Source organism: Actinomadura miaoliensis (assembly GCF_039536785.1).
GTDB lineage: Bacteria > Actinomycetota > Actinomycetes > Streptosporangiales > Streptosporangiaceae > Spirillospora > Spirillospora miaoliensis.
Genome location: NZ_BAAAZG010000002.1, coordinates 169,711 through 283,885 on the forward strand (window position 1 = coordinate 169,711; position 114,175 = coordinate 283,885).

The window sequence follows — 114,175 nt, forward strand, 5'->3', positions numbered from 1 at the left end:
CGGCTGGGGCGACGGCCCGGCCGGGACGGCCGGCGCCGCGGGGACCTGCGCGAGCGGCGGGCGGGCGCCGGAGTGGCCGCCCGCGTCCGGCCGCCCGCTGGTCTGCCGGTCGGGCGTCACGGCGGGCTGCGGATGCGTCCGGAACGGCGGCCAGGTGATCGTGGACGGCGGCAGTCCCGGCCCGATCAGCAGCGCCGCCACCAGGGCGGTGACCAGGGCACCGGCCATGCCGCCGCCCGCGAACAGCCAGCGGCGGGTGTACGGCGACGGGACGTCGGGCTGGCTGGGCATGCCGTCGGGGGTCAGGGAACCGCCCCGCGCGGCGATGTCGGTGCGGTAGCCGGCCAGTTCGGGGTCGGTGGCGGTGTGCATGACGCGGTGCCGCAGCGCGGCGGGCAGCACCGGGGACGGCGCGTGGACGAGCAGCGCCCCGACCTCCACCCGGCGACGGCGGCGGCACACCGGACAGTCCTCGTGATGGGCCCGGCCCCCGCCGTCGCCCCCGCGCGCACGGGACGCCACGGCCGTGGACGGGCGGGACGAGCGGCGCACGGTGAGGACTCCGGCGGCCCGCCGTGACCGTCCACCGTGCCGTCTGGCCGCGGCCGCGGGCCGCTCGGCGGCGACAGTGGCGGCGGCGGGGGTACCGCCGATCGTCGCGGCGTCCCCGGCGCGGCCCGCGGCACAGCGACGGGCGCACGCGACCTGCTCGGCCTCGTAGGCGGTGCGCAGGCGCGACCTGGCCTTGCCCGTCCGCGCGGCCGCGCGCCGGGCCGACAGCCCCAGCGCGGCGCCGATCTCGGCGGGGCGCAGGCCGTGGCGTACCGAGAGCAGCAGGAGTTCCTGGTCGGAGGCGTCCAGGCGGGCCAGCGAACGTTCCAGAAGCGCCGACAGTTCGGCGGCGGGCGGCGGCTCCTGCCGGGTCGCGGCGTCCGCGGCGCCGTCGGGCGGGAGGACGTCGGCGAAGTCGGCGTCGGTCTCCCAGTGCAGCTGCCGGTCCCCGCCGCGCTGCAGGCAACGGCGCCGCGCCGCCGCGTACAGCCAGGACCCCAGCCGCATCTGATCGCGCATGCGCGGCGCGCGGCGCCAGGCGTCGATGAAGGTGTCATGCACGATGTCGACGGCCGTTTTGTATTCGCCCGTCATTGACACGCAGTAATCGTAAAGGCGCTCGGCGTACGCGTCGTAGAGCGCGGCCAGGGAGGTCCTGTCACCACCGTTCAGACCGTGCACCAACCTGCGGTCGGCGGCGCCGTCGAACGAGGACCATCTGGGCATGAGCGCTCCCCGCATCCGCATGGGAGTCCGGCCCCAACGGAGCCTTCCGGACAATCGGCCCACTCTGAATACACCCCACCACACCATCCGCACCACATGATCTCGCGAAAACGGCAGAAGGATGACCCGAAGGTGAGGGCGATGGAACCGGTGGTATTGAAAAACCTTCGGTTTGTCCACGCCACCGAGGCCCCAAATCGGTCAGAGACCGTCAAGAGTCCAGTCGGGCGCCGGGGCTGGCCATACTGATCACGGATCCGGGCCGCCCCGCACCGTGGGCGGCCGCACCCGACGCTGCTCGCCGCCACCACGGCCGCCCGGCCGTGTCAGTCGCCCAGGCGCACCATCGCCTGACCGAGCTGCTCGGCTTCCACCGTCCACGGCGCCTGCCGGCCGACCACCACCCGGTAGACGTCCCGCTCGGGCACGGCCCGCCCGTCGATCAGGAACACGCACCGCTCCGCCGTGGTGCCCAGCGTGTTCTTGCGGAATCCCTCGGGCGCGCCGCCTCGGAGCTGCGAGACGCCGAGCACCTTCCCGTCCTCGTCGCGTACCTCCACCACCGCGCCCTGGGCGACGTCGCCGTACCTGCCTGCGCCCGTACAGCTGTCCTTGTCCCAGATGAAATACGCGGTCGTCGGGTCGGTGTCGGTGATGACGACCTGCCCGGTGAAGATCACCTGCCGCTCGGAGGTGCCACGGGTGGCGAGGAAGATGATGGCACCCGCGACGGCGACGGCGGTGACGGCCGCCGTGACGGCCACGACGACGACCACGTTCGGGCCACCCCGGCGGCCGCGGTGTCCGTCGCGGGTGGGCTGGTGGGGTAGCTGGGCCACAGGCACCCCCTGGGGGAACGAGTGGGACGCCCCGTTGGACGCGGCCGTCCGGCGAAAGGTTGGCCGGCCGTGCGTCAGCGCAGGTGAAGGACGTCGAGCTCGCCATCGGCGAACCGCCTGCGCAGCACCTTCTTATCGAACTTGCCGACCGAGGTCTTGGGGATCTCGGGGATGAACGTCCATCGCTCGGGCAGCTGCCAGCGGGGGACGCGGCCCGCCAGGAACTCCCGGAGCTGCTCGGCGCCGACCGTCGCGCCGTCGCGGACCACGACCGAGGCCAGCGGACGCTCCTGCCAGCGGTCGTCCGGCACGCCCACCACGGCGGCCTCCACGACGTCGGGATGGGCCATGAGCTGGTTCTCCAGCTCCACCGAGGAGATCCACTCCCCGCCCGACTTGATCACGTCCTTGGCCCGGTCGGTCAGCACCAGGTAGCCGTCGGGGGACAGCGTGCCGACGTCGCCGGTGCGCAGCCAGCCGTCGTGGAACCGGGCCGGGTCCTCGTCGCGGTGGTAGGCGCCGGTCACCCACGGCCCGCGGATCTCCACCTCGCCGACCGAGGTGCCGTCGTTGGGCAGCACCACGTCGCCGTCACCGACGATGCGGACGTCCAGCCCGGCCAGCACGCGGCCCTGCGTGACGCGGTACCGCCACGACTCCTCGCCGTCGGCCGTGACGGGCGGATGCGCGACCGTCGCCAGCGGGGACGTCTCGGTCATCCCCCACGCCTGGACGATCCGCACGCCGATCTCGTCGTAGCCGCGCATCAGCGACTCGGGCACCGCCGAACCGCCGCACGGCACCAGGCGCAGCGAGCCGAGGTCGCTGCCGTTGTCCCGCGCGTACCGCAGCACGTCGTTCCAGATCGTCGGGACCGCCCCGGCGACGGTGGGACGTTCCGTCTCGATGATCCGGACGAGCGGCTCGGCCTGCAGGAAGCGGTCCGGCATGATCAGCGACGCGCCCGCCATGAGCGCCGCGTACGGCAGTCCCCAGGCGTTGGCGTGGAACATCGGCACGACGGGCAGCACCCGGTCCTGGGCACCGAGGCCCATCGCGTTGGCCGTGCAGGCCGTCATCGAGTGCAGGTACGCCGAACGGTGCGAGTAGACGACGCCCTTGGGGTTGCCGGTGGTGCCGCTGGTGTAGCACATGGCCGCCGCCGAGCGTTCGTCGATCTCCGGCCAGTCGAACGCGGGCTGGGACGCGGCCAGCAGCTCCTCGTACGAGTGCAGCTCCTTGCCCGCGTCCGCCAGGGGCGCGGTGTCGGCCGCCCCCACCACGACCACGTCCCGCACGGTCTTCATCCGCGGCAGCACCGGCGCCAGCAACGGCACGAGCGACCCGTCGACGATGACGACCCGGTCCTCGGCGTGGTCGGCGATGTAGGCGAGCTGGTCGGGGAAGAGCCGGATGTTGAGCGTGTGCAGCACCGCCCCCATGGACGGCACGGCGAGGTAGGCCTCCAGGTGCTCGGCGTTGTTCCACATGAACGTCGCCACGCGCTGGTCACCGTCGACGCCGAGCGCCCGCAGCGCCCCCGCCAGCCGCGCGACCCGTTCGCCGAGCTCGCCGTAGGTGATGCGCCGCGTCCCGTCCCCCGTCCAGGTCGCCACCTGGGTGTCCCCGAAGACGCCCGTGCCGTGACGCATGATCGAGGCGATGGTCAGGGGAAAGTCCTGCATGGTGCTCCACACGGCACACCTCCAGCTCGACGGCCCTCAGAACCGGATTCTCGACCGCGCCGATGTGATTGTCATCACCAGACAGGCCCCTATTTCCCCACAAGCACCCCGCAACGCCCCTCTCGGCCGTTCGCGCGGACGACCCCGCCGGAAGCCGGGCGCCCCTACGATGACCCCGATGCGCCAGGCCGCCCCGACGCCCTACTGGAACACCAACGTCGCCCGCCACGCGGGCATCCTCCGCGCCGTCCCCGAGGAGTGCGGCGACGCGCTGGACGTCGGCTGCGGGGACGGGCTGCTCGCGCTGAAGCTGACCGGACGGGCCGACCGCGTCACCGGCGTCGACAGGTCTCCGGAGATGATCGCCCGCGCCCGCGAACTCGGCGCCGGCCACCCGGCGCTCACGTTCGTCCACGGCGACTTCCTGACCGCTCGCCTGCCCGCCGACGGCTACGACTTCATCTGCTCGGTGTCCACGGTGCACCACATGGACTTCGAGGCGGCCCTGGTCCGCATGCGCGAGCTGCTGCGTCCCGGCGGCACGCTGGTGGTGGTGGGCCTGGCCCGCGACGCGACACCGGCGGACTGGGCGGCGACGATCGCGGCCGCCCCGGTCGTCCGCATCACCAAGGTGCTGCGCCGCGCGGGCGGCCCGGGAGGCATGCCGGTCGCCGACCCGCAGATGAGCTACGGACAGGTGCGGGCCACGGCACGCCGCCTGCTCCCCGGCGTGCACTACCGCCGCCACGTCCTGCGCCGCTACTCCCTAACCTGGAGCAAACCAGCCTCCTAGCAGCGGAATGCCGCTGCGGGACGGGGCCGCACCGTCCACCCCGCCGACCGACGCACCGCCACGAGCGGCCAAGCAGCCAGCAGCACACCGAGCCGACACAGACGCGCGGGCGCGGCCGCAACCCGCACAGCCTCCTAGAGCCCATGCCTGCCCTCGGGGCAGAAGCATTTGTGTGCTTGGTGTGACTTGTGTGAATTGGCGTTCTGCGACGGCGAGTTGTGGGCGCCAGCGGGTTTTCTGGGGTGGAGATGGTGGAGTAAAGATCGATTAATACGGGTCGGGAGGGAGGTCGGGGAACTGGGAGCCGAGAGCGGCGTCGTCGCGGAGTTTGGCCATGGCGCGGGAGACGGTGCTCTTGACGGTGCCGACGCTGACGCCGAGGACTTCGGCGATCTCGGTTTCGGGCATGTCCTCGTAGTAGCGGAGCATGACCGCGAGGCGCTGGCGTTGGGGAAGGCGGTCGAGGGCGCGGCCGAGGGCGTCGTGCAGCTCGCTGCGGCGGGTGTGGTCGTCGACGGGCTGGTCGGGCAGCTCGTCGGTGGGGTAGATCTCCAGCTTGCGGCGCCGCCACCAGGAGATCTGCGTGTTGACCATGGCGCGGCGGACGTAGCCGTCGATGGCGGCCGGGTCGTTGATGCGGTCCCAGGCCAGGTACGTCTTGGCCAGTGCGGCCTGCAGCAGGTCCTCGGCCTCGGCGCGGTCTCCGGTCAGCTGCATGGCCATGCGCAGCAGGACGGAGCCGCGGGACGCGACGTACTCGCGGAACTCCTCGTGCCGCGTTGCGTTCACATCACCACCGAACCAGGGGTTGGAGGGCGTCAGCCGAGCCGTACCATTGAGGGATCTTGAACGGGCAAGCTCCCGGCGCTCTCGACGATCGCACGAAGATCGTAATTCCGGTCCAACAAAAAACACATATTCGGGTCAACCTGGAGTGCGATTCTCCTCTCCAGGGTGATAAATCTCAACCCCTCGGCTGACTTGTCGCGACAAATCCGTCGACAGTCGGATCACGGTGCGTGAACCTTGAGTCGCTGTTCCGTACAGCCAGGCCCCGCAACCGAGATCGATGTCGGAGAGTCGCATGCCGCCCCACCCCCGTGCAGCCAGGCGTCGTCGTCACCGGAAGGCCGTGCTCGGGGCGTCCCATGTCGGGGCGGTTCCCGGCGGCCTCCCGGTGCGCGCCGTGGCCGGGACGATCCTCGACGCCAGCCCGCACCTGCTCGTCCTGGGCGGTGACGGGGGCGAGGTGCGGGTGCCGATGACGCAGGCGACCGCGGTGTGGCACGGCGGACGCGAGGGCCCGGACGCGCTGCGGCCGGGGCGCCGCGCGATCGTCCGCACCGCCGACGGTCTCGGCGCCGACCGGGTCTGGGTCGACATCGTCCGGGTGATGGGCACGGTCGTGAGGTGCGGGCGGGACGCCGTGGAGGTGGACATGGGCCCCCATCGCGGACGGGCCCATGTGGTGGTCCCGCCGAACGTTCTCGGCCGGGTGCTGGTGCGTCACCCCCGGCTGGAACCCGGTTACCTGATCGACGTCATCTGCGTCGCGTCCCCGGACGGCCCCCGGGCGGCGCGGCCGGGCACCGCGCAGCCCGGCTACCGGGCCGACCAGTCCCCGGCAGCCGACCCTTCGGCGCCCGTGCCGAACGAGGTGCGCGGAACGGCGACCTGGTTCGGCTCCGGGGACGTCGCCCTCGCCTACCCCGCCGTGGATCCGGAGGGCAACGCGGGCGGTTGCCACGGTGCGCCGAGCGCCTGCCTGCCGCTGCCGTACGTGTCCCTGGGCAGCGAGCTGTCCGTCCGCAACGACTGCACCGACCGTGTCGCGTGCGTCCCGGTGACCGAGTGCGGGTGCGTCGCGGCCCGCTTCTGCGACCGGTGCGTGGAGTGCGGCACGTCGCCGCGGGGACGCGTCGTCGAGCTGGCGCCCGTCGCGTTCGCCGGCCTGGGCGGGGATCTGGCCGCCGGCTGCTTCAACGTGACCGTCGGCGGCGTCGTGCCCGGTCTGGAGGGTTGAGCCGTGCTGCCCGTCGTCCAGAGCACGCAGGTGCTGGTGCTCGCGTTCGTCCTGCTGGCGGCGAGCCTGGCGAAGCTGACCGTGCCGCAGGTCGTGCCCGCGGCGCCCCATGGCGTGCGCGGCGTTCCCGCAGCCGATGACGTGCGCGGCGTTCCGGCGGCCGACGAGGTGTACGGGGTTGCGGCGCCCGGGCGGCGGACGCCGTGGCTCAGCCGCCAGGTCACCCTCGGACTCGGGGTCTTCGAGGGCGTCCTGGGGCTGGCCATGATGATGTCGGCGCACGCGTCGGTCCGGCTGGCGACGACGGTGATGTTCGCCGCCGCCACCTGGGTGGTCGGTGAGCTGCGCAGGCAGGGCTCTGGCACGGGCTGCGGCTGTTTCGGCGAGCTGAGCCGTGAGCCCGTGGGGCGGCGCGGCGTCGTGCGGACGGGCCTGTGCACGCTGGCGGCGGTCGTCGCCCTGGGCGCCCCGCACTCGGGAACGGACGTGCTGCGGCAGGGGCCCGCGCTGGTCGGCCTGGTGTTCGTGGCCGAGCTGACGCTGTTCGCCGCCCTGTCGCCGGAGCTGCCGGCGCTGCTGGAGCGGCTGGGGCTGCGCCCGCGTGCGGCCGCGCCGTGCGATCGCCGCCGCAGCCCGCTCGCCGAGACCTACCAGGCGCTGCATGCGAGCGACGCCTGGCTGAGCCGGGAGAACGCGATCGCCAGCGCGGCGCCGCTGGACGTCTGGCGGGAGGGCTGCTGGCGGTTCCTGGTGTTCCCGGCGCGGGTGGACGGCCGGGACATGGAGATCGTGTTCGCCGTCTCCACGGCAGCGCGGCACCGGACCGTCCGGTCCGCCCTCGTGGAGGCCGAGCCGTCCGGGACGCCGGACGTCGCCGCCGCGCGTTCCGCCTGACGGTCTCGCGTTCTCTAGCCGCCTCTAGATCTACCGCTAGAGACGGCTAGAGAAGAGCAGAGGTCAGGACGGGATGCGGACCGCGGCCAGCTGGGTCGCCTGGGCGACGAGACGGTCCTTGCTGTCCCAGACGTGGACGGTCTCGTCTATGCGGTCGCCGCCGACGTCGGTCGCCCGCATCCGCACCCGGACGGGGCCCGGGGCGGGCAGGCGCCGGATGTAGGCGGTGAGCTGGATGGTCGGCGCCCACCCCGGCAGCGCCAGGTCGTAGGAGGCGGGCGGCACCATGTCCAGCGCCACCAGCAGGCTGAACGGATCCCAGTCGGTGCCGTCGGCCAGCCGCTGCCACCCCTGGATCAGCCCGCGCCGGGACGGCTCCCCCAGCGCGAACCCCAGCACGCCGGGGTCGACGTGCTCCTCGACGACCTCCATCAGCGGCACCGGGAAGCCGGCCCCCGGCGGCTCCTTCGGCGCGAGGAAGCAGTCCTGCCGGTCGGGCAGTTCGACGGGCGGCGCGGCCGACCACCACGGGTCGGCGTCCTCCAGCCGTTCCTGGCAGATCAGCGCCTCGACCATCGGACGGTCGTCCTGCGACATCCGCACGCGCAGTTGCGAGACGGTGCGTCCCTCGCGCAGCGTGTCGACGGCGATCACCACCGGCCCCGGGTCGGGCGCCCGCAGGAACGTCGCGCTCACGGCGGCCGGATGCGGGTGCTCGGGGGAGGCCGCGCGGGCGGCGGCCCGGGCCATGACCGCCAGGACGTATCCGCCGTGCAGCTTGTCGCCGACGCTCCACTGCGCGTCCAGGTCGGCGTCGAACTCCACGCGCCGTTCCCCTGCGTCGGCGGCGTTCCCCTCGTCCTCGTTCCGCGGCCTGACCGCCGTGGCCCGGCTGAACTCCTTCACTCGGCGCTCCGTTCGCTCGCTCGGTACGGCGTGCGGCCGTCGGCCGGGCGCCCCCGCGGTCCCCCGATGACCTGCCACGATCCCGTTTAGAAGAAGATTCTAGCGAGATCTCTCTAAAAGGTTCAACGCGGGGGCCTTCCGAGCGTTCTCTAGAGGCTTCTAAGCGAGGACGTAGAGACGCCTACACATTTATATGGCCTGGCACGTCGGCCTCGCCCGCACCTGCGGAGTTCGATCGGATTCTCTAGGGCTTTCTGAGGCTGACGCTAGAAAGGCCTAGAGAAGCGTAGGCGAAGGCAGGAGTTCCGTCGGGGCAGGGCGAGCGGAGGCGGTCAGGCGGGCTGCGCCCGCAGGAACTGGCCGAAGTGCGGCACGGTGAAGGCGACCAGGCCGCGTTCGGCGCTGTAGATGAGCCCCTTCTTGATCAGGCCGTCGCGGGCCGGGGACAGGCTGGAGGGCTTGCGGCCCAGTTCCTCGGCGACCGCCGAGGTCGCGACCGGGCTGTCGCCCTCGTCGCCGAGCATGGCCATGGCGCGCATGTAGTCGCGTTCGGCCGGGGTCGCCCGCTCGTACCGGCTGCCGAAGAAGCCGACCGCCAGTTCGCTCTCGGCCTCCGGCGCGGCGACCCGCACATCCTCGGCGGTGATGGGGCTGTCGGGCGCCACGTCCCAGGCCACCTTGGCGTACGCCTGGACGAAGTAGGGGTAGCCGTCGGCCGCCAGGTAGAGGGCGTCCAGGGCGTCGGGGGTGAAGGTGACGTCCTCGCGTTCGGCGGGGGCGAGCAGCGCGATGTCGGCGGACTCGCGGTCGAGCCGGTCGATGCGCGAGTAGCGGAACAGCCGTTCGGAGTAGGACTTGCTGGCCGACAGCACCGCGGGCAGATGGGGCAGGCCCGCGCCGACGACGATCAGCGGCCCGCCGATCTGGGACAGCTCGTGGCAGGCGGCGCACAGCGCGGACACGTCGTCGCCGGGGACGTCCTGCATCTCGTCCACGAACAGCGCGATGCCGACGCCGACGTCGGTGGCGACCGAGGCCGCGTCCACGAACAGCTCGGTCAGGTCGATCTCCAGGTCGCCGGAGTCGGCGCGGCCGCGCACGGCGGGCACGTCGATGCCCGGCTGCCAGCGGTGCGCCCGCGCCCGGGCCCGGCCGGACGGCTCCTCGCCCGCCTGCGCGAACGCCTTGAGCACGCCGAGGAAGCGCTCGATGCGGTCGGGCGCGCGGTGGCGGGGGGCCAGCTCGCGCACGGCCATGTGCAGGGCCGAGGCGACGGGACGGCGGATCGACTGGTCCGGCCGGGCCTCGATCTTGCCGGTGCCCCACAGCCGCTGGATCGCCATCGAGCGGAACGCGTTGAGCAGCACGGTCTTGCCGACCCCGCGCAGCCCAGTGATGATCATGCTGCGCTCGGGACGGCCGCGGGCGACCCGCTCCAGCACGACCTCGAACTGCTGCAGCTCGCGGTCGCGTCCGGCCAGCTCGGGCGGACGCTGCCCGGCGCCCGGGGCATAAGGATTGCGCACGGGATCCACGCTCTCGGACTCTATGAGCCGATATAGCTGCGGCCGTAGATTTGCATAGAAACCGCTGCGGCGTGTCGCGTGCGTCCCGCGACGCGCCGTCCGGCGGCGCGTCGCGGAATCCGCGGTCACCGTCGCCACCATGCCGCCTCCCAGGCGAGGGCGTTCGAACGAGGTCATCGAACTTCTGTTCGACTGTTCGAACACACTAGCGCACGCCCTCGCCGCCCGTCAGCCGCTCCCGGCAAACGGCGGGCGCCGCGCCGTGCGGCGCGGCGCCCGGTCGTCAGGTCAGGGACGTGTCGTCCGCGGCCGAACGGTGCGGGACCTTCTCGGCGGGGACCGTCCCCATCCGGCCCGCCTGGAAGTCCTCGAACGCCTGGACGAGCTCCTCGCGGGTGTTCATCACGAACGGCCCGTACCGGGCGACGGGCTCGCGGATCGGCAGCCCGCCCAGCACGAGGATCTCCCAGCCGTTCCCCGAAGCCGTCGGCTGCCGGTCGGCCGCCCGCACGACCAGGCCGTCCCGCTCGCCCTTGTGGTGCGAGCCGCCGAAGACGGCCAGCTGCCCCTCGTCCAGCGCGATCTCCTCGACGCCGGCGGTGCCGCGCCCGGACAGCACGTACACCATGGCGTTGAACTCGCGCGGCCACGGCAGCGTCAGCCGCGCGCCCGGCGCGACCGTCGCGTGCAGGTAGTTGATCGGCGTGTAGGTGACGCCCGGCCCCTGGTGCTCCCCGAGCGACCCGGCGATCACCCGGACGAGCGAGGAGCCGTCGTCGGCGGCCAGCAGCGTGACGTCGCGCGCCTCGATGTCCTGGTAGCGCGGCGTGACCCACTTCTGCGCGCGGGGCAGGTTCACCCACAGCTGCACGCCGTGGAACAGCCCGCCCTTGGCCACCAGTTCCGGCGGCGGCTGCTCGATGTGCTGGATCCCGGCCCCGGCGGTCATCCACTGGGTGGCGCCGTCGGAGATCAGGCCGCCGCCTCCGGTGGTGTCCTGGTGCTGGAACGCTCCGTCCATGATGTAGGTGACGGTCTCGAAGCCGCGGTGCGGGTGCCAGGGCGTGCCCTTGGCCTCGCCCGGGGCGTACTCGACGGCGCCCATGTGGTCCAGCAGCAGGAACGGGTCGGCCAGGGACAGGTCCATGCCGGGGAACGGGCGCCGGACCTGGAAGCCCTCGCCCTCCAGGTGGCGCTGGGCGGTGACGACCTTGGCGACGCGGCGCCAGCCGGTGCCGGCCTCGGGCAGGCGCGGCAGCCGGGGCAGGGTCAGCGGGTCCGCGGTGACGGCTGGCATCGGTACTCCTCAGACGTGGTGGGCCCGCTCCGGACGAGCGGGCGCCGTCGCACGGATGCAACGTGATTGAAAGATAAACTATTTCCGCGGCGTGCGACACGTCGGCCGAACGATGCTCGGAAGACGTTAGTTGAAAGTTAAACAGTGCCGTATACTGTCCCCCATGAGCGAACCACGCTGGCTCGATGCCGCACAACAACGCGACTGGCGGGCCTACGTGGACGGCAGCGTCCGGCTGACCGAGATCATGGACCGCGACCTGAAGACCAAGCACGGTCTGTCGATCTCAGAGTACGAGATCCTCGTCCGCCTCTCGGAGGCGCCCGACCGGCGGCTGCGGATGGCGGAACTGGCCGCGCACGCCAGCCAGTCCCGCAGCCGACTGTCGCACACCTGCTCCCGGCTCGAGTCCAAGGGACTGGTGGTGCGCGGCAGCTGCCCCAACGACAAGCGGGGCGTCTACGCCCACCTCACCGAGGAGGGCTTCGCCGTGCTGGACCGGGCCGCCCGCGACCACGTCGAGACGGTCCGCACCTTCTTCATCGACGTGATCGACCCCGACGACCTGGCGGCGATCGGCCGGGCGTTCACCTCGGTCGTCAAGCGCATCGCCGAGGAGAACTGACGCCTCCCCCGGCGTCGCCGGGCCTCCCGCCCGCGACCGCCGGGGCGACGGGCCCCAGGGCGTCCTCACAGCGTCAGGCCGGTGAGGAACCCCACCGACACCAGGGTCAGGAACACCCAGGCCAGCATCATCCCGATGCCGAACTGCCGCCACACCCCGCCGACCTTCCACGCCAGCAGGCCGCCCAGCCCGAACGCCAGCATCAGCAGTGTGATCATCTGCGGCAGCAGGCTCGGCCTGCGGCTCATCATCAGCGGCGCGTACATCATCACCAGGTCGACGAACACGAACGTCAGGAACCCCGCGAGCGTCGTGCCGACGTCGCGCCGTGTCAGGCCCTGCGCCCACTCCCAGGGCGGACGCGAGCGCACGCGGATGCGCGGCCCGTCGTCCGGCCGGTCGGTCTCCACCGTGGACGCCACGGCGAAGATCTCGTCTTCCAGGCTCGGGCGGCTCGGGCGGCCGCTCTCGTGAGAATCCGCCATGCCGGCTCCCTCGGCCGGGGACGCCGGGACTGTACCCGGCGGGGGGTGTGGTCGAAACGGATGCGCGTGCCCGCCCCCGTCCCCTCAACGACAGCCACGCGCCAAGACGCACGGTAGCGAACCGGCCGTCCCCCACGAAGGCAGCGCGGCGCGTCGCCGGGTAATGCCGCGGCCGGAGCGCCCCGTCATGCCGGGTACCCGGGCGCGGGCATGCGATGCTGCTGTCATGCCAGGTAGATGGACTATTCGCGGGCTGGCGCTCGTCGCGGCGTTCGCCGCCGCCACCGCGGGCGCGACCGGCTGTGGCCAGGGTTCGGACCACTCCGGGGGCGGCCGGGCCACGCCTGCCACACCGCCCGCCCCGGCGCCCTCGGCCTCGCCGCCCGGCGGCGGGACGCCCTCCGCACAGCCGTTCCGCGCGCAGATCAAGAAGGTCACGGCGGGCCAGCTCAAGCACTCGTGGCGCCGCGGCTGCCCGGTGCCGGTGTCGGGCCTGCGGATGATCGAGATGACGTACTGGGGCATGGACGGGCGGCCGCACGACGACGGGCGCCTGGTCGTCAACGCCAAGGCGGCCGACGACCTGGTCACCGTCTTCCGCAAGCTGTACCGGATGAAGTACCCGATCAAGCGCATGGAGCCGGTGGACGTCTACAAGGGCAGCGACTTCGACTCCATCGAGGCCGACAACACCTCGGCGTTCAACTGCCGCGCCGCCACCGGGTCGAGCACCTGGTCACAGCACGCCTACGGGCTGGCGATCGACATCAACCCGTGCGAGAACCCCTACGTCTCCTCCGACGGGACCGTGGCGCACAAGCACTGCGTGAAGTACAGGAACCGCAGCCGCCGCGACCCCGGACTGATCCACAAGGGCGACCCGGTGGTGAAGGCGTTCGCCTCGATCGGCTGGGGCTGGGGCGGCGTCTGGCGCGGCGCCAAGGACTACCAGCACTTCTCCAGCAACGGCCGGTAGCCCTAGACGGGGTTGTCGAGCGAGTCGAGGTAGACGTACTGGCGGTCGGGGAAGACAGCGAGCCCGAACCGGCCGGTCAGCGGCCGCTCGTTCTGCTCCCACCACCGGTAGGCCGCCTCGATCTCGTCCCACAGTTTGCGTGGGCCGTGCTGGAGCACCCGGTGCGCGGAGGCGCCGTCGGTGACGTCCACGCACGCCCAGGACGACCCGGAGAACGCCCAGAAGGTGAAGTCGTCGTCGCTGCCGCCGTCGGCGTCGACGAACTTCGTGGTCACGTCGGGCAGCCGCACCCCGACCGCGAATGAGGCGCTGATGTTCTCCCAGGCGACCCTGTCCGGATGCAGGGTCGTGGTCGACTCGGCCGCGCCCGCCAGGTCGGCCGGCGGTTCGGGTCGGGGGGCGCGCTGGGCGCGCAGCCACATGAACGTCACGGTGTTGTCGACGAACGTGCCGTGCGCCGCGCCGTGCTCGTCGACGACCAGGCGGACGAGCGCGCCGTTGTCGTAGGCGGTTCCCCACGGGGTGAGGATGATCCCGCCCGGCCGGGTCTGCGCCACCCATGAGTAGGGGACGTGCTGCACGGCCGCGGTGGCGATGACCCGGTCGTAAGGGGCGTTGTCCTGGAAGCCGTCCGTGCCGTCGCCGGTGACCACGGTGGGCGACACGCCCGCCTCCGCGAGCGCCTTGCGGGCCCGCTCGGCGATCACGGAGTCGACTTCGATCGTGGTGACGTTCTGCTCGCCGACCATGTACGCGAGCAGGGCCGCGTTCCACCCGGTACCGGTGCCGATCTCCAGGACCCGCATCCCCGGCTCCGCCTGGAGGCGGCCGAGCATCGAAGCGACGATGGAGGGCGTCGAGGTCGAGCTCGAGATCCGCCGCCCGGGCTCGGTGTCCGGGGTGGCGCCGTCGTCGACCTGCGTGATGATCGCGTCGTCAGTGTAGACGGCCTCCAACCAGGCCGCCGGGTCGTCGTCGCGGCGTCGTGCGGTGTACCCGCCGCCGTCGGCGTTGACCCAGATGACGCCCGGGACGAACAGGTGCCGGGGCATCGCGAGGAACGCCGGGCGCCACCGGTCGGGCAGCTTGTCGGCGGCCGCGATCTCGTCGAGGAGCCGCCGGTTCAGGGCCTCGGCGTCGCTCACTTGCCCTTGCCGCCCTTGTCCTTGTCGTCCTTGCCCCTGCTGCCCTTGCTTTCGCGCTTGGCCGGGTCCTCGAACGTGCCCTGCTTGTCCTTGGGCCTGTAGCCGTCGCCGCTGTCGCCGCTCGTGCCGCGCTTACCCATCTGCTTCCTCCTGTGATTTCGCTGCTCATTGAAGTGACGGTTGTTGAGTCGCAGCTATCTCTTCCGGGATCGCGTCCTGTGGCGGGCGGGTCACGGGACCCGCCCCGCTGTCTGGGGGCGGCGGCGCGGCCTCGATGACATATCGGCCGGCCGCGCCGCCGCCGTGGTTGCCGCACCCCGGGCTTCCTGCAGTTGCACTGTCCCGGAAATGCGGCGTGGAAGGGGGCGGTGGCGCCGGGATCCAGGGGGCGTGTCCGCCGCGCGGCCGCCCCCTGGTCACCAGTCCTCGGTCCAGGTCAGGCGGTCGAGAAGACGCCGCAACCACCCACGGCGCCGTTCGACCTCATGCCGCCCCCGCACCGCACGCGCCGACCGCACCAGCGACGGCGACGAACGCGCCCCCTGACGCGACGGCGGCGGCGAGGAGTGCCACCCCTGACGCGAGGACGACGACGGCCGCGATGCCTGAGGTCGTGGCGACGGGCGCGATGCTTGCCTCGCCGCCAGCGGTGGCTGAGGTGACGTCGCACGCGGTTGTGGAGCCTGCTGGAGTGGCACATCACACGATGGCCGGGGCAGCACATGTGGCGGCGGAGGTGACACCGAGGATCGTTGCGTGGACGTGGGGGACGACCACAGGTCCGCCACCATCCCGCCCGCTCCCGGCACCCCGGTCGGCTCCAGGGGCGAACGCGCTCCGGCGTCGTACAGGCGTTGTCCCAGTTCCACAGGCGTGTCCGCCTCGATCAGATGCGCGTCGCCCGACCGGTCGTACACCAGGCCCCACAGGCTGCCGGTGAACGCCCCATGCCAGATCTCCACCCCGGGGAATCGGCGCCGCAACTCGGCGAGCACCTGGTCGACGTCCACCTCTACGGCCCACGGCCGCGCTCCGGCCACCGGCCCGGCGGTCACGACACCCCTTCGGGATGCGCCCGCTCCGGCCCCCGCGCCAGGTAGCCGAGGACGTACATAGCCGCGTCGTCCGGAGCGTCGGCCGGAGCGATCGGCTCATGCCACGAGGTGAAGTACCACGGCGTACCGCCGTCGTCGGCGCGGCGTCGGCATCTGATCGTGTCGCAGGGGTGCGCCACCTCGGCGCAGCACCCTGGGACGCGCGGGTTCTTCACCCTCAGCCCGCGTGCCGTGTAGTCGACCGGCAGCCGCCGCGCCGAGAGCCGCGCCCCCAACGCAGCCAACGGGTGAAATGAGTTGTATTCGGACCTAAGATCGTCCATGGGCCGGAGGCTCCGTTCCGGTCAAGGCCCCGGCCGGTGTTGCAGTCACCGCGTCCGGGGCCGCCCTTTGTGCCAGGCGACACCCTGTGGGCGAGACCGTAGAAGGAATTGTCCTCCGGTCGTTTCCGTACAGAAACGATTGTCAGCTCAGGTTCATGCGCCAAGCCAAACCGCGCAGGTCACGCCCGGCCGCACGGTCGTAAAGATCGGCGACAAGATCCCGGACCATGGGGTTCTTGTGCACAGCGACGGCCGACAACTTTTCGGCATGACGGATTTGTCGGACAGCGCTCTCATTACGGCCGAGCATGGCGAGCGCCCGAGCCTGTTCGATCGCCAGGGCGGCCTTTCGACTTCTCCGAGGCAGCGCGTTCACCTCGACATCCGCAGCGGCCTTCAATGCTGTCTCAGGGTGTTCGGCCTCTACCGCCAGCATGGTTCGCCATACGCCGACGTTCGCCGGTCCGAAGCTCTGCCATCCTTCTCCTGGGGATGCGTCGGGTTGCTCCCCGAGGCGATCGGCAACCCGCTTGGCTTCGGCCAGCCTTTCGGACGCCCCATCGGTGTCGTCCTGGATCTGGCGCGCGAGGGCCGCGAACAACAGCAGCATTCCGTACACCTCGTGGCCGGTCCTGCTGTCGCCGATCACCTGCTCAATGGTGCCGGCGATCCGTTCGGCGTCACGCAGAGGACGAGACATTCCAGCGGACGGCCGCGCCGACGCCTGTGCGACCGCCGCCGCCCCGAGCATCACCGGATCACCAAGGAGCCGGGCTGCCTTCTCCGCACGGTCGGCCGCGATCCACGCCAAGTCAACCTGTCCAAGGTGACGCAGCACGTTGACCGCCGACGTGCACAGGTCGACCAGCAGGCGAAGGGCCGTGCAGCGTTCGCGCTCGTCTCCCTGGACGGCGTGAACATGCAGTTCCTCCAGGACGCCGGGCAGCACGGTGGACAGGTGTGCGTCGTCGGCCGCCCTGCGCTTCTCACGGATGTCCCCGTTCGCCAGCTCAACGAGTGCCGACAGGGGGCGTACGGGTACGTCCGGCGGGTTATCGAGGGACGAGTCGAACAGCGCTTCCCGCAGGCGGACGACGTCGCCGTACGCACGGTCGCGGGGCCGGATCATTGGGGCCGGTTCGCCCAGCAGGTCGGACGCGGAGACCTCGAGGGCCTCGGCGAGCGCCCGGATGTCGGAGCGGCGTTCCAAACGCGCCTTGCCGTTCTCCACCTTGGAGAGCCAGCCCTTGGACCGGCCGACCAGACCGGCCAACGCCTCAAGCGACATGCCGCGGTACTCCCGCGCGTTCCGCACGTTCTCACCAATGCGGCGTGCGCCGTCGTCAACGAGTCCAGCCATAGCCACCCTCGCGGTCGTCTCGACACCCACCGCCCACGGTACGCGGCACCCCGGCCAATGAGGCAGCGAACACCAACACCCCTGCGCGCCTCGTGACAGGCCGGGTGTCGCACGTCAGTGGAGGCGGCGTTCCAGAGATCCTGGTCGGCGCCTGCGGGGTGGACGGGCCGCACACCGGCTGCTTCCAGGCGCCGTCCGAGTTGCACCGGGTCTCCGTCTCGACCAGATGGACGCGGCCGGACCGGTCACGCCGGGCCCCCCCACAAGCTCCCAGTGAGCCCCCTCCCACACCCTCGCCCACGGGAACCGCGAACGCAGCACGGTGAGCACCTTTTCGACGCGGACTTCGGCCGTCCACGTCGCGACCCCAGCGTCGGTGCGGTCAGACGACGCCGCTGAGGCTCCTTCGGCGCGTCGGTTGAGGCGCCCCAATACCAGCACGGCCGCGTCAGCCTCTGCGATTGTCTTCCCCTCCTAACTCCAGAACCACGACCCCCGTCCGCTGGCCGGGTCACGCAGGTGATCTCTTCGTGTCCGGCGCGTCCGGCACCGCCACGTGGAGCATGTGATCGATCGCCGGGCCGCGCATGGAAAGCGCGGACCAGCGATGACCGCGGTTCCCAGCGGCCGGCGAGGCCCCGGGGTTTCCGCTGTAGCCGCAGCGGCCTGGGGCCGTCTTGTTTGGCGAACCCACGGCATCGCCAATTCGGTCACCGTTAGTGAATCGAGTGCGGACGCCGGAAAACGAGAGGCAGAATGGGGGAGGATCGGGGAGGATCTCGGTTCCTCCCTGATCCTCTCCCGCCCCGTCGGCGAGAGGTGCGCCACGACATGTCCGCCGAAAAGAAGATCATTGGTGCGAGGCTCCGCGAGGTGCGCGAAAGCAGCCCGTACTGGACTCGTGGGGAGATGGCACGGCTCCTGCGCGATAAGGCCACTCCCCAGGAATTGCCGCATATCGCGCACGTCAAAGACCTGACCGACATGATCAAACAGTGGGAGGCCGGTAAATGGATCCCTCGTCCTCGCTACCGCGCGCTCTACTGCCGTCTGCTCGGCAAGCCCGAGGCTGAGCTGTTCGGCGTGGAGAGCGACGCCGCCCCCTCGCTCGGTTCGGATTTCGATCTACTCGCACAGGGAGATCTGCCCGCCCGCATCGACGCCATCAGCGGTGGACGAGTGGGCTCGGGGGTCGTCGCCGATCTCTCCGCCCGTGTTCATGGCCTGCGCCTGGCCGATGACGTCCTCGCCGGCGGAGATCTGCTGGCACCCGCCTTCCGGGAGTTGCGCACCGCCGTGCGCGTGTACGAGGAATCGACGTACACGGAGGACGTCGGCCGCGAACTGCTGACCGTGATCGGGGAGTTCGCGCAGATCGCCGGTTGGATCGCCAGTGACGCCGGACAGCATCGGCGGGCCGCCGACACCTACCGCCTGGGCATTGACGCGGCCCGCGAGGCCGGTGACGGCACACTCGTGTCGAATCTGATCGGGTCGTTGGCCTACCAGACGTCCAACGTCCGCGACGCGAGGGAGGCCCTCGCGCTCGCGTGCGAGGCGTTGGACGCCGCCGGTCCAGATGCCACCCCGCGAGCGCGCGCTCTGGCCTGGGATCGCGTCGCGTGGGCGGCTGCCCGCGCACAGGACGCACAGACCACAACACGGGCGCTCGGCGAGGCCCGCATGGCGCTCGATGAAGGCGGGACTGTGGAAGGCGATCCGGCTTACCTCTACTGGGTGGACGCCGGTGAACTCCAGATCATGGAGGCGCGGGCGTACACGGAACTTCGGCGCCCCCTGCGCGCCGTGCCGTTGCTGGTCGATGTGCTCGGCCGATACGACACGACCCATACGCGGGAACTCGCGCTGTATCTGTCGTGGCTGGCGATCGCCCTGGCGGATGCGAACGAGCCGGAGCAGGCCGCCGCCGCGGCCTCTCGGATGCTGGAACTGTCCGCCGACGTCGCAAGCGAGCGGACGGCCAAGCGAGCCAACGTGGTCCTCAACCGGCTCAGGCACTTCGCGGACGTGCCGGCCGTCCGAGCGCTTCTGGACAATGCACAGGACGCCTGAGATCACGTGGAGCATCCACGGACGGACCCGGGATGAAGCGAATTACCTTCACTGAGAAGCTGCGTGAGCTGATGGCCGTGCGGCACGTGAGTTTGGGTGAGCTGGCCAAGGCGGTCCCCTACGACAAGGGGAACCTGTCGCGGGTCGTCAACGGGCGCAAGTGTCCTTCCGAGAAGCTGGCCGGGCGGCTCGACGAGATTCTTGGCGCGGACGGCGCGCTCGCGGCGTTGCGGTCGTCCTCATCGACCGGGCCCACTGTGCCCGGGGCGGACTCCGATGACGAGATGGAGGCGCTGGAGCTGGCACGCCGCGTGGCCGCGAGCGATGTCGGAGACGAGACTCTGACGGTGCTGGAGATGACCGTGGACGATCTCGCGTCCGCCTATCCACGCACCTCACCGGCCGAGCTGCTGGCGCGCATCAGGCGACACCTCGGCTACGTCTCCCGGCTCCTCGACACACGGATGACGCTGACCGAGCACCGACGTCTCGTCGTCGTCGGAGGGTGGCTGTCACTGCTCGCGGCGACGTGCGATGTGGACCTCGGTCGGCGCCCGGCTGCCGCCGCGCGCCTGCGGACCGCCGCGCAGCTCGGCGAGCACGCCGAGCACCCCGAGATCATCGCGTGGACACTGGAGACGCAGGCGTGGCAAGCCGTCACCGACGGCGCCTACCGGGCGGCGATCACGCTGTCGCGAGGGGCGCAGGAGATCGCACCGCGCGGGAGTTCGGCGTTCATCCAGGCGAACGCGCAGGAAGGGCGGGCTTGGGCACGGCTCGGCGCCGGTCCGGAGACTCGTGACGCCCTGGCGCGTGTCGAACGGCTCGTCGCCCCCCTGCCGATGCCCGACCGGCCCGAACATCACTACCGGTACGACCCGGCCAAGAGCGATGCCTACACGGCCACCACGCTGTCATGGCTGGGAGACCCCGCAGCCGAGCCGTACGCACGGGGTGTGCTGGCCCGTCTGGAAGAACCGTCCAGAGCCCCGGCACGTCCGCGGCGCGCAGCGTCCGCACGGCTCGATCTCGCGCTCGCCCTGCTGGCCGCCGACCAGCCCGACGAGGCGGCGCACGTGACGCTGGAAGCCGTCACCAGCGGCCGGTTGGTGCCGTCAAGCCACTGGCGCGCGGCCGAAGTCATCAATGCTCTGGAAGCGCGCGGCGTACCAGAAGCGGCCGGCGTTCGGGAGGCCTACCGCGAACTGTGCGCACCGGCCGATCACGAGGTCGACGGCGCCTGAGAACACGAGCGGACCTTCGTCGCCCGTCAGAGCGACGCTCCAATTGCGCCTTGCCGTTTCCACCCTGGAGAGCCAGGACATGGCGCGGTACTCCCGCGCGTTCCGCACGTTCTCACCAATGCGGCGTGCGCCGTCGTCAACGAGTCCAGCCATGGCCACCCTCGCGGTCGTTCCGACACCCACCGCCCACGGACGCGGCAGTCCGGGCGATGGGCAGGGAACGCCGAAGTCCCTGCGTCCCTCGCGACTGGCCGGGTGTCGCACGTCAGAGAGTGGAGGCGACCCCTGACGTGGCGGCCGGGGTGAGGCCGGGCGTCGCTGGGAGGGACACGCGCGTGGCCGGAGGGGCGTGCGGCCGTGGTTGGTCGGTCGGTCACTTGCCGCGTCCGCTCTGCTTGGCCTTGGCACTTCCCCAGGCGGCCAGCAGCACTCCGGCGACAGTCGCCACCGCGTAACACACCAGCCACGCCGCGAACCCGCCGGGCAGCCAGCCCAGCAACCCGGCGTTGTCGTGGTCGGCCAGCAGCCGGATGGCGCCCTGCGCCCCCAGTCCCAGCAGAACCACGCCAATGGTCAGCACGATCGAGGACTTCATGGGTGCTTGGTTCTCCTTCTCGCTCGGCGGCCCTGACGGCCGCACCGCACAGGTTGTGGTGCGATCGCACCATAACATCGCGTTGGTACGATCGCACCACAAAGGTCGAGGCTCCCGCGAAGGAGGGGACGCATGCCCCGACACGTGGATCACGACCTGCGCCGCCGACAGATCGCCGAGGCCGTATGGCGCCTGGCCGCCCGCGGTGGGCTGGAGCACGTCACGCTGCGGCAGGTCGCGGCCGAGGCCGGAGTGTCCGCCCGGCTGCTGCAGTACTACTTCGGCACCCGCGACAAGCTGCTGCTCGGAGCCCTGGAGATCCTCAACACCGACGCCGAGCAGCGGGCCCGTGCACGCCTCACACAACTGGGCGAATCACCCAGCATGCACCTACTCGTGCGCGGGGTGCTCCTGGAACTCCTCCCGCTGGACGAGGAACGACGCAACCGGCACCTGGTGCACGTGGCCTACTTCGTGCGCTTCCTCAACGACCCCGCCCTGGCCGCGGCAGTCCGTGAATCTCCACCCGCCCTGGAGAAACTCGTCGCCACGCTGCTCGGCCGCGCACGCGAACTCGGTGAGCTGCCCCCCAGCATCGACATCGCGGCCGAAGCCGCCTTCCTGGTCGCGGGCGCCGAAGGACTGCAGGCCAGCGTTCTGCTCGGCCAGCACACCCCCGAACAGGCCGTGTCCCTCATCGATCACCAGCTCGACCGCATCTTCGCCACCTCGCAGCCATAGCCGCCCTGGTACTGCCGCCGATGAACGCGGCGACATCCAGGACCGAGCGGGCGATGCCCTTCCTTGACCGTCGCAATGGCGAGATCCAGCGGAACAGGTGGGCATGTTGAAGAGCTCGTCGCACCACTGTCGATGCCCGACCGGCCCGAACTACCGGTACGACTCGGCCAAGAGCGACGCCTACACGGCCACCACGCTGTCATGGCGAGCAGTACCGCGCACTGTGCGCGCCAGCCGGCGAGGTCGACGGCGCCTGAGAACGCTTCGTCGCACGTCAGAGCCGTGCGCAGGGCGGCGACGGACGTCTTCGCACGGCTTCGGCACGCGCCGGGTTTCTGGGGATGCCGTCGACGGTGAGCTCTTGAGTTGCGCCGCTTCATCTGCTGTCTGGCATCGCTTCGCAGATCATGGGGCCTGGGGCGGGTCGTCCAGCCAGAGGCGCGTTCCCAGTTCGCTGATGAGAAGGCCGAACCGTTCTGGCCCGGGCGAGCCCCTTTCGGTCCACTGTGCGAACGCGGTCTCCACCTCGTCCCACAGCCGTCGTTCTCCGTATTGGGTGACGGTGTGCTCGCCTGTCGGGCTGGAGTCGCAGGCCGCCCACGCCCCATCGGGGTTCCCCACCTCTGCCAGCAGGTAGGACATGGTCCCGTCGGGGTTGGCCATTCGCAGCGTGAACAGGCCGGGGACGTCCATGAGCATCGCGAGTTCGGCACCGTCTCCGGCGTCCTCGATCTGCCTGGGGTCCAGACGGGTCTTGGTCACCTGGGCCTCGTCCCGGTGACGGTCTGCCCAGACCGAGGTCGGGCGCTGCGATCGCAGCATCATGTATCCGGCCCGCCCGTGGAACGTCCCGATGCCATGGCCCTCGGGGGTGGTGGTCATCTTGACCTTGAACCCGCCCATGCCTTCGGGCATCCAGGGCAGGACCGCCCGGCCACCGGGGCGGAGTTGCTTAACCCATGCGTAGGGGATGTCCCGGACGCCCGCTGTTACGTGGATGCCGTCATATGGTGCGCCTTGCGGCCAACCCTCGGTTCCGTCGCCCACGACGAGGGTCGGCGTGTACCCGGCTGTCCGGAGGTTCTCGGCGGCTTGGGCGGCGATCGTCGGGTCGATCTCCACGCTGGTGACGTTCTCGGATCCCACGCGATCGGCCAGCAGTGCGGCGGTCCAGCCGGTTCCGGTGCCGATGTCGAGGATGCGTTCGCCCATGGTGGGGCTGAGAAGTTCCAGGAAGGGGAAGACGACGCCGGGTGCGGAGTTCGAAGAGGACGCCGCGCCATCGGCGGAAGCGGGGTCCGACGCCCCGTCGTCGCGCTGCGTGATGATCGACATGTTGGAGTAGACGGCCGTCCACCATTGGTCCGGGTCGGCGTCCCGGTCGATCGCGTGCGGAAGTGGGCCGGCTTCGGGGTGACAGGGCATCGCGTAACCGCGTTCGGGGACGAACAGGTGGCGGGGAACGGCATGCATCGCCCTCCGCCATGTGGGGTCGGTCAGCTCACCGGACGCTTCCAAGGCGTCGGCCAGGTGGTCGATGCGTTGGGCTGTCGTCGTCATGCTCCCCCTTTGAGGAGGTCGGCGAAGGCCGCCGCGATCGGCGCCCCTGTCCGTTCTTCGAGCCAGGACCACTGGCCGTTGGGGTTGCACTCGAAGAACACCTGCTCGCCCTCGGCGGTCAGCCCGAAGTCGAAGCATCCGAACGCGAGGCCGAAGTGCTCCAGATAGCGGACCATGGGACCAGCCAGCCCGGGTGGAGTTTCGCACCAGGTGTAGGTCAGCCGGTCATAGTCGTATCGCCAGTCCAGTTGGTGTGGGTTCGAGTCGATTCGGATGCAGAAGACCTGCTCGCCCACTACCGTCACGCGCAGGTCTGCGACCTTGTCGACGAGGCACTGGAAGAGATGTGCCGTCCCCGCGATCGTGTCGTCCAGTTCGTCAGCGTGGACGGGTTGTGTCCAGATCGTCAGCGGCCCCTCAGGGGTCATGTGCCTGACGTGGGTGAGCGGCTTGTAGATGACGTGTCCGTGCTTCAGGGCGAACGCACGAGCCCGCTCCAGATCGTTGGTGATCAGTGTCGCCGGTACGCGAAACCCGAGCCGTGCTGCGACGGTGAGTTGCCGGGCTTTCATGGCGGCCGCCCGGTTGGCGTCCGGGTGGTTGACGTACAGGCAGTTCGGAAGGTTCGCGAGGATGCCGCTGAACCCCTGCCGGGCCTCCCTCGCGGCGAACTCTGCCTCGTGCGGTCGCAGGATCGGGGAGGGCGCGTGCGGGGTCGGCCGACGTCTGTAGACCGCCCTGACCGACGTCAGATCAAGACGCCGGGTCCCCGTCGCCAAGTCACCCGCCCACGAGCCGGACTCGTCAAGCCGGGCGGCGAACGTCGTGTCACTGGGGAAGTCCACGCCCGGGTCCAGCCGCACGACGGGCACATCACGCGCCAGGAGCTCCATGATCACGCTGTCGGCGGTGGCGTCGTCCAGCTCGCTCAGTACGAGGACGGGGCGGTCGTCTCGCAACGCCGGCCCTCTAGTCCTCTTCGCTGTCCTGGTCGGTATCCGGGTCGTACTGCTTGTGGTCACCGCCATCGCCCTTGCCGGCCTGGGTCCTGGTTTCAGTGGCCCTGTTGCTCTTGCGGTGCTTCGCGCTGACGATCGATCCGTCCTCCATGATGCAGAGGCCGGTCTGAGTCTCGGGATCGAGCACCATCGTGTACGGGGGGAAGGCGCTGACCTTCGCGAACGGCGAGAGCCGGGTAAGGCCCCAGGGGCGGACCAAGGCCATCGTGTCGTCTCCTTCCTGGTGCCGCCCGTACTGTCCGGCAAGACCCGGAGGATGGCGTTGCAACCAGGCTTTGCCTTGTGTCCGGCGACGCGCTGTCGCCGGGCACCGTAGGACGCGCTGACACGAGGCTGTTTCCGTACGAAAAACCTTGTCAATCCCAGAGGGCACAGAAGTGCCGCTGATGGCAGTGGAGAGCATCTTGCGAGTTCGGTTGGCGGTCGTGCCACGTTCCGAAGCGCCACGCCGTTGGTGTCGATGCCGCCGGCCTTTGCGGGCGTAGCGCGAGCTGTGCGCACGAGGTTGCCGGTGCCTGGGGACGGTTCGTCGCTACGTCGGAGGGGGTGCCGTAGGTGGATGTGTCTGTTGGGGGGGCAGGCGTCGTGGTAGGTTCGGCGCCGCCGTGCATCGGTGCGAGCTGAGGAGGTGAGACCGATCGACACTGTGACAGGTCGGGGCTCCCTCCCTCGCACGGTCTAGGGAGCGCCCGCAGAAGGCATCCCGAAAGGCGTGGAACGCTGTGCGCTTCACCTCTCAGACGTCGTTGGACGGCGTCACCGAACAGTCCTTTGTCCTCGGCGAGATCCCCGGTGTGCTGTGGACACCGGAAGGCGCCGACGGGGCTCGTCCCCTGATTCTGATGGGCCACGGCGGCGGGCAGCACAAGAAGGCGCCCGGCATCGTGGCTCGCGCGCATCACTTCGTCACCGAGGGCGGGTTCGCGGTGGTCGCGGTCGATGCGCCCAACCATGGCGACCGGCCGAGAAGCGAGGAGTTCGCCCGGGTCGCGGCCGAGTTGCGGGCCGGTGTGGTCGCGGGTGAGGACGTCGGTGCGCAACTCGCAACGATGCACACGTTGCTGGCCGGCCAAGCTGTCCCGGAGTGGCAGGCGGTATTGACCGCGGTTCAGGAACTGGACCACGTCGGCGGCGGCCCGGTGGGCTACTTCGGCATGTCGATGGGATGTGCGCTCGGCATCCCCCTCATCGCTGCGGAACCCCGGGTCCGCGCGGCGGTGGTGGGCCTGCTCGGCGTGCAGGGGCTGGCCGAAACCGCCGCCCGGGTCACCGTCCCGGTGCAGTTCCTGCTCCAGTGGGACGACGAGCGGGTGCCACGGGATCAGGGCCTGGCGCTGTTCGACGCCCTGACCTCGGCCGACAAGACGCTGCACGCCAACCCCGGCAAGCACGGGGAGATCCCCGAGTTCGAGACCGGCAGCTCCCTGCGGTTCTTCACACGGCACCTCGGTTAGCGGGCCGCGTCAAGGAACCTCCGCCTCGCGCCGGCCGTGACTGAGCACTTCGTCAGCGCTCGGGAGCGTCACTGCCGGCCGGGGCGGCGGTTTGATATCTGGCGCTCATGGCGTGGAAGACCTTTTTCGGTTCCCAGTGGGTCTCGTCGAGCATGCGCACGACGCCGTAGGAGGCGATGTCGCGGTCGCGGGGTTTGTCGAAGTTGGCGAAGGAGAACCACAACGCGGTGTCGACGCCTTCTTCCTCGAAGATGTCGAGCAGTTCGTTGAGGTAGCGCACTTGCTCCTCCTCGTCCGGGACCGCTCCCGGTGGCGGCTGCCAGGCCATACCGCCCAGGTCGCCCGCGCCTCGGTAGGCGCACGTGCCGTACTCGGTGATGGCGACAGGCTTGCCGTGGGAGAAGAACTCGCGCAGGTGGGTGCGGAAAACGTCAGCGTTCTGCGCGGTCCGGTAGGCGTCGATGCCCACCAGGTCGAACGGATCCCAGTCGACGGGTTCCCAGGGGCCGGAGGCATAGGTGATCCTCCCGCCGAAGTGGGCGCGCACCGTCGACGCGGCCTGGGCGAGGAAGGCGTTGAGGCGCTCTGGGACCGGCCCGAGGGAGGTCCACCATTGCAGGTCGGCGGTGGCCATGGCGTGGAGGCGGTCGAGGTAGGTGTCGCCGGGAAGGAAGCCGTGGGCGAAGGCGCTGAGCTCGCAGCCGGTGACGAGCACCACCTCCGCGCCGTCCTGTCGCAGGGCCTCGGCGCGCTGCGCGCAGTCGGCGAAGAACGGCAGGATCTGCCGTGGGGGAAGGTCGGCCGGGAACGGGGAGAACCACACTTCCAGGCCGGCGTCGGCCGCGTGCCGGGCGGCGATGCTCAGCCGCTCGGTGTCGCGGCCGGAGATGCGCACGGCGTCGCAGTGCAGGTCACCGGCGATCGCAGTCATGTCGCGCCGGACCTGCTCGGGGTCGAAGGCCTTGCGGGTGAGGAGACGGCCGGGGAAGGTCCCGGTGTCGTAGTTGATGCCCCGCGCACGCACGTCAGCGCCCCTCCGAGTGATTGAGTCCGTTCTCCAGCAGGTCGAATGCCAGCTCGACGTCCTGGCGCAGGGCGCGGCCGACGTCCTCGGCGGAGGCCCCGCCCAGCAGACGCTGGAAGTACGTCTCCTGGAGGGTGAGCAGGGACGCGGCGATCTGGGCCGCCATGAGCGCGGCCGCCGTGGGACCGTGCTCGTCCGCCAGGACCTGCGCCAACGCCTGGCGCTGCTGATAGAGCAGAGCGTTCGCCGCGTTCTGGAGTGCGGGGCTGTTCTGGATCACGCGTACCCGGGCGAGCAGTGCGTCGAGGTCCGCCTCGGGTAGCTGCGCGGCGGCGAACGCGCGATAGTGCGCTCGCAGCGCCTCCAGGAACGTCTGGCCGGGCGGCCGCCGGGCGACGATCTCGGCCAGGTCGTCGCCGCCCACACCGTGGAGGGCGAGCGCTTCCTTGGTCGGGAAGTACGCGAAGAGCGTTGCCTTGGCCACCTCGGCGGCCTCGGCGATCTCGTTGACGGTCACCGCGTCGAAACCGCGCTCGGTGAACATCCGCAACGCCACCGCGGCGATCCGTTGCCTGGTCTGTTCCTTCTTGCGCTCGCGAAGCCCTGCCACACGGCCACAATAACCATACTCGGTTCAAGAATGAACTCGGTTCAGGACATGCCCGAGGCGGTCGCCGAGGTCACGTTCACCGGCCCGGACCGAGTCGGGACGGGATCCTGCGCGAGGAGGGCGTCTGGTTGCCAGGCGTGAGGACGAGGAAGGGCGGGCTTGGTGTCCGGCCGGGGCGTTCGCCGGAGCGGCATCGGCCGGGGTCGGCGGATGCGGGGTGGGGTGTCGGTGGGGGCTGGCATGCTGAGCGCCCCCAGTCGTTGATCATGTTTGGAGCCCCTCATGTCCACCGATCTGTACGGCGCACGGGTCCTGGCGGTCGCGCCCGACCGGCTGAGCGTGCGGATGCGGATCTTCGTCGTCTACTACGAGAGCGCGTTCAGGGAGGCCCTCGACCTTCCCGACGATCCCGTGTTCTTCCTGCGCCTGCTCTGGGACTACGCCTACCAGTGGACGAGCCGGGGGAACTCCCCCGACGGGACGCTGGCGGAGTTCGACTACAAGGTGCTGATGGACGACGCCTGGACGGAGGAGAACACGGGCTCCTACGTCAGGAGCGTCCAGCGGGTGGCCGAACGCAACGCCGAGCCGGATGCCGACGACTGGGAGCACATCCACGACTTCTACTACGAGCGGCACGGGGGTTGGGTGGACGAGCACCGGCTCGTCCAGGCCGACTACGTGGTGCGCGTGACCGACCCGCGCTGGCTCACCGGCGTGGAGCCGGGCTACAGCTGGGCCACCGTCTGGTATCCGAGCCCCGAGTTCGGAGGCGGGGACGTGCCCGGCGAGCCGCGCTTCGGCGAGGCGGTGGCCTCCCTGGTCCCGTTCCCTGGCCGGACGGTCGGCGACCCGGGCGCGGGTGCCCTGGCCTTCTCCGACGACGGAACCCTGCTCGCCGTCGGCGGGGGGCATGGCGAAGTGGTCGTGTACGGCACGGAAGGCTGGACCGAGCGGGCGCGGTTCACGATCCCGCGGCCCTCGTCGGGGATGGGCCTGATGTGGGTGCCCGGACGCCATGTGATCGTCGCACGGCCGAAGATCCGCTACGAGCCGCAGGTGGCATGGGATGTCGACGCGGGAGCCGGGGTGGAGGTGCCGTTGGAGGCCGGCTTTGTCCGCTCCCTCACGGGCCGTTACCGCGTCGAGTTCGGCGAAGGGCCCGGGGTCGAGTTCGTCAGCGCCCCTCACACCACCGATCGCACCGTCCTGCTGGGCATCGACCCCGAGGCCGACGCGGCCGAGTTCCCGCCCGACGCATGGGCGGTCGCCTTCTCCTCCGACGAGTCCCGGATGTTCGCGCTCGACGGCAGGGGCGACCCCATGCGGTTCTCCGTGCTCGACCCGCAGGACGGAAGGTTCCGGGGCGTCGTGGAGACCGACGGGGACGTGACCGACTTCGCGGCCAGCCCGGACGGCACCTACCTGGCCGTCACCGAGGCGGTGGACGACGCGGTCGAACCCACGCTCCGGCAGGTCGACGAGGGCGGGAGGCTGGTCGCCCGGGCCCGGTTCCGCCGCCGCGCCGGGGCGGTCGCCTGGTCGCCGGACGGACGGTTCCTCGCCGTCGACCTGCACCACCCGGGCGGACAGCCGAGCGAGGTGCGGATCATTCCCGTCCTCCCGGCGTCGCCGAGCCCGGCGCCGGCCTTCGAGGTGATCGGTCACCTGCCCGCCAGGGCGGCGGACGCCCGCGCCGCCGACGAGGTCGAGCGCGGGGTCGAGGCCGCCCGCGCGGGTGATGCCGACGCCGCACGCGAGTTGCTGAGCGCCCACACGGGGAAGGGGCGCACCTCGGCCGGGATGCGCGCCGACCTGACGCTGGCCGCGTTGGCCCCGTCCAGCGGCCTGGCCGTCGAGTGCCTGCGCCGGGTCGCCTCAGGCGAGGACCCGGAGGCCGCGCCGCAGGCGTCCGTGGCCCTGAGCGCACTTGACGACGAGTCGCTCCAGCGCGCGATGGCCGCCGAGCACCTCGGCGACACCGAGACCGCCCGCAGCATTTACGAAACGGGCGGCGAACTGGCCACGGTCCTGCTCGGACGCCTGCTCGGCGACCGGGAGATCCTCGCGCGGGCTCAGGGGGCGGACGACCCGCTCGCCGCGTCCTACGCCGGATACCTGCTCGGCGGCCTGCTGATCGCCTCGGGGGAGCACGACGAGGCCATCGGGGTGCTGAGCCGCGCCTGCGAGACGGCCCGGGCCACCCGCGAGAGCCCGTACGGGATCCTGCCGTGGATCGCCGTCCGGCTCGGTGAGCTGCTGGTCGAGCGGGAGACCGCGACCGAGGAGATCCGCGAGGCGTTCGTCCTCGCCCAGCCGCTGATGGAGATCGCCGATCCGGCCCTCGCCGCCGTCGGGCTGGGCGCGCTGAACGGCAACCCGTACGCCGTCCAGGGCGCCCTGGAATGGCTGAAGGCGTGGAGCGGTGAACGCCACGCCCACGGCAGCCGCCTGGCCACCTCGCTGGGCGCGCGGATCGTCGAGACGTCCGACGAGCCCGGCGACCACCCTCTCACCCAGGTGTTGCGCGAGCTTGACGGCGCCCCCGAGTCCGCCGCGTACGGGCTGTTCCTGGCGGCGCGCGACAGCGGCTCCCGGAAGGAGTGGGACGACGCGTTGCGAGACTGGGGCACCGTCGCCGACACCGGCGTCCTGCCGTACGCGCGGTGGGCGGGCACCTGCCAGGCCGTCCTGCTGACCGTCCGGGACGATCTGGAAGGCGCACGGCACGCACTGCGGCACGGCCGCGAGGACCGCCTGATCGTCGAAATCGCCGACGCCTTCTACAAGGACGAGGACTACGAGAAGGCGCGCATCGCCTACGCGATGGCGATCGAGGGAGACGATCGGATCGCCGCCGGCCGCGCGTCTCTCGGGCTGGGGCACATCCTCTCCGGCGACGGCAGGCTGGCGGAGGCCGCCGAGGCCTACCGGCGGGCCCGCCGTCAGGCGGACGGCTCGCACGCGACCAACGCCGCGTTCAACCTGGCCACCGTCCTGGGAAAGCTGGGCGACAAGGCGGGAGCGGTCGAGGCCGCCCGCGACGCCCACGAACGCGCCGTGGCGGCCGGTGACCCGGCGCACGGGCGGGCGCACACCGCCAAGCGGCTCGGCGACAAACTGCGCGACATGGGCGATCTGGCGGGAGCGCGCGACGCGTACCAGGCCGCCGTCGACGCGTGGCGTGAGCGGTGGGAGGAGGAGTATCCGTACGACGCGCGGTGGTCCCTGCTCTACCTGGCGCAGATCCACGGCCTCCATGGGGACTTCGAGGCCTCCGAGCCGATCCTGCGCGCGCTCCTGAAGATGTTCGCCAACTCCAAGGGGGAGGAGGAGCAGGAGATCGCGTTGATCGCCCAGTTGAGCATGGCGCTCAACGCCAAGAGCCGGCACGACCTCGACGAGGCGCTCCCGTGGTTCCAGAAGGTCATCGACTCCGGTGACGACAGGCACATCCCCACGGCCGTGGCGCACTTGGCGGAGCTGTACTACTGGCTGGGCGACAAGGCCGAGGCGGCCCGCCACTACGAGCGGACCCTGGAGCTGAGCGACAACCCCGAGTACGTCGCCGAGGCCGCGTACCGGCTGGGCGAACACCTCGCCGAGACCGGCGAGCGCGACCGCGCCATCGCGATGATGAAGCGCGCGCTCGCAAGCGGCTTCGACGGCTTCGACGCCGACGCCGAGCGGCTGCTCGACCGGCTGCGGGAAACCTGACGAAGCGTCCGCGCCCGGTGGTTGTACGGTCGTCGGCGGGTTTCGTATTCGAGCGGCCGGGCGCGACGTCCGGCGCTCCGGCGTGGCGCAAGCGGGAGTTGCACGAGAGCAGTGGATCTTGATCTGGGGGCGGTACGGGCGTTCGTGGCCGTCGCCGACGCTCGGTTCTTCGGCGAGGCCGCCGATGTGCTGGGGCTGAGCCAGCAGGCGGTCTCCAAACGGGTGGCGCGGCTTGAGGCCGACCTCGGCACGGCCCTGTTCCACCGGACGCGCACCGGGGCCGAGCTCACCGAGGACGGCGCGGCCTTCCTCGTCAACGCCCGTGCCCTGCTCGCCCTCGCCGACCAGTCCGTGGCGCTGCTGCGCAGCCGGCACCGGGCGCTGCGGGTGGACGTGCTCAGCAGCCGGATCGCCACGAACGAGGTGGTGCGGGACTTCCACGCGTCGGTCCCGGACCTCGAGATCGAGACCGTCAGGTCGAAGGAGGGACTCCGGGCGATCGCGCCCGCGCTGGTCCGGGGAGAGATCGACGCCTCGTTCGCCCGTGTCACCGGTGAGCTGGACGAGGCGGTCGCGCACGCGCCCGCCTACGCGGATCGGATGCACGTGCTCGTCGGGCGGCGGCATCCGCTCGCCTCCGAACGGCAGGTGCCGGTCGCGGCGCTGCGGGGAATGACGGCCTGGATGCCCGGCCTCGCGAGTCCCGACACCGAGTGGGCCGAGTACTACCGGCATTTCACCGCGCGGTTCGGCGTGCACATGGACGCCTCGGGCCCCAACTTCGGCCTGGACGACGACGTGGAGCGGGTCGCCGCCTCGGCCGACGTGATCAGCCTGGTGGGCGAGCGGATGCGGGTGCCGTGGAATCCGGACGTCGTGCAGCTCCCCATCGTCGACCCGGTGCCGGTGTTCCCGTTCTCGCTGCTGTGGCACCGCCAGAACCGCCACCCGGCGCTGCCGACGCTCATCTCCTACGTCAGGCGCCACTTCCGACCGCTCGACGCGTCGACCCACTGGCTGCCCGCCCAGGACCGTCCCGGCTTCACCCGCTGATGCACCGCCGCGCGACAACCTTTCGCGAACAAGATGGGGGCGTAACGGCGTCTCTCTTCCCGGACAATCATTGAGATCCGTTCACGGCCGTGGCGGGGAGAGGGGCGGCGCATGGAGGCTCTGCGGTCCGGTGATCCCAGGCGCGTCGGCGGCCACCTGCTGCTGGGCAGGCTCGGCGCCGGCGGGATGGGGCAGGTGTTCCTGGGGCGGTCGCCCGGCGGGACGCTGGTGGCGGTCAAGCTCGTGCACGCGCACCTGGCCGAGGACCCCGACTTCCGCGCGCGGTTCCGGCGCGAGGTCGGCGCCGCGCGGGCCGTCAGCGGCGCCTTCACCGCGCCCGTCGTCGACGCCGATCCCGACGCCGACCCGCCGTGGCTGGCCACCGCGTACCTGCCGGGCGTCCCACTGGACCAGGCGGTGCCGCTGCCGGTGCCCGCCGTGTTCGCGCTGGGCGCGGGGCTCGCCGAGGCGCTGGTGTCCATCCACCGCGCGGGGGTCGTTCACCGCGACCTCAAGCCCTCTAACGTCATGCTGGGGCTCGACGGCCCGCGGGTGATCGACTTCGGTATCGCCCACGCGGCGGACGCCGCCATCGTCACCCGGACGGGCTCCGCCGTGGGGTCGCCCGGCTTCCTCGCGCCCGAGCAGGCCCGGGGAGGGGTGTCGGGGCCCGCCGCCGACGTCTTCTCGCTCGGCGCGGTCCTGGTCTTCGCCGCGACGGGCGTCGGCCCCTACGGTCAGGGGCCGCCCCATGTGCTGATCTACCGGGTGGTCCACGAACGGCCGCGGCTGGACGGCGTCACCGACCCGGCGCTGCGGGCCGTCGTCGAAGCCTGCCTGGACCAGGATCCGGCCCGGCGCCCCACGCCGGCGCGGCTGCTGGAACTGCTCGCCCCGCACGTGCCGCAGAGCACCGACCTGCACGGCGTCGGCTGGCTGCCCGGCACCGTGGCCGCGCGCATCGCCCAGGCCGGCACGAACGTCCCCGACGCCCCGTTCACGGCGGACGGGCCGCCTGCCGGACCGACCCGGCGGCGGGTCCTGCTGCTCGGCGGAGCCGCCGCGGTCGTCGCGCTCGGCACCGGGGGAGTCGCCACGGCGCTGGTGCGCTCGTGGCGGGAGGACTCCGGCGGGTCCGGCGGCCGGTCGGCGACGACTTCGGCCGCGCCGTCCTCGGCCGCGTCGCCCGCGCCGCTCCGCGACGGCAAGGTCCTGTGGAAACGCTTCACCGGCGCCGAGTATCTGAGCATCACCCCGGTGGTGGCCGGCGGGCGCGTCTTCATCGGCAGCGAGAAGGAGGACGTGCGGGCCTTCGACGCCCGGACCGGCAAGCCGCTGTGGACCTACCGGACCGGACGGCGCATCAACACCCCCGCCGTCGCCTCGGGCGTCGTCTACGCCCTGGCCCAGGACGGCGTCCTGCACGCCGTCGACGCCCGTACCGGCCGGCTCAGATGGCGGCGGACGGTCGGCAGGAGTTACGCGGACGTCATCGCGGCCAACGGTCTCGTGTACGCCGGTGGCGACACCTTCTACGCGCTGGACGCCGAGACCGGCTCGGTGCGATGGCAGGGACGCGGCGGCGGCCGATCCCCCGTGGTCGCCGACGGCGTCATCTACGTGCCGGGTGAGAGGAGCCTGATCGCCTACGACGCGGCCACCGGCCGCACACGCTGGACGTACAGGTCGTCCAGGGAGGTACGGAGCACCGCGGTCGCGGACGGCCTGGTGTGCTTCGGCGACTTCCAGGGTGAGACGGTTTACGCGGTGGACGCCCGTTCCGGCAAGCGGCGCTGGAAGTACGACGCGGGCAACGAGGTCACGTCCCGTCCTGTGATGGCGGACGGCGTGGTCTACGTGGGCGACTTCGGCCAGAACTTCTCCGCCCTCGACGCCGCCACGGGCACGATGAAGTGGCGGGTCCAGACCGAGGGCGAGATCCACGAGGATCCCGTCCTGACGGGCGGCGTGCTGTACGTCCCGAGCGGCGTCTACGCCGACGGCAGCGTGTACGCGCTGGACGCCGCCACCGGCCGCAAGATCTGGCGGTTCCAGGCCGAGGAGGGCATCGAGTCCAGCCCGGCCGTCGCGGACGGGGTCGTCTACATCGGCTGCAAGGACGGCTACCTGTACGCTCTCGACGCCCGCGGCGGGTCCGGAACCGCGACCGGCTGAGAAACGGAGAACCGATGTCCGCGACACGTCCCGGAGACCCGCGCCAGGTGGGGCCGTACCGGGTGGTGGCCAGGCTCGGCGCGGGCGGCATGGGCCAGGTCTTCCTCGGCCGTTCGCCGTCCGGCCGCACCGTCGCCATCAAGATCATCCATCCGGCGATGGCGGAGGAGCCCGCCTTCCGGGCCCGGTTCCAGCGGGAGATCACCGCCGCCCGCGCGGTCAGCGGCGTCTACACCGCGCCGGTGGTGGACGCCGATCCCGACGCCGACCCGCCGTGGCTGGCCACGACGTTCCTGCGCGGGATGTCCCTGCAGGACGCCGTGGCGACGCACGGGCCGCTGCCCGCCCCCGCCGTCCGCGCGCTCGGCGCCGGGCTCGCCGAGGCGCTGCTGTCGGTCCACCGCGCCGGGATCGTGCACCGCGACCTCAAGCCGTCCAACGTGATGCTCACGCCCGAGGGCCCCCGGGTCATCGACTTCGGCATCGCCCGCCCGAGCGAGGCCACGACGCTCACCCGGACCGGCGCGACCCTCGGCACGCCCGCCTACATGTCCCCCGAGCAGGCGTCCGGCCAGGAGGTCGGGCCGGCGGCGGACGTGTTCTCGCTCGGCGGCGTCCTCACCTACGCGGCCACGGGCGTCGGCCCGTTCGGGCAGGGCGCCGTGCATGAGCTGGTGTACCGCGTCCTGCACCTGCCGCCCTACCTCGACGGCGTCGCCGATCCCGGCCTGCGCGCGCTGATCGCGGCGTGCCTGGAGAAGGACCCCGCGCGCCGTCCCGGCCCCGACTGGCTGCTGGCGCAGTTGTCGGCCGAGCAGGCGCCCGTACCGCAGGGCACGCAGTGGCTGCCCGCGCACGTCGCCCACGACGTCGCCCGGCGGGGCGACACCGGCGTCCCCCGCGCACCGAGCCGCCGCATGTTCCTGGCCTTGGGCGCGGGCGGCGCCGCCGTCGCCGCGCTGGCGGCGGGCGGGGCGGGCTTCCTCCTCCTGCGCCGCGGCGACTCCCCGGTCCGCTGGACGTTCGAGATCCCCGACGACATGTACGTCCGGGCGCCGCTCGCCGTGGCGGACGGCACCGTGTACGCGTTCGCCTCCGCCGCGCTGTCCGGACGGACCTTCGCGCTCGACGCCCGCACCGGGGAGCAGCGGTGGCGCGGCGACTTCACGGCGGCCCGCGACACCTCCGCCGTGCTGCTGAACGGAAGGGGATTCGTCTGCGCCAACAGCGGCGCCGACGAGTCGCTGACGGCGTTCGACGCGGCGACGGGCAGAAGCCTGTGGACGCAAACGCTGCGCAGCCAGACGCAGGTGCCCGCCGTGGTCACGACCGGCAACGTCGTCTGCATGACCTACAGCAGGGCCGGGGAGGCCGGGCTGGCCGGTTTCGACGCGGCGAGCGGCCGGCCGGTCTGGCAGTACCGCGTCGACAGCGACGTGATGTCGAACGCGGCGCTGGCGGGCGGCGTGTGCTACTTCGGTGCCCGAGACGGCTTCGTCTACGGGGTCGACGCCGCGACCGGCAGCCTCCGCTGGCAGACGCGCACCCGCGCGGCCGTCGCCACGACGCCCGCGGCGGCGGGCGGCCTGGTGGCGGTGGTCTGCGAGGACGGCGCCGTGCGCGGTCTCGACGCGGCCACCGGAAAGCAGCGGTGGGAGACCGCCCTGGGCGACGACGCGGCGTCCCGCATGATGATGGGGGTGCCGACGACGATCGCCGGCGGCACCGTCTACGTCGGCGGCCAGAACGGCACGCTGTACGCCGTAGACGCGGGGACGGGGCGCCTGCGGTGGAAGCACCCCGTCCTGCGCACGCTGGGCAATCCGGCCACGCGCGACTTCCTGCTGCCCTCCGTGAGCGGCGGCCTGGCGGTGGCCACCGACAACGAGGGACGGATCGTCGCCTTGGACGCCGCCTCCGGCCGGGTCCGCTGGGAACTCGGCGTCGGGCGGGGCCTCGGCGAACGGCCGGTGGTCTCCGGGTCCCTGGTCTACTACGGAGCCGTCGACGGGCTGACCGTCGCCGACCTGGCGACCGGCCGCGTCCGCTACCGCTTCGACCCCGAAACGGCTCCCATCGTCGGTTCGGTGCAGCAGGTCACCGTGGTGGGCGACACCGCCTACTGCGCCGTCGACGACTCCGTCGTCCACGCCATCCGCCCCGACCTGTGACGCCCCCGGCAGGGGGCCTAGGAGACGTCGGGGAACGAGTGGTGTTCGTGGGCGACGACCCAGCGGCCCTGTTCCTTGCGGAGGCCGAGGGTGAGGCGCAGGCGGTTGGCCGGGTTCTCCGCGAACTCCTCCGGGGTCCCGCAGCGCAGCAGGGCGAAGGCGTAGGCGACGTCCTCGCCCGCGGTGATGTCGAGCGACTCGATGTCGAACGACGCGCCCTGCGCCTGCCACTGGAAGAAGCCCGGCCACGCCTCGCGGTAGGCGTCGATGCCGCGGACGCCCTCGTACGGCGGCGGCACGTCGAACATCACGATGTCGTCGGCGTGGTCGGCGAGGACGCCGTCCATGTCGCCCCCGTGCACCGCCGCCGTCCACCGCTCGATCAGGGCCCGGATCTGCTCTCGGTCGTCTGACAAGGCTCGCCTCCTGGTCGCGTGCGTTCACCCATGCAGACCCGGCCGCACGACGGAACTCATCGCGACACCCCGCGGCGGAACTCGTCGCGGCGCGGCAGCAGGAGGGCGGGCACGACGGCCAGGGCGGTCATGACCACGGCCCACACGTAGGTGTGCTGGAACGCGTCCGCCAGCCCGGGAGCGGCCTCGGCGAGGGCGTCCGGTGGCAGGGCGTGCAGGGACTGCAGGCCGCCCTCGGCCGCCGGGACGCGGGCCGCCATCGCCGCGGTGAGCAGGACGGACGCGACCGCCGTGCCGATCGCGCCGACCGTGGTGTTGACCAGGCTCACCGTCGTGCTGACGGCCGGCGCCAGGTCGCGGGGCATCCCCGCGCTCGCCGCCGTCATCGTGGGCATCATCGTCGCGCCGCCGCCGAGGCCGACCAGCACCAGCGCAGCGCACAGCCGCCAGTACGGGACGTCGGCCGACAGCTGCGCGACGACCAGGGCGAAGCCGCACGCCGCCAGGGCCGCGCCCGCCACCACGATCCGGCGGGGGCCGACCCTGTCGATGAGCCGTCCGGTGATCTGCATGGACGTGCCCGAGGCCAGGGCGAGGGGCGCGCCGAGCAGCCCGGCGGCGGTGGCGCTCTCCCCCCGCACCACCTGCAGGTACAGCGGCAGCAGCAGCATCGAGCCGAAGTAGCCGGTGGCGAACAGCGTGAGCACGCCGCTCGCGGTGGCGAACGAGCGCCGCCGGAACAGCCGCAGGTCGATCAGCGGATGGCGGGCCGTCAGCGCCCGCAGGACGAACGCCGCGACCAGCGTCCCGCCCAGCAGCAGCGGCACCCAGACGCCGGGGGCGGCGAACTCGCCGCGTTCGCCGCCGCTGGTCACGCCGTAGATCAGCGCGGCCAGGCCGGGGGAGAGCAGCAGCAGCCCGGGGACGTCGAGCGCGCGGACGGGGCCGGGCTCGTCACGCGGGAAGACGCGCAGGCCCAGCAGCACGACGAGGAACCCGATCGGGACGTTCAGGAAGAACATCCAGCGCCACGACACCTCGTCCACCAGCCAGCCGCCGAGCACCGGCCCGGCGAGCGGCCCGACGAGGATCGCCAGGCCGAGCGTGCTCATCAGGCGGCCGAGCCGGTCGGGCGGGGCGGCGCGCAGCAGGATCGTCATGCCGAGCGGCATCACCATGCCGCCGCCGAGGCCCTGCAGCACCCGGAAGGCGATCAGCGACTCGATGTTCCAGGCGGTGCCGGCCAGCAGCGAGCCCGCCCCGAACAGCACGATCGCGAGCAGGTACAGCCGTTTGGCACCGAATCGTCCCGCCGCCCACGCGGTGACGGGGATGACCGCGCCGAGGGCCAGGGAGTACCCGGTGATCACCCATTGCAGGGTGGCCAGCGGGACGGCGAAGTCCTGGGAGAGCCGGTTGACGGCGACGTTCACGACGGTCTGGTCGAGCGTCACCATGATCGAGCCGAGCACCAGGACCAGGGCGATCGCCAGCGGCGCGGGGCGGGCGCGGGACGCGGTGCCGTCGGACGTGGCCGGAGAGGTTGCGGTCGTCATCTCATGTCCCGGCGGCTCATGCGGCGTAGGGCCGCTTGGACCTGGCCTCGCGCAGCGCGTGCGCCCACCAGGCGAGCTGGTCGAGCATCACCTTGGCGGCGGCGTTGCAGGCCGAGGGGTCCCGGTGGCGTCCGTCGGCGTCGAAGTCCTCCCACGCGTTGTGGAAGCTGACGGTGTCGCGGATGGTGGTGGCGTGCAACTCGGCCAGGACCTGGCGCAGGTGCTCGACCGCGCGCTGCCCGCCCGCCATGCCGCCGTACGACACGAACGCGACCGGCTTGGCGCGCCACTCGGTGTAGTGCAGGTCGATGAGGTTCTTCAGCGAGGCCGGGTAGCTGTGGTTGTACTCCGGCGTCACGATCACGAAGGCGTCGGCGGCGTCCAGCGTGCGCCGCACTTGCGCGGCCACGTCGGCCTGCTCGGCGTCGGCCGGCGAGGCGCCGAGCTCGGGGAGGGGCTGCCGGGCCGGGTCCACGACGTCGATGGTCATGTCGGGGCGCGCGGCGGCCTGCTCGGCGAACCAGTCCGCCACCCGGGCGCCGAACCGGCCCTCGCGGGTGCTGCCGATGATGATCGCCACGCGCAGTGGGGTCTCGGTCATGTCCTTCTCCCTTGCGTTCATGCTGGTCAGGGATGTTTCGCGGATGAGAACGACGCTAGGCGCGGCCCCCGGAGACGGGCATCTGTCACCTGACTGGGCCGCTTGCCTGACCCCAGGGTGGGACCTCAACTAAGGTTGAGGTCAAGCGGCAGGGCTCGGGATTTGTATCGAGCGTTATAGAATGGGTGGTATGACCACCAGGACACCGGGCCGTCCGCGCGCCTTCGACCGGGACGCGGCGCTGGAGAAGGCGCTGGTGGAGTTCTGGCGGCACGGCTACGAGGCGACGTCCATCTCCACGCTGACCGCCGCCATGGGGATCCGGCCGCCCAGCCTCTACGCGGCGTTCGGCGACAAGCGCGCGCTGTTCGGCGAGTGCGTCCGCCGCTACCAGGAGCGGCACGGGGCGCTGGTGGCGCGCGCGCTCACCGAGGAGCCCACCGCCGAACGCGCCATCGCACGCATGCTGCGCGAGATGGCCGCCGACTACACCGACCCGTCCCACCCGCCCGGCTGCCTCATCATCACCGCGACCGCCAGTCACGGCCCCGACTGCGCGGACGTCGCCGAGGAGCTGCGCGCCATGCGGCTGGCCACCAGGCAGAGCATCGCCGACCGCATCGCCGCCGACGTCCGCGCCGGGCTGCTGCCCGACTGGACCGACGTCACCGGCCTGGCCACCTTCTTCGCAGCCATCGTCCAGGGCATGTCCCGCCAGGCCCAGGACGGCGCCACCCGCACCGACCTGGAACGCGTCGCCGCCCTAGCCATGCACGCCTGGCCCCCACCCCCACCTAACCCTCCCCACCCCCAAGCACCTCAACGCCCCCCTGCCCCACCCAGAGCCCGTTAACGAGCGTCGACGAGCCCACCCGCCGAGCGGCCCGCCCGCCGAGCGCCCCCCGCCACCCGGAGCGCACCGCCAAGCGACTCCGCGCTACCCCAGCGCCCCACCCGAAGGCGATGTACCTGCCGGCGCTCCACCACGACTCCACGCTCGTCGCGGCGACCTCACCGCCCGCCAACGGCCCGCCCGCCGAGCGTCCAGCGCCGCCCGCGTCGCGCCCGCCGAGTCGAGGACCGTGCGGATTGGGCCGGTCGAGGAGGGCACCCCCACCGGGGGCAGGGTGTCTGCTGCGGCGGCGGGTGCATCACGGAGGTGAGCGAGAACGGCGGTGGCGTCCTGCCGGCCTACCTCGGCGAGGCGGGGGCCGCCGCAGTGCTGTGACGGCGCGGGGGTCAGGCGGCTACCTCGTCGAGGAACGTTGTGATCAGCTTCAGCCACTCGTCGGGGCGTTCGGCGAACGGCAGGTGGCCGGTGTCCAGCTCGGCCACGCGGGCGCCGGGGATGCGGGCGGCCACGTCGCGCTGGACGGGCGGCGGGACGAGCAGGTCGGCGGTGGTGGTGATGACCAGCGTCGGGATCGTCAGCTCGGCCAGCTCGGCGCGGATGTCGACGTGCCGGACCAGGTCGACCTGCTCGGGCGTGCCGGGCGGGACGGTGGCGACGGTCGCGGCCACGGTCTCGGCGAGGTCGTCCTCCGGGAGGGCGGCCAGCGCGGACGGGCTCAGCGCGAAGAGCGTGACGAAGTCGCCGAGCGGCGTGCGGTCCTCGGCCTCCAGCAGGCGTGACCACAGGTCGCCGGCCAGGCGCAGGTGGTTGTCGGGGCGTGCGAACGTCGCGGTCAGCACCAGCGCCTTCACCCGGTCGGGGTGGCGGCTGGCGGCGCGGACCGCCACCGGGCCGCCGAGCGAGTAGCCGACGATCGAGAAGGTGTCCAGGCCTTCGTCCACGGCGGCGCCGACCAGCTCGTCGGCGAGCTGGTCGAGAGTGAGCGGGACATCGGACCGCGGCGTCGCGCCGGCGCCCGGGTAGTCGACGCCGACGACGGTGCGGCCCTCGGCCAGGCCGTCCAGGATCGGGCCGTAGTTGGGCTCGACACCGCCGCCCGCGCCGTGGGCGAGCGCCACCCCCGGCCCGCCGGTTCCGCGAACGGTGCGCGTGAACGTGCTCATGCTGCTCCTCAACTTTTTTAGCGGTCGCTACAGAACGGATGCTAGCCCATATCTGTAGCGACCGATAAAAAACCCGGGGGTGGGCTTTCTCCTACCCCTGAAGAGGAGTTGCGCCCATCGAGACGGCCGGACCCGCTCCGTAGCGTCGACGACGACACCGAACGAGTCCCCCACCCCCTGACGCCGCACGGAGGCGAGCACGATGAACCCACACAACGGCGAGGCGCTGCGGCTGGTGGCCGTGCGCAAGGAGTACGGGACGGTCACCGCCCTCGACGGCGTGTCGCTGAGCCTGCCCGCGGGGACGTTCACCGCCGTCATGGGACCGTCCGGCTCCGGCAAGAGCACCCTGCTGCACTGCGCGGCCGGGCTCGACCGTCCCACCGAGGGCCGGGTGTTCGTCGCCGGGACGGAGATGACCGGCGACGACGAGACCGCGCTCACCAAGTTCCGGCGCAGGCGCATCGGGTTCGTCTTCCAGCGGTTCAACCTGCTGCCGACGCTGACCGTCCTGCAGAACGTCACGCTGCCGCGCCGGCTGGCCGGGATGCGCGTCGACAAGGCCCGCGCCGTCGAGACGCTGCGCCGCGTCGGCCTCGGCGACCGGCTGAACCACCGGCCCGCCGAGCTGTCGGGCGGCCAGCAGCAGCGCGTCGCCATCGCCCGCGCCCTGGTCACCCAGCCGCAGGTCGTCTTCGCCGACGAGCCGACCGGCGCCCTGGACACCCGCAGCGCCCGCGAGGTGCTGGCCCTGCTGCGGGAGACGGTCCGGCGGGACGGGCAGACCATCGTGATGGTCACCCACGACCCGGTCGCCGCCGCGCACGCCGACTCGGTGGTCTTCCTGGCCGACGGGCGCCTGGCCGGGAGCATGCGCGCCCCCTCGCCCGAGGCCGTCGCCGAGCGGCTGGCCCACCTGGGCGACGACGTCGCGGTGGGGGTGTGACCGGCATGATGTTCGGACTCGCCCTGCGCTCCCTGCGCCACCGCACCGGCGCGTTCGCCGCCGCGTTCTGCGCCACGTTCTTCGGCGGGACGCTCGTCATGGCGTTCGCGTCCCTGCTCGACACCGCCGTCGCCGACGGGGTCCCGGCGGCCAGCCGGGAGACGCTGATCACCATGGCGAGCGTGGTGGGCGGCTGGGGGCTGATCATGGTGGCCTTCTCCGTCACCTCCACGCTGTCGCTGGCCGTGCGCCAGCGCACCGACGAGATCGCCCTGCTCAAGAGCGTCGGCGCCACCCCCGCCCAGATCCGCCGGATGATCGTCGGCGAGGCGGCCGTGCTGGGCCTGGTCGGCACCCTCGCCGCGATCGTCCCGGCCCTGCTCGGCGGGCGCCTGGTGCTGGACCTGCTGATCGAGACCGACCAGGTGGCGCCCGGCGTGGAGCACGCCTTCGGCCCGCTCGCGCTGACGATCGGCATGGCGGTCACGTTCGCCGGATCGACGTTCGCGGCCCTGCTGACCGCGCGGCGCACCACCCGCATGCGGGTCACCGAGACGCTGCTGGAGGCGGGCACCCAGGGCGGCCGCACCAGCCGCAAGCGCGTCGTCTTCGGCATCCTGTTCCTGCTGCTGGGCGCCAACCTCGCCGTCGTCACAGCCACGGTGATGCGCGACAAGGGCACCGACGCCATGCAGACCGCCGGGCAGACGTCCATCTGGGTCGCCGTCGGGTTCGCCCTGCTCAGCCCGATGCTGCTGCGCGCGTCAGCCGCGATGCTGGCCGGGCCGCTGGCGGCCGCGGGCGCCGCCGGGTACCTGGCCCGGCACAACCTGAGCGGACGGGCCCAGCAGCTGTCCGGGGCGCTGATGCCGATCATCCTGTTCACCGGCATCGCCACCGGCACCCTCTACATGCAGCGCGTCGACGACGCCGCGCTCGCCGCCGACGGCCTGCTGTCCACCGTCGAGCAGGAGAACATCAAGACCCTCAACTTCGTCGTCATCGGCATGCTGGTGCTGTTCGCGGCGATCATGCTGATCAACACGCTGATCGCCACGACCACCGACCGGCGCGGCGAGTTCGCCGGCCAGCGGCTGACCGGCGCCACACCCCGCCAGGTGCTCGCCGTGACGGGCCTGGAGGCCGCGGTGCTGACCGTCGTCGGCGTGGCGTTCGGCACGGTCGCCGCCCTGTGCACGATCGTCCCGTTCACCATCGCCCGCACCGGCGAGCCGCTGCCGGACGCGACCCCGGCCATCTACGCCGGAGTCGTCGCCGTGGCCGCCCTCCTCGCCCTGATCACCAGCCTGGCCACGACACGCCGCGCGCTGCACACCCCCGCCGTCAAGGCGGTGGCCGTCTGACCTCGGTGATGCTCCGGACGGTCCGGGGCGGTCCCCCGCGGACCGCCCCGGATTCCGCATGATGGGACACTGACGGCCATGAGCGTTGCGGCACATCTGGAGGAAATCGGTCGTCCCCTCGTCGAGGAGCAGCTCGCGCACCCCACCGTGGCGGGCATCGCCCGCGGCGACCTCGACGATGCGGTGTTCCGGTCCTGGCTGGAGCAGGACTACCTGTACCTGCTCGACTACGTGCGGGTCTTCTGCCGCCTGGCGTGGCAGGCGCCGTCCGGCCACCTGGGCGACCTGGTCGACCTGGCGCACTCGACGTTTCACGTGGAACTTTCCCTGCACCGCTCACTGGCCGAACCGTTCGGCGCCGACCTGGACGGCGCCGTCAAGGGCCCGGCCTGCGCCGCGTACACGGCGTTCCTCCTCGACAGCGCCGCCACCTACGCCGACGGCCTGGCCGCCCTCTACCCGTGCATGTGGGGCTACTCCACCCTGGGCGCCCGCCTCGCCGAGAACCCCCCGGCCGACCCCCGCTACCGCCGCTGGGTCGACACCTACGCCGACCCCGCCTTCGCCACCCTCACCCGGCGCATCGCCCAGATGATCGACGAAGCCGCCCCCGACCTAGCCCGCGCCGAGCACCTCTTCCGCGAAGGCATGCGCCACGAACTCGCCTTCTGGACCGTCCCGTAACCCTCCCACCCCGACGACGTCCTCCAGGACGCCCGGCGTCCTGGAGGATGTCGTCGGAGACGCCCGCCCCGCCCGCTGGGACGTCCTGGTCGTGTGGTTCACCCGCGTCCTACGCGGCGTCAACGGGCACCGCGCCGCTCCCCGCAAGGTGCAAGCAGGACGTCCGGTCAGACTCCGCGACGTCCGCGAGACCGAGACCTCTGGCCCACAATGACCGTCACCGTACGGAGCCGCCCCCGCCGCAGAGCCTGTCCCCTGGTTCCCATCGACTGGTGCCCCAGCGGCTGTAAACCTCTCCCGACGCGGTGTAGAAAGTGACGAGTGGAGACAAATCTGACGCCCTTAGATGAGCTTGTGGCTCTCCTCCCGCCACCGGCGAACCCCGTCTATGGGGTGCGGTCCTGGGAGGAGGTGTTCGCTGAGCTGGGAACCGGCTTGCCTCAGGACTTTGTGGCACTGATCGAACGCTATGGAGCCTTCCAGGTGGGCGGCCTGGGAGAAAGCGACGATGGCACTCGGGATTACCTGGAGTTCCTCATGGTCGCCGACCCGCGAGTAGTTCGGAGTCACGGCGTGACCTGGGCGCAGGCGGCTGTGATGAGGGAAGACACGTACCGCAGTCTCCGAGCGCAGTTCCCTGACACCTATATGCTCGCCGCCTGGCCCGAGCCAGGAGGGTTTCTCGGTTGGGGAACCACGATCGACGGTGACTGGTTCGGCTGGTTGACCGAGGGCGATCCCGATGAGTGGCCGATCGTGGCCGAAGGACGGGGCGACCAGTGGATCGATGAGCCTCCCCTGCAAAATACGGCGACAGAGTTCCTTCTGCACTGGTTGTCGGGCGTCCCCGATCTGCCGTACATGGCGCAGCTCTGGGAGGGCGGAGAGTGGGAACCGGTGGAATGCCGTCCTGGACACCGAGGGCCAGCGGCAACACAGACCTGATGACCAGCCGCGACAAACCGGACGGCTGTTTCCCCTGCCTGCCGGCCGGGGACTCGCGCCCCCGCCGCTCGCGCCGACCGGCGGAGAGGGCGGCCGATGCGGCGACGCAAGTGCGCCGTCCCCGCCCCCACAACTCAATCCGGCAGAGCATCTGCCCCGGCAGGCGCGCGGGCTACACGAAATGGACCGGCCCCTAGACGAGCTGACCAACACACATGACTGGTAGCCAGCGGCGGCCGTGCATTAGCACTGTCGCCGCGAGTTCAGCCGCACCCCGGGCGGAAGGATACGGCTTCGGGCCACGGCGTTAAGACTGCGGGGTGGACCACGGCGCGGATGGTCCGCCCCGCCCCCGTGCCACAGCCATCAGCTACACGTACTTGATGACGAGGTGAAGGGCAAGGGCGCCAGCGAGCGTCACTCCTCGTCTACGGGCCTCAGTCGTACTCGCGCTGCTTGAAGCCGCTCCTGATAGTCCGGCATGAAGATCTCCGGCAACCGCGTCTCCAGTTGTGCGAGCACGCTGGACAGCACGTTCCACTCCCCACGGTCCACATAGATCGCCTCCTGCTCCTTGACGCTGATGTCGAGCACCAGGCGGTGTGCGAAGTCGTACAGCACCAACGCTTGATCGTGGGAGAGCCGGATCGACTCATCAGCATGGGACGTGAGCCGCAAGACTATGCGGACACGGTGGCACATTGGCCTGGAGTGCTCATTCGCGTGGACGGTGAGACGGTGTGACAGACAGGTTCGCGTGAACGAGCCCTCCGGCTCGCGGGCGGCCGCGAGCCGTGAGCCCTCGCTTCGTGCTCGCGCGGCCTGGGGTGTTAGAGCTTCGGCCGGATGAGTGCCTGGGCCACGATCACACGGTCCCCGTTGAACGTCAGCGAAGGCGATCCGTGCAGCTCGTAGCCGAGGTCAAGTGCTTCGCTGACCCTCCGGCAGAAGGCCTCGTCGTCGGGGCCGGTGAGAACGCGGTACCTGGGAAGATCTTTCGCGTCGGGCATGCGGCAAGTGTAGGGACCGGTGCGGCCGGGACCGGGCCGCGAGTTGCGCCGGGCTCTTCGCCTCCCGCCCGGGCCACGACGTGTTCCAGTGGGAGTCCGCTGTGTGCCGCCCGAGGCCGACCAGCGGCGGCACCCGAGCGATCCGGAAGCGCGCCGCCCCGCAGCACAGGAGTCATCAGGCCCCAGCATTGGGAAGCCCTGCGGCAGCGATCGGCCCGGTGATGTGTCGACCTCACCCAGGCAGTGGCGACCAGTGGGGCTGTCGACGTGGTGTACATCGGTTTGAGAGCCGGATCGACGCCGTTGCTAATCGCCGGCTGAGTCCCTGTCGGCCCGCGACGAACCGGGCCCGTCGATGACTTTGGCGAGTTCCTGCATCGCGATGCGATACAGGTCATTGGCCCCTTCGGGAAACAGATCCGGGACGCTGACCGGTACGGGCCTGCCCTTCGGACGCATCGCAGGGAGAACCTCTACCGCCCTTCCGGCGAATTCACGCACCGCGCGTTCGCTGTCGGTACGCGCCATCTCCCCCATGACGGGGCCGCATTCCTGCCATCCTGTATCGGTCATTGCGTAGATCGCAGCGGTACGCACGGCCGGATCAGGATCGGCGGCCGCTGAGGAGAATCGTGCGAGGAACGCGGGATCAGCCTCGTCTGGTGCCCCGAGCCCGGCGCGCCGAAGCGCGAGAATCCGGTCGGACGCATTGTCCATCTCGTCCAGCAGCTCTGTGAGCATCCACGGAACGAGCATTCCCTGAACGAGCGTGGCGACCGTTTCGATCGCGTCAGGCCCAAGCGTGCTGTCGACGGTGACACCGCAGAAAGCGGGATCCTCCTGCTCGAAGTACCACACGGAGATTCCGGGGAAAGCCGTCTCCAAGATGGTGATGTGCATTTTGCCCGCCCCGCCCGGCCGTTCGCCGACGTACGCCCAGCCCTGCAATCTGGCGGCGGCGGCCAGTTCCGCCCGCGCCCGCGGCTTGCGAAGTATGAACCGCCGTGACCGATACCTTTGCGCTTCCATGTACAGCCTCATTCGCCTATGCGACGACCGCTGGGGCGCCAAGCCGTTGGCGCCACAAGTCCCCCGCTTCAGGTGCATTCGCCCCTCGGACACTGCCGCGAAACGCTACCGCCTGGCGCTGGTCGGGCGGTTGTCTTTGGTCCCATTCGAGTGATTTCCAGTTGGGACGGCCGTGGCCGGATTGCATGGCTGGAGCGGACGGAACACGCCCCACGCCCGGACCGCGGCGCCGGGCGCGGCTGTGCGTTCGGCGGCCTGAGCAATGGGATTTGACGACGTGGGGAAGCTCCTGATCCGAGCCGTCCGGTGGTCGTGACCCGGGTCATGCTCGACACTCCAGTCCCACCTGGTGGTTGACGGCGCCGTGAGCGGTTTGTCTGTCGTGCGTTCGCCCACGGGCCTCGCGCGGTGGGAGACCGGTATCGGGCCGAGGGCCTGGCGGCTCGGTCGAGGGGCCGGAGTCGGTCCTGAACGCCGAGACCGAGGTGCTGCTGTGCGAGCTGCGGCGCAAGCACCCTTCGCTGACCGCCGCCGCGATGGCGCATGAGCTAGGACGGCGGGGCGGCGCCGGTTCCGCCACGGATGAGCGTGTATCGGCGTTGGTACGTCACGGCCTGTGGTGCCTCATGGCCTGCGTGACGGATTGTGCTCAGGACGTGGCGCGACACAGGACGCGCAGGGGCGTGTGGGCGGTGTGGCCGGGACGTCCTGTGGGTTGGGGAGACGTCCTGAGGGGGGGCGGAGATGTCTTGTGGACGCGCTGGGGCCTGTGGCTGTCGTGTCTGGGTGCGGTGTGGGCTGTGGGGACGTCCCGAGGCACCGGCGGGGACGTCCTGTGCTGGGGCCGGTGGTGACCGGCGGCTCGTTCAACGTCGACGGCCTGGCCGCGGTCGGCTGGGGCGTGTGGTGAGCCTGGCCGGGATCCTGCTGGCGGACGGGGCGCATTGGGAGGTTCGGAGGGGCAGCGGGAACGTGCTGGTCCTGGAGAGGCGTCGGGGATGTGGGTCGTTGTGTCTGGGCCCGGCTGCGGGGGCTCCCAGGTACGTCCCCGAGGCAGGGGACGTACCTGGGAGCTGCCGGAATGGGGCTGGCTGGGTGTGGGCAGGAGGTGGGGTCAGCCGACGGGCGTTGGCGTCAGGGCTGGGTAGTCGGTGTAGCCCTCGGCGTCGCCGCCGTAGATGAGGTTTTCCCGGATGGGGTTGAGGGGGGCATCGGCGGCGAAGCGGGTGGGGAGGTCGGGGTTGGCTATGAAGAGGCGGCCGTAGGAGAAGAGGTCGGCCAAGCCCGCGTTCAGCACCTTCTCCCCTGCCTCACGGGTGGTCGGCTGGGGGCCGTTGAAGTTGGCGATGAGGGTGCCGGGCCAGCGGGGGCGCAGGTCGGCCAGGGCCGGATAGGCGCCGCGTTCGATGATGTGCAGGTACGCCAGGCCGAGCGGGGCGAGGGTGTCGACCAGTGTCCGGTAGGTGCCCTGCGCGTCCTCCTCCGCGATCTCGTTCTCGGGGTTGTCCGGGGAGATGCGCAGGCCGACCCGTTCGGCTCCGACCTCGGCGACGACGGCCTCCACGACCTCGACCGCGAAACGCAGGCGGCGGGTGAGGGAGCCGCCGAAGCGGTCGGTGCGCCGGTTGGTGTTCTCGGCGAGGAACTGCTGGACGAGGTAGCCGTTCGCGCCGTGCACCTCCACCCCGTCGAACCCGGCGCGGACCGCGTTGCGGGCCTCGGCGGCGAAGGCGGCGATCGTGGCCTCGGCCTCCGCCGTGGTCATCGCGCGCGGTGTGACGTGGTCGAGCCAGCCGTCCTTGGTGAAGATCTGCTGGTGCTCGATGCGGACGGGGGACGGGGCGAGGGGGAGTTCGCCGTCCGGCAGCGTCACCGGGTGCGTCATCCGGCCGACGTGCCAGAGCTGCGCGAAGATCCGTCCGCCGGCGGCGTGCACGGCGTCGGTGACCTCCCGCCATCCGGCCACGTGCGCGTCGGTCACCAGGCCGGGGATGCCCGGGCCGCCCTTGCCGAGCGGGTCCGCCCACAGCCCCTCGGTGACGATCAGCCCGGCCCCCGCCCGCTGGGCGTAGTACTCCCTGGTCAGCGGGTGCGGGACGGCGGACACGTCGTCGGCACGGCCGCGTGTCATGGGCGCCATCACGATGCGGTTGGGCAGGCTCAGGCGGCCGTCGTCGTAGGAACGCAGCAGCGGGCTCGCGGTCATCGGACGTCCTCCCGCCGGTCCAGCGCGGTGACCTCGACCTCGATCTGCCAGTCGGGCTGGGCCAGCGACGACACTTCCAGCAGGGTGTCGGCGGGGTAGGGGCGGGCGAGGAACTCCTCGCGCAGCCGGATCACGTCGTCCAGGTGCGCGGCCATGTCGGTGACGAAGATGCCGACCTTGACCACGTCGGCGATCGAGAGGCCGGCCTCCTTCAGCACCCGCTCGATGTTGCGGAACGCCTGCCGCCCCTGCTCCAGGAAGTCGTCGGAGACCGTGCGGCCGTGCTCGTCGATCCCCGCCTGCCCGGAGACGTGGACGAACCCGCCCGCCCGGATGGCCTGCGAGATCCGGTACGGCTCGTACCAGTCCGGGTCGGTCGCGATCCGCTCGATCGTGCCGGTCATGATCCCTCCGTTGATGTTTGCATGCACCTACATGAATTGCATGTACATGCAGATATTGCACGGCCATGTACCCTGGTGTCAACAGCCGAGGAGGAAACGGTGGACAGCGCGGATGGCAGGGCCTGGGAGCAGGTGGTCAGCCTGCACGGACGGGTCGAACAGGAACTGACCAAGGCGCTGCACCGGCAGGGTGTCGGGCTCTCGGAGTACCGGGCGCTGTGCCAGTTGGTGCGGGCCCCCGACGGCGAACTGCGCATGCAGGAACTCGCCGACCTCATCGGCCTCAACCAGAGTTCGGTCAGCCGCCTGGTCGCGCGCCTGGAGTCGGCGGGCCTCACCCGCCGCGACATGTGCCCCAACGACCGCCGGGGCGTCTACACCGTGATCACGGACGAGGGCCGCGCCCTCCAGCGCAAGATCGCCCCCATCTACTACGAGACGCTGAGCAAGGCCCTCGACGACGCCGCCGACGATGCCCGCGTCGGCCCTCTCGTCGCCACCCTCCGCCAACCGACGACGGCCTCCTGACGCCCCGCGTCTCCTGGTGAGCGTCGCAACAGCGGCGCGTTTCCACCGCGCGTTCCGGCGAGGGGCGGCTCAGTGATTCCGGCTGCCGGTTCTGCGGGCGGGCGAGTTCGAGGATGGCGCTTGACGCGCCTGTCGGCTAACCGCTATCCATTGGCTAGCCGTTAGGGGTTGGGTACGCGGGACGCGGTGCCAGCGATGCCTGCGAAGGAGCTGTCGCATGGCGCGCGTGGTCGCGGCGGGTTCTTCGACTGCGGGTCTGCTGCCGCTGGGAAGGGGCGCGTTGCGGCTGCAGGCGGACGTGCACTGGTTGGGAGCGCGTGAGCGCGTCTGGCCGACGGGCGAGAACGAATTCGAGGGCTCATGAAGGAGTTCGGCGCTGTGCTTGAGGTCTGCGGTCTGCGCCAGGAGCACGGCCAGGGCATCGTGCGGGCGGTCAATGGGGTCGAGCGGCTGGTGGCGCACGGGATGTTCGCCGACGGCACCCGGCGGCTCGCCCATGTGATCGGGCTGGAGGGCTGAACGCCGTGGGGCGCATCCTGCTGGTGTTCCGCCTTGTCCTGGCCGACGTGCGTCGGCATCCCGCCCAGGCCGCGATGCTGCTTGTCTCGATCACCGCCGCGACCGCCACGTTGGCCCTCGGTCTGTCATTGAACGGGGCGACCGAAACGCTCTACCAGCAGACCCGGGACGCCACCGCCGGGCCGGACGTGGTCGCGCTTTCCCCTGGCACCAAGCGGACCACGATCACTGCCCTGAAGTCGTTGGAGCACGCGCCCGGGGTGGTCGCGCACAGCGGGCCCTACCGCCAGTACTACACGACGCTCACGGCGCGCGGTTCCACGGGAGCCGCGGTGGTGCAGGTCGCCGACATGACACCGGGCCCGGTCGACCGTCCGTTGGTGACCTCGGGCAGTTGGGTACGCCCTGGAGGCGCCGTGGTCGAACGCGGCTTCGCCACCGCCATGGGCGTCGGGGTCGGCGACCACGTCAACGTCGCCGGGCGCTCGCTTCCCGTCGTCGGGGTCGCCGTGACCGCGGCCCACTCGGTGTACCCGTGGGCGCCGTTGATCGGTCCGGGCGGCGGGCCGAGCGACGGCGGCGGTCTGGTCTGGCTGGCCGAACGGGACACCCGGGCACTGGAGTCGGCGGACGTCCCGGTGACCTCCTTCATCAACCTGAAGCTGCGGGATCCCGACGCGGCGGGGGCGTTGACTCGGCATCCCGCCGTGGCCTCGGCGTTCGAGGACACCTGGGTGAACTTCAAGACCTGGCGGCACATCGCCGAGCAGGACCTTGTCGCGCTCCAGAGCAGTCAGCCGATCCTGGTCATCGGCAGTTGGCTGCTCGGTTTGCTGGCCATCGGCGGTGTGGCCACGCTGATGGCGGGACGTGCCGCCAAGCAGACCCGCCGGGTCGGGCTGCTCAAGGCCGTCGGCGCCACACCCGGGCTCATCGCCGCCGTCCTGTTCGCCGAATACCTGACCCTGGCGCTGCTCGCCGACGCACTGGGCCTGACGATCGCGCGGCTGGCCGGGCCCGCCGTCATCGATCCCACCGCGAGCATGATCACCACCGCCCCCGGTCTGACCGGCGGCACCATCGCCGTCACGACCGTCGTCGCCCTTGCGGTGGCGGCCCTCACCACCTCCGGCCCGACGCTGCGGGCGCTGCGTACCGGCACCGTCTCCGCTCTGGCCGACGCCGCCCACCGGCCCCGGCACCGGGCCTGGCTGAACAGACTGTCGGCGTTGCTGCCGACCCCGCTGCTGCTCGGGCTGCGCCTGATCGCCCGCCGCCCCGGCCGCGCCGTCCTGCACGGGTGCAACATGATGACCACGCTGATCGCGGTCACCGCACTGCTGCTGGTCTACGCCCAGCCCGTGAAGGGCTACCCGGGCTCTCCCATGGCGACCGAGGCGCAGGTCGCCCAGGAACGCCACGTACTGCTGGCCGTCACCGCCGCGATGATCGCACTCGCCGTCGTGAACACCATCACGATCACCTGGACCACCGCACTGGAGGCCCGGCCCGCCATGGCCGTCGCGCGGACGCTCGGCGCCACTCCCGGGCAGATCACGGCCGGACTGTCCGCCGCGCAGCTCCTGCCGACCCTGCCCGGCGTCGTCTCCGGCATCCCTCTGGGCGTGATCCTGTTCAGCGACGCGAAAATGGTCATGCCTCATGCGTGGTGGCTGCTCACGGCCGCAGTCACCCCGCTCCTGGCGACGGCGGCACTCACCGCCTTGCCCGCGCGCGTCGCAGCCCGCCGATCCGTGGCGCAGACCCTCAGTGCCGAAGCGACGTGAGTGCCGGCCGACGAGCGTCCCACTGATGGGCCAAACCTGGATTTGCCGGACATTGCGCACATGGGGATCGGGACGCGGTCTCGTGAACCTGTGCGGAGGCGGTTGAGGATCGCCCTTGGCATTACTAAAAGTTACCGTGATTATACGGAGGGTAAGGTAGGGTTCGCTGTGTGGTAGTGAGCCGATTCCGGCGGACACCGGCGGCCGGCCCATCGGGGGCGGTTCTCTGGCCGGTCCTGCTGGGGCTGGTCGTCCTGCTGACCGGGGCGTCGGGGTCGTGCTCGGAGGTGGCGCCGTGCGCCGCCGTCACGTCGATGGTCGCCGACGAAGAACGCCTCCGCACTCCCGCTCCAGGTGAACGTGACACCGGACGCGGGGAGTCGACCGGGGAGCACGAGGCCAATCGCGCGCAGACGGCCGGCCGGACGCAGGGGCTCGCCCTCGTCCGCGTGCCGGCCTCACTGGACGCGTCCGCGGAACCGTCCGTCACGGCGCGACGGTTCGACGAGGTCCCGGTGCAGGTCACCGGCGCCAGGCTGCTCATCGAGCTGAACGTCTCCCGTACGTAAACGCGCTGCGGGACGGCCGTGTCCGGCCCCATCCCGCACTTCTGAGATCCGTCACGTCCAGAAGTGGGATTCCGCATGCGCCTAGGAAACGTTCACGTGGTCACGGAGAAATGGCGCTTCCACTGCCTGCACTGCCTGCGGGTGTGGGAGGCCCTGTACGAGGCGCGGCACGCCGGTGGCGGCCACGGCGGCCACGCGGTCGCCTGGCGTCTGGACGGTGTGCCCGCGCAGCCGCCCTGGATCGACCCGGTCTGCCAGAACTGCAACAGCCTGCGGGTGAAGGTGCTTCCGGCCGGGCCCATCGTCCCGCGGCAGCGGTGAGCCGGCATCCGTAGGACGGCGAAGGACCACGGCCTCGTGGACGAGACGAGACCGTGGTCCTTCGTGTTCCCGCGTGTTCCGCGACCGGGGTCAGCGGTCGGCGTGGACCTCCGCGCGGGGTGCGCTGGGACGGGCCGTCCCGCCGGGCAGGGCCGAGGCGTCCCCGACCGGGCGGAAGCGGCGCAGCCGCAGGCTGTTGGTGACGACGAACACCGAGGAGAACGCCATGGCCGCGCCGGCGATCATCGGGGTGAGCAGCCCGGCGGCCGCCAGCGGCAGCGCCGCCACGTTGTAGGCGAACGCCCAGAACAGGTTGCCCTTGATGGTGCGCAGGGTCCGCCGCGACAGGGCGATGGCGTCGGCGGCGGCGCGCAGGTCGCCGCGCACCAGGGTCAGGTCGGACGCCTCGATCGCCACGTCGGTGCCGGTGCCCATCGCCAGACCCAGGTCGGCCTGGGCCAGTGCGGCGGCGTCGTTGACGCCGTCCCCGACCATCGCCACCGTGCGGCCCTCGCCCTGCAGCCGCTTGACGACGGCGACCTTGTCGGCGGGCAGCACCTCGGCGATGACCTCGTCGATCCCCACCTGGCCGGCCACCGTGCGGGCGACGGTCTCGTTGTCGCCGGTCAGCAGCACCGGACGCAGCCCCAGCGCGCGCAGCCGCGCCACGGCCTCGGCGGAGGTCGGCTTGACCTGGTCGGCCACGGTGATGACCGCGCGGGCCCGGCCGTCCCAGCCGACGGCCACGGCGGTGTGCCCCTGCCGCTGGGCCGCCGCCATCGCCTCCTGGAGTTCGGGCGTCAGGTGCTGGGACCACTCGGCGAGCAGCTGCGGCCGTCCGACCAGCACGGCGTGCCCGTCCACCATGCCCTGGACGCCCAGGCCCTCGATGTTGGCGAAGTCCTCGACGGACGGCAGGGTGCCGACGCGTTCGGCGGCTCCGGCGGCGATCGCGCGGGCGATGGGGTGCTCGGAGGCGTGCTCCAGCGCGCCCGCCAGCCGCAGCGCCTCGTCGGCGTCGACGCCGTCTGCGGTGTGGACGTCCACTAGGGCCATGGTTCCGGTGGTGACGGTGCCGGTCTTGTCCAGCACGACGGTGTCGATGCGCCGGGTGGACTCCAGCACCTCCGGGCCCTTGATCAGGATGCCGAGCTGGGCGCCGCGTCCCGTGCCGACCATCAGCGCGGTCGGCGTGGCCAGGCCCAGCGCGCACGGGCAGGCGATGATCAGCACCGCGACCGCCGCGGTGAACGCGGCCGCCGTCTCCGCGCCCGCGCCGAGCCAGAAGCCCAGCGTGGCCGCGGCCAGCGCGATCACGATCGGGACGAACACCCCGGAGATCCGGTCGGCCAGCCGCTGCACGGCGGCCTTGCCCGTCTGCGCCTCCTCCACCAGCCGGGCCATCTGCGCCAGCTGCGTGTCGGCGCCGACGCGGGTGGCGCGCACCAGCAGCCGGCCGCCCGCGTTGACGGTGGCGCCGACCACCGCGTCGCCGGGGCCGACCTCGACCGGCACCGACTCGCCGGTCAGCATTGAGGCGTCCACGGCCGAGGAGCCCTCCTCGACCACCCCGTCCGTGGCGATCTTCTCGCCGGGACGGACGACGAAGGCGTCCCCCACGGCCAGGTCCTCGACCGGGATGCGCTCCTCACGGCCGTTCTCGCGGACGACCGAGACCTCCTTGGCGCCCAGCTCCAGCAGCGCGCGCAGCGCCGCGCCCGCCCGGCGCTTGGACCGCGCCTCGAAGTACCGCCCGGCCAGCAGGAACGCGGTCACCCCGGCGGCGGCCTCCAGGTAGATGTTGGCCGACCCGTCCGAGCGGGTCATGGCGAACTCGAACCCGTGCCGCATGCCCGGCTCCCCGGCCGAGCCGAAGAACAGCGCCCACAGCGACCACCCGAACGCCGCCAGCGTGCCCAGCGACACCAGCGTGTCCATGGTCGCCGCGCCGTGCCGCAGGTTCGTCCAGGCCGCCCGGTGGAACGGCCATCCCCCGTAGACGACGACGGGCGCGGCCAGCGTCAGCGACATCCACTGCCAGTACTCGAACTGCAACGCCGGGACCATCGCCATCGCGATCACCGGCACCGCCAGCACCAGCGACGTGATCAGCCGTTGCCGCAGCGGCCGCAGCTCCCGGTCGGCCTCGTCCTCGCCGTCCTCGGACGTCTCGTCACGCGGCGGCCTGGGCAGCGTCGCGGTGTACCCGGCCTTCTCCACCGTGGCGATCAGCTCCTCCGGCGTGACGCCCTCGGGCGCCTGGACCGTGGCCTTCTCGGTGGCGAAGTTGACCGTCGCGGTCACGCCCTCCATCTTGTTCAGCTTGCGTTCGATGCGGGCGGCGCACGAGGCGCAGGTCATCCCGCCGATCGCCAGCTCGATCCGCCCGGACGCGTCGCCCGTGCTCATCGCCTTCCTCCTCCTCGTCGATCGCCTACGGGATGGTCAGTGCCCGTGATCGTGGCCGTCATCGCCGTTCTCCTCCGCCGGAGCGGTCGGCGCGGCGGGCGCGGCCGCGTTGCCGGCCACGGCCGTGAACTCGGCCGTGCGGACCTTGCCGTCATGCTGGAAGTCCAGGTAGAGGCGGTATCTTCCCGGGCTCGGCACCTCGGCCTCGAACGTCACGTCCGGACCGGGCCGGGTGCGGCCGTCGCCGGGCGCGCCGTCCGGGTGGACGTGCAGGTAGGCCAGGTCCTGGTCGCGCAGCACGACCAGGTGCCCGTACGCCTCCAGGTACGGCTCCAGGTCGGTGACCGGCCGGCCGTCCTTGCTCACCGACAGGGTGAGCCTGCTCGACCGTCCCGGAACCAGGGTGCCGGTCAGCTTCACCTCGTAGCCGTCCACCTTGGCGACCTGCTCGGCGGGCGGCACGGCCCGCGGCCGGTAGTCCCCCGGCGCCACCACGTCGGTGCCGAGCGTGAGCTGCTCGGCCGCGCCCGCGGCCTTGAAGTCGGTGAAGAACCGGTAGGTCCCGGGGTCGGGCAACGTCAGCGGAACGGTCCAGACGCCGCCGCCCGCCTCGGTCGGATGCAGGTGCTGGAACCCCGACAGGTCACGGCGCGCCACGATCAGGTGCAGCAGCTTGCCGTGCAGGGGTTCGAAACGGGTGACGGGCTTGCCGTCCGGCCCCGTCACCGAGAACCGGAAGTCCGTGCGCTCGCCCGGGGTGACCGTCGTGGTCTCGGGCGTGAGCGTGTAGCCGTCCTGGGACACCTGGAGCCCCGCCGGGACGTGCGACGACGCGTTCTTGCCGTGCCCGGCCGCCGCACCGTGCCCGGACGCCCCGCCGTGGCCGTTACCCTCGGTCTTGTGCGTGTCGGCGGTGGCATCGATCGGCCCGACGGCCGCGCCGACCCCTGCCGCGCCGCCGAAGACGGCCGCCAGGCCCAGGGCGAACGCCCCCAACTTGATCGCCGTGTTCATGGTCTGCTGCTCGCTTCCCTCGTTCACCTTGGCGGCCGCCGTATGCGGTCGTCCCCCTCCGCCCGGCCCTTCGCCCGGCGCGGATCAGCGCGCCGGGACGGGGCGTGCGGGAGACGGCCGGGTCAGGCCGTCACCTCGTATCCGGCCTCTTCCACGGCCGCGCGGACCTTGTCGTCGTCGATCGCGCCCTCGCCGGTGACCGTGAGCCGGCCGCTGGCCAGATCCACGTCCACGGCGGTCACGCCGGCGATCTCGCTGACCTCCTCCTTGACGGAGCTGACGCAGTGACCGCAGGTCATACCGGTGACGGTGTAGGTGGCGGTGCTCATCGATCCGTTCCCCTCATCCCTGGACTTTTACCCCCTAGGGGTATCTGACGAGGGTTATGTTACGCACCCGTCACAGCGCTCGCAACCCCTACCCCCTAGGGGTTATCGGAAGATCGGGGTGATTCACGGCACATCACCCCGCGGACCAGGTTATCCACAGGCCCCCGGCGGGCCGCGACGGGGGACTCGGCGGCAGATGGCGTCGTTTGTAGTGGTATTTCGATTGAAAACCCCCGCCAGGCGGGCCGATCCGGCGTTGTGCACAGGGTTGTCCACAGGTTTCCACAGGGGTGTGGAAAGTTGTGGAAGACCGCCCGCGACGCCTCGGATACTGTGAGGCATGCCCGAACTGCCAGAGGTCGAGGCCCTCGCCGCGTTCCTGCGCGAGCGGGCGGTCGGCCACGCCGTCGCCCGGGTCGACGTTCTCGCCATCTCCGCGCTCAAGACCTATGATCCCCCGGTCACGGCGCTCGCCGGCCTGTCGATCACCGGCGTCGCCCGGCACGGCAAGTTCCTCGACATCGACGTCGACGGCCTGCACCTGGTCATCCACCTGGCCCGGGCCGGCTGGCTGCGCTGGCGCGAGGAGGTCCCGGCCCGGCCCGCCCGTCCCGGCGGCAAGAACCCCCTGGGGGTACGGGTGCACCTGGACGACGGCTCCGGCTTCGACCTCACCGAGGCGGGCTCCAAGAAGGGCCTGGCCGTGTACGTCGTCCGCGACCCGGCCGAGGTGCCGGGCGTCGCCACGCTAGGCCCGGACCCGCTGGACGACGGCTTCACCGTCGAGGCGCTGCGCGGCATCGTCAAGGGCCGCCGCACCCAGATCAAGGGCCTCCTGCGCGACCAGCGGATCGTCGCCGGCATCGGGAACGCCTACTCCGACGAGGTGCTGCACGCCGCCCGGATGTCCCCGTTCAAGATCGCCGACACGCTGACCGACGACGAGATCACCGGCCTGCACGAGGCGATCATCACCACCCTGCACGACGCCGTGGCCCGCTCCACCGGTCTGGCCGCCCAGGACCTCAAGGGCGAGAAGAAGACCGGCCTGCGCGTGCACGGCCGCACCGGCGAGAAGTGCCCCGTCTGCGGCGACACGATCCGCGAGGTGTCCTTCGCCGACTCCTCGCTCCAGTACTGCCCCACCTGCCAGACCGGCGGCAAACCCCTGGCCGACCGCCGCCTGTCCCGCCTGCTCAAATAACCCTTCCGATCAGGCCCCGCCGAAGCCGTCCGCGCCCGTCCGGTGCTGCCGCACTCCACCCGCACGAAGAAAACCCACGCCTCCGCCCAAACACCGCCATGCCGACAGGCGGAGGGGGCGAGGGCTCGGAACTGGTCGGTTGGCGGGCGGGGTTGGTTGGGGGTGGCGGGTGCGGGTGGGGAGGAGTCGTCAGTTGGCCTTTGGGGTGTCGCCGAACAGGGGGGCCACCTGGTCCCAGCGGTGGAGTTCGCAGCCGTTCTTGCGGGTGAAGCCGGTGTCGACCTGACGGCCTCGCCAGGTGCCCTTGACCTTGGCCTCCTGGGGGCCGCCGTAGATCTCGGTGCAGATCTGCTGCGGTGAGATCGGCTTGAAGGGGTCCTGGGCCTTGCTCAGGGCCGCGCAGGCCTTGGCGGCCTCGGGGTGGTCGCCCCCGGCGGGGTCGCAGGTCAGGGTCCAGGTCTTGGGTGTGGCCTTGGCCGACGCGCGCACCTCGACCGTCAGCTGGTCGGCCGGGGAGCGGGTCGGCTGGACGGTCGTGGTGCCCGAAGCGGTGTCGCGGGGGGAGTCCGCGGCCTGTTCGGAACCGCAGGCCGACAGTGACAGGAGGGTGGCGAGTGCGGGCGTCGTGAAAAGGAGCGTCCGGTACCGCATGCGTGATTCGACGTGGGAGGGTTCCGCGCGGTTCCATGGGGGTGTGATGATTTTCGGGGAAGACGTTCCTGCCGTCGACGCCGCGGAGGTCCCGCAGGACGCCTACCTGCTGGACGTGCGCGAGCAGGACGAGTGGGACGCGGGTCACGCGCCCCAGGCGGTGCACATCCCGATGGCCGAGCTGAGCGACCGCGCCGCCGAGGTGCCGCGTGACCGGGACGTCTACGTCATCTGCCGCTCCGGCATGCGCTCGGCGCAGGTGACCATCGCGCTCAACAACGCCGGCTGGCTGGCCAAGAACGTCGACGGGGGAATGAAGCGCTGGGTCGAGGTCGGACGGCCCATGGACGCCGCGGGGGACGGTCCCGCCTACGTGGCCTGAACCAAGGGCCCCTTTGTCGGTTTTTGGCGCTGACTGTACGATCTGCAGCGTTCACCGTCTGACCGCGGGAGCTCGGGCCGACACACCGGGCTGAGAGGGCGACTGTGGCCGGGGGCCGCCGAGACGGCACCCGGCGAGCTTGGCACGGCGTCGCCGACCGCATGAACCTGTCCGGGTAATGCCGGCGTAGGGAGCGTGCGCCTTGGCGTCGTCGTCCGCCGTCCACAGAACCACTCCTCGCGACGAGGTCCCCTACACCCTCGACGAACCCGCGCCGAAGGTCCTCGGTTTCTGGGACCAGAGCGCGTTCTGGGCCAACCTGGGCGTCAGCCTGTTCGCGTTCTCCGGCGCGTACACGGTGCTGGCGCCCGACGAGAACGGGGCGCCGACCCTGTCGATCGCGGCGGGCATCGTCGCGATGATCGTCGGGACCGTGATCGGCGGGCTGATGCTCGGCCTGTCGGCGGTGCCGGGCGCGCGCACCGGGCAGCCCGCGATGGTGCTGCTGCGCGGCCTGTTCGGGGCGCGACTGTCGTACGCGCCGACCGTGCTGAACGTCGCCCAGCTCGTCGGGTGGGGCACGTTCGAGCTGATCGTGATCGCGGACGCGGCGCGGGCCCTGTACGACGGGGTGCCGCGCTGGGCGTACGTGGTCGCCGCCGGGGTGCTGACCACGGCGCTGACGATCCGTCCGCTCGGCTCGGTGCGGCTGCTGCGCCGGTACGTCACCGTGGCGGTGCTGGTCGCGCTGGTCTACTTCTACGTCCAGTTGCTGCGCGAGCCGCTGCCGGACCTGACCGAAGGCTCGTGGGGCGGCTTCTGGATCGGCGCGGACGCGGCGCTGGCCGTGTCGATCTCGTGGGTGCCGGTCGCGGCCGACTACACCCGGCACGCCCGCACCGCGCGCGGCGCGTTCGGCGCTGCCGCCGTCGGCTACTCGGTCACCCAGATCATCGCCTACGTCCTCGGGCTGCTGGCGCTGGCCCTGGTTGCGGGCGACTCGACGAAGGTGTTCGACCCGTTCCTGCACGTCACGCTGGGAGCGGTGGTCTTCGCGGTGTTCGTGCTGCGCGAGGCGGACCAGTCGTTCGCCAACGTCTACTCCACCGCCGTGTCGATCCAGAACCTGGTGCCGCGCGCCGACCGCCGGGTGCTGACGGTGGCGCTGGGGGCGGGCACCACCGGGCTGGCGCTGGTGCTGAACATCGGCGACTACGCCGGTTTCCTGTCCCTGATCGGGTCGGTGTTCGTGCCCATGCTCGGCGTGCTGGCCGCCGACTTCTTCCTCGGCCGCGGGCGCCGCGGCTGGGACGTCTCCCGCACCGCCCCGGCCCGCTGGAGCATGATCGCCGCCTGGGCGGTCGGGTTCGCGGCCTACCAGCTCGTCAACCCCGGGTCGGTCGGCTGGTGGGCGTCGTTCTGGCGGGACGTGCGGGAGGCGCTGGCGGTCACGCCGCCGTCCTGGATGAGCGCGTCGCTGCTGTCCTTCCTGGTGGCCGCGCTGGTCACGCTGCTGGTCGGGCGGGTCGCCCGGTTCCGCGGCTGAGCGGGCGAAGGGACGCGTTCTTCCGGCGGAGAGCGCCGCGACGTGAGAACCTTTCGCAAGTCGTTGGCTCTCGGCGGGACGAGGTCCGGTGGCACGATGACAGACGTGCAGCAAGACGTCCACGGCCCGATCGCGCGCGCCGTCGTCGAGTGCGCGGCCGACGCGATCGTGGCCGTCGACGACCGGCAGCGCGTCACCGTGTGGAACCCGGCGGCCGAGCGCATGTTCGGCTGGACGGCCGAGGAGATGCTCGGCCGCGTCGCGCCGATCGTGCCGGACGAGCTGAAGGCCGAGCACAACGCCGTCCAGGAACGGCTGCTGACCCGGCGCGGGGCCGAGGGCCTGGAGAGCGCCGACACCGGCCAGATCTCCATCGCCACCCGGCGCCTGCACCGGGACGGGCGGCTCATCGACGTGCGCATCGACACCAGCGTCCTGCAGGACCGCGACGGCCGGCTGCTCGGCTGGGTCGGGGTGTACCACCCGGTCGAGGAGGACGAGGTCGTCCAGCACCACATGGCCGAGCGGGCCCGGCTGGTGCGGCGGCTGAACGACATCGTCGCCGACCTCAACGCCGAACTGGACCTGGCCACGGTACTGGACCGGATCACCGCCGCGCTGATCGAGCTGACCGGCGCGGACGCGGGCGGGTTCGTGCGGCTGGAGCGGGACCGGCTGCGGCTGGTCACCGTGAACGGGCTGCCCGAGCACATGCGCGGCGCCACCGCCGACCTGCGCTCCAGCCTCGTCGGCGAGCTGCTGCGCTCGGGGAAGACCGTGATGCTGGCGGGCGGGGAGCGGCGGCTGGGCGACCTGATCTGGTCCGAGCTGCCCGGGCTGCACACGGTGGCGCTGGGCCTGTCGTTCCTGCAGAACGAGCCGTACGGGGCGCTGTACGCGCTGTTCTCCGGCCGCCGCGTCGGGCACACCGAGCTGGAGCTGCTGGAGCTGCTCGCCGGGCACGCCGGGGTCGCGGTCGGCAACGCCGTGGCCTACGCCGAGGTGGTGCGGCAGCGCGCGCACGAACGCGCCGTGATCGACTCCAGCGCGGACGGCATCGCCGTGCTCGACCGTGACGGCGTGGTACGGCAGTGGAATCCGGCCGCCCACACCCTGACCGGGGTGCCGCCGCAGGAGGCGATCGGCCGGGAGCTGCCGTTCGAGGCGCCCGCGCCCGGCGAGATGATCACATTTCCGCTGCCGTCGGGCATCTGGCTGAACGTGCTGGCCGCCGAGATCGAGGAGACCGGCGAGGTCGTGGTCGACTTCCGCGACGTCAGCGAGGCCAAGGCGCTGGAGGAGGCCAAGGACCTGTTCCTGGCCACCACCAGCCACGAGCTGCGCACCCCGATCACGGTGGTGCAGGGGTTCGCCAGCACGCTGGTCAACCGGTGGGACGAGCTGGCCGACGCCGACCGCCGCTCCGCCGTCGCGACGATCGCCGAACGGGCCCAGTCGCTCGGCCGTCTCGTCGAGCACCTGCTGCTGGGGTCGCGGGCCGGACGCGACGAGCTGGCGGTGACCATCGAGACGTTCGACCTGGCCCGCGTGCTGGAGGGCGTGGTGGCGGGGTTCCGGTCGTTGTCGGAGGCGCACCCGGTGCGGCTGGAGGTGCCCCCCGGCCTGCCGCCCGCGCGGGGCGACGCGATGGCCACCGACATCGTCCTCGGCCAGCTGCTGGAGAACGCGATGAAGTACTCCCCGGACGGCGGCACGGTCACCGTGCGGGCCTGGCCGGAGGACGGGTCGATCGTCGTCACGGTGGAGGACGAGGGCATCGGCATCACCCCCGGCGACCACGAGCGGGTCTTCGAACGGTTCGTCCAGGGCGAGACGGGGGACCGCCGCCGGTTCGGCGGGATCGGCCTCGGCCTCTACATCGTCAAACGCCTGACCGAGGCGCAGGGCGGCCACGTCAGCGCCGAGCCGGGTCCCGGGGGCCGCGGCACCCGCATGCGCCTGGTCCTGTGCCGGGCGGAGGACGGCCGGCCGTAGCTGACCGGATCCGGACGGATGCCGTGACAGGTGGTGACATAGGTACGCAGGTGAAAGGCCGGTGTTTCATCAGTGTGACGGACGAAACGCTCGCAGGAGGAGTAACCACCCGGAGGGTGGATAGATCCTGTGTTGGCCCTGAGTGCGTGACCGGAGGGGGCATCGCTCGTTGTGGGGGGTGACGGGTGATTCACCCGGGTTTCCGGACAATATCATCAGGGCATTTCGGTCGGTACCGACGAGGGTGACGGGCCTCCGAGCAGCGGAGATCATCGACGGGGAGGTGAGGGCGTCGAGCGTCGTACTGTTGCCTCATGCGCCGTCCAGCGTCGCCGTGGCCCGCAGGCGCCTCAGCTCCGAGCTGCTCGCCTCCGGTGTCTTCGAGTCGGTCGTGGACGACGCCAGTGTCATCATCAGCGAACTTCTGAGCAACGCCCTGCGGCACGCCAGGCCCCTGCCGTCCGGGCAGGTCCGCGTCACGTGGGCGCGGCGCGGGGAGCGGCTGGAGGTCGCCGTCAGCGACGGCGGCGCCAGCACCGAGCCCCGGCGCGGGCCGGGCACCCTGTCCTCGCTCGGCGGACGCGGCCTCGGCATCGTGGAGGCCCTCGCCGAGGGCTGGGGCGTCCGTCATGAGGAGGGCGTCACCACCGTGTGGGCCGTCCTGTACGCGCCGCACGGCGCCGGGGGCAACGGCGCGGCGTCGCACCGGAGCCGTACGCACACGCTGATGCCCGATTTCAACGTGGGCGACGGGGTGGACGATCCGGGAAACGCCCTGCTCAACGGCCATCGCACGCATTCCGCACCGACCCGGGCATACCCCGCTTGATCGGGCGCGGCGCGCGCCCTGTATGGTCCTCGTCAAGCTCGGGCGCTGTCGTGCCCCCGTCGACACCGCCCGAGCACTCCAACCGTCCCGCCGCACCCCCCGACTCGGCCGGGAACCGCAGGCCGCCGACCTCGCACCGGGCAGGCTGCCAACCTCAGGCACCAGGCCGTCCGGGTTGAGAACGCCAGGCCCTCCGGGCTTAGAGCGCCGGGGTGTCGCGTAGTAGTGGGCAGGACATGCAGCGGGGGCCGCCACGGCCGCTGCCGAGTTCGCTGCCGCTGATGCGGATGACCTCGATGCCCGCCGCCTCCAGCTGCGCGTTGGTCTCGATGTTGCGCTCGTACGCGACCGCGACGCGGGGAGCGATGGCCAGGGTGTTGTTGCCGTCGTCCCACTGCTCGCGCTCGGCGGTGACCGGGTCCAGGCCGGTGTCGATGACCTTCAGGCGGTCCAGGCCCATCGCCTCGGCCGCGGCCTCCAGGAACGGGCGCGGCTCGGCCACGCGCAGGTCGCCGTCGTCGGCCGTCACCGCGTAGGCGGTCATCGAGTCCGCCATCGGCGGGTACATGACCACCGTGTCGACGTCCACCATCGTGCAGACCGTGTCCAGGTGCATGGTGGCGCGTTCCTGCGCGATCGGCACGGCCAGGACGGTGTGGGCAAGCCCGGCGTCGAACACCTGGCGGGCCAGCCGCTCCACTCCCGCGGGCGTGGTGCGCTCTCCCGTGCCGACCGCGATCACGCCGGGGCACAGCAGCAGGACGTCCCCGCCCTCCACGTGCTCCAGCGACGGGTCGTACACCTGCCGCACCCCGGCGAACCTCGGGTGGTGCGCGTAGACCAGGCCGATCAGGGCCGACTCGCGGTGCCGGGCGGGCATCGCCAGGCTCGTCACCGCCACCCGGTCGCCGATCCAGGTGCTGTTGTCGCGGGTGAACAGCAGGCTGGGCAGCGGGTCGATGATGAAGTCGTGCCGGTCCAGCAGCCGGTAGACCAGGCCGTGACCGGTCTTCAGCTCCTCGTGCGCCAGCCCCGCGATCAGCGTGTGGGCGAGCACCTCGGGGTCCTGGTCGCGCAGGTACCCCTCGACCACGCGGCGCAGCTGGTCGCCGAGGCGGGGGTCGTCGAGCACGCCGCTGATCGCCTCGTCGCGCGCCGTCTCGTACTCCAGGACGTCCTGCAGCAGCTCGGTGATGTAGAGCACCTCGACGCCCCGGTCGCGCAGCGCCTGGGCGAACGCGTCGTGCTCCTCCTGGGCCCGTCCCACCCACGGGATGCCGTCGAACAGCAGCTTGTCGTTGTTCCGCGGCGTCAGGCGTTTGAGCTCCGCGCCCGGGCGGTGCAGCAGGACGGTCCGCAGCCGTCCCACCTCGCTGGTGACCCGGTGTTCGGTCGTCTCAGCCACACCGGCAGTCTATGTGGCCCGATTCTCGTGCCTACCGGCCGGTCGGGACGGTGTGCCACCATCACGAGGTGATCAACCGCGGCGCGCTCCCCTTGCACCTGACGGCCGCCACGCTGCTGCGGGTCTCGGCGGAGGGGATGGCGACCGCGCTGGTCCTGACGGTGGAGGCCCGCACCGGACGCGCCGCCGCCGCCGGGTTCCTGCAGACCGCCGCGACCCTGCCGTACGTGCTGAGCGGCCCGCTGATCGGCCACGCGCTCGACCGGGTCCGCCGCCCGCGCCCGGTGATCATGACGCTGGCGGTGTGCTACGCGGTCGCGGCGGCGGCGCTGCTGCTCATGGCGGGACGCTCCCCGCTGGTGCTCGCCCTGCTGGTCGCCGCCGTGATCGGCGTGACCGAACCCGTCGTCGTCGCGCTGACGAGCCTGCTGCCGCGGTACGTCCCGGCCGAGCGGCTGCCGCACGCGTACGGGCTGGAGGCGTCGAGCTACAACGTCGCGGCCATCGCCGGCCCCGGCCTGGCCGCGGGCCTGGCCGCCGCGACGACCGGGACCTACGCGGGTTTCGCCGTCGTGGCCAGCGCGATCGTCGCCCTGCTCGCCCTCCCCCTGCTCCCCATTTCCGGCCCCGCCGGCCCGCCCCCACGCCCCGACCAGCCGACCGTGCCGGTACCCCGCCGCGACGCGGCCGGGAGCGAGGCAGCCGTCCACGACGGGCGGACGGCCGAAGCCGGCGCCGCGCGGACGGCCGGACAGTCCGACGCAGGCGAGGCGGCCATGCAGGCGCCCCGCCATGACACGGCCGGAGACGCCGGCGCGGACGAGCGGCCTGACGAGCACGCCGCGCGAGTCGACAGGCGCGGCACCGCGGGGGCGCTGGTGGACGCGGTGGCCGGCGGGTTGTCGGTGCTGGTGGGCAATCGGGTGCTGCGCGCGCTCACGGCGGCGACGTCGCTGGCGTGGCTGGGGTGGGGCGGCGTCGCGATCGCGGCCGTGCTGCTGGCCGAACGCCTGGGCGCGGAGCCGAGCGCGGGCGGCCAGCTGATGGTGGCCGTCGCGGCGGGGTCGCTGGCCGGTTCGCTGGCGTGCGCCCGCTGGCTGCGTCCCCGGTACGCCGAATGGGTGATGGTGGCGGGGCTGCTGGCCTTCGGCGGCTCGCTGGTCGCGCTGGCGTGGGCGCCGTCGCTGCCGTGGGCCCTGCTGTGCTTCCTGGTCGCCGGGCTGTGCGAGGGCCCCGTCTTCGCCGCCACGCTGCTTCTGCGTCAGCGCGAGTCGCCGCCGGACCGGCTGGGGCAGGTCAACACCACCGGCGGCAGCCTGAAGCTCGGCACGTTCGCGGTGGGCGCGGCGCTGACCGGCGTGCTCGCCGACCACCTGGGCCCGGTCGGCCTGGTGATGGCCATCGCCGCCTGCCAGTTCACCGGCGCCGCCGTCGGCCTGCTCCTGCTCGGCGCCCCCGGCCGCGCGGACCCGGCCGCCGAGGGCACGGCAGAGCCCACCGCCTGATCGCGCTGATGTCCGGCGTCCTGGCCGGGCGGTACACGCTCGTCGCGCGGACCGCCGAGCGCGCCCCCCGCGTTCACACGGCCGTGAAAAAGGGTTCGACACCGCCGCGGCCGGATTCGTACCCTCAGGGCATGTTCTTCGCAGCCGGCGCCCGCACGCTCGCAGAGGTCACTCTGCTGAGCGCGGCGCCGGCTGCCTCCCTGGCAGCGGCAGCCGACGCGGCCGTCATCGACGGCCTGCGAGGCTGACCCTCCTCCGTCCCGCCTCCGACGAGAACCAGCGGAGGGGGGTTGCCACCAGAACACGGGCCGACGACGACCGCGCGCACCACGCGCGGCCGGACGCCCGTGCGGTTCTCACTTCCGACACGATCGAGTGAGGACTCACCGACATGGCCAAGCCGCTGTACGAGCGGACCAAGCCGCATCTCAACATCGGCACGATGGGGCACGTCGACCACGGCAAGACCACGCTGACCGCGGCCATCACCAAGGTGCTGGCCGAGCGCGGGCTGGCCGCGGCCGTCCCGTTCGACCGCATCGACCGGGCCCCCGAGGAGCGCGAGCGCGGCATCACCATCAACATCGCCCACGTCCAGTACGAGACCGCCACCCGGCACTACGCCCACGTCGACATGCCCGGCCACGCCGACTTCGTGAAGAACATGATCACCGGCGCGGCGCAGGTCGACGGGGCGGTGCTGGTGGTCTCGGCGCAGGACGGCGCGATGCCGCAGACCCGCGAGCACGTCGTGCTGGCCCGCCAGGTGGGCGTGCGGCACGTGGTGGTCGCGCTCAACAAGGCCGACGCGGTCGACGACCCCGAGCTGCTCGACCTGGTGGAGCTGGAGGTCCGCGAGCTGCTGACCGAGTACGGGTTCCCCGGCGACCAGGTGCCGGTGGTCCGGGTGTCCGGGCTGCGGGCGCTGGAGGGCGACCCGTACTGGACGGCCCGCGTCGTTGAGCTGCTGGACGCGATCGACGCCTACGTGCCCGTTCCCGACCGGGTGCTCGACCGGCCGTTCCTCATGCCGGTGGAGAACGTGCTGACCATCACCGGCCGCGGCACCGTCGTGACCGGCGTGGTGGCGCAGGGCGTGATCCGGGTCGGCGACCCCGTCGAGGTCGTCGGTCTCGGGGACACGTTCGCCACCGTCGCCACCGGCCTGGAGACGTTCGGGCAGGCGATGGGCCGCGCCGAGGCGGGGGACAACACCGCGATGCTGCTGCGCGGCGTCAAGCGGGACCAGGTCCGGCGCGGCCAGGTGGTCAGCACGCCGGGTGCGATCCGTCCGCACACCCGGTTCCGCGCCCGGGTGCGGGTGCTGACCGCGGCGGAGGGCGGCCGCAGCCGGCCGTTCTTCCACGGCTACCGGCCGCAGTTCCACTTCCGCACCACCGACGTGGTGGGCGGCGTGGACCTCGGCGGCGAGGGCGGCATGGCGATGCCGGGCGACACCGTCGAGATGACGGTCGAGCTCGGCAAGCCGGTCGCCATGGCCGAGGGCCTCGGCTTCGCGATCCGCGAGGGCGGCCGCACGGTCGGCGCCGGCACCGTCACCGCCGTGGTGGACGAGTAGGCCGCGTGCGCCGGCGGGCTCCGCCCGGGAGCCCGCCGGCGCTCGCCGCGTCACCCGCCGGGGCGTCGCGGCGTGTCCGCCCCGGTCAGGCCCGTGAGCACCGCCCGCATGATCCGCGTGAAGAGCGCGTCCGCGTCACCGAGCGGGTCGGCGGGCGCGCCGCCCGCCAGGGCCGCCGCGAGCCACGGATGGCGGCCTCCCGCCGCGGCGCCCGCGAGGTAGGCGGCCTGCGCGGTCTGCCGTTCGGTCGGGGTGCGGCGGGCCTGCAGCTCGGTGCGTGCGAACACCGTCACCAGCGCCGACATGACGGCGACGGCCTCCAGCGCCGCACGGCCGTCCAGCCCCGCCGGTTCCAGCGCCGCCAGGGCCCGGTCGGCGTAGGCGAGCCCGTTCGGGCCGACCCTGAGCGGTTCGGGCGCCAGCTCGGCGAGCCACGGATGCCGCAGATGCACGGCCTTGGCCCGGACGGCGAGCCCCGTCAGGTCGGTGACCGGGTCGCCGCACAGCGGGACGTCCAGGTCGATCTCCCCCACGACGGCGTCGGCCATCAGGTCGAGCAGGTCGTCGCGTCCCGACACGTACCGGTAGAGGGACGCCGGGCCGGTGCCGAGGCGTTTGGCCAGCGCCCGCAGGGACAGCGCGTCCAAGCCGCCCTGGTCGGCCAGCTCGATGGCGGCCGAGGTGATCTGGGCGCGGCTGCGCTCGGGCGCCGGCCCGCGGGTGCCCCGGTCGGGCCGCTCCCACACGGTCCTCGGCCGTCCGGCCTGCGTCTCGTCCGCCACCGGCCCCCCTGTCGGATCCTCGGCGTGTCCGTGCCCTAGACTATTAACTGCGAACGCTGATCGCAGTTATTGGAGGGGCCATGCACGCGACGGATCTGTGGACGCCGGTTCGGTGGGCCGACAACGGACGGGTCCAGGTGGCGTACGACCGGCTGACCACGGGCACCGACGGGGACCCGCTGCTGCTCGTCACGGGTCTCGGAATCTCCCGGCGCTGGTGGCCCGACGGCCTGTGCCTGGCCCTGGCCGCGCGCGGGTTCGCTGTCGCCCGGTACGACCAGCGCGACGCCGGGGAATCGTCGCACCTGCCGCGGACCGCCACCGGCAACCCGATCAGCGCGCTGGTGCGCGGCGGCGGCGAGGCGTACACCGCCGAGGACATGACCGACGACGGGATCGCGGTGCTGGACGCACTGGGCTGGAGTTCGGCGCACCTGTTCGGGCAGTCGCTCGGCGGGGCCGTCGCCCAGCGGATCGCCGTCCGCCATCCCGGCCGGGTCCGTACGCTGACGTCGGCCTCGGCCGTTCCGGGTGACGCGGCGGGCCTGAGCGCCGTGCGCTACATCCGACCCGGGACGCTCGCCAGGCTGGCGCGTGTCCGGCACCCCGACACCCCCGAGGGGGACGTCGAGGCCGGGGTCGAGGTCGCGCGCATCCTCAGCGTGCCCGGCCGGCCGTTCGACGAGGCCGCCGTCCGCGAGCACCTCACCGTCATCGCCGACTCGGGCGTACGGGACAAGCAGGCGCAGAGCCGCCAGATCGGCGCCCGATGGCGCGGCCCGGCGATCAGCGAGATCACCGTGCCGACGCTGATTTTGCACGGGGAGGCCGACCCGCTCGTCCGGCCGAGCGCCGGGCGCCGGATCGCGGCCCGCATTCCCGGGGCCCGGCTGGTCATCCTGCCCGGCGTCGGCCACGACCTGCCGGAATCCGTCTGGGACGACGTCGCCGACGAGATCCGGCGGCTGGCGGACGAGCGCCCGTCCGCCGGCTGAACGCGGCGGCCAAGGGAGCGTCCGCCCGTCGGGTGGCCGGGTGGTCAGACGGGTTTCGGGTCCGGGGGCCCGGGTGCGGGCGAATCGCTGGCGGACGTGGTTCCCTATGTGGTGGGATTCGTGATCATTCCCCCCGTGTCTTTTTCCCCGACCTGGAGAACGTGTGCGAGCCCCCCGCGCCCTGATCCCCCTGCTTGCCGTGTGCGGCGCCGCGGCGGTCGTGGTGACCGCCGGTGCCGGTGCCGCGATCGAGGGAGCCCCGGACCTCGGACCGGCCCTCGCCGACGGCGCACGGGAGGTCCCCGCGGCCACCGTCACCGCGATGACCTGGAACGTCTGCGGTGACGCCGCGCCCGGATGCCCGCTCGGGTCGCGTCCCGCCGACCTGGTCCGCGACATCCCGCGGCAGATGGCGGACGTCCGCGTCGGCGGCCGCAAGGTGAACATGGACGCGGTGTTCCTGCAGGAGGTCTGCTCCGGGCACGTGACCGCGCTGCGCAAGACGTCCCAGTTCAAGGCGTGGAGCTGGGAGTTCGCGCCGTACCGGGGGGCCGACGGCTCGCCGCGCAAGTGCGCCAACGGGCAGGGGCGTCTCGGTGTGGCCATCGGCTCCAGGGAGCGCCTCACCGACGTGCGCGCCACGGAGCTGCCCTCGCCGCCGGGCGTGCGGCGGGTGGCGCTGTGCGGGCAGGTGGGCGCCTGGCACGCCAAGCTGTGCACGGCGCGGCTGAGCACCGCCCGCTGGGACGACGACCCGCGCGGCGACTGGCGGCGGAAGCAGGCCCAGAAGGTCGCCGAGGTGGCCGGGACGGGACGCGTCGTCTTCGGCGGCGACCTGGGCGAGCAGCCCGAGTCCCGCCACCTCGACGTGCTCTACCGCGACTACGCCGAATGCGACCAGGGGCCCGGCACCGCCCGCACCGGCGCCAAGACCCGGCAGGACTGGAACGGCACGCCGGTGGAGAAGACCGACTACCTGTTCGCCTCCGCGCCCGCCGGGATCTCGTGCGGGGTGCCGGAGACGCCGGTCCGCTCGTCCGACCACCGGCCCGTCGGCGCGGTCGTCCGCTTCCCCGACCGCGACGCGATCATCGAGGCCCGCTGACCCGGCCGTCCGCCGGCGCGGAGCGCGGCGAACGCGGGTGAGGGTGCCGTGCGGCACGCCTCACCCGGGGCCGCCGGGGCTCAGTGGACGGCGCGGTCCTGCCCCTGCCAGTACGGGGTGCGCAGATCCTTCTTGAGGATCTTGCCGGTGGGGTTGCGCGGGATGGCGTCGCGGCGCTCGACGGACGTGGGGCACTTGAAGTGCGCCAGCCGCTCCCGGCAGTAGTCGATGATCTTCTGCTCGGAGAACTCGGCGCCCTCGGCGGGCACGACGAACGCCTTGGGCGTCTCACCCCACCGCTCGTCCGGCACCCCGATCACCGCGCAGTCGGCGACGCCCGGATGGCCCATCAGCACGTTCTCCACCTCGGCCGGGTAGATGTTCTCCCCACCGGAGATGATCATGTCCTTGACCCGGTCATGGATGTAGAGGTAGCCGTCCTCGTCCAGGTATCCGGCGTCGCCGGTGCGGAACCAGCCGTCCTCCAGCAGCGCCGCGGCGGTGGCCTCGGGCATCCCCCAGTAGCCCTTCATGTTCTGCGGGGTCCGGCAGAGGATCTCGCCGACCTGCCCGCGCGGCACCTCCTCCAGGGTCGCCGGGTCGGCGATCCGCAGGCGGCAGGCGGGGTTGGGCACGCCCGCGCTGCGCAGCCGGTGCGCGTTCGGGCCGCCCGGGTCGTGGTCCTCCGGCGGCAGGTAGGTGATGGCGCCGGTGGTCTCCGTCAACCCGTAGACCTGCATGAACCCGGTGCCGGGCAGCAGCTCCATGGCGCCGCGCAGCACGTCCTCGCTGATGGGGGACGCTCCGTACAGCAGCAGCCGCAGGCTCGACATGTCCGCCTCGCGCACCTCGGGCATCAGCTGCATGAACTGCAGCAGCACCGGGACGAGGAACACGTGCGTCACCCGGTGCCGCTCGATCGCGCGGGCGATGGCGACCGGGTCGGGCTCGCGCACGATGACGCCGGTGAGGCCGTCGAACACCGTGCACACGGCGAGCGCGCAGCCCGCCACGTGGTACATCGGCATCGCGACCATCATCACGCTGTCGTCGTCGATGCCCCACAGCTCGTTGGTGAGCGGCAGCACCGAGTTGAAGTTGTCGTGGGTGAGCATCACGCCCTTGGGCAACCCGGTGGTGCCGGACGAGTAGAGCTGGACGAACACCTCGGCGGTGTCGGCGTCGTCGTCCGGGGGCGCGGCTGGGGGCTCGTGGGCGCCCGTCCACTCGGCGTAGTCACGGTAGGCGTGCCCCGAGCCGCCGACGACCACCGGGTGCGTGGTGTGCTCCAGCTTGCCCGCGATCGCGTCCAGCACCGGCAGGAACTCGGGGCCGACGACGAACACCTTCGCCTGCGCGTTGTTGACGATGTAGGCCACCTCGTCGGGCGCGAGGCGGTAGTTGACGGGCACCTCCGCGGCGCCCACCCGGGCCGCGCCGAACAGCAGTTCGGCGTACTCCATGGAGTTCTTGTCGAGAACGGCCACCCGGTCGCCGGGCCCGACCCCGGCCGCGGCCAGCGCCGCCGCCACCTGGTCCACGCGCCGGTCGAAGTCCCGGTAGGTGATCTGGGTGTCGCCCGCGATGTAGGCGAGCCGGTCCGGATGACGTCGCGCGCGCTCGCGCAGCACCTGGGTCAGGCTTGGCACGAAGATCCCCTTTCGCCGGTGACCACGGTTGTCTGCGCATCATGAGGTCACCGGCGGGCGGCGGCAAGGGCTCCGCGTCGATCGCGGGCGATGGACGCGGCCGCCGCCCCGGCCACGCGCTACCTGCTCTTGGCGCCCTTCGCGACCAGGGTGACCACCAGGAAGACCAGCACCGCGACGAAGCCGACGAAGAAGAACAGCTTCAGCATCGACAGCACCCAGCCGATGACGCTCATGAGCAGCCACAGCGCGAGGATGACGCCGACGACCGTAAGAATTGTCCGTCCCATGCCTCTCACCGTATTGCGCGGGGCAGGGCGCGTCATCAGCCTGTGGGACGACCCGGCGGCTGCTCTTACCCGCCCGAAGGCGGAACGCCACCCTGAGACGGGTCAGGGCCGGCGTTGTGCGAGGGCCCCTGTCCGGGCTGCTGGGGCGGCGCGCCCTGGCCGGGCTGTCCGTACGGATTGTGCTGTTGCCACGGCGGGGCGTCCTGCCCCGGCTGGCCGGGCTGGCCCGGGTACGGCTGGCCGGGATTGGCGGGATACGGCGGCTGCCCGGGCGCGGGCTGCCCCGGCGAAGGCTGGCCGGGGTACGGCTGGCCGGGGGCGGGCTGCCCGTACCCTCCGGGCGGCGGCGCGTACGCCCCACCGGCACCGGGAGCCGCGTATCCGCCGCCGGCCGGGGGCGGCGCGTACGGACCGCCGGGAGGCTGCGGCGCCCCCCACGGCCCGGCGGCGGGCTGCTGCTGGACGCCCCGCCCCACCATCATGACGCGCAGCCCGGCCAGCGCCGCCGCCACGACGGGCGTCAGCAGCACCAGGAACCAGCCGAACACGGTGAGCTTGCCGTAGGAGCGGAAGTACAGCCCGATCTGTTCCAGCGACAACGGGCCGCCGTTGAACAGGGCATAGCCGAAGTTGCCGACGATGTCGCCGACGGCGTTGGCGACCAGCGAGAACACGACCGCCAGCAGCGGCGCCACCGGTCCGCGCGGACGGGTGAACAGCAGCGGCCCGGAGACGGCCAGCCCCATCACCACGGAGATGATCGTGACGAGCACATTGCTGATCAGATTGTCGGGGTCCTGGCCCTGCTGGATCACGAAGTACAGGAAGACGATCACATACAGCGCGTTGATCGCCGTGGCGACGGCGCCGCCGAGCAGCAGCGCCACGATCGGCGCTCCGCCGGAGGGCGCGGTCCGAGTCGAGGACATGCGCCCCATTAAAACCGATCGCCCGTAACAGCCCGGTGACGCCGCACACCCGGCGGCCGCGGCGTCGGCGGCACGACGGCCCCCGGATGCGGGCGGCGACCGGCTCAGGCGAACGCCTCGTCCAGGAACGATCCGAGGGAGGACCATGCGCGGCGGGCGGCCGTCGCGTTGTAGGCGATCCCGGCCTCGGGCCTGTCGGCCGCCGGCGCCATGAACGAGTGCATGGTGTCGCCGTAGGCGTGGACCTGCCAGTCGGCGCCGGCCTCGGAGAGCTCGCGGCCGAGGTTCACCACGTCCTGCGGCGGCGCGAACGGATCGTCCCAGCCGTGGAACACGATCACCTTGCAGCGGATCTCGTTCGGCGTCGCGCCCGCGGGCGGAGTGAGGACGCCGTGGAAGCTGGCCACTCCGCGCAGCTCGGCGCCGCTGCGGGCGAGGTCGAGGACGCACAGGCCACCGAAGCAGAACCCGACCGCCGCGACCCGGTCGGGGTCGACCTCGGGCAGGGCCCGCACCAGGTCGAGCACGTGCAGCACGCGGCGCCGCAGGAGGTCGCGGTCCGCCATCATCTCCGTCATCGACTGTTCGCCGCGCTCGACGTCACCGTCCTCCCCGTTGCCGAAGAGGTCGACGGAGAAGCCGGCGTAACCCCACTCCGTGAGCCTGTTCGCGAACTGCACCTGGACGGGGCTCCGGCCTTCCATGCCGTGGAACACCAGCACGGCCGGGCGTTTCCCGGCCGCGTCCGCGGCCACGCTCAGCACCCCCTGGAGGGCGACGCCCTCGTGCTCGTACCCGACCGCACGCTCCTGCACCGTCATTCGCGACTCCCCCGTCTCGACGTGATCTTGACGGTCACGTTAGTCACCGGCCGGGCGGTCGCGGTTCCCGTTCGCGGGCGGCTGACTCCCGCCGGCGGCGGTGGTGTAGCGGGCGGCGAGGCGCCGCAGGTGGTGCGCCAGTTCGTCGGGGGCCAGGACGGTGAAGTCCAGGTCGAGGGAGCCGAGGAACGAGGCCAGGTCGTGGAGACGGTCGCCGCCGGTGACCAGGACGCAGGAGTGCTCGTCCAGCGGCTCCAGCAGCCCGGCCTCGGCGGGGATCCGTTCCACGGCCGTCTCGACGGGGACGTGCAGCCGCACGCGGGCCTGGATGCGCCAGGCGGCCGAGCCCACCCCGCGCATGAGGTAGGCGCCGACGTCGCCCTCCGGTGGTTCGCGCGGGGTGAAGCGGGGGCCGTTGGGGGTGCGCAGCCGCAGGCGGTCGACACGGAAGGTGCGCCAGTCGCTGCGGCGGGCGTCCCAGGCCACCAGGTACCACAGGCGTCCGGTGTGGACGAGGCGGTGGGGTTCCACGACGCGGGTCGTGGCCTCTCCCTCGCGGTCCAGGTAGTCCAGCCGCAGGCTCTCGTGATCGCGGACGGCGGCGGCGATGGCCGTGAGGGTGGCCGCGTCCACGGCCGGACGTCCGCGCGCCACCGACACCGTCGCGGACTGCAGGGCGTTGACGCGGTGCCGCAGCCGCGACGGCAGCATGCGCTCCAGTTTGGCCAGCGCCCGGACCGACGGCTCCTCGATGCCGGCGACGGTGCCGGACGCGGCGGTGCGCAGCCCGAGGGCGACCGCCACGGTCTCCTCGTCGTCCAGCAGCAGCGGGGGGAGCTGCGCCCCGGCGCCGAGCCGGTAGCCGCCGCCGGTGCCGGGCGCCGAGTGCACGTGGTAGCCGAGGAGGCGCAACCGTTCCATGTCGTTGCGCACGGTCCGGGTCGTCACCCCGAGCCGGTCGGCGAGCTGGGCGCCGGACCATTCGGGACGCGACTGGAGCAGCGCCAGCAACGCGAGCAGCCGTACGGAGGTCTCCAACATCTCTCGATTCTCCCGCCGATCGCGGAAAGAACCGTTCCGCAAGGGCTCCTAGCTTGGCGGACATGAACAGCAAGATCCGTCCCTTCCGCATCGACGTCCCCCAGGCCGACCTCGACGACCTGCGCGAACGGCTCGCGCGCACCCGCTGGCCCGAGGAGGTCCCGGGCACCGGCTGGAGCCGCGGCGTGCCGCTCGGCTACCTCAAGGAGCTGGCCGCCTACTGGCGCGACTCCTACGACTGGCGCGTCCACGAGGCCGCGCTCAACGAGATCCCGCAGTTCACCACCGAGATCGACGGCCAGACGATCCACTTCGCGCACGTCCGCGCGGCCGTCACGGGCGCGCTGCCGCTGGTGCTGGTGCACGGCTGGCCGGGCTCGCCGGTCGACTTCACGAAGGTGATCGGCCCGCTGGCCGGCGCGTTCGACGTCGTGGTGCCGTCGCTGCCGGGGTTCGGGTTCTCCACGCCGGTGCGCGAGGCGGGCTGGGGCGTCGACCGGTCGGCGGCGACGCTGGTCGAGCTGATGCGCCGGCTGGGGTACGACCGGTACGGGATCCACGCGTTCGACGTCGGCTGCGGCGTGGCCAACACCATGCGGCTGCTGGACCCGGACCACGTCGCCGGCCTGCACATGTCGATCGCCGGGACGGACGACATGATCGGCGTCTTGCGACCGGACGGGAGCATGGGCGTGGCGCCCGGCCCGATGCACGGGCCCGACGGGATGGGCTCCTACCAGTTGCAGTCGACCCGTCCGCAGACGCTCGCCTACCTGCTCACCGACTCGCCGGCCGGCCAGCTCGCCTGGATCGCCGAGAAGTTCAGGGAGTGGACGGACCCGGCCGCCGAGCTGCCCGACGACGCCGTCGACCGCGACCAGCTCCTGACCAAGGTGACCCTGTACTGGCTGGGCCGTCTCGGCGCCTCGGCCGCCCACTTCACCTACGAGTCCGGCCGCGACCTGCGGCGCCCGCCCAGGACGAGCGACGGGCCGTCGCCGGTCCCGATCGGCATCGCCGAGTTCTCCGCGCACCCGGCCGTCCGCCCGATGGCCGACCCGGACGGCGTCGTCGCGCACTGGACGTCGTTCGACCGGGGCGGCCACTTCCCCGCCATGGAACGCCCCGAACTGCTGGCCGACGACCTCCACGCCTTCTTCGGCCCGCTGCGCTGAGGGACGCCCCGGCGCCCACGGACCCCAGCCGGACATGGCGACGGCGGCGCCGTCCTCCTCGGCGCCCGTCTGCTCGTCATGACCGCCGGCGGCGACATCGGCCTGACCATGGAGGCGGGGCGGCCGGTGGCTGATCGTCCACCACCACTCGTCGCTAATGCCGGGCGCCGGGGCGGTGCGTGCCGCCGCGTAGCGGGGCCGGGGGGGCGCGGCCGCGCGGGTCAGCGGTCGAGGGACTCGTCGATGGCGCGGAAGGTGGGGCAGGGCCAGCGCCACATGCAGGCGCGGCAGCGGCGGATCGGGCTGTCCGGGTCGCTGGTGATGCCGCCCGAGTCCTGCGGACGGTGCAGCTCGATCAGGCGGACGGCCAGGTCGGCGAACGCGATCACCTCGTCCCGGGCGCCCGCCAGGAACGTCAGGTCCTCGCGCGACAGCCGCGCCTTGACCGGGACGTGCCCGGTGTCGTTGACCAGGCGGGACAGGTACTGGGCGGGCGAACGCCAGGAGGTCGACTTCGCCGACCGGGCCCGGATCGCCTCGATGCGCTCGCGGAGCCGGACCTCGCGCGGATCTCGCTCGGCCTTCACGCGCGGCACCCCCCGCGCGGGGTCGCCGCCGGGCTCGCGGGGCGTCGTCCGGGGCCCGCCGCCTGCCTCTGCCGCTGTCGCACCCGCTCAGCGTCCCCTACTTCGGGGCCGCGCGGAGGGGAATTCCGCAGTCCGGACGGACGGGAGACGGCCATAGCGGGAGGAGCCCGCCAATGGCCGTAATCAAGACATCGCTCAACGTCATACACCAAGGTCATACGTACCGGGCGCGGGGACACGGCGGTTCCGGCAACCCTCTGGCTCGTCGGCGCTCGGCCCGATAGTGTGCCGAACGTGGAGCTGAATGTCTCGACCGCGTCTCAGGGAGGTAACGCCGTCGTCACAGCGACGGGCGAGCTCGACCTGTACACCGCGCCGCGTCTGCAGGCCGCCCTGGCGGGCCTGCTGCGCGAGCCGGTCGACCGCATCGTCGTCGACCTGAGCGGCGTCGAATTCTGCGACTCGACCGGAATGAACGTGCTGCTGGCGGCCATGAAGCGGCTCAAGGAGCAGGGCGGCTCACTGGAGCTGGCCGCGCCGCGCCCGGCCGTGCGGCGCATCCTGCAGGTGACCGGACTGGACACGGTGTTCACCGTGTGCGACGCGGTGCCTGTCCTCGACGTCGGCTGACCCGGCAGTCCCCGGCACGCCCGGGGGCGCGGGCTCCGACGACCGCGTTAACGACGAGCGACCCGCGGGGGAACGACCCCGCGGGTCGCTGCCGTTCGCGGACAGCTCTTGCGAACCCGCACTACGATCGCCCGTATGCAGGACGTAGCGGTGGTCATCCCGGCCAAGGACGAGGCGGACCGGATCGCGGCGACCGTCAAGGCGGCGCTGGAGCTGCCCGGCGCCGGGCTGGTCGTGGTGGTGGACGACGGTTCCGCCGACGGCACCGCCCGGGTCGCCGAGCAGGCCGGGGCCAAGGTCGTGCGGCACGGCCGCAACCGCGGCAAGGGCGCGGCGATGGAGAGCGGGGCCGAGGCGGTGCGGCTGCTGGACGACGACCGCCACGAGCCGCGCCACCTGCTGTTCCTGGACGCCGACCTGGCCGACACCGCCCGCGACGCCGCCCCGCTCGTCGAGCCGGTGCGGCGCGGCGAGGCGGACATGACGATCGCGGTGTTCTCCACCACGGTGAAGCTGGGCGGGCACGGGTTCGTGGTGCGGCTCTCACGGGACGGCATCCGGCGCGCCACCGGCTGGGAGGCGACGCAGCCGCTGAACGGGCAGCGCTGCCTGACCCGGGCCGCGTTCGAGGCCGCGCGTCCGCTGGCCGCCGGGTTCGGCGTCGAGACCGCCCTGACCATCGACCTGCTGCGCCAGGGGTTCCGGGTGACCGAGGTGGAGGTGCCGCTGGCGCACCGGGCCACCGGCACCGACTGGCGGGCCCAACTGCACCGGGCCCGGCAGTTCCGCGACGTGGCGCGCGCCCTGGCCGTGCGCGAACCGGCCGTGGCGCGGATGCTGCGCGGCACCCGCCTGTCGTGACCTCGTCTCGTCCCGGTGCCGTCGCGGTGACCGGTCCCGCGTCCTCCGGCGCGGCGGGCGACCGCCGCCTCGCCGGAGGCCGTGCCGGGCTCGCCGCCGTCGGGACGAGCCTCGGCTGCTTCCTGCTGACGGCCCTGCTGGGCCCGTCGGCCATGCAGCCCGAACTGCGCGGCGCGGCCTGGCAGCCGCCCTACTCGCTGACCGTCCACCCGTCGCCGTACCTGGTGATCGGCCTGGTCGCAGCCGGGGTGCTCATCGGGACGGTGGGCCTGGCGCTGTGCTGGCGCGCCGTGCGCAAGGGCTGGCGGTGCCGTCCGGGCCCGCTGATGGCGGCGGGGCTGCTGGTGGTGGCGGCGTTCACGCTGATGCCGCCGGTCGGGTCCGCCGACCACCTCAACTACGCCGCCTACGGCCGTATGGCGGTCACCGGGCACGACCCGTACGTCACGCGGGCGGTGGACGTGCCCGGCGACCCGGTGATCAGCGAGGTGGAGGAGTGGCGGCGCACGCCGTCGGTGTACGGGCCGGTCGCCACCGCCACGCAGGCCCTGGCGTCCTGGGTGGGCGGCGACTCGGTGCGGCTGACGGTGTTCGTGCTGTCGCTGTTCAACGCGCTGGCGTTCGCACTGACCGCCTGGATCCTCTACCGCACCGCCGGCACCGCCGAGCGGCGGCTGCGCGTCACGCTGCTGTGGACCTGCAACCCGCTGCTGCTGTACCACCTGGTCGGCGGCGCCCACAACGACGCGCTGGCGGTCTGCCCGATGGTGGCGGGGCTGGCGCTGTTCTCGGCGCGGCGGCGCGGCCGTCCCGGCACGGTGCCGCGCTCGCTGGGCGCCGGGGCCCTGATCGCGGTCGGCGGCGCGATCAAGGTGCCCGCCGCGCTCGTCGGCGGCGGGCTCGCCTGGGCCCTCGCCCGTGACGGCCGCGCGCCGGGGGCACGCCGCGCCGCCGCGCTGCGCCTGGCAGCCCTGGCCGCGGGGGCGCTGGCGGTGACGGCGGCCACCTACGCGATCGCCGGCCCGCACACGTTCGACCAGCTCAGGCGGGCCGCCGACCAGGTGTCGCTGGCGACCCCCTGGCATCTCGCCGACCTGGTGTTCGGCCGCGAGAACCGCGTCTTCATCAAGATCGGCTGGCTGACGCTGTTCGCGGTGCTGGCGGTGCTGCTGGCCCGCGCCCTGCCCCGCGCCCGCCCCGCCGACGGGGGCGCCGACACGGGGGTCGAGGGCGAACGGGTCGCGGCGGCGCTGGTGCTGGCCTGGCTGCTGGCCACGCCCTACGAGCTGCCCTGGTACAGCGGGTTCGCGTGGGCCGCGCTCGCGCTGCTGCCGTGGTCGCGGTTCGACTGGCTGCTGCTGGCGCACACCGCCGCGCTCAGCCTCGGCTACCTGCCCGCCCGCGACCCCGAGCTGATCGGGCTGCCGTCCTCGCTGGACTTCCTGCTGGACGTGGTGCGGCCGGGCGTCATCCCCGTGACGTTGACGGTGATTCTGATCGCCGCGGTGCGGATGTGCCTTCGGCGGCCAGATCCAGCTCCAGCGCCCGCACCGCCGCCGCGAGCACCAACGGGGTCCCCAGGCTGAACGCCACCGACAGGATCACCACGCCCGAGTCGTTCACCAGCGTGCCGACCACCCCGACGGTGAGGGCGCAGACCAGCGCGGGACGCATCGTCGGGCTCCGCTCGTACAGCCGTTCCAGCAGCGAGGCCCGCCACTTCAACGGCCGCATCAGCACGAAGTACAGGAATCCGATGGCGCCCGCCAGCGCGATCGTGAACGGCCAGTAGCCCAGGCTGCGCAGCATGGCGCCGAACTTGCGCACCACCACGTCCCAGGCGTCGCCGTCCATCAGGTCCTGCCAGAACCGGCCCAGGTGCGTCGGGTTGGCGCTGCGCGAGTTGACGTAGGAGATCAGCAGCACCAGCGCGGCGCCGAGCAGGCAGAACAACCCGACCCGCAGCGCCGACACCCGCTGCCCGGTGGCCATCATGCCGAGGACGGCGAACGCGGGCACCATCGCGATCACGCCGCCGAAGTCGCTGCCCCAGGCGGGCAGGCCGTCCACCGCGACCGCCGCCGCCCCGACCGCCGCGATGATCGCCACGGCGACCGCCCGGCGGCCCGCCCGGACCGGACGCTCGGCCAGCCACGCCGCCGTCAGGATCGCCGCCACCGCGAACAGCGAGAACGCCTGGTTGCCGAACCCGTAGAACCGGCCGGCGATGATCGCGTTGTAGCCCATCAGCGTGTTGAGCTGCAGCCGCGAGTCGGCCATGACGTCCAGCGCCAGCGTCAGGGCGGTGACGGCCGTGATCGCCAGCCCGGGGACGATCACCGAGTCGCGCCACGGCCCCGTCGACGCCAGCACGGCCACCAGCACGCTGAACCCCAGGACGGCGGCGATGAGCGCCAGCGTCGGGTACGGCAGGTTCCACCACGGCACCAGCCCGGTCAGGAACGTGGCGACCGGTACCGCGCCCCCGATCAGGGCGACGAACCGCGTCCCGCTCAGGATGCGCGCCCGCGACGCGGGGACGTTCCAACGCCGCCGCAACGCCACGCCCGCGATGCCGTACAGCACCAGTTGGGCGCCCCCCAGCACCCACCAGAACCCGCCCTGGACGTGCCGGATCGCCTGGGCGGCCACGTCCTCATCGCGCAGCCGGTCGACCTTCTCCATGGTCGTGGCGCCGCCGCCTTCGGCCGTGCGCCACGCCGAGCCGACGGCCTCCTTGGGCTGCTGGAGCCCGAGCGCCTTCAACGTGGTCGCGGTGAGGTCGGTGAGGGTGATCAGGGCGGTCTGCCGGGTGGCGCTGGACGTCAGGTAACCCGGCTCGTACGTCTTGCCGGCCTCGCCCGTGGGGCCCTGGGCGACGGCCACGCGGATGTGGGGCTTGACGCCCGTGTCCGAAAGCCCCGCCACGAGCACCGTCGTGCCCTGGGGGAGGCCCGCCAGCACCTGGGCGACCCGCTGGTCCGCCGCCCGCGCGGCCTGGGCGCGGTCGCGGTCGGTCACCGGGACCTGATCGCCCTCGGCGTCCACCCCCGCGGTCAGGTAGGCGCGGAAGATGTCGTCGATCTCCACGCCGACCAGCGCGCACCGCGACCAGTCGGCGGCGGGCACCTTGTCGGGGGACGGGGCGTACCGGTCGACGCGTCCCGCCCGGTCGGCCAGCCCGAACACCGCGCCGGGGCCGACGGCCAGGGTGCAGCCGCCCGCGCCGCGCACCGCGTCGCCGAGCAGGCCCACCTGGGCGTGGTAGGAGGTCCGCGTGTTGTCGTCCTTGATCGTCTGCCAGCCGGGGGCCAGCGCCCCGCCCTCCGGCGGCACACCCGGCTGCGACCCTGGCTGCCCCGCCGTCACCGGCGCCGACGGCAGCGCGCAGTCGCCGTGCGCCAGCCGGGCCCGCTGCCCCGCCGACACCGTCAGCCAGCCGTCCATCGGGCAGGTGTTGACCCGGGTGGTGCGGATGCTGAGCGCGCCCGCGGCGCCCTGCCCGGTCAGCCGCCACAGCGCCGGCGTCCCGGCGCGGGTCACGTCCTTCCACTTCAGCCCGGGGATCCCGATGATCGCCACCCGTCCGGTGGGCGCGGCCGTGGAGGGGGCGGAGGCGGTGGACGCTTCGGCGGCGTGAGCACGGGGGGACGAGACGGCGAACAGCGCGAGCAGCGCCGCGCCGACGGCCACAATGGTCGCCACGACCCTGCGCGTTTCGGCCGCCGCCCCCCGATGCGTCATGCGTGCAAGGGTAGTGGGCGGCTTACATCAGGATGGGGACATGGGCGAACGTATCGGGACGGACCAGCCGGAACGCCGGCGGGCGGCACCAGCGCGGTCCGCTTCGCCGGCTTCGCCGGCGAACCTGCTGATCCTGGCGGCCGGGATCCTCGTCGCGGTGGCAGCGGTCGCGCCGATCGTCGTCCACTGGCTGACCAACCCCCCGGACCAGCGTCTGGTCGACCTGGAGGTGTACCGGGACGGCGGACGCGCCGTCCTGCGCGGGGCGCCGCTGTACGAGGTGCTCACCCAGCCGCCGCAACTGCTGCCGTTCACCTACCCGCCGATCGCGGCCGCGCTGGCGGTGCCGTTCACCCTCATGTCGTGGGGCGCGGCCCAGGTGACGTGGATGGTGCTGCTGTACGCCGCGCTGGTGATCGTGGTGTGGCTGTCGTTCCGCGACCTCGTCCGGCGGGCGGGCCGGTGGGCGCCGCTGGCGATGGGCGCGCTCGTCGGCGCCACGGCCTGGCTCGTCCCCGTGTACGACCAGGCGCGGTTCGGCCAGGTGGGGCTGTTCCTGCTGGCGATGTGCCTGGCCGACTGCTGCGTGCGGACGCCGCGCTGGCCGCGCGGCCTGCTGGTCGGCCTGGCCGTCGCGATCAAGCTGGTGCCGGGCGTCTTCCTGATCTACTTCTGGATCACCGGACGGCGGGACGCGGCCGCCAACGCCGTGCTGACCGCCGTCGTCGCGAGCCTGGCCGGGTTCGCGCTGCTGCCGGGCGACTCGGTCGACTACTGGTTCGGCGCGCTGCTGGAGGGCGGCGACCGCACCGGCGCCGTCAACGGCACCACCAACCAGGCCATCAACGGCATGCTCGCCCGGATCTACCTGCCCGACCCGGTCACCAGCCTGCTGTGGCTGGCGCTGGCCGCCTACGTGGGCTACCACGGGTTCCGGCTGGCCCGCCGCGCGACGCTCACCGCCGACGCGATGGCGCCGGGCCCGGACGCCCGCGCCGCCCTGCTGGCGGGCGTCGCGATCACCGGCCTGCTGTCGGTGCTGCTGTCGCCCGTGGGATGGATCCACCATCTTGTGTGGATCATCCCGGTCATCGGCGCGGTGGTGGGCGACGGGCGGGACACGCGAAGATGTCTGTTCGCCGGGCTCGTCTGGCTTTACTTCCTGTTCCCGCTGCCGTGGTGGGGGACCCGGCTGATCGGTCCCGACCATCCGATTCCCTCGATCGTTCTCGGGCGGATCATCCAGAGCGCCTTCGGACTGGCCGCGCTGGCGCTGATCGTGTTCCTCGGGCGGCGGCTGCTCGACCGGATGGCCGGGCCGGCCGTTTCCGAAGGTTCTTCTCGCCGGGAGGCCGGGGTCGGTACGCTCACCCCGTGATGCTGGTAGCGGTGGCCGTCGCCGGATTGGTCGCCGGGGTGGCCGGTCTGTCCATCGCGGTGGTGGCCCACAACAGGGTGAACCAGGTCGTCGACGAGTGCGGTGCGGTGCTGCGGCGGCAACTTCAGCTCGCCGCCGGAACGGTGGACGGCCAGGCGCTGCGCGACCTGGCCATCGTCCACTACGACGCGCTCAAGGAGATGTCCGGGCACCGGTCGTTCTCGCTCGCCCTGATCAACGCCAACGGCGACGGCGTGGTGATCAGTTCCATCAACGGCCGCACCGAGACCCGCACCTACGCCAAGCCGGTGCGCGACGGCCACCCCCTGGAGAAGCTGTCCCCCGAGGAGAACCAGGTCCTGCGCGCCGCGCGCCTGGGCAAGGGCCCCGTCGTCACCATGGACGACCCGCTGGCCGACTTCGGCGACCGCACTCCCACCGCCCGCGCCTGACGCCCCACCGGTTCCCCCGGGCCCCGCGCCCCGCCGCGTTCATGACGGGCTCATGATCGGTTCTTTGCCGGTGCCGGACCGGACGGGCACGTAGACTCGACGACCTCACCACCTGTCACAGAGCCCGCCGCGCGTTCTCGACGCGGCGGAGGAGTCATTCACATGCCATTGGGAAAAGCGTGCACACGGCCGGGGGGCGTCACGTGACCAGGACGTACGCGTTCCTCGGTCCCCGAGGCACGTTCACCGAGGCCGCGCTGCGCCAGTTGCCGGGCGCGGACGGCGCCGAGCAGCTGCCGTACGAGACCGTGCCCGCCGCGCTGGACGCCCTGCGCCGCGCCGACGCCGACGCGGCCGTCGTCGCGCTGGAGAACTCCGTCGAGGGCTCGGTGCCGACCACCCTGGACGAGCTGGCCACCGGCGAGCCGCTGCAGATCGTCGCCGAGGTCCACCTGCCGGTGTCGTTCGCGCTGCTGGTGCGGCCCGGCACCACGTTCGCCGACATCAAGACCGTCGCCTCGCACCCGCACGCGCAGCCGCAGTGCCGCCGCTGGCTGGCCGAGCACATCCCGGACGCCGAGTGGCGGGCCGCCACGTCCAACGCCGAGGCCGCCCAGCGGGTCGCCGACGGCCACTACGACGCCGCGCTGGCCGGGGCGTTCGCCGCCGCCCGCTACAACCTGTCGGTGCTGGCCGAGGACATCCACGACGTGGCCGACGCGGTGACCCGCTTCATCGAGCTGCGGCGTCCCTGCGTCCCGCCGCCGCGCACCGGCATGGACCGCACCACCGTGGTCGCCTTCATCGGCGAGGACCACCCCGGCGCCCTGCTGGAGATCCTCAACGAGTTCGCCATGCGCGGCATCAACCTGACGCTGATCCAGTCGCGGCCCACCGGCGCGGGGCTGGGCTCGTACCTGTTCTGGATGGACTTCGAGGGGCACGTCGAGGACGCCCGCGTCGGCGAGGCGCTGATGGGCCTGCGCCGCATCTGCGCCGACGTGCGCTTCCTCGGCTCCTACCCCCGCGCCGACCAGGTCCGCCCGGAGATCCGCCGCGGCACCCACGACGCCGACTTCACCGAGGCCGCCGCCTGGCTGCGCTCCATCCGCAGCGGCCACGCCTGACCCGGGGCGCGGACGGCGCGTAGGCTCCCTGGGATGACGACGGACTTCGACGCCTACGAACGCGACCTGTGGGCGGGACGCGCCCCGGCCTACGAACGCGGCTTCGCCCGTCTGACCGCCTACACCGTCGGGCCACTGCTCGACGCGGCGCGCGTCACGGAGGGCACCAGGACGCTGGACGTGGGCACCGGGCCGGGGCCCGTCGCTCGGGAGGCGGTGCGGCGGGGCGCCGAGGTGACGGCCGTGGACGCCGACCCGCTGATGGCCGAGACCGCGTCCCGCAACGTGCCCGGCCTGGACGTGCGGGTGGCGACGCTGCCCGAGCTGCCGTTCCCCGACGAGACGTTCGACGCCGTCGTCGGCAACTTCGTGATCAACCATGTGGGGGAGCCCGACGCGGCGTTGAAGGAGCTGCGCCGGGTGCTGCGGCCGGGCGGACGCCTCGCCCTGACCTGCTGGCGGATGCCGGGCAGCGGCGCGCTCGGGGTGGTGGGCGAGGCGCTCGACGCGGTCGGCGTGCCGTGGCCGGACGACATCCCCACCCCGCCGTTCATGGAGCACGGCGAGCCGGCGGCGTTCCGGGCGCTGGTCGCCGGCGCCGGGTTCGCCGACGCGGCCATGGACGAGCTGGACTGGACGCACACCGCCGACCCCGAGTACTGGTGGGAGACGGGCCCGCAGGCGGCCGTCGGCACCAACGGCGTGATCGTCCAGCGCCAGACGCCCGAGACGATCGCCCGCGTCAAGGCCGCATACGACCGGATCATGGCGGGTTACGCCGTCGGGAACGGGCAGGTCGAGCTGCCCGCGCACGCCCTGCTCGCCCACGGCACCCGCTGAGCCGGCCGCGACCGCGCCGGGCCGGGAGGGGAATTCTCGCGCGCGCCAGGGGCGCCGCACCGGTAGCCTCGGGTTTGTGATTGACCTGCGAGCTCTTCGAGAGGACCCCGAGCGGTTGCGCGCCTCGCAGCGCGCCCGCGGGGAGGACGAGACCGTCGTCGGCACGCTGCTCGACCTGGACGAGCGGCGGCGCGGCGCGCTGTCGGCGTTCGAGCGGCTGCGCGCCGAGCAGAAGAGTTTCGGCAAGTCGGTGTCGAAGGCGCAGGGGGACGAGCGGCAGCGGCTGCTGGCCCGCGCCAAGGAGCTGGCGCAGCAGGTCAAGGACGCCGAGGCCGAGGCCGACCGGCTCGGCGCCGAGCTGGACGCGCTGCTGAAGACCGTCCCGAACATCATCGAGGAGGGCGCCCCGCCCGGCGGCGAGGAGGACTTCGTCGTCCTGGAGCACGTCGGCGAGCCCCCGGCGTTCGACTTCGAGCCCAAGGACCACCTGGAGCTCGGCGAGAGCCTGGGCGCGATCGACATGGAGCGCGGCGCCAAGGTGTCCGGCGCGCGGTTCTACTTCCTGACCGGTGTCGGCGCGCGGCTGCAGCTCGCGCTGCTCAACCTGGCCATGGAGCAGGCGGTCGCCAACGGGTTCGTCCCGATGTACCCGCCGGTCCTGGTGAAGCCGGAGGCCATGGAGGGCACCGGGTTCCTCGGCGCGCACGCCGCCGAGGTCTACCAGTTGCCGCAGGACGATCTGTACCTGGTGGGCACCTCCGAGGTGCCGCTGGCCGCGTACCACATGAACGAGATCATCGACGGGCTGCCCCGGCGGTACGCGGGCTGGTCGTCCTGCTTCCGCCGGGAGGCGGGCTCGTACGGCAAGGACACCCGGGGCATCATCCGGGTGCACCAGTTCGACAAGGTCGAGATGTTCTCCTACTGCCGTCCGGAGGACGCCCACGCCGAGCACCTGCGGCTGCTGGAGTGGGAGAAGGAGATGCTCGCCAAGTGCGAGCTGCCGTACCGGGTGATCGACGTGGCGGCCGGCGACCTGGGTGCCAGCGCGGCCCGCAAGTACGACTGCGAGGCGTGGGTGCCGACGCAGCGGACCTACCGCGAGGTGACGTCGACGTCCAACTGCACCGACTTCCAGGCACGGCGCCTGGCGGTGCGGTACCGGGACGAGGACGGCCGCAACCAGCCCGTCGCGACGCTGAACGGCACGCTGGCCACCACCCGGTGGATCGTGGCGATCCTGGAGAACCACCAGCAGGCCGACGGGTCGGTGCGCGTGCCCGAGGCGCTGCAGAAGTACCTCGGCCTGGAGGTGCTGGAGCCCATCAAGCGCTGAGAGACGCTCGACGCGCGCCCGTCAAGGGCTGTACGCGGCGGGGCGCCTCCCGCTTCCACGCTGGAGGCGCCCCGCCGCGAGCTTTTCAGCCGCCTTGTTCCGTCCGCTTCTCGGCGATGCGCCGCCGCACCTCGTCCCATGTGATGGGCAGGTCGTCGACCGGCACGGTCCAGAACACGAACGTCGATTCGCGCATCACGGAGCGCTTGCGGCGCATGGCGGACCGGTGCGGTTCGGCCGCCGCGTAGGCGTCCAGGGCCGCCTTGTCGCGCCAGGCCGAGACCGTCCAGAACGTGCGCCGCAGCAGTTGTGCTTTCAGGCCGACGCCCCACGCCCCGGGCGACCGGCGGGCCTGGCGCCAGAGCGCCATCGACGCCAACAGGAAGCCCGGCACGTGACGCAGCGAGCGGACTTCCAGTCGTGACGCCATGACCAGCGCCTCGGCCTCGGCGTCGGGGGACTCGGGTTCGGTCCACGGCAGGGTCGGCATGGTGCCTCCGTCAGGAGTGCGGACGGTCGGCGGGCCGTCCCACGGAATCTTGTCACTGACAAGTCTGCGGCTCCGGCCGCGAACTTGTCAATGTCAAGATAGGCTGGTCGCAGAAGGGTCCATCCGCGGCGGTCCGAGGGGTGAGGAAGATCGGCGAGTCGGCGTACCACCACGGCAACCTGCGCCGCGCCGTCATCGAGGCGGCCCTGCGGGCGATCGGCGAGTCCGGCCCGGCGGGCTGGAGCCTGCGCGAGCTGGCGCGGCGCGCCGGGGTCTCGCACGCGGCGCCCGCCCACCACTTCGGCGACAAGACCGGCCTGCTGACCGCCATCGCCGCCGAGGGCTACACCCTGTTCGCCGACGCCCTCGAACGCGCGGGCGACGACCTGCTCGACCTCGGCACGGCGTACGTGCGCTTCGCCGTCGACCACCGGCCGTACTTCGAGGTGATGTTCCGGCCCGAGCTCTACCGCGCCGACGACGCCGAGCTGAGCGCCGCCCGCGCCCGCGCCGGCCGGATCCTGCTGCGCGGCGCCCGCGGCGTGTCGTCCGGCCCGGCGGACGACCGCACGGCCGCGCTCGCCGCCTGGTCCATCGCCCACGGCTTCGCCGCCCTGTGGCTGAGCGGCATCCTCCCCGCCGATCTGGGCGACTCCCCGGAGTCGGCCGCCCGCCCCGTCCTTGCCCACCTGTCCGGCCTGCGGGGCTGACCCCGCACGGCGGGCTCGGCGACGGCGGGGGCCGGGGCGCGAGCGTCGCGAGGGTCACTGTCTGACACATCGCCTATGGTGTGTCCCAGCCGCGCCCGCCGTCGTCACACCACCCCCTCGAGTGCGCGACGGCCCGGGACGCGGCACGACGGGAAGGTGACATGTCTCAAACCACGCCGCGCCTGGTCGCCACCGACCTCGACGGGACGATCGTGCGTTCCGACGGCACCATCTCGCCCCGCACCGTCGACGCCCTCGCCCGCGTGGAGCGCGCGGGGGCGCTGCTGGTCATGGTCACCGGACGGCCGCCGCGCTGGATGCGTCCCGTCGCCGAGGCCGTCGACCACCGGGGCGTGGCCATCTGCGCCAACGGGGCGGTGGTGTACGACCTGCACACCGAGACCGTGCTCAGCACCCGGATGATCGCCCCTGAGGTGATCGCCGAGGCGGTGGAGCGGCTGCGCGCGGCGATCCCCGAGCTGCGGTTCGCCGTGGAGTACCCGCACGGGTTCGTGTTCGAGGCCCGCTACAACCTGGGCAGCTGGGACGCCGAGGCGCTGGGCGGGCGGCCGGTGGACGGCGAGGCGCTGGTCAGCCGCGGCGGCACCAAGCTGCTGGCGTTCCACCCCGACGCCGACCCCGACTCGCTGTCGGTCAAGGCGCGCGAGGCCGTGGGCGACCTGGTCACCGTCACGCACTCCTCGGGACGCGGCCTGCTGGAGATGAGCGCGCACGGCGTCACCAAGGCCAGCGCCCTGGCCGAGCTGTGCGCCGAGCACGGCATCCCGCCCGCCGACGTGGTGGCGTTCGGCGACATGCCGAACGACCTGCCGATGCTGACCTGGGCGGGCACCTCGTACGGGGTGGCCAACGCCCATCCCGTGGTGCTGGCGGCGGTCACGCACACCACGGCGGGCAACGACGACGACGGCGTCGCCCAGGTCCTCGAGAAGCTCTTCCCCGGCGTTCCGGACCTGCCGGCGCCGGCGGACGGGGCCCGCTGACTCGGACTGGGCCTTCCGGTGCTCCCCCGCCGCGCGGCGCGGCGGGCGGCGCCCACAGCCCTACAGGTAGGGGCCGGACTGGCGGCGGCGCTGCTCCTCCTCGGCGGCCGGGGCCTGCGGCATCATCCCGGCGGGCAGGGCGCGGCGCATCTGCTCCAGCTGGGCCCGCGCCGCCATCTGCTGGGCGAACAGCGTGGTCTGGATGCCGTGGAACAGCCCCTCCAGCCAGCCGACCAGCTGGGCCTGGGCGATGCGCAGCTCGGACTCGCTCGGCACCGCGTCCTCGGTGAACGGCAGCGACAGCCGCTCCAGCTCCCCGATCAGCTCGGGTGCCAGGCCGTCCTCCAGTTCCTTGATGGACGACTGGTGGATCTCGCGGAGGCGGGCCCGGCTGGCCTCGTCCAGCGGCGCCGCCTTCACCTCCTCCAGCAGCTGCCGGATCATGCTGCCGATCCGCATGACCTTGGCGGGCTGCTCCACCATGTCGGTGACCGACTTCTCGTCACCGCCCTCGGGCTTGCCGCCCTCCACCGCGATGCCGTTCGGGCCGACCACCAGGACCTGCGGCTCCTGCTCGGCCCGGTCGCCGGACGGGTTCTGCGAAGACTCGTTCATGCTGTCTCCAGGGGTTCAGACGGTCAGGACAATCTTGCCGACGTGCACGCTGTCCTCCAGCAGCCGGTGGGCCCGCGCCGCGTCCGCCATGGGGACAGTGCGGTCCACCACCGGACGCACCGCGCCCGACTCCAGCAGGGGCCACACGTGCTCGCGCACCGCCGCGACGATCGCGGCCTTCTCCTCGGCCGGACGCGCCCGCAGCGACGTCGCGTGCACCAGCGCCCGCTTGCGCAGCAGCTCGTTCAGGTCCAGCTCGGCGCGGCGGCCGCCCTGCAACCCGATGATCATCAATCGGCCGCCGGTGGCCAGCGCCGACACGTTGCGCTCCAGATAGGCCGCGCCCATGTTGTCGAGGATCACGTCGAACGGGCCGTGGGCGGTGAAGTCGTCCTCGCGGTAGTTGATCGCCTCGTCGGCGCCCAGCTCGCGGCAGCGTTCGGCCTTCTGCGCGCTGCCCACCGTGCACAGCACCCGCGCCCCGCGCGCCCGCGCGAGCTGGATCGCCATGGTGCCGATGCCGCTGCCGCCGCCGTGCACCAGGAACGTCTCGCCCTCGCGCAGCTCCGCCAGCATGAAGACGTTCGACCACACCGTGCACGCGACCTCGGGCAGCCCCGCCGCCTCGACCAGGTCGACGCCGCGCGGCACCGGCAACACGTGCGCCGCCGGGACCGCCACCCGTTCGGCGTATCCCCCGCCGCCGAGCAGCGCGCACACCTCGTCGCCGACCCGCCAGCCCGTCACGCCCTCGCCGAGCGCCGCCACACGGCCGGACACCTCCAGGCCCGGGTACGGGGGAGCGCCCTGCGGCGGCGGGTAGAAGCCGCGGCGCTGCATCACGTCCGCCCGGTTCACCGCACTGGCCGCCACGTCGATGAGCACCTCGCCCGGCCCTGCTTCCGGGTCGGGGACCCGCGTCCACTCCAGGACGTCGGCGTCCCCCGGTTCGCGGATGACGATGGCATGCATACCGATCACGCTACCGGCCCTTCGGCGCGCACAGCCTCCGGTATCCGGACGGCCCGTCGGACGGCGGGAGTGGATCTTTTGCGGAGGCACATGGTAAAGGCGCACGGGTATTCTGCCGTGGGGTCATGCCAACCAGCTCCAAAGGGTCGTTCGAGGCGGGGTCGAGGGGAGAACCGGTGGCGAGGAACGAGCACGACGGACGGTCGCTGGAGGAGCGCCTGGCATCTCTGGACGCGATGAGCAGCCAGGGCGCCGAACCGTCTCCGCCCGGTGAACCGGGTCCGGGCAAGCCCGACCCCGCCGAGTCGCCGCCCGCGGCGGCTCCGGCCTCGGACGACGCCGCGTCCCCGGCGTCCCCTGCCGAAGGCGCGTCCGCCGCGGAGGGCGCCCCGGCGGAAGGCGCCCAGGCGGAAGGCGCGTCCGTGGAGGAAGGCACGGCCGCGGACGCCGAGGCGACGCGTCCGGCCCCGGAGGCCGACGCGTCCGAGAACGAGCCCCCCGCGAGCCCGCCGCAGCCCGAACCGTGGCTGTCGGCTCCGCCGCCCTTCCAGGGCGCCCCGCCGGAAGGGCCGCAGCCTCCGGCCGACGCACAGCAGCATTCGAGCTTCCCGCCGTACGGGGACATGCCCATGCCCCAGTACGGGCCGCCCCAGCCGTTCGACGCGGGCCAGCAGCCGCCACCGCCGCCGCACCAGCCGCAGCCGTACGACGGCAGCCCGATGCCGCAGCCGTTCGACGGCGGCATGCTGCCTCCGCCGTACGCGGGCGTCTCCGGTTACGCACCGCCGTACGACGCGTCCCAGATGCCTCCCCCTCCGCTGCCGGATTTCCAGGGACCGACGCCGCCTCCGCCGGGCGAGCACCCCGGCCCGCAGCCGCCCCCGCCCGTCTCCGAAAACGGGCAGCCGACACCGCCTCCCTACCAGCCCGGGCCGCCTCCCTACGACCCGGCGTCGCCCCCCTACGACCCGACGCCGACCGTGTACGACCTGTCGCCGCCCCCGTACGAGCAGGCCCAGCCCCCGTACGAGCAGGCCCAGCCCCCGTACGAGCAGGCGCCGGCAAACGAGCAGGCGGCGCCGCCTCTGGAACAGCTGCCGCCGTACCCCGGCGACCAGCCCGGCCCCCCGCCCGGTGGCCCCGCCCCCCAGCAGGGGCTTCCGCCGCAGGGCGACCCCCAGGGCCCGCCCCCGGGGGTAGAAGGAGCGCCTGCCCAGCCGGGCCAGGCTGTCCGGCCGGATCAGCCCATGCAGCCCGGCCAGCCCTACGAAGCCCAGCCGTACGAAGGGCAGCCGGGCGGGCCCGTCCAGCCGGGCGTCCAGGTGCCGTACGAGGGCCAGCAGGGGCAGCCCGTCCAGCAGCCGTACGGAGGCCAGCCATGGCAGCCGGGGCAGCCCTACGGCGCGCCTCAGCCTCCTGCCCCCATGCCGCCGTACGACCCCAACAGCAACCCGGTGCCCGGCTTCGACGCTCCGGCCGCCGGCTACCCCCCGGCGCCCGCGCCTCCGGCGGGGCCCGAGCAGCCCATGCACCCCAGCCCGCACGTTCCGCAGGCTCCCCAGGCTCCGCAGGGGCCGCCTCCCCCGCAGAGCGCCGAGAGCCTGAGCTCGGAGAACCTTCTCGGTGAGCGGCGCATCGCCCCCTCCGGCGGGTGGCGCCGCGCCGTCTACAAGGCCACCGGCGGCAGCATCCACCCCAGCGAGTCGCAGGCCGAGATGCGCCGCAAGGACCTCATCGCCCGTGCCCGCACCCCGGTGACCTCCGGCCACCACCGGGTCGCGGTCATGTCGCTGAAGGGCGGCGTGGGCAAGACGACCACGACCGTCGGGCTCGGCTCCATGCTGGCGTCGCTGCGCGGCGACCGGGTGATCGCGGTGGACGCCAACCCCGACCGGGGCACGCTGTCGGACAAGCTGCGGCTGGAGACCGCCGCCACCGTCCGCGACCTGCTGAACAACCGCGAGAACATCTACCGCTACGCCGACGTGCGCGGCTTCACCTCGCAGAACGCGGCCCGCCTGGAGGTGCTGGCCTCCGACCGCGACCCGGCCATCAGCGAGGCGTTCAGCGCCGAGGACTACGCGGCGGTCGCCGTGGTCCTGGAGCGGTTCTACTCGATCTGCATCACCGACTGCGGCACCGGCCTGCTGCACTCGGCCATGTCCGGGGTGCTCAGCCTGGCCGACCAGCTCGTCCTGGTCAGCTCCCCGTCGGTGGACGGCGCCCGCTCCGCCAGCGCCACCCTCGACTGGCTGGAGGCCCACGACCACGGCCATCTGGTCCGCGAGGGCGTGGTGGTGCTGTCGATGGTCCGCAACCGCACCCGCAGCCAGGTCGACCTGGACAAGCTGCAGGCCCACTTCGAGAGCCGCTGCCGCGGGGTCGTCCGCATCCCCTATGACGACCACCTGGAAGAGGGCGCCGAGGTCGACCTGGACCAGCTGGCCAGCCCGACCCGTGAGGCGTACCTGAACCTGGCCGCCATGGTCGGCGACGGCTTCGCCGTCAAGCGTGCGCAGCCCTGACCGGCCGGCGCCGGCGCACGGGCCGTCGGCGCCGGGCACGGTGATGCCCAACGTGTACGTCGGCAGGGCCGCGGCCGACGCCGCCGGTGACCGCGGCTGGCTGCTCGGCCACTTCAAGCCGGTCGGCGATCCGCGGCACAGCGACGAGGTGGAGATCAAGTGGGGGGTGCATCCGCGCGGTGAGCGGCGCGCCCGCTGGACCGAGGGCGACAAGCGCACCGCGCTTCTCGTGCTGATCAGCGGCCGTTTCCGGCTGGAGTTCCCGGACGGCGACGTGGTGCTCTCCGAACAGGGCGACTACGTCGTGTGGGGGCCGGGCGTCGACCATTCGTGGGAGGCCGAGGAGGACGCCGTCGTCATGACCGTCCGCTGGCCGTCTGTTCCCGGCCACCGCATTCCCGAGGAATGAGGCGGAACCGCGATTATCCTGGCCCGTATGTGATCAGTCGCAGAACCGTTAACGATCCGGCGGATCGGGTAAGGATGCGCAATGGTCAACGCGGGCACCGCTGTCGCCGTCGAGCAGGGGCGGCTGGCGCTGGAATCGCTGCGGTTCGGCTGCGTGCGGCTCATGGAGATCGCCGCCAGTGTGCTGGTGCGCACCACGCCGACCGAACGCAAACTGGAGCTGAGCAAACAGATCTGGGCGCTCGCACAGTGCGCGGATCTGCTGGGAAAACGTCTGCCCGGCCTGCGCTCTCACGAGGACGCCACGGCCTCGACGCCGGAGTACGTGGCCTTCACCGACGCGCTGTGCTCGCTGCGGAACCCCGAGCTGGAATACGTCGCGCTCACCCATCTGGCCTACCCGGACCTGCGGGACGCGGTCCTCGCCCATCACGCCCGGGTGCCCGGCGCGGCCGACGAGCTCACGGTGGCGTGCCTGGACCAGGTGCTGGAGCGCCTGGACGCGGTGCCGACCGCGCGGCAGGAGCGTCCCGCGGGCCTGGGCACACTGGGTGACCTGCTGGCCCGCAGCGGCGGGGTCGTCGGCGAGAACCCGGCGCCGCCACCGCGGCGCCGCACGGCACTGCCCGACATCCCGAACCGACCGGGCCGCGACGCCTCCCTGCGCGAAGTTGGGCCGGGCGACACGTGGGTGGACGGCAGCCGGGGATCGTTCCTGCACGAGTCGGTGTTCCGGGTGGAACTGGCCGCGGCGGAGATCTGCGCGGCGCTGATCGCCCACCATCCCGACGCCCCCTGGGGGCTGCGGTACGACCTGGCCAAGCAGGTCCGCGACGAGGCGCGGCACTTCGAGCTGTTCGCCGAACGCATGCGCGAACTCGGGGTCGTCGAGGGGCAGTTCCCGATCCTGTTCGACGTCTGGGACAAGTTCGCCCTCGGACGCACGCTCCCCGAGCGGCTGATCATCGAGCAGCGGCTCGGCGAGGGCACCGCGCTGGACAGCGCCGTGAAGGCGTTCCGCGTACTGCGCGAAGAGGGCGACTTCAAAACCCTGATGCTGTTCGACTACATCGTCGCGGACGAGATCACCCACGTGGGCAACGGCAACCGGTGGCTGCGGGCCCTGGTGGGCTCGGACGACGAACTGCACCGGCTGGAGAAGGACGTGCGGGCGATGCTCGCCGACCACGACATGGCGGTCGCCGGCAAGCGGCCCAACGTCGGTGATCGCGTCCTGGCCGGATTCACCGATCAGGAGATCGCCGAACTGCAGCGCACCTGGGAAAACGAACGCGGCCTGGCGCGGTCCCAGATGGCGGACGCGCGCCGTGAGGCGAACGGCTCCGCGTCATCGACCGCCGAGACCTGACGAGTTCTTCCCCAGTATTTCCGCAGGATTTCCGCTGGGAGGCCGACGGAAATACGGTGGGGCGTCCGTTCACGGGCCGTTTTCGCGGCGGCCCGTGAACGGACGGCGCCGAACGGCGTCAGGCCTTCACCTTCTGGTTCTGGCCGCCGCCACCGCCGCCGAAGGCGCGGTCGTACTTCTCGCACATCTCCGGGCCGATGCGGGCACGCATCTCGGGGTCCTTGAACCACGGCGTCGCCGAGACCTTCATCGGGGGCAGGTTGCCGGACAGGATGACCGCCTCGTCCTTCGGCATGGTGCGCAGGTAGTCGATCGGGGCCAGCCGGACGTCCTCGGAACCCTCGTGCACCATGATCCGGTTACGGCCGCCGCTGTGCGAGTAGCCGAGCCGGCGCTGGGCCACCGACTGGTCGCCGATCAGCCGGGAGAGCCGGTCCAGCGTCGTGTCGTCCGAGGAACCCGGCAGGTACACCCGGGTCGTGTGGTTGCCCAGCACCGTGGTGGCCCGGGTGTCGTAGAGCGTCGCGACCTGCGCCTCGTCCTGCCAGATCGACATGATCACGATGCCGTATCCACGGTAGGTCGCGGCCATCTTGTCGAGGGTCGGCAGCGGGGCGACGTTGGCGGCCTCCTCCAGCAGGAGCAGCGGCGGGTTGGGCAGCGGACCGGCGCCCAGCCGCCGCTGCTTCTTGCGGCAGGCCCGCAGGAAGCACTGCGCCACGCACTGGAAGGCCGGGCGGAGCATCTCCTGCTCCTCCTCGTCGCTGATGGCGTAGATGGTGCCGCCCTCTTCCAGGACGTCGGTGATGTTCAGCACCTTGCGGCCGTAGGGGCTGTAGGGCTGCCCGTTCTCGTCGAACCTGATGTCGGTCGTCGGCGCCATCTGCGGGGACGTGAAGGGCTTCAGGATGACGTCCGCGTTGGCCAGGATGCCGGGGAGGGTGTACTTGTCGCGCTTGGCGGTGGCCGCCAGCCCGCGCCGGGCCAGCGCGAGGTCGGTCTTGGCGGCCGGGTCGTCACCGATCTGGGCCTCGTACTCGTCGAACAGCGCCTCGATTTCGTCGAAGCGCATGTAGCCGGTCCAGTTGGCGACGTCCTGCATGTTCTTGTTCATCTTCTTGGCGATCCACAGCATCGGCCCCAGGGCGATCTGGGTGAGGTTGACCCAGTAGGTCACCTTGGGGTCCATGCTGGCGTTCGCCATGGCCGCCTCCGACAGCCACTGGGAGACCTTGTCCGCGTCGGCGAAGTCGTCGATCTCCATGAGCGGCGACCAGGCGGCCAGGTACTTCTGCTGGTGCTCCGGCCATTCGCCCGCGGGGTCGAACACGTACACCGGCCGGCCGAGCCGGTCGCCGCGCCAGCCCAGCGTCAGGTCGGCGATGTCGTTCTTGGTGGACGTGACGAACACGGCGTCGGGCCAGGTCAGGATGGTCGGCACCACGTACTTGACGGTCTTGGACGAGCCCGTCGGCGCGATGACCGCGATCGAGGTGTACTTCGGCGTCGCCAGCCTGGTCGACGGGTCGTTCACCATCTCGCCCAGGTAGACGCGCCCGGACAGCTTCAGGCGATCGTCCACCGTCAGACCCTCGACGTCCTCGGACCGGGCCCAGATGGCCGAGTTGTCCCGCTGCGACTGGCGGACCTTGACGCGCCAGGCGCGGCGCCGCTTGGCCAGCGTGCGGCGGAGCCAGCCGAGCGCGAGCGTCCCCAGGGTGCCCGACACCGCGACCAGGACGGCGTACAGCGACCAGAACATCCAGTCCGGGCCCAGCACGGACCGGTCCTCGACCGGCCAGGCGAGCGCGCGCTCGTCCCAGTGGCCGACCAGGGAGACGAGCAGGAGGAACGATCGCGTGACGGACACGCCGGGCCAGGCGCCGTTGGTGACGAGCGCGACGAGCCCGCCGGCGACCCACGCGAGGAACCCCAGGGCCCAGATCGCCGCCAGCAGGACCCCCACGCCGACGACGATGATCTCCTCGTTCGACCACAGGGGGCCGTGCGCCTCCCTGACCTGCGGGGGTCCCCCCTTCTTCCGGGCGCCGGACGATCCCAGCCTCTTACTCAGCGACACCCCGCCGCCGGGCGGGCGATCCTTGCTCAGAGCCATGAAGCGGTACCTTTCTCGGCCGGTGGGCGGGCGCCGCGGATCAGCGACGGGCCAGACGCCAGTCCCGCCATGTGCGTGCCGCGGCCGCCGTTCGGACTATTCGCGGATACGGCCACTGGGCGGCCACCCTGTCCCATCTGTCGGACTCGGCGGCCGCCAACGTTCCCAGCGCCTGGGCCGTGACGTGGCGCCAGGACCCGAACTGCGCCGCCCACGCCTCCGCGTCGCCAGGACTGTGCCCATGTGCGATGAGACGGGGAACGAGCATGGCCGGTTCAGTCCACGCGGCCCCCCGGCAGGCCCCGGCCCAGTCCAGCAGGTAAGCGCGGTCCTCGGTGACGAGGACGTTGCCGGGGTTGAGATCGGCGTGGACCAGCGCGTCGCCGGTCACCGCGTGCGGCCGGTCGGCGAGCTCCGGCCACCGCCCCTCGATCCGCCTGGACACCACGTCCGGGCAGGGCAGGTCCTCAAGCGCGGTCAGCGCCGCCGCGAGCTTGACCAGGTCCGCCGAGCCCGGGGAGTAGTCGGCGTGCCTTCCCGCCACGTGCTCGAACCCGAGGACGAGCCACCCCCCGGCCAGCACCCTGCACAGCAGCCGCGGGGCGAGCCCCGCCACGTACGGATTGATCCTGGCCTCGTTGTCCAGCCACGGAGCCTGCCGGTCGTCGGCGGGCACGCCCTTGGCGAAGATCCTGCCGCCCGGTGCCTCCAGGACGGACGCGATGTCGGACCGCTCCCCGATCTCGATGCGCTCCACCTCGGTGACGGGCCCGACGTGCGCCTCCACTGCCTCGCGGGTCTCGCGGGGCAGCTCGGCCCAGCTTCGGCGCCGCGGCCCCGATGATGCCTGCGCCGACGACGCCTGCGCCGACGTCATGCCGCCCCCGTCCGGCGGAACACGTCCAGCACGAACTGCTCGTCCGAGTGGTGCACGAGCCTTTCCAGCTCCCCGCGCGCCTCGATCGCCAGGTGCACGTCGTGCCCGTCGTAGCGGTGCCGGGGGTCGGTGGTGCGCCAGTGCACGGCCACGAGGTCGCCACCGGCCTCCAGCAGGCCGACGAGCCCGTCCAGCATCAGATCGAGGTCGTCCCGGGAGAGGTAGTAGAGGATCTCGCTGACGACGACCAGGTCGAACGGACCATCGGGCAGCTGCGCGGGCAGCGTGGAGCGCCGCACCTCCACGTGGTCGAGGTCGCGCACCGCCGCGCGGGCCTGCCGCACCGCGTCCTCGGCGAAGTCGACGGCGAGCAGCCGGTCGCAGCGCGGCGCGAGCAGCCGGGTCAGCTCCCCTATCGAGCAGCCGGGCTCGAAGCAGGCGCGGTACCGCTCCCTCGGCAGCGACGCCAGGGTGATCGCGTACTTGCGGCGTTCGTACCACCGGCTCGCCAGCCCCCACGGGTCGGGGGCGCGGGCGTACCGGCGGTCGAAGTACTCCTCGGTAAAGCTCGTCGGCGGTGGTTCGGCGTCACCGGCCGTTCGCGACACCACAGAACGCACCTCCCGGTCTGTCACGGCGGCGACTCTCCTCGATCCGGCTGAGCTGACGGCGGAAGCCGGTCGTTCCCCCGGCTGCAACGCTCCCGGCTACAGCGCGACGATGTCGTAGATCTCCGGGCCGAACTCCGCCATCGGGATCCGGCGGACGACCGAGCCGCGCGCCGCGTCGACGATCCACACGGCGCACTGCTCGGTCCGGTAGCGGACCCCGGCGCCGCGGACCCGTCCGGAGCTGGTGCCGGCGCAGAGGAGGTCGTCGGAGATCCAGCAGAGGCCGCGGGTGTATCCGTCCAGCGTGACGATGGTCTGCTTCTCCGAGCACAGCCGCCGGCGGCCCGACTCGCAGTAGTAGAGGACCCCGTCGCGTTCGACGAGGGAGTGCGGCTGGGAGACGCCGGTGAGCCGGGGGCCGTCGCCCGCCACGTCGAAGACGTAGCCGTCGTGCGCGTCGATCCACGATCCCGTCGGCGACTCGCCGAAGGCGGACACCAGGATCCGGCCGTCCATCCGCAGCAGGCTGTTCATGTGCTGGGTGTCCCGCCCGGAGGCGTCGGCCCGCCACACGGTCTCCCGCCCGCCGGCGTCCGGACGTCCGTCGGCGAGGGGGAACCGCACCAGCTCGTTCGTCCCCGAGGAGACCACGTAGACCTCCTCGCCGGTGACGAGCACGCTGTGCCCGTCCAGCACGCCGGGCAGCGGGTGCACGAGCGCGTCCGTGCCGCCCGACCTGTCGATGGAGACCAGCGAGGTGCGGTCGTCGGCGGTCACCGCGAGCACGTGGATCCACCGTTCGCCGACCGACAGGCCCATGCACCGCTGGAACCCGGTGGGCAGCGCGAACGGCGCCTCACGCGCGGTCCCGGTCGCCGTGTCGATGACCACCAGCCGGGGAACCGAGTCGGGTCGGTGGCCGTACACGCTGACGAGGACTTCACTCACTGTCGGCCTCCTGTGACCATTCACACCCTCACCAAGATCGCGGCGGCACCGGTCGAACGCATGGGCCCCCGGGCGTCAGTCCCACCCCGTCCGGGCGCGGATCCACGCGCGCACCGCGGTGGCCTGGAGATCCTGGAAGGCGCGCAGATTGGGGATTCCGGGCGGCGGCGGCTGCGCGACGGCCTCGGCCCACATGCCGCTGAGCCCGGCGAGGAAGGCGGTGACGTGCTCCGGCGGCACCGAGGCCAGAACGGGGTCGGCAGCGACGAACGGTTCGGGGTCGCCGCCGTAGGTCGCCACGTTCACCAGAAGGCACACCTTGTCGATCCAGGGTGCTCCGGCGGACGCCCAGGACCAGTCGACGATGTAGTCGCCGTCACGGGACGAGACGATGTTGTCGGCGCGCAGATCGAGGTGCACCAGGAAGTCGCCCGCCGTGAACTCCAGGGCGTCCTCGGCGGCCGCGGCCAGCCGGTCCAGGTGCCGGCGCTCCCAGTCCGACAGGGCGCCCGAGCCGTCCGAGTCGGCGTTCGCGTCGGCCAGCCGCCGGTACGCCCGGAAGCTCTCGTCCAGCCGGGCCGGAACGGTCGGGAGGGCGGCCAGGTCCCCGCCGACCGGCGCGGCGGTCAGCAGTTCGAGGGTGCCCAGCAGCCGCCGCACGTCCGCCGCCCGCCAGGGCACCTCGGGCGGAGCGCCGTCGACCGCCTCGAAGACGAGCGCGATCCAGCCGTCGTCGTCGTGGACGTGGTGAAGCCGCGGGGCGGGCACCCGGCCCGGCAACGCGGCGGCGCACCTGGCCTCCTCCCGGTACATCCCCGGGGACACGGGATTGAGGTCGGGATGCACCGCCTTGACGAAGTACTCCGCCCCGTCGGCGCACGTCACGACGGCCGCCACTCCGGGGGAGAAGCCACCGTGCCGGGTGCCGGACGTTACGACGGACGAACCGAGCCGATCCTCGATGGCGAGACGGACCTTGGGCGGCAGAGCCGTCCATCCCATCCGGCGCGCCGAAACGGGCAGCTTCGCCGGGGTCGGCTCACCCAATCGGCCCCCAACCCCCACTCGTGCCGGCGTCGCGCCCCGTCGGGCGGGGCCGAGAAGACGACGGCTGCGCGGCGGCGGACACCGGCCTTTTGTCTCGGTTCCGCCAGGTTCGCCGCGTGATCATAATATTCGTGCCGGGCGGCGGGCAAGAGCCCGCGACGGCGCCCGTGCGGCGCCGTCGCCCCCGCCCGCCCGGCCGGAGAGGGGCGAGCGGCATGCGGGTGCTGGTCACGGGTGGAACGGCCTTCCTGTCGCGCGCGGTGGCCGAGACGGCGCTCGCCCGCGGCCACCAGGTGGTGTGCCTGACCCGTGGCGCGTCCGGGCCTCCTCCGCCCGGCACGACCCACGTGCGGGCCGACTGGTCCCTCGCGGACCCGGGCCCGCCACCGGACGGGACGTTCGACGCGGTGATCGATGTCGCGCGCCGTCCGGCCCGGCACGTGCGGCTGCTCGCCGAACGGATGCGCGACCGCGTGGGGCACTGGACGTTCGTCTCGTCCTGCCTGGTGTACCGCGACCGTTCCACGCCCGGCGCCACGACGGACGCCGAGCTGGTCGAGCCGGATGAGGCCGGGCCGTTCCCGCAGGCCAAGCGGGCTTCGGAGCAGACGGTCGCGCGGCTGTTCGGGCCGCGCGCCCTCATCGTCCGGCCCGGTCTGGTCGTCGGCCGGGGAGATCGGTCCGACAGGTTCGGCTACTGGCCGGCGCGGCTCGCGCGCGGCGGCACCGTGCTCGCGCCGGGCGGGCCGGACGATCTCGTCCAGTGGATCGACGTCGCGGACCTGGCGGAATGGCTTGTGGAGTGCGCCGAGCGGCGACGGTCCGGCGCGTTCGACGCCGTCGGGACGCCGGTCGGGTTCGGAGCCGTGCTGGACGGCATGGCCGCCGCCCTGAGCACCCGTTGCGACGTGGTGTGGGTGCCCCAGGACTTCCTGCTGGCGGCGGGTGTGACCCCGTGGTCGGGGCCGCGTTCCCTGCCGCTGTGGGTGCGCCGTCCCGAGGAGGCGGGGCTGCTGAGCCGGGACCCGCGGCCCGCGTCGCAGGCGGGGCTCAGGTCCCGTCCGCTGGCCGAGACCGTCCGCGCCTGCCTGGACTGGGAACGCTCGCTGGGGCCGGCACGCGAACGCAAGGCGGGACTCGACCCCGCCACCGAGCGGGCCGTGCTCGACGGCTGGAGCAGGCAGGGCGGCTGATCGTCACCGCCGTGTCGCGGCGACGCGCCGAGCACGCTCCGGGGAGACGGCCCACCTCGGTGCGTTCCCCGACCGCAGCCGTTCCAGGTCGTCGACGACCTCGCTGAACATCCGCTGGTTCGCCGCCCGCAGCCGGCCCGCGACATGGGGGGTGTGGACGACGTTAGGCAGGCCCCGCAGCGGGTGGCCGGCCTCGGCGGGCTCGGCGTCCCACACGTCGATGCCAAGCGTGATGTCCCCCGCGACGACCCGCTCGACCAGCGCCTCGAAGTCGACGGTCGACGCGCGGCCGAGCAGGATCACCACCGTTCCGGGGCGCAGCGCCGCCACGGCGGCGCGGTCCACGATGCCGGCGGTGTCGCGCCGCGGCTGCGTCGCGACGACGAGCACGTCCGCCGAACCGGCCAGGTCCCGCACGGGCCGCACCCGCACGCCGAGCTCGGCCGCCCGCGCGTCGTCGAGATAGGACGACCAGACGTCGACCCGGCAGCCGAAGGGACGCAGCATCTCCACCAGCGCCCGCCCGATCTCGCCCATGCCGACGATGCCGACGCGGCTGCCGCGCAGGTCGCGGTCGATGCCGTCGTCGTCGGTCCAGCCGTCGTACCAGCCCCCGGCGGCCACGGCCGCGTGGTGCGCCGGGATCCGGCGCAGGCAGGACAGGATGAGGCCGAGCCCGAACTCGGCCACCGTCCAGCCCATCGAGCCCGACGAGTCGACCAGCGTGATGCCGCGCTCCACCGCCTCGGCGGGTTCGAGGAACCGCCACCGGTTGTCCTGCCCGCAGCCGATGAAGGTCAGCCGGGGCAGCCCGTCGAGCCGGGCGGCCGTCAGCCGGGGCAGCCGGGTCGCCCACCCGGCCACCACCAGCGCGGTGCTGTCGCGCAGCGCGTCCAGCACGGCCTGCTCGCCAGCGGTGTCGGGCAGATGCGTGACCCGGCCCAGGGCCTCGAGCCGGGCCATCGCCGACGCGGTGACGCTCACCTGACGACCGAAGTCGTCCGAGACCAGGAGGATGCGCTCGGCCGTCACCCGGCGTCCGGCCCGCCGGCCGCCACGCCCTCGCGCAGCGAGTACTCCGGATCGAGGGGAAGGCGCTGACGGCCGCCGCCGAGGGCGGCGCGGTAACCCGCCAGGCAGATCTCCAGCGCCGCCGTCGCGCGGGCCGCGTCGTGCGCGGGCTGCCTGCCCTCGTCCAGCGCGCGGATCAGCTCGTCCAGGGAACGCAGCCACTGCGTCGCGGCGAGCGGGCTCTCGATGTCGGCGTCGGTCTCCACGGAGCCGTCGACCACGCGCAGCCCGGGACCGGGACGCCAGCCGCCGTCCCCGTCGGACACCACGCAGCCGATCTCGATGGCGCCGCCGGTGCCCCACATCCGCACCAGCGGCTGCCCGAGCGGCGTGCGCCGGGTCTCCAGGACGCCCCGGACCCCGCCCGCGTGCTCCCAGGTGATCAGAGCGTGCCCTTCGAGCCGCAGCCCGGCGTGCGCCTGCGGCTCGGTGAAGTCGGCCAGCCCGTCCACCCACGTCACCGGGTCGTCGTCCACGACCATCCGGGCGAAGTCGATCCAGTGCGGCCCCCAGTCCAGCAGGGTGCCCTTGGGTCCGAACGCCTCGATGCGCACCGGGGCGCCGACGCGGCCGTCGCGCAGCAGCTCCAGCGCCCGGACGAACGGCGCACCGAACCGGCGCTGGTGGTTGACGGCGAGCGTGACCCCGTGGTCGGCGGCGTACCGCACCGTCTCGCGCGCCTCGGCCAGCGACAGCGCCAGCGGCTTCTCGCACAGGACGCCGCCGCGGAACCCCAGCTCCACGAGCCGCCGCACGATGCCGGGCTGCTCGGCGGGCCCGGCCGCGACCACGACGACCCGCGGGCCGGCGGCGACCAGCTCGTCCAGGGTGTCCACGGCCCGCGCGCCGTGCCCGGCCGCCAGCTCGCGCGCCTTCGCACCGTCGATGTCGGTGCAGGCCACCAGCTCGGCGGTCTCATGGCGGGACACGGTGATCGCGTGGGCGCCGCCCGCGGTGCCGCAGCCGACGAGGGCCACGGCGGTGCGCTTGTGTTCGGTTTCCTGCTCGGTCGGCTTGGGCTCGTCGCTCAATCCAGCACGTCCATCCGGGGGAAGATCGGCTCGGGCTTCACCATTGTGCGGCCCGGCAGACCCTCCAGCCAGTCCCCCGGGTCGCCCAGGCGGCGGCTCTCCTCGCCGATCGTCGCCAGGATCTTCTCCGCCGACGCGGGCAGGAACGGCAGCAGCAGCAGGCCCACCTGGCGGATGGCGCCGGTGAGGTACAGGAAGACGGTGTCCATGCGGGCGGAGGCCGCCTCGTCGCCCGCCTTCGCCGCCTTGGCCAGGTGCCACGGCGCGTTGCCGTCGACGTAGGAGTTGGACGCGCGGATCAGGTCGCCGACATGGGCCAGCGCCTCGCGGTGGTCGTAGCGGCCCATCGCCGCCACCACGCCCTCGACGCTCTCGGCCGCCTGCCGGGCGAGCTGCTCGTCCTGGTCGGTGCGCTCGCCCGCGGCCTGCGGGATCGTCCCGTCCCGGTACCGGCCGATCATGCTGGCCACGCGGCTCACCAGGTTGCCCAGGCCGTTGGCGAGGTCGGTGGTGTAGCGCTGGACGAGCCGTTCCTCGTTGAAGTCGCCGTCCTCGAACGGCGAGATGTCGGCGAGCAGGGCGTAGCGCACCGCGTCCAAGCCGTACTTTTCGACCATCGCCACGGGGTCGACGACGTTGCCCAGCGACTTGCTGAGCTTGCGCCCGTTGGCGGTGATGTAGCCGTGGACGACCGTCTTGGTGGGCAGCGGCAGCCCCGCCGACATGAGCATCGCCGGCCAATAGACCGCGTGGAACCGCGTGACGCCCTTGCCGAGGACGTGGACGCGGGACTCGGCGTCCTCCCAGAAGCGCCGGTATTTCTCGTCGCCGTCAACCCATCCCAGGGCGGTGATGTAGTTGGTGAGCGCGTCGATCCAGACGTAGATCACCTGGCTGGGGTCGCCGGGCACCGGAATGCCCCAGCCGCGTGCGCGCTCGGTGGAGCGGGAGACGCTGATGTCCTCCAGCCCCGACTCCACGAAGCTCACGACCTCGTTGTAACGGCTGGTCGGCACGATCTGCAGCGCGCCGGACTTCAACGCGTCCAGCAACTGGTTCTGGTACCGGGAGAGCCGGAAGAAGTAGTTCTCCTCGCTCACCAGCTCCGGCGGCACCAGGTGCTCGGGGCACTTTCCGTCCACCAGTTCCGCCGGCGTGTAGAACTGCTCGCAGCCGACGCAGTAGAGCCCCTCGTAGGTCTTCTTGTAAATGTCGCCGTTGGCGGCGATCAGCTCCCAGACCCGGGACGCGCCCTCGATGTGCCGCCGGTCGACACTGGTCCGGATGAAGTCGTCCTGGCTCATCCCCAACTGCTCGGTGAGCTGCTCGAAGTAGACGACGTTCCGGTCCACCAGCTCGCGGGTGGAAATGCCCTCGGCCTCCGCGGCGAGGACGTTTTTCAGGCTGTTCTCGTCGGAGCCGGTCAGGAAGAAGACATCGCCTCCCTGAAGGCGTCGGAAACGCGCGAAGCAATCCGCCTGAACATACTCCAGCGCATGCCCGAGATGAGGCCGCGCGTTGACGTATGGAATTGTGGTCGAGATGAAGCTGCCGTTGCTCACATCGCCCTCATCATTGTTCGCGGTTCGCCTGTCCGCCGACGCGTCCGTGCGTCAGTCTATCCGTCCTGTTCAGGCCCCCGCGGAGCGGCGATGGCGGCGCCGACCGGCCATCCCATGCGGTGCAGGTCGCGCAGCAGCGGCCGGGCGAGGTCGCTGAACAGGCAGTCGTTGTGGAGGATCCACTCCTCGTCCATCACCCGCGTGTACCGCCGGCTGTAGTAGCCGTAGTGGTGCAGGACGCGGATGCGGTCCGCCGCAAGACGCCGGGTGAACGCCAGTTCCCAATCCCGCCAGTGTATCGGGAAGTACGCGTCGAGCTCGCCGAATTCCACGGGCGGTGAGTGCTCGCGCACGATGCGCGTCCAGATGTAGATGAGGCTCTGGTAGACGTCCAGATCGGCGTCGGAGAAGCTCTCCAGGGCCTTCAGCGTGGCGGTCAGGACGGGGTGCCCGGCGGGCAGCGCCAGGCAGCCGAGATGGACGATCTTGCCGTCGTCCAGCAGCAGCACCTCCGGCGTGCTGCCCAGGTCGGCGCACGTCAGCGTGTCGGTGTCGAGGTAGATGCCGCCGTGCTCGGCGAGGAGGGCGAGCCGCACGAGGTCCGACCGGTGCGCCACGAAGCGCATGCGGCCGTACAGCTCGCGCAGCACCGGCGGCAGCAGCGCGGCCAGGTCCAGCGGCTCCACCGCGACCCCGGGCAGCCGCCGCACGTTGTCGAAGTGCGGGTTGTCCACCGGAGGGTCGTCCACCACCACGACGACCCGCGCCCCGGAGGCGTGCCGCGCGGCGGACGCGACCGCCAGGTAGTTGCCGAAGTCGAAGTCCTGGCCGGACCAGTAGAAGAAGATCGTCACCTTGCCTCTGTTCTCTCCTCCCGGACGGGGCGCGCCGCCACCGGCCGCGCCCCGACCCGCCAGACGAGTTCTGTGTTCAGGGGCCCTTCGAAGGCCAGGAAGTGGCCCGCGTACGTCGCCAGCGGCACCAGCTGCGACGCGTACGCCAGGACCGCGCGGTGCTTCACCGCCCAGTCCCGCGCCGTCAGCCGGACGGTGCGCGCCTCCGCCAGCCCGAACCGCGTCACGGCCGGCGCCATCCGGTCCCGCCAGACGTCGTCGGCCAGCGACTCGGCACCCGGCCCGCCCCAGTGCCGCGACCGGCCCGCATACGGCTGGTCGGCGTACAGCCAGACGTCCGCGTCCAGCCCTGCCAGGGCGGCGAGAGCGGCGTCCCTGGTGCGGTGGTGGTCGGCGTGGCGGCACACCGCGGCCGGGACGAGCACCAGCGCGTCCTCGGTGACCAGCCGTTCGATCACCTCGGTCAGCGCGTCGAGAGACGACGGCGCGCCGTAGATCCCGTCCGGGTACGCCAGGTGCACCGGATCGGCGCCGATGACGCCGCAGGCGCGGCGGTCCTCCAGCGCCCTGGCCCGCGCGGCCTCGGCGCCGGAGGCGAATCCGCACAGCCGGTCCCACTCGGACGCGGTGCCGTCGGGCGGCACGCCGCCGTGGACGGTGACGACGGTCACCGGGGCGTCCAGCGCCGCCAGCAGGCCGCCGACGGACATCAGCGCGTCGTCGAAGTGCGGCGACAGCGCCACCACGCGGCCCGGCGCGTTCCGGCCGATCACGTCATCCGGCCGTAGCCGCAGGTGGCACACTGGTCCAGCTGGAATTCACCGCGGACGTTGGCGCGGTGCACCCGCATGCGCTCCTCGGAGGACCAGGCCTCCTCGATCGTCATGTCCCGCATGTTCCCGAAGGTCTTGCGGGCCAGGTAGTCCTCGCAGCACAGGATGAGCTGGCCGTGGGCGTTGATGTGCAGCTCGTTCATCACCACGCCGCAGGCCTTGCGGCGGTTGACCTGGATCGGGATGAGGCCGCCGCGGTTGGAGGCGTTCAGCTTGATCGACTGCGCGGTCTTGTACCGGATCTTCGGGTGCGAACCCCCGTGCTCGTCGAAGATCGCCTTGACCCCGGGCGGCATCTTCTCGCCGTGCTGGGTGATGACGAAGGCGTCGACGGAGGGCAGGAGCCGCTCGAACAGCTCGGGCGTCAGGTAGTCCCCGTTGGTGTAGAGCGCGATCCTGGCCTTGGGCATCTCGTGCCGGGCCATCTCCAGCAGGTGCGGCATGCGCTCGTCGGCCAGGGGCTCCCCGTAGTTGTGCGGGCTGAACTGGTTGCAGAAGTGGTTGCGGCCGAGATCGCTCACGATCTTGTAGAAGAGGTCCTCGGGCATCCTGACCTCGTTCCGCCGCAGTCCGCGGTCGAACACGCTGTTCGGGCAGTAGTCGCACCGCCGGTTGCAGTACGTGGTCGTCTCGACCTCGACGAACATGGGTTGATGGTCGGCGAAGAGTCCCATCCGCGATCACCTCATCCGGTGCCGCCGAGCCGGCGCGCGTAGATCAGCAGGAAGTAGCGGAAGCCGGCGGTGAGCCGCAGCGGCGGCACACACGCGCGGTTGCGTTCGTTGAAGTGGCTGACGATGTAGGTGAAGCCGTGCTCGTCCAGGCGGCCGAGGATGCGGTGCAGCGTCTGCGGCAGCTCGTTGAAGCCGTGGTACTCGATGAGCACCTGGTCCACCTGGGCGAGCCGGTCGCCCAGTTCGTCGACGACCTCCCATTCGGAACCCTCGATGTTGAGCTTGAGCAGCGACACCGGTTCGGAGACGTAGCCGCTGAGGGTCTCCGCGGGCACCGTGGTGATGCGGCCCGGGGCGGACCGCACGCGCAGGCTCCCCGCGTCGGTGCCGGTGGCGAGGAACTCCAGTTCCCCCTTCTGCCCGGCGAGGGCGATGTTGTGCGCCCGCACGTCCGCCGCGCCGTTGCGCTCCAGATTCCCGGTGAGCACCTCGAACAGTTCCGGGTCGGGCTCGAAGGCCAGGATCCGCGCGCCGGGGAACAGCCGGCGCCAGTGCAGCGCGCTGAGCCCGAGCCACGAACCGCCGTCGATGATCACTCCGGGCGGCGCGAGGCCGTCGACGTCGTAGATGCGGTCCCGGAACAGCAGTTCCACGGTCGACGCGAACGCGCGCGGGTGGCGGTATTCCAGCTCCCAGGGGCCGAGCCGGACGGTCCCCTGGGGCGGGCAGCCGGGTGCGCGCAGCCGCGCGCACAGCTCCGTGATCTCTTCCGGATCGACCACGGCACCGGCGGCGGGGCGAAGGTACCGGTCCGACACGGGCGCTCCCCTCACATCGTCAACGTTGGACACGTGCGGCACCTCCCGTCTCCAGCGCCCGGTCCAGCGACCGGGCGAACGCGTCCGCGACCACGTCGACGGTCTGTTCGTCGTGCGCCCGGCTCACGAAGTTGGGACCGGTGCGCGCGAGCACCCCGCGCCGGGCCAGCTCGCCGACGATCTCCTGGTCGACGGCGGGAGTGCCGGTGAAACGCAGGTAGGGCATCTGGTCGTGGCCGTGGACGACCTTCCCGAGACCCTTGGCGGCGGCGACGCCGTCGAGGGCCTCGCGCAGGCGCCGCCCGGTCGCGGCCAGGCGTTCGTGGTGTTCGGGCTGGGCGTACTCGCGCAGGCACGCCTTCATCACCTCGAACACCAGGACGTCACCGGTCCGGGCGGCGTCGCCGTCCTCCGGCGCCGCGTCCACGACGTCGGCCCGTCCGGCGACGGCCGCCGCCGACAGGCCCGAGGCCAGTCCGTGCGACAGGCAGGCCAGGTCCGCGACGACCTCGTGCCGGGCGGCGAGCCCGCCGGGCATCCGGAACGCCGTGAGGCCCTCGTCCAGCATGAACAGCGTGCCCTCGCGATGGCACGCCCGGCGCAGCCGCCGCAGGAAACCCTCGGTCAGGGGGCGGTGGAGCGGCCCGGCCACGAGCACGGCGGCGATCCGGGCCCCCTCCGCGGCGACCAGGTCGATCAGGCGTTCCTCGTCCGCCACGTCGTCGAGCGGGGCGATATCGAACGGGGTGACGTCGGCCCCGGCGGACGTCCGCAGCGAGCCGCCCGACGGCCAGGCCACCGGCCCCGCCGCCACCACCGCCGGGCGGCCGGTGAACCGGCGGGCCGCGTCGGCGGCCGTCCGGACGGCCTGGACCGCGCCGGAGGAGAACCGCACCGCCTCGGCTCCCGGCACGGCCTTGGCGACCAGATCCGCCGCGACGACGCGAGCGGGGAACGCCGGCGCCAGGGCCAGCCCGTTGACCGTCCGCTCGCGGATCGTCCGCGTGACGGCGGGATGGTCGTGCCCCAGGATCACCGCCCCGTCGCCGCACAGCAGGTCGATGTAGGGGAGACCGTCCACGTCCCAGACGACGGCTCCCTCGGCCCGCTCCAGGAACGGGAGCGGGGAGTCGTCGTGCCGGTCGGCCGGGCGGCCCGGCGGCGTGCCGAGCAGCCGCCGCTCGTCGGCCCGGTACGCGGCCGACCGCGGCCGCGGCGGGACGTCCCCGTCGCGGGGCAGGCCGAGGGCGCCGCCGGGGGAGGGCCGCCGGGGCACCAGGACCTTGTGCGAGTCACGCTTGCGGAGCCAGTCCCGGCCGATGTCGCGGACCACGACCTCCTCGGTCCACAGCGCGTTGTGGTAGGTCCGCGAGTCCTCGGCGATGACATGCTCCCGGACCCGTTCGTCCGGGCAGCGGATCGGGTCGGACAGCACCAGCGCCTTGGCGAAGGTCGGCACCCAGCGGGCGGTCTGGTGGACGTGCGGGCCAAGCGGCAGCTTGTACGCCGCCCAGCTCGCCGCGGTGAGGCGGCGCAGCGGGACCCTGGTGCCGGGGACGGTCTCGACCTCGCCCTCCCGGTCGAACGTCCCGCCCCGGGCGACGTGGTCGCTGGCGAAGCTGATCTGCGTGCTCTCCTGCTCGACCAGGTCCTCGACCAGCGCGTCCAGGTCGACGTCGCGGATGAACTCCCAGTCGTCCTCCAGATGGACGCCGACCGGCGCGCGCTTGTGCGCGAACAGCACCGACAACGCCCCCTGGAGGCCGACGTGCCGGGGGAACTCCTCGACCACGACGGAGCAGACGCGGTCGTCGGCCCGGGGCAGGTCCCGCAGGAAGGCGCGCACCTCCTCGGCCTCGTCCTCGCTGACCGGATACGCCGGGTCGACGGTCACCAGAACGCGGAAGCACCCGGAGTGACGGACGCGCCGGAAGAACGAGCGGTACGTCCGGATCAGCGTCGGCCGGAGGGTGGAGGTCGTCGTCAGCTCGACGCAGCCGGCCCGGGGGCCGTCGTGAGCGCGCGCGTTCACGACGCGGACAGCAGCCGCGACGGCGGCGGGTTCAGCGATCGCAGTATCTCCAGGTACTCCATGTCCGGCGGTGGCGGTATCTGCGGAACCTCCGGTGTGGAGATCCACTCCTGGGACGTCCACCCGCGCGTCAGCTCCGGCCAGTCGGGCGTGGCCGGCCAGCCGTGCGGATGCAGGAACTCGGGGCGGATCGGATCGGTCGGGAGCTGGTAGCGGACGTCGGCCGACACGCGGACCCGGTCGCTGCGGTTGGGCCTCGACCCGTGCACCGTGAGGCTGTGGAAGATCACGATGTCGCCGAGCTGGTACTCGGCCGTGGCCCACCGCGGATCGTCGGGGTCCACGCGCACGTACAGCGGGCGCCTGCCGCCCACGTCCGGATCGGGGAGCCGGAAGCCCTCCCGGTGCGAGCCCGTTAGCACGCACAGCCCCTGATGCTCGGCCGAGCACGGCGTGAACGGGAACCAGACCGTCAGCACGTCGGTGGCCACGTGCAGGACCACGAAGTCCTGGTGGGGACGGGTCAGGAAGTCGGCGGGCCCGTCCACGGGGAAGGAGAGCCGGCACACGTGCGCCGGATGGCTGAAGACGCGGCCGCCGAGCAGCTCGGACGTCAGATCCATCAGGATCGGGTCGTGCGCGAGCCGGTGGAACGACTCGACGCTCTGCAGCTCGGCGTACTCCCGGGCCCTGGACTCGTGGGTGAACCGGCGGTCGCGGGACTTCACCCGGGTGGTGCCGGGATCGTCCAGCCAGCCGACCCGGTACATGGCGGCGCGCAGGTCGGCGGAGACCGCCTCGACCTTCGCCGGGTCCAGCGTCCCGGGCAGGAAGACGTAGCCGTCCTCCCGGAGCCGCCGGCGCAGTTCGTCGGTGTCGTCGCGCACATCACTGGAATCGCGCAGCGCTCTCATGTTCGCACCCCTCGTTCCGTCGTACCGTGACCGTCAGTAGAAGCGCTCCCCGAGCAGGACCTCGCCTCCCGGCGCGCCGCATTCGTCGCAGGGCGTGCGCGCCGCCGGGACGATCCACCCGAAGACGCGCTCGCCGTCGGCCGCCGCGCATCCGTCGCAGCGCGCCGCCAGCACTCCCCCCTGCCTGAGCCCGGCGGTGAAGCGGCGGTCCGCCGACCGGCGCAGACGGTCGTCGTGGGCGGCCAGCTCGCCGCGCAGCGCCGCCGGTTCCGGCAGTCCGGGGACGTCCGACCGGTGCAGGGGGTAGCGGCGCGCGATGCGCAGCCCCTCGTCCCGGACGCCGAGAACGAGCGGTACGCCGTGCCGCCGCAGCCGCCGCTCCGCGCGCCGCCGGGCGCCGTGCTTCTGGCCGCAGGCCACCGGTCGGACACGGACACCTTCGTCCGCCTGCCGCGTCCGCCACCGCTCGATCCGCCCGTCGTCCTTGTCGACGAGCACGCCGACCTGCGTGTCGGCGAGCGCCGAGGGCAGGGCCAGCCCGGAGCCGTCCCGGTGGTGCATGGCGACGAGGGCCAGCAGCTTGCCGGTGAACCCGACGTCGATCACCTCGGCGCCCGCGCCGAGCCGGTCGCGGTAGCGCTCGGACATGACGTAGAGCGTCGCGGTGACCGTGGGCCGCCCGTCGGGCAGGCAGCTGACGGTGAGGTAGGTGGTCCTGCCGTAGGAGGCGAGGGCGGGCGTGCGCACGGTCATCACCGGGAGGCAGAGCAGCTCGTGCAACCGCGTGATCGCCAGCCGGTGGCGTTCCAGCTCGTCCACGGCCCGGTTCTGCGGCACCAGCTGCGTCACCTGGACGGCGGGCCAGATGTGACGGTCCCGGAACAGCGGCTGGGCCCCGCCCGCCAGTTCGCGCAGCAGCCCCCCGACGGCCACGAGCGGCCCCTCGCCGCCGTGCTCGCGCAGCCATCCGACGCTGGCCGCCATGTTGTCGGGGGCGAGCACGCACGGCCCTCCCGCCTCGGGGACCAGCGCCTCGAAGACGTTGGTGTAGTCGCCGAACACGTCCCTGTACCCGGCGGCGGGCATGAGGAAGGGGTGTTCGACGATCGTGGGCGTCCACCACTGCGCGAGGACGGACTCGAACGCCGACACCAGGCGGCGCGCCAGCCGCAACCCGGCGTCCTGCCACACGGGAATGCCCCGGCCGTACGACCCGGGCAGCACGAACTGCGCGTCCTCGAGAGTGCGCAGGTAGCCGTCGCTGATCAACGCGAGACCTCCGCCGCCGCACCGGACCTCAGCAGCGCCGCCACGCGCAACGCCGCGTACCCCCACTGGGCGCTCCCGGCCACAGCTGACCGGCA

The 114,175-nt window shown here is 72.4% G+C and carries 107 protein-coding genes (1 of these 107 cut by a window edge); 48 read left to right on the forward strand and 59 right to left on the reverse strand.

The window, feature by feature from the left end:
* The 3 genes from ABD811_RS05275 to ABD811_RS05285 form a co-directional block, all read right to left on the reverse strand.
* Positions 1–1,278 (reverse strand): sigma-70 family RNA polymerase sigma factor (locus tag ABD811_RS05275; RefSeq protein ID WP_344941594.1); only part of this gene is annotated, 1,278 nt, incomplete at its 3' end.
* 326 nt (positions 1,279–1,604) lie between these two features.
* Positions 1,605–2,117, reverse strand: a complete 513-nt coding sequence (locus tag ABD811_RS05280; RefSeq protein ID WP_344941598.1) for a hypothetical protein — start codon at positions 2,115–2,117, stop codon at positions 1,605–1,607.
* A gap of 74 nt (positions 2,118–2,191) precedes the next feature.
* The gene (locus ABD811_RS05285) at positions 2,192–3,802 is read right to left on the reverse strand and encodes a long-chain fatty acid--CoA ligase (protein ID WP_344941601.1); all 1,611 of its coding nucleotides are present in this window, start codon (positions 3,800–3,802) and stop codon (positions 2,192–2,194) included.
* A gap of 178 nt (positions 3,803–3,980) precedes the next feature.
* Between ABD811_RS05285 and ABD811_RS05290 the strand changes: the two genes are divergently transcribed.
* Positions 3,981–4,595: a class I SAM-dependent methyltransferase gene (locus tag ABD811_RS05290; RefSeq protein WP_344941604.1), complete on the forward strand. Its 615-nt coding sequence runs from the start codon at positions 3,981–3,983 to the stop codon at positions 4,593–4,595.
* Between the two features lie 267 nt (positions 4,596–4,862).
* On the opposite strand, the gene ABD811_RS05295 is transcribed toward ABD811_RS05290, so the two are convergent.
* The gene (locus ABD811_RS05295; RefSeq protein WP_344941607.1) at positions 4,863–5,384 is read right to left on the reverse strand and encodes a SigE family RNA polymerase sigma factor; all 522 of its coding nucleotides are present in this window, start codon (positions 5,382–5,384) and stop codon (positions 4,863–4,865) included.
* Between the two features lie 343 nt (positions 5,385–5,727).
* Between ABD811_RS05295 and ABD811_RS05300 the strand changes: the two genes are divergently transcribed.
* Entirely contained in the window at positions 5,728–6,618 is an 891-nt protein-coding gene (locus tag ABD811_RS05300; RefSeq protein ID WP_344941609.1) for a hypothetical protein, read from the forward strand.
* 3 nt (positions 6,619–6,621) lie between these two features.
* Positions 6,622–7,512: a MauE/DoxX family redox-associated membrane protein gene (locus ABD811_RS05305; RefSeq protein ID WP_344941612.1), complete on the forward strand. Its 891-nt coding sequence runs from the start codon at positions 6,622–6,624 to the stop codon at positions 7,510–7,512.
* Positions 7,513–7,575: 63 nt separating this feature from the next.
* On the opposite strand, the gene ABD811_RS05310 is transcribed toward ABD811_RS05305, so the two are convergent.
* The 3 genes from ABD811_RS05310 to ABD811_RS05320 all read right to left on the reverse strand — a co-directional run bounded on the left by ABD811_RS05310 (position 7,576) and on the right by ABD811_RS05320 (position 11,241).
* Positions 7,576–8,418: a thioesterase family protein gene (locus ABD811_RS05310; protein ID WP_344941615.1), complete on the reverse strand. Its 843-nt coding sequence runs from the start codon at positions 8,416–8,418 to the stop codon at positions 7,576–7,578.
* A 332-nt stretch (positions 8,419–8,750) separates the two neighbouring features.
* Positions 8,751–9,944: an AAA family ATPase gene (locus ABD811_RS05315; RefSeq protein WP_425549366.1), complete on the reverse strand. Its 1,194-nt coding sequence runs from the start codon at positions 9,942–9,944 to the stop codon at positions 8,751–8,753.
* 283 nt (positions 9,945–10,227) lie between these two features.
* Positions 10,228–11,241, reverse strand: a complete 1,014-nt coding sequence (locus ABD811_RS05320; RefSeq protein WP_344941621.1) for a pirin family protein — start codon at positions 11,239–11,241, stop codon at positions 10,228–10,230.
* Positions 11,242–11,404: 163 nt separating this feature from the next.
* Here ABD811_RS05320 and ABD811_RS05325 point away from each other — a divergent pair, with 163 nt between their 5' ends.
* A complete protein-coding gene (locus ABD811_RS05325; protein WP_344941624.1) occupies positions 11,405–11,866 on the forward strand; it encodes a MarR family winged helix-turn-helix transcriptional regulator in 462 nt (153 codons plus the stop codon).
* 65 nt (positions 11,867–11,931) lie between these two features.
* Here the strand turns inward: ABD811_RS05325 and ABD811_RS05330 are convergent, their stop codons facing one another.
* Positions 11,932–12,351, reverse strand: a complete 420-nt coding sequence (locus ABD811_RS05330; RefSeq protein ID WP_344941627.1) for an MFS transporter — start codon at positions 12,349–12,351, stop codon at positions 11,932–11,934.
* Positions 12,352–12,577: 226 nt separating this feature from the next.
* Here ABD811_RS05330 and ABD811_RS05335 point away from each other — a divergent pair, with 226 nt between their 5' ends.
* A complete protein-coding gene (locus ABD811_RS05335; protein ID WP_344941630.1) occupies positions 12,578–13,327 on the forward strand; it encodes a M15 family metallopeptidase in 750 nt (249 codons plus the stop codon).
* Positions 13,328–13,329: 2 nt separating this feature from the next.
* Here ABD811_RS05335 and ABD811_RS05340 read toward each other — a convergent pair whose 3' ends face one another.
* The 4 genes from ABD811_RS05340 to ABD811_RS05355 form a co-directional block, all read right to left on the reverse strand.
* Positions 13,330–14,472: a methyltransferase domain-containing protein gene (locus ABD811_RS05340; protein ID WP_344941633.1), complete on the reverse strand. Its 1,143-nt coding sequence runs from the start codon at positions 14,470–14,472 to the stop codon at positions 13,330–13,332.
* On the reverse strand, positions 14,469–14,612 hold the full coding sequence (locus ABD811_RS05345; protein ID WP_344941636.1) for a hypothetical protein: 144 nt from the start codon (positions 14,610–14,612) through the stop codon (positions 14,469–14,471). The genes ABD811_RS05340 and ABD811_RS05345 overlap by 4 nt, the downstream gene beginning before the upstream one ends.
* Before the next feature lie 911 nt (positions 14,613–15,523).
* Positions 15,524–15,850 carry a hypothetical protein gene (locus ABD811_RS05350; RefSeq protein WP_344941639.1) on the reverse strand — a complete coding sequence of 109 codons (327 nt, stop codon included), beginning with the start codon at positions 15,848–15,850 and terminating at the stop codon, positions 15,524–15,526.
* A 142-nt stretch (positions 15,851–15,992) separates the two neighbouring features.
* A complete protein-coding gene (locus ABD811_RS05355; protein WP_344941644.1) occupies positions 15,993–17,210 on the reverse strand; it encodes a helix-turn-helix domain-containing protein in 1,218 nt (405 codons plus the stop codon).
* 831 nt (positions 17,211–18,041) lie between these two features.
* Here ABD811_RS05355 and ABD811_RS05360 point away from each other — a divergent pair.
* On the forward strand, positions 18,042–19,283 hold the full coding sequence (locus ABD811_RS05360) for an NsdA family TPR-like regulatory protein (protein ID WP_344941647.1): 1,242 nt from the start codon (positions 18,042–18,044) through the stop codon (positions 19,281–19,283).
* A 32-nt stretch (positions 19,284–19,315) separates the two neighbouring features.
* On the forward strand, positions 19,316–20,527 hold the full coding sequence (locus ABD811_RS05365; RefSeq protein WP_344941650.1) for a helix-turn-helix domain-containing protein: 1,212 nt from the start codon (positions 19,316–19,318) through the stop codon (positions 20,525–20,527).
* Between the two features lie 373 nt (positions 20,528–20,900).
* Here the strand turns inward: ABD811_RS05365 and ABD811_RS05370 are convergent, their stop codons facing one another.
* Positions 20,901–21,122: a hypothetical protein gene (locus ABD811_RS05370; protein ID WP_344941653.1), complete on the reverse strand. Its 222-nt coding sequence runs from the start codon at positions 21,120–21,122 to the stop codon at positions 20,901–20,903.
* Between the two features lie 132 nt (positions 21,123–21,254).
* Between ABD811_RS05370 and ABD811_RS05375 the strand changes: the two genes are divergently transcribed.
* Complete coding sequence (locus ABD811_RS05375) at positions 21,255–21,863, forward strand: TetR/AcrR family transcriptional regulator (protein ID WP_344941656.1); 609 nt, start codon at positions 21,255–21,257, stop codon at positions 21,861–21,863.
* Positions 21,864–22,268: 405 nt separating this feature from the next.
* On the opposite strand, the gene ABD811_RS05380 is transcribed toward ABD811_RS05375, so the two are convergent.
* From ABD811_RS05380 to tgmA, 3 genes are all read right to left on the reverse strand, one after another.
* Positions 22,269–23,198, reverse strand: coding sequence for a methyltransferase domain-containing protein (locus ABD811_RS05380; RefSeq protein ID WP_344941659.1), 930 nt, complete (start codon positions 23,196–23,198; stop codon positions 22,269–22,271).
* A gap of 221 nt (positions 23,199–23,419) precedes the next feature.
* Complete coding sequence (tgmB, locus tag ABD811_RS05385) at positions 23,420–24,382, reverse strand: ATP-grasp ribosomal peptide maturase (protein ID WP_344941662.1); 963 nt, start codon at positions 24,380–24,382, stop codon at positions 23,420–23,422.
* Positions 24,383–24,392: 10 nt separating this feature from the next.
* A complete protein-coding gene (gene tgmA, locus ABD811_RS05390) occupies positions 24,393–24,647 on the reverse strand; it encodes a putative ATP-grasp-modified RiPP (RefSeq protein WP_344941665.1) in 255 nt (84 codons plus the stop codon).
* Positions 24,648–25,164: 517 nt separating this feature from the next.
* On the opposite strand from tgmA, the gene ABD811_RS05395 reads away from it, so the two are divergent.
* Entirely contained in the window at positions 25,165–25,896 is a 732-nt protein-coding gene (locus ABD811_RS05395; protein WP_344941668.1) for a dienelactone hydrolase family protein, read from the forward strand.
* 52 nt (positions 25,897–25,948) lie between these two features.
* On the opposite strand, the gene ABD811_RS05400 is transcribed toward ABD811_RS05395, so the two are convergent.
* Together ABD811_RS05400 and ABD811_RS05405 are read right to left on the reverse strand one after the other, a co-directional pair.
* A complete protein-coding gene (locus tag ABD811_RS05400) occupies positions 25,949–26,920 on the reverse strand; it encodes a glycoside hydrolase family 113 protein (protein WP_344941671.1) in 972 nt (323 codons plus the stop codon).
* Between the two features lies 1 nt (position 26,921).
* Complete coding sequence (locus tag ABD811_RS05405; protein ID WP_344941675.1) at positions 26,922–27,530, reverse strand: TetR family transcriptional regulator; 609 nt, start codon at positions 27,528–27,530, stop codon at positions 26,922–26,924.
* Between the two features lie 282 nt (positions 27,531–27,812).
* On the opposite strand from ABD811_RS05405, the gene ABD811_RS05410 reads away from it, so the two are divergent.
* From ABD811_RS05410 to ABD811_RS05425, 4 genes are all read left to right on the forward strand, one after another.
* Positions 27,813–31,247 (forward strand): tetratricopeptide repeat protein, encoded by a 3,435-nt coding sequence (locus ABD811_RS05410; RefSeq protein ID WP_344941678.1) that lies wholly within the window; start codon positions 27,813–27,815, stop codon positions 31,245–31,247.
* Positions 31,248–31,358: 111 nt separating this feature from the next.
* Positions 31,359–32,300: a LysR family transcriptional regulator gene (locus ABD811_RS05415; protein ID WP_344941681.1), complete on the forward strand. Its 942-nt coding sequence runs from the start codon at positions 31,359–31,361 to the stop codon at positions 32,298–32,300.
* A gap of 111 nt (positions 32,301–32,411) precedes the next feature.
* Positions 32,412–34,475 carry an outer membrane protein assembly factor BamB family protein gene (locus ABD811_RS05420; protein WP_344941684.1) on the forward strand — a complete coding sequence of 688 codons (2,064 nt, stop codon included), beginning with the start codon at positions 32,412–32,414 and terminating at the stop codon, positions 34,473–34,475.
* A gap of 14 nt (positions 34,476–34,489) precedes the next feature.
* A complete protein-coding gene (locus tag ABD811_RS05425) occupies positions 34,490–36,646 on the forward strand; it encodes a serine/threonine-protein kinase (protein ID WP_344941687.1) in 2,157 nt (718 codons plus the stop codon).
* Positions 36,647–36,663: 17 nt separating this feature from the next.
* On the opposite strand, the gene ABD811_RS05430 is transcribed toward ABD811_RS05425, so the two are convergent.
* From ABD811_RS05430 to ABD811_RS05440, 3 genes are read right to left on the reverse strand one after another with little or no spacing between them, the layout of a single operon-like run.
* A complete protein-coding gene (locus ABD811_RS05430; RefSeq protein WP_344941690.1) occupies positions 36,664–37,062 on the reverse strand; it encodes a nuclear transport factor 2 family protein in 399 nt (132 codons plus the stop codon).
* A gap of 56 nt (positions 37,063–37,118) precedes the next feature.
* Complete coding sequence (locus tag ABD811_RS05435; RefSeq protein ID WP_344941693.1) at positions 37,119–38,618, reverse strand: DHA2 family efflux MFS transporter permease subunit; 1,500 nt, start codon at positions 38,616–38,618, stop codon at positions 37,119–37,121.
* A 16-nt stretch (positions 38,619–38,634) separates the two neighbouring features.
* On the reverse strand, positions 38,635–39,219 hold the full coding sequence (locus ABD811_RS05440; RefSeq protein WP_344941696.1) for an NADPH-dependent FMN reductase: 585 nt from the start codon (positions 39,217–39,219) through the stop codon (positions 38,635–38,637).
* 190 nt (positions 39,220–39,409) lie between these two features.
* Between ABD811_RS05440 and ABD811_RS05445 the strand changes: the two genes are divergently transcribed.
* The gene (locus ABD811_RS05445; protein WP_344941699.1) at positions 39,410–40,072 is read left to right on the forward strand and encodes a TetR/AcrR family transcriptional regulator; all 663 of its coding nucleotides are present in this window, start codon (positions 39,410–39,412) and stop codon (positions 40,070–40,072) included.
* A 386-nt stretch (positions 40,073–40,458) separates the two neighbouring features.
* On the opposite strand, the gene ABD811_RS05450 is transcribed toward ABD811_RS05445, so the two are convergent.
* Positions 40,459–41,235, reverse strand: coding sequence for an alpha/beta fold hydrolase (locus tag ABD811_RS05450; protein ID WP_344941702.1), 777 nt, complete (start codon positions 41,233–41,235; stop codon positions 40,459–40,461).
* A 202-nt stretch (positions 41,236–41,437) separates the two neighbouring features.
* Between ABD811_RS05450 and ABD811_RS05455 the strand changes: the two genes are divergently transcribed.
* The 4 genes from ABD811_RS05455 to ABD811_RS05470 all read left to right on the forward strand — a co-directional run bounded on the left by ABD811_RS05455 (position 41,438) and on the right by ABD811_RS05470 (position 45,174).
* The gene (locus ABD811_RS05455; RefSeq protein ID WP_344941705.1) at positions 41,438–42,181 is read left to right on the forward strand and encodes an ABC transporter ATP-binding protein; all 744 of its coding nucleotides are present in this window, start codon (positions 41,438–41,440) and stop codon (positions 42,179–42,181) included.
* Positions 42,182–42,186: 5 nt separating this feature from the next.
* The gene (locus ABD811_RS05460) at positions 42,187–43,545 is read left to right on the forward strand and encodes an ABC transporter permease (protein WP_344941708.1); all 1,359 of its coding nucleotides are present in this window, start codon (positions 42,187–42,189) and stop codon (positions 43,543–43,545) included.
* Between the two features lie 78 nt (positions 43,546–43,623).
* Positions 43,624–44,229, forward strand: a complete 606-nt coding sequence (locus ABD811_RS05465) for a TenA family protein (RefSeq protein ID WP_344941711.1) — start codon at positions 43,624–43,626, stop codon at positions 44,227–44,229.
* Positions 44,230–44,640: 411 nt separating this feature from the next.
* Positions 44,641–45,174 carry a hypothetical protein gene (locus ABD811_RS05470; RefSeq protein ID WP_344941713.1) on the forward strand — a complete coding sequence of 178 codons (534 nt, stop codon included), beginning with the start codon at positions 44,641–44,643 and terminating at the stop codon, positions 45,172–45,174.
* Positions 45,175–45,591: 417 nt separating this feature from the next.
* Here ABD811_RS05470 and ABD811_RS05475 read toward each other — a convergent pair whose 3' ends face one another.
* The 5 genes from ABD811_RS05475 to ABD811_RS05495 form a co-directional block, all read right to left on the reverse strand.
* The gene (locus ABD811_RS05475) at positions 45,592–45,798 is read right to left on the reverse strand and encodes a hypothetical protein (protein ID WP_344941715.1); all 207 of its coding nucleotides are present in this window, start codon (positions 45,796–45,798) and stop codon (positions 45,592–45,594) included.
* A 206-nt stretch (positions 45,799–46,004) separates the two neighbouring features.
* Entirely contained in the window at positions 46,005–46,184 is a 180-nt protein-coding gene (locus ABD811_RS05480; RefSeq protein ID WP_344941718.1) for a DUF1737 domain-containing protein, read from the reverse strand.
* A gap of 306 nt (positions 46,185–46,490) precedes the next feature.
* Positions 46,491–47,225, reverse strand: coding sequence for a HEAT repeat domain-containing protein (locus ABD811_RS05485; protein WP_344941721.1), 735 nt, complete (start codon positions 47,223–47,225; stop codon positions 46,491–46,493).
* 1,102 nt (positions 47,226–48,327) lie between these two features.
* On the reverse strand, positions 48,328–49,419 hold the full coding sequence (locus ABD811_RS05490; protein WP_344941725.1) for an alkene reductase: 1,092 nt from the start codon (positions 49,417–49,419) through the stop codon (positions 48,328–48,330).
* The gene (locus tag ABD811_RS05495; RefSeq protein WP_344941728.1) at positions 49,416–49,823 is read right to left on the reverse strand and encodes a RidA family protein; all 408 of its coding nucleotides are present in this window, start codon (positions 49,821–49,823) and stop codon (positions 49,416–49,418) included. The genes ABD811_RS05490 and ABD811_RS05495 overlap by 4 nt, the downstream gene beginning before the upstream one ends.
* A gap of 99 nt (positions 49,824–49,922) precedes the next feature.
* Between ABD811_RS05495 and ABD811_RS05500 the strand changes: the two genes are divergently transcribed.
* From ABD811_RS05500 to ABD811_RS05525, 6 genes are all read left to right on the forward strand, one after another.
* Complete coding sequence (locus ABD811_RS05500) at positions 49,923–50,351, forward strand: MarR family winged helix-turn-helix transcriptional regulator (protein ID WP_344941731.1); 429 nt, start codon at positions 49,923–49,925, stop codon at positions 50,349–50,351.
* A gap of 217 nt (positions 50,352–50,568) precedes the next feature.
* On the forward strand, positions 50,569–50,715 hold the full coding sequence (locus ABD811_RS05505; RefSeq protein WP_344941734.1) for a hypothetical protein: 147 nt from the start codon (positions 50,569–50,571) through the stop codon (positions 50,713–50,715).
* A gap of 14 nt (positions 50,716–50,729) precedes the next feature.
* Positions 50,730–50,870 carry a hypothetical protein gene (locus ABD811_RS05510; RefSeq protein WP_344941736.1) on the forward strand — a complete coding sequence of 47 codons (141 nt, stop codon included), beginning with the start codon at positions 50,730–50,732 and terminating at the stop codon, positions 50,868–50,870.
* A 5-nt stretch (positions 50,871–50,875) separates the two neighbouring features.
* Positions 50,876–52,657 (forward strand): ABC transporter permease, encoded by a 1,782-nt coding sequence (locus ABD811_RS05515; RefSeq protein ID WP_344941738.1) that lies wholly within the window; start codon positions 50,876–50,878, stop codon positions 52,655–52,657.
* A gap of 170 nt (positions 52,658–52,827) precedes the next feature.
* Complete coding sequence (locus ABD811_RS05520; RefSeq protein ID WP_344941741.1) at positions 52,828–53,226, forward strand: hypothetical protein; 399 nt, start codon at positions 52,828–52,830, stop codon at positions 53,224–53,226.
* Between the two features lie 96 nt (positions 53,227–53,322).
* Positions 53,323–53,547 carry a hypothetical protein gene (locus ABD811_RS05525; RefSeq protein WP_344941744.1) on the forward strand — a complete coding sequence of 75 codons (225 nt, stop codon included), beginning with the start codon at positions 53,323–53,325 and terminating at the stop codon, positions 53,545–53,547.
* 90 nt (positions 53,548–53,637) lie between these two features.
* Here ABD811_RS05525 and ABD811_RS05530 read toward each other — a convergent pair whose 3' ends face one another.
* From ABD811_RS05530 to ABD811_RS05540, 3 genes are all read right to left on the reverse strand, one after another.
* A complete protein-coding gene (locus ABD811_RS05530) occupies positions 53,638–55,956 on the reverse strand; it encodes a heavy metal translocating P-type ATPase (protein ID WP_344941747.1) in 2,319 nt (772 codons plus the stop codon).
* Positions 55,957–55,992: 36 nt separating this feature from the next.
* A complete protein-coding gene (locus tag ABD811_RS05535; protein WP_344941750.1) occupies positions 55,993–56,997 on the reverse strand; it encodes a hypothetical protein in 1,005 nt (334 codons plus the stop codon).
* 95 nt (positions 56,998–57,092) lie between these two features.
* Positions 57,093–57,299: a heavy-metal-associated domain-containing protein gene (locus ABD811_RS05540; protein ID WP_344941753.1), complete on the reverse strand. Its 207-nt coding sequence runs from the start codon at positions 57,297–57,299 to the stop codon at positions 57,093–57,095.
* Positions 57,300–57,639: 340 nt separating this feature from the next.
* Here ABD811_RS05540 and ABD811_RS05545 point away from each other — a divergent pair, with 340 nt between their 5' ends.
* Positions 57,640–58,503 (forward strand): Fpg/Nei family DNA glycosylase, encoded by an 864-nt coding sequence (locus tag ABD811_RS05545; protein WP_344941756.1) that lies wholly within the window; start codon positions 57,640–57,642, stop codon positions 58,501–58,503.
* Between the two features lie 189 nt (positions 58,504–58,692).
* Here the strand turns inward: ABD811_RS05545 and ABD811_RS05550 are convergent, their stop codons facing one another.
* On the reverse strand, positions 58,693–59,154 hold the full coding sequence (locus tag ABD811_RS05550) for an SSI family serine proteinase inhibitor (protein ID WP_344941759.1): 462 nt from the start codon (positions 59,152–59,154) through the stop codon (positions 58,693–58,695).
* Positions 59,155–59,203: 49 nt separating this feature from the next.
* Here ABD811_RS05550 and ABD811_RS05555 point away from each other — a divergent pair, with 49 nt between their 5' ends.
* The 4 genes from ABD811_RS05555 (at position 59,204) to ABD811_RS05570 (ending at position 63,906) form a co-directional block, all read left to right on the forward strand.
* Positions 59,204–59,536: a rhodanese-like domain-containing protein gene (locus ABD811_RS05555; protein WP_344942359.1), complete on the forward strand. Its 333-nt coding sequence runs from the start codon at positions 59,204–59,206 to the stop codon at positions 59,534–59,536.
* Between the two features lie 202 nt (positions 59,537–59,738).
* A complete protein-coding gene (locus ABD811_RS05560) occupies positions 59,739–61,082 on the forward strand; it encodes a purine-cytosine permease family protein (protein WP_344941762.1) in 1,344 nt (447 codons plus the stop codon).
* A 96-nt stretch (positions 61,083–61,178) separates the two neighbouring features.
* A complete protein-coding gene (locus tag ABD811_RS05565; RefSeq protein ID WP_425549367.1) occupies positions 61,179–63,077 on the forward strand; it encodes a PAS domain-containing sensor histidine kinase in 1,899 nt (632 codons plus the stop codon).
* Positions 63,078–63,384: 307 nt separating this feature from the next.
* Positions 63,385–63,906, forward strand: coding sequence for an ATP-binding protein (locus ABD811_RS05570; RefSeq protein ID WP_344941768.1), 522 nt, complete (start codon positions 63,385–63,387; stop codon positions 63,904–63,906).
* A 199-nt stretch (positions 63,907–64,105) separates the two neighbouring features.
* Here ABD811_RS05570 and ABD811_RS05575 read toward each other — a convergent pair whose 3' ends face one another.
* Complete coding sequence (locus tag ABD811_RS05575) at positions 64,106–65,311, reverse strand: arginine deiminase (RefSeq protein ID WP_344941771.1); 1,206 nt, start codon at positions 65,309–65,311, stop codon at positions 64,106–64,108.
* 68 nt (positions 65,312–65,379) lie between these two features.
* Here ABD811_RS05575 and ABD811_RS05580 point away from each other — a divergent pair, with 68 nt between their 5' ends.
* Together ABD811_RS05580 and tuf are read left to right on the forward strand one after the other, a co-directional pair.
* Positions 65,380–66,816, forward strand: a complete 1,437-nt coding sequence (locus ABD811_RS05580) for an MFS transporter (RefSeq protein WP_344941773.1) — start codon at positions 65,380–65,382, stop codon at positions 66,814–66,816.
* Positions 66,817–67,207: 391 nt separating this feature from the next.
* Positions 67,208–68,395, forward strand: a complete 1,188-nt coding sequence (gene tuf / locus ABD811_RS05585; protein ID WP_344941775.1) for an elongation factor Tu — start codon at positions 67,208–67,210, stop codon at positions 68,393–68,395.
* Between the two features lie 50 nt (positions 68,396–68,445).
* Here tuf and ABD811_RS05590 read toward each other — a convergent pair whose 3' ends face one another.
* Entirely contained in the window at positions 68,446–69,177 is a 732-nt protein-coding gene (locus ABD811_RS05590; RefSeq protein WP_344941776.1) for a TetR/AcrR family transcriptional regulator, read from the reverse strand.
* Positions 69,178–69,257: 80 nt separating this feature from the next.
* On the opposite strand from ABD811_RS05590, the gene ABD811_RS05595 reads away from it, so the two are divergent.
* Positions 69,258–70,172 (forward strand): alpha/beta fold hydrolase, encoded by a 915-nt coding sequence (locus ABD811_RS05595; protein ID WP_344941779.1) that lies wholly within the window; start codon positions 69,258–69,260, stop codon positions 70,170–70,172.
* Positions 70,173–70,335: 163 nt separating this feature from the next.
* A complete protein-coding gene (locus ABD811_RS05600) occupies positions 70,336–71,277 on the forward strand; it encodes an endonuclease/exonuclease/phosphatase family protein (RefSeq protein WP_344941782.1) in 942 nt (313 codons plus the stop codon).
* 80 nt (positions 71,278–71,357) lie between these two features.
* Here the strand turns inward: ABD811_RS05600 and ABD811_RS05605 are convergent, their stop codons facing one another.
* The 5 genes from ABD811_RS05605 to ABD811_RS05625 all read right to left on the reverse strand — a co-directional run bounded on the left by ABD811_RS05605 (position 71,358) and on the right by ABD811_RS05625 (position 76,007).
* A complete protein-coding gene (locus tag ABD811_RS05605) occupies positions 71,358–72,926 on the reverse strand; it encodes a long-chain-fatty-acid--CoA ligase (RefSeq protein ID WP_344941784.1) in 1,569 nt (522 codons plus the stop codon).
* A 119-nt stretch (positions 72,927–73,045) separates the two neighbouring features.
* The gene (locus ABD811_RS05610; RefSeq protein WP_344941787.1) at positions 73,046–73,216 is read right to left on the reverse strand and encodes a hypothetical protein; all 171 of its coding nucleotides are present in this window, start codon (positions 73,214–73,216) and stop codon (positions 73,046–73,048) included.
* Between the two features lie 65 nt (positions 73,217–73,281).
* A complete protein-coding gene (locus ABD811_RS05615; RefSeq protein ID WP_344941790.1) occupies positions 73,282–74,145 on the reverse strand; it encodes a hypothetical protein in 864 nt (287 codons plus the stop codon).
* A gap of 104 nt (positions 74,146–74,249) precedes the next feature.
* Positions 74,250–74,966: a dienelactone hydrolase family protein gene (locus tag ABD811_RS05620; protein WP_344941793.1), complete on the reverse strand. Its 717-nt coding sequence runs from the start codon at positions 74,964–74,966 to the stop codon at positions 74,250–74,252.
* A gap of 39 nt (positions 74,967–75,005) precedes the next feature.
* The gene (locus ABD811_RS05625; RefSeq protein ID WP_344941796.1) at positions 75,006–76,007 is read right to left on the reverse strand and encodes a helix-turn-helix transcriptional regulator; all 1,002 of its coding nucleotides are present in this window, start codon (positions 76,005–76,007) and stop codon (positions 75,006–75,008) included.
* Between the two features lie 62 nt (positions 76,008–76,069).
* Here ABD811_RS05625 and ABD811_RS05630 point away from each other — a divergent pair, with 62 nt between their 5' ends.
* Positions 76,070–77,182 (forward strand): epoxide hydrolase family protein, encoded by a 1,113-nt coding sequence (locus ABD811_RS05630; protein WP_344941798.1) that lies wholly within the window; start codon positions 76,070–76,072, stop codon positions 77,180–77,182.
* A gap of 221 nt (positions 77,183–77,403) precedes the next feature.
* Here ABD811_RS05630 and ABD811_RS05635 read toward each other — a convergent pair whose 3' ends face one another.
* A complete protein-coding gene (locus tag ABD811_RS05635; protein WP_344941801.1) occupies positions 77,404–77,769 on the reverse strand; it encodes a hypothetical protein in 366 nt (121 codons plus the stop codon).
* A gap of 294 nt (positions 77,770–78,063) precedes the next feature.
* Between ABD811_RS05635 and ABD811_RS05640 the strand changes: the two genes are divergently transcribed.
* The 3 genes from ABD811_RS05640 to mptB all read left to right on the forward strand — a co-directional run bounded on the left by ABD811_RS05640 (position 78,064) and on the right by mptB (position 80,846).
* Positions 78,064–78,399, forward strand: coding sequence for an STAS domain-containing protein (locus tag ABD811_RS05640; RefSeq protein ID WP_285494626.1), 336 nt, complete (start codon positions 78,064–78,066; stop codon positions 78,397–78,399).
* Positions 78,400–78,534: 135 nt separating this feature from the next.
* Complete coding sequence (locus tag ABD811_RS05645; protein WP_344941806.1) at positions 78,535–79,260, forward strand: glycosyltransferase family 2 protein; 726 nt, start codon at positions 78,535–78,537, stop codon at positions 79,258–79,260.
* Positions 79,257–80,846, forward strand: a complete 1,590-nt coding sequence (gene mptB / locus ABD811_RS05650) for a polyprenol phosphomannose-dependent alpha 1,6 mannosyltransferase MptB (protein ID WP_344941808.1) — start codon at positions 79,257–79,259, stop codon at positions 80,844–80,846. The genes ABD811_RS05645 and mptB overlap by 4 nt, the downstream gene beginning before the upstream one ends.
* On the opposite strand, the gene ABD811_RS05655 is transcribed toward mptB, so the two are convergent.
* Positions 80,728–83,004, reverse strand: coding sequence for a hypothetical protein (locus ABD811_RS05655; RefSeq protein WP_344941811.1), 2,277 nt, complete (start codon positions 83,002–83,004; stop codon positions 80,728–80,730). The genes mptB and ABD811_RS05655 overlap by 119 nt on opposite strands.
* A gap of 40 nt (positions 83,005–83,044) precedes the next feature.
* Between ABD811_RS05655 and ABD811_RS05660 the strand changes: the two genes are divergently transcribed.
* From ABD811_RS05660 to serS, 5 genes are all read left to right on the forward strand, one after another.
* Positions 83,045–84,382 carry a glycosyltransferase 87 family protein gene (locus ABD811_RS05660; protein WP_344941814.1) on the forward strand — a complete coding sequence of 446 codons (1,338 nt, stop codon included), beginning with the start codon at positions 83,045–83,047 and terminating at the stop codon, positions 84,380–84,382.
* Positions 84,382–84,834: a DUF4446 family protein gene (locus ABD811_RS05665; protein WP_344942362.1), complete on the forward strand. Its 453-nt coding sequence runs from the start codon at positions 84,382–84,384 to the stop codon at positions 84,832–84,834. Before ABD811_RS05660 ends, ABD811_RS05665 begins: the two co-directional genes overlap by 1 nt.
* Positions 84,835–85,037: 203 nt before the next feature.
* Positions 85,038–85,961 carry a prephenate dehydratase gene (gene pheA / locus ABD811_RS05670; protein WP_344941817.1) on the forward strand — a complete coding sequence of 308 codons (924 nt, stop codon included), beginning with the start codon at positions 85,038–85,040 and terminating at the stop codon, positions 85,959–85,961.
* A 33-nt stretch (positions 85,962–85,994) separates the two neighbouring features.
* Positions 85,995–86,801: a class I SAM-dependent methyltransferase gene (locus tag ABD811_RS05675; protein ID WP_344941820.1), complete on the forward strand. Its 807-nt coding sequence runs from the start codon at positions 85,995–85,997 to the stop codon at positions 86,799–86,801.
* A 76-nt stretch (positions 86,802–86,877) separates the two neighbouring features.
* Positions 86,878–88,137 (forward strand): serine--tRNA ligase, encoded by a 1,260-nt coding sequence (gene serS / locus ABD811_RS05680; RefSeq protein ID WP_344941824.1) that lies wholly within the window; start codon positions 86,878–86,880, stop codon positions 88,135–88,137.
* A gap of 85 nt (positions 88,138–88,222) precedes the next feature.
* Here the strand turns inward: serS and ABD811_RS05685 are convergent, their stop codons facing one another.
* Positions 88,223–88,627 (reverse strand): DUF3291 domain-containing protein, encoded by a 405-nt coding sequence (locus ABD811_RS05685; protein ID WP_344941827.1) that lies wholly within the window; start codon positions 88,625–88,627, stop codon positions 88,223–88,225.
* Positions 88,628–88,767: 140 nt separating this feature from the next.
* Between ABD811_RS05685 and ABD811_RS05690 the strand changes: the two genes are divergently transcribed.
* A complete protein-coding gene (locus ABD811_RS05690) occupies positions 88,768–89,337 on the forward strand; it encodes a TetR/AcrR family transcriptional regulator (protein WP_344941830.1) in 570 nt (189 codons plus the stop codon).
* A gap of 161 nt (positions 89,338–89,498) precedes the next feature.
* Complete coding sequence (locus tag ABD811_RS05695; RefSeq protein ID WP_344941833.1) at positions 89,499–90,341, forward strand: HAD family hydrolase; 843 nt, start codon at positions 89,499–89,501, stop codon at positions 90,339–90,341.
* A gap of 60 nt (positions 90,342–90,401) precedes the next feature.
* Here the strand turns inward: ABD811_RS05695 and ABD811_RS05700 are convergent, their stop codons facing one another.
* Positions 90,402–90,956 (reverse strand): bacterial proteasome activator family protein, encoded by a 555-nt coding sequence (locus ABD811_RS05700; RefSeq protein WP_344941835.1) that lies wholly within the window; start codon positions 90,954–90,956, stop codon positions 90,402–90,404.
* 15 nt (positions 90,957–90,971) lie between these two features.
* A complete protein-coding gene (locus tag ABD811_RS05705) occupies positions 90,972–91,928 on the reverse strand; it encodes an NAD(P)H-quinone oxidoreductase (protein ID WP_344941838.1) in 957 nt (318 codons plus the stop codon).
* 176 nt (positions 91,929–92,104) lie between these two features.
* On the opposite strand from ABD811_RS05705, the gene ABD811_RS05710 reads away from it, so the two are divergent.
* The 3 genes from ABD811_RS05710 to ABD811_RS05720 all read left to right on the forward strand — a co-directional run bounded on the left by ABD811_RS05710 (position 92,105) and on the right by ABD811_RS05720 (position 96,230).
* The gene (locus tag ABD811_RS05710) at positions 92,105–94,453 is read left to right on the forward strand and encodes a MinD/ParA family ATP-binding protein (protein WP_344941841.1); all 2,349 of its coding nucleotides are present in this window, start codon (positions 92,105–92,107) and stop codon (positions 94,451–94,453) included.
* Between the two features lie 43 nt (positions 94,454–94,496).
* The gene (locus ABD811_RS05715; RefSeq protein ID WP_344941844.1) at positions 94,497–94,862 is read left to right on the forward strand and encodes a cupin domain-containing protein; all 366 of its coding nucleotides are present in this window, start codon (positions 94,497–94,499) and stop codon (positions 94,860–94,862) included.
* Between the two features lie 81 nt (positions 94,863–94,943).
* Positions 94,944–96,230: a DUF455 family protein gene (locus tag ABD811_RS05720; RefSeq protein WP_344941847.1), complete on the forward strand. Its 1,287-nt coding sequence runs from the start codon at positions 94,944–94,946 to the stop codon at positions 96,228–96,230.
* 118 nt (positions 96,231–96,348) lie between these two features.
* Here ABD811_RS05720 and ABD811_RS05725 read toward each other — a convergent pair whose 3' ends face one another.
* The 5 genes from ABD811_RS05725 to ABD811_RS05745 all read right to left on the reverse strand — a co-directional run bounded on the left by ABD811_RS05725 (position 96,349) and on the right by ABD811_RS05745 (position 101,784).
* Positions 96,349–98,346: a type IV secretory system conjugative DNA transfer family protein gene (locus tag ABD811_RS05725; RefSeq protein ID WP_344941850.1), complete on the reverse strand. Its 1,998-nt coding sequence runs from the start codon at positions 98,344–98,346 to the stop codon at positions 96,349–96,351.
* A 40-nt stretch (positions 98,347–98,386) separates the two neighbouring features.
* Positions 98,387–99,223, reverse strand: a complete 837-nt coding sequence (locus tag ABD811_RS05730) for a phosphotransferase (protein WP_344941852.1) — start codon at positions 99,221–99,223, stop codon at positions 98,387–98,389.
* Positions 99,220–99,834 carry an SAM-dependent methyltransferase gene (locus ABD811_RS05735; protein WP_344941855.1) on the reverse strand — a complete coding sequence of 205 codons (615 nt, stop codon included), beginning with the start codon at positions 99,832–99,834 and terminating at the stop codon, positions 99,220–99,222. The genes ABD811_RS05730 and ABD811_RS05735 overlap by 4 nt, the downstream gene beginning before the upstream one ends.
* A gap of 96 nt (positions 99,835–99,930) precedes the next feature.
* A complete protein-coding gene (locus ABD811_RS05740) occupies positions 99,931–100,782 on the reverse strand; it encodes a DUF4915 domain-containing protein (RefSeq protein WP_344941858.1) in 852 nt (283 codons plus the stop codon).
* Positions 100,783–100,857: 75 nt separating this feature from the next.
* A complete protein-coding gene (locus tag ABD811_RS05745) occupies positions 100,858–101,784 on the reverse strand; it encodes a phosphotransferase (protein WP_344941860.1) in 927 nt (308 codons plus the stop codon).
* 260 nt (positions 101,785–102,044) lie between these two features.
* Between ABD811_RS05745 and ABD811_RS05750 the strand changes: the two genes are divergently transcribed.
* Positions 102,045–103,022 (forward strand): NAD-dependent epimerase/dehydratase family protein, encoded by a 978-nt coding sequence (locus ABD811_RS05750; protein WP_344941863.1) that lies wholly within the window; start codon positions 102,045–102,047, stop codon positions 103,020–103,022.
* A 3-nt stretch (positions 103,023–103,025) separates the two neighbouring features.
* Here the strand turns inward: ABD811_RS05750 and ABD811_RS05755 are convergent, their stop codons facing one another.
* The 11 genes in view from ABD811_RS05755 to ABD811_RS05805 are tightly spaced (at most 56 nt apart) and all read right to left on the reverse strand, a layout consistent with a single transcriptional unit that may run on beyond the window.
* Positions 103,026–104,054 (reverse strand): NAD(P)-dependent oxidoreductase, encoded by a 1,029-nt coding sequence (locus ABD811_RS05755; protein ID WP_344941866.1) that lies wholly within the window; start codon positions 104,052–104,054, stop codon positions 103,026–103,028.
* A complete protein-coding gene (locus ABD811_RS05760) occupies positions 104,051–105,124 on the reverse strand; it encodes a Gfo/Idh/MocA family protein (RefSeq protein ID WP_344941869.1) in 1,074 nt (357 codons plus the stop codon). The genes ABD811_RS05755 and ABD811_RS05760 overlap by 4 nt, the downstream gene beginning before the upstream one ends.
* Positions 105,121–106,686: a class I tRNA ligase family protein gene (locus tag ABD811_RS05765; protein WP_344941872.1), complete on the reverse strand. Its 1,566-nt coding sequence runs from the start codon at positions 106,684–106,686 to the stop codon at positions 105,121–105,123. Before ABD811_RS05765 ends, ABD811_RS05760 begins: the two co-directional genes overlap by 4 nt.
* Positions 106,687–106,742: 56 nt before the next feature.
* Complete coding sequence (locus ABD811_RS05770; RefSeq protein ID WP_344941875.1) at positions 106,743–107,540, reverse strand: glycosyltransferase; 798 nt, start codon at positions 107,538–107,540, stop codon at positions 106,743–106,745.
* Complete coding sequence (locus tag ABD811_RS05775; RefSeq protein WP_344941878.1) at positions 107,537–108,313, reverse strand: PIG-L family deacetylase; 777 nt, start codon at positions 108,311–108,313, stop codon at positions 107,537–107,539. The genes ABD811_RS05770 and ABD811_RS05775 overlap by 4 nt, the downstream gene beginning before the upstream one ends.
* Positions 108,310–109,047, reverse strand: coding sequence for a radical SAM/SPASM domain-containing protein (locus tag ABD811_RS05780; RefSeq protein WP_344941881.1), 738 nt, complete (start codon positions 109,045–109,047; stop codon positions 108,310–108,312). The genes ABD811_RS05775 and ABD811_RS05780 overlap by 4 nt, the downstream gene beginning before the upstream one ends.
* An 11-nt stretch (positions 109,048–109,058) precedes the next feature.
* Positions 109,059–109,865, reverse strand: coding sequence for an FkbM family methyltransferase (locus ABD811_RS05785; protein WP_344941884.1), 807 nt, complete (start codon positions 109,863–109,865; stop codon positions 109,059–109,061).
* 19 nt (positions 109,866–109,884) lie between these two features.
* The gene (locus tag ABD811_RS05790) at positions 109,885–111,897 is read right to left on the reverse strand and encodes an aminotransferase class III-fold pyridoxal phosphate-dependent enzyme (protein WP_344941887.1); all 2,013 of its coding nucleotides are present in this window, start codon (positions 111,895–111,897) and stop codon (positions 109,885–109,887) included.
* Positions 111,894–112,811 carry a phytanoyl-CoA dioxygenase family protein gene (locus ABD811_RS05795; protein WP_344941890.1) on the reverse strand — a complete coding sequence of 306 codons (918 nt, stop codon included), beginning with the start codon at positions 112,809–112,811 and terminating at the stop codon, positions 111,894–111,896. The genes ABD811_RS05790 and ABD811_RS05795 overlap by 4 nt, the downstream gene beginning before the upstream one ends.
* A 33-nt stretch (positions 112,812–112,844) precedes the next feature.
* On the reverse strand, positions 112,845–114,080 hold the full coding sequence (locus tag ABD811_RS05800) for a hypothetical protein (RefSeq protein WP_344941892.1): 1,236 nt from the start codon (positions 114,078–114,080) through the stop codon (positions 112,845–112,847).
* Positions 114,077–114,175, reverse strand: partial view of a hypothetical protein gene (locus tag ABD811_RS05805; protein ID WP_344941895.1) — the 3' portion only. It continues 360 nt past the right edge of the window; 99 of the gene's 459 nt are visible here — the last part of the coding sequence; its start codon lies beyond the right edge, outside the window; it ends in the stop codon at positions 114,077–114,079. Before ABD811_RS05805 ends, ABD811_RS05800 begins: the two co-directional genes overlap by 4 nt.

Excerpts from the sequence above, each read along its gene's own strand:
- ABD811_RS05285 (WP_344941601.1), bottom strand. The coding sequence starts at position 3,802 with ATGCAGGACTTTCCCCTGACCATCGCCTCGATCATGCGTCACGGCACG.
- ABD811_RS05290 (WP_344941604.1), top strand. The coding sequence starts at position 3,981 with ATGCGCCAGGCCGCCCCGACGCCCTACTGGAACACCAACGTCGCCCGC.
- ABD811_RS05320 (WP_344941621.1), bottom strand. The coding sequence starts at position 11,241 with ATGCCAGCCGTCACCGCGGACCCGCTGACCCTGCCCCGGCTGCCGCGC.
- ABD811_RS05325 (WP_344941624.1), top strand. The coding sequence starts at position 11,405 with ATGAGCGAACCACGCTGGCTCGATGCCGCACAACAACGCGACTGGCGG.
- ABD811_RS05330 (WP_344941627.1), bottom strand. The coding sequence starts at position 12,351 with ATGGCGGATTCTCACGAGAGCGGCCGCCCGAGCCGCCCGAGCCTGGAA.
- ABD811_RS05335 (WP_344941630.1), top strand. The coding sequence starts at position 12,578 with ATGCCAGGTAGATGGACTATTCGCGGGCTGGCGCTCGTCGCGGCGTTC.
- ABD811_RS05345 (WP_344941636.1), bottom strand. The coding sequence starts at position 14,612 with ATGGGTAAGCGCGGCACGAGCGGCGACAGCGGCGACGGCTACAGGCCC.
- ABD811_RS05350 (WP_344941639.1), bottom strand. The coding sequence starts at position 15,850 with ATGGACGATCTTAGGTCCGAATACAACTCATTTCACCCGTTGGCTGCG.
- ABD811_RS05355 (WP_344941644.1), bottom strand. The coding sequence starts at position 17,210 with ATGGCTGGACTCGTTGACGACGGCGCACGCCGCATTGGTGAGAACGTG.
- ABD811_RS05360 (WP_344941647.1), top strand. The coding sequence starts at position 18,042 with ATGTCCGCCGAAAAGAAGATCATTGGTGCGAGGCTCCGCGAGGTGCGC.
- ABD811_RS05365 (WP_344941650.1), top strand. The coding sequence starts at position 19,316 with ATGAAGCGAATTACCTTCACTGAGAAGCTGCGTGAGCTGATGGCCGTG.
- ABD811_RS05370 (WP_344941653.1), bottom strand. The coding sequence starts at position 21,122 with ATGAAGTCCTCGATCGTGCTGACCATTGGCGTGGTTCTGCTGGGACTG.
- ABD811_RS05375 (WP_344941656.1), top strand. The coding sequence starts at position 21,255 with ATGCCCCGACACGTGGATCACGACCTGCGCCGCCGACAGATCGCCGAG.
- ABD811_RS05380 (WP_344941659.1), bottom strand. The coding sequence starts at position 23,198 with ATGTCGATCATCACGCAGCGCGACGACGGGGCGTCGGACCCCGCTTCC.
- tgmA (WP_344941665.1), bottom strand. The coding sequence starts at position 24,647 with ATGGCCTTGGTCCGCCCCTGGGGCCTTACCCGGCTCTCGCCGTTCGCG.
- ABD811_RS05410 (WP_344941678.1), top strand. The coding sequence starts at position 27,813 with ATGTCCACCGATCTGTACGGCGCACGGGTCCTGGCGGTCGCGCCCGAC.
- ABD811_RS05420 (WP_344941684.1), top strand. The coding sequence starts at position 32,412 with ATGGAGGCTCTGCGGTCCGGTGATCCCAGGCGCGTCGGCGGCCACCTG.
- ABD811_RS05425 (WP_344941687.1), top strand. The coding sequence starts at position 34,490 with ATGTCCGCGACACGTCCCGGAGACCCGCGCCAGGTGGGGCCGTACCGG.
- ABD811_RS05435 (WP_344941693.1), bottom strand. The coding sequence starts at position 38,618 with ATGACGACCGCAACCTCTCCGGCCACGTCCGACGGCACCGCGTCCCGC.
- ABD811_RS05440 (WP_344941696.1), bottom strand. The coding sequence starts at position 39,219 with ATGACCGAGACCCCACTGCGCGTGGCGATCATCATCGGCAGCACCCGC.
- ABD811_RS05445 (WP_344941699.1), top strand. The coding sequence starts at position 39,410 with ATGACCACCAGGACACCGGGCCGTCCGCGCGCCTTCGACCGGGACGCG.
- ABD811_RS05450 (WP_344941702.1), bottom strand. The coding sequence starts at position 41,235 with ATGAGCACGTTCACGCGCACCGTTCGCGGAACCGGCGGGCCGGGGGTG.
- ABD811_RS05455 (WP_344941705.1), top strand. The coding sequence starts at position 41,438 with ATGAACCCACACAACGGCGAGGCGCTGCGGCTGGTGGCCGTGCGCAAG.
- ABD811_RS05460 (WP_344941708.1), top strand. The coding sequence starts at position 42,187 with ATGATGTTCGGACTCGCCCTGCGCTCCCTGCGCCACCGCACCGGCGCG.
- ABD811_RS05465 (WP_344941711.1), top strand. The coding sequence starts at position 43,624 with ATGAGCGTTGCGGCACATCTGGAGGAAATCGGTCGTCCCCTCGTCGAG.
- ABD811_RS05480 (WP_344941718.1), bottom strand. The coding sequence starts at position 46,184 with ATGCCCGACGCGAAAGATCTTCCCAGGTACCGCGTTCTCACCGGCCCC.
- ABD811_RS05485 (WP_344941721.1), bottom strand. The coding sequence starts at position 47,225 with ATGAGGCTGTACATGGAAGCGCAAAGGTATCGGTCACGGCGGTTCATA.
- ABD811_RS05490 (WP_344941725.1), bottom strand. The coding sequence starts at position 49,419 with ATGACCGCGAGCCCGCTGCTGCGTTCCTACGACGACGGCCGCCTGAGC.
- ABD811_RS05495 (WP_344941728.1), bottom strand. The coding sequence starts at position 49,823 with ATGACCGGCACGATCGAGCGGATCGCGACCGACCCGGACTGGTACGAG.
- ABD811_RS05505 (WP_344941734.1), top strand. The coding sequence starts at position 50,569 with ATGGCGCGCGTGGTCGCGGCGGGTTCTTCGACTGCGGGTCTGCTGCCG.
- ABD811_RS05530 (WP_344941747.1), bottom strand. The coding sequence starts at position 55,956 with ATGAGCACGGGCGACGCGTCCGGGCGGATCGAGCTGGCGATCGGCGGG.
- ABD811_RS05540 (WP_344941753.1), bottom strand. The coding sequence starts at position 57,299 with ATGAGCACCGCCACCTACACCGTCACCGGTATGACCTGCGGTCACTGC.
- ABD811_RS05545 (WP_344941756.1), top strand. The coding sequence starts at position 57,640 with ATGCCCGAACTGCCAGAGGTCGAGGCCCTCGCCGCGTTCCTGCGCGAG.
- ABD811_RS05550 (WP_344941759.1), bottom strand. The coding sequence starts at position 59,154 with ATGCGGTACCGGACGCTCCTTTTCACGACGCCCGCACTCGCCACCCTC.
- ABD811_RS05565 (WP_425549367.1), top strand. The coding sequence starts at position 61,179 with ATGACAGACGTGCAGCAAGACGTCCACGGCCCGATCGCGCGCGCCGTC.
- tuf (WP_344941775.1), top strand. The coding sequence starts at position 67,208 with ATGGCCAAGCCGCTGTACGAGCGGACCAAGCCGCATCTCAACATCGGC.
- ABD811_RS05595 (WP_344941779.1), top strand. The coding sequence starts at position 69,258 with ATGCACGCGACGGATCTGTGGACGCCGGTTCGGTGGGCCGACAACGGA.
- ABD811_RS05610 (WP_344941787.1), bottom strand. The coding sequence starts at position 73,216 with ATGGGACGGACAATTCTTACGGTCGTCGGCGTCATCCTCGCGCTGTGG.
- ABD811_RS05615 (WP_344941790.1), bottom strand. The coding sequence starts at position 74,145 with ATGTCCTCGACTCGGACCGCGCCCTCCGGCGGAGCGCCGATCGTGGCG.
- ABD811_RS05620 (WP_344941793.1), bottom strand. The coding sequence starts at position 74,966 with ATGACGGTGCAGGAGCGTGCGGTCGGGTACGAGCACGAGGGCGTCGCC.
- ABD811_RS05625 (WP_344941796.1), bottom strand. The coding sequence starts at position 76,007 with ATGTTGGAGACCTCCGTACGGCTGCTCGCGTTGCTGGCGCTGCTCCAG.
- ABD811_RS05630 (WP_344941798.1), top strand. The coding sequence starts at position 76,070 with ATGAACAGCAAGATCCGTCCCTTCCGCATCGACGTCCCCCAGGCCGAC.
- ABD811_RS05645 (WP_344941806.1), top strand. The coding sequence starts at position 78,535 with ATGCAGGACGTAGCGGTGGTCATCCCGGCCAAGGACGAGGCGGACCGG.
- ABD811_RS05655 (WP_344941811.1), bottom strand. The coding sequence starts at position 83,004 with ATGACGCATCGGGGGGCGGCGGCCGAAACGCGCAGGGTCGTGGCGACC.
- ABD811_RS05660 (WP_344941814.1), top strand. The coding sequence starts at position 83,045 with ATGGGCGAACGTATCGGGACGGACCAGCCGGAACGCCGGCGGGCGGCA.
- ABD811_RS05665 (WP_344942362.1), top strand. The coding sequence starts at position 84,382 with ATGCTGGTAGCGGTGGCCGTCGCCGGATTGGTCGCCGGGGTGGCCGGT.
- ABD811_RS05675 (WP_344941820.1), top strand. The coding sequence starts at position 85,995 with ATGACGACGGACTTCGACGCCTACGAACGCGACCTGTGGGCGGGACGC.
- ABD811_RS05685 (WP_344941827.1), bottom strand. The coding sequence starts at position 88,627 with ATGCCGACCCTGCCGTGGACCGAACCCGAGTCCCCCGACGCCGAGGCC.
- ABD811_RS05695 (WP_344941833.1), top strand. The coding sequence starts at position 89,499 with ATGTCTCAAACCACGCCGCGCCTGGTCGCCACCGACCTCGACGGGACG.
- ABD811_RS05700 (WP_344941835.1), bottom strand. The coding sequence starts at position 90,956 with ATGAACGAGTCTTCGCAGAACCCGTCCGGCGACCGGGCCGAGCAGGAG.
- ABD811_RS05705 (WP_344941838.1), bottom strand. The coding sequence starts at position 91,928 with ATGCATGCCATCGTCATCCGCGAACCGGGGGACGCCGACGTCCTGGAG.
- ABD811_RS05715 (WP_344941844.1), top strand. The coding sequence starts at position 94,497 with ATGCCCAACGTGTACGTCGGCAGGGCCGCGGCCGACGCCGCCGGTGAC.
- ABD811_RS05720 (WP_344941847.1), top strand. The coding sequence starts at position 94,944 with ATGGTCAACGCGGGCACCGCTGTCGCCGTCGAGCAGGGGCGGCTGGCG.
- ABD811_RS05725 (WP_344941850.1), bottom strand. The coding sequence starts at position 98,346 with ATGGCTCTGAGCAAGGATCGCCCGCCCGGCGGCGGGGTGTCGCTGAGT.
- ABD811_RS05730 (WP_344941852.1), bottom strand. The coding sequence starts at position 99,223 with ATGACGTCGGCGCAGGCGTCGTCGGCGCAGGCATCATCGGGGCCGCGG.
- ABD811_RS05745 (WP_344941860.1), bottom strand. The coding sequence starts at position 101,784 with ATGGGATGGACGGCTCTGCCGCCCAAGGTCCGTCTCGCCATCGAGGAT.
- ABD811_RS05750 (WP_344941863.1), top strand. The coding sequence starts at position 102,045 with ATGCGGGTGCTGGTCACGGGTGGAACGGCCTTCCTGTCGCGCGCGGTG.
- ABD811_RS05780 (WP_344941881.1), bottom strand. The coding sequence starts at position 109,047 with ATGGGACTCTTCGCCGACCATCAACCCATGTTCGTCGAGGTCGAGACG.
- ABD811_RS05795 (WP_344941890.1), bottom strand. The coding sequence starts at position 112,811 with ATGAGAGCGCTGCGCGATTCCAGTGATGTGCGCGACGACACCGACGAA.